73 protein-coding genes, 1 tRNA gene and 3 pseudogenes (1 of these 77 running past the window's edge) are annotated in these 93,104 nt (G+C 36.8%); 40 read left to right on the forward strand and 37 right to left on the reverse strand.

Annotated elements, in window-relative coordinates; genetic code table 11:
* The 6 genes and pseudogenes from FJR05_RS14920 to FJR05_RS14945 all read right to left on the reverse strand — a co-directional run.
* Window positions 1-238: the 5' end (the start) of an RNA-directed DNA polymerase gene (locus tag FJR05_RS14920; RefSeq protein ID WP_168644819.1), read on the reverse strand. It extends 1,355 nt beyond the left edge of the window; the window shows 238 of its 1,593 coding nt (coding positions 1-238); its start codon is at window positions 236-238; its stop codon lies beyond the left edge, outside the window.
* Between the two features lie 176 nt (window positions 239-414).
* A pseudogene (locus FJR05_RS14925) lies at window positions 415-588 on the reverse strand (HNH endonuclease); the annotation flags it as partial.
* On the reverse strand, window positions 558-827 hold the full coding sequence (locus tag FJR05_RS14930) for a hypothetical protein (protein WP_168644820.1): 270 nt from the start codon (window positions 825-827) through the stop codon (window positions 558-560). The gene FJR05_RS14930 and the pseudogene FJR05_RS14925, both read right to left, overlap by 31 nt.
* An 84-nt stretch (window positions 828-911) precedes the next feature.
* Window positions 912-1,640: a Uma2 family endonuclease gene (locus FJR05_RS14935; RefSeq protein WP_168644821.1), complete on the reverse strand. Its 729-nt coding sequence runs from the start codon at window positions 1,638-1,640 to the stop codon at window positions 912-914.
* A 159-nt stretch (window positions 1,641-1,799) separates the two neighbouring features.
* On the reverse strand, window positions 1,800-3,530 hold the full coding sequence (gene recN / locus FJR05_RS14940) for a DNA repair protein RecN (RefSeq protein ID WP_168644822.1): 1,731 nt from the start codon (window positions 3,528-3,530) through the stop codon (window positions 1,800-1,802).
* Window positions 3,531-3,653: 123 nt separating this feature from the next.
* Window positions 3,654-5,765: a WD40 repeat domain-containing protein gene (locus FJR05_RS14945; RefSeq protein ID WP_168644823.1), complete on the reverse strand. Its 2,112-nt coding sequence runs from the start codon at window positions 5,763-5,765 to the stop codon at window positions 3,654-3,656.
* Window positions 5,766-6,142: 377 nt separating this feature from the next.
* On the opposite strand from FJR05_RS14945, the gene FJR05_RS14950 reads away from it, so the two are divergent.
* Window positions 6,143-8,158 carry a family 10 glycosylhydrolase gene (locus FJR05_RS14950; protein ID WP_168644824.1) on the forward strand — a complete coding sequence of 672 codons (2,016 nt, stop codon included), beginning with the start codon at window positions 6,143-6,145 and terminating at the stop codon, window positions 8,156-8,158.
* 4 nt (window positions 8,159-8,162) lie between these two features.
* Here the strand turns inward: FJR05_RS14950 and FJR05_RS14955 are convergent, their stop codons facing one another.
* Entirely contained in the window at window positions 8,163-8,726 is a 564-nt protein-coding gene (locus FJR05_RS14955; RefSeq protein ID WP_168644825.1) for a Uma2 family endonuclease, read from the reverse strand.
* A 51-nt stretch (window positions 8,727-8,777) separates the two neighbouring features.
* Window positions 8,778-9,539, reverse strand: coding sequence for a Uma2 family endonuclease (locus FJR05_RS14960; protein ID WP_168644826.1), 762 nt, complete (start codon window positions 9,537-9,539; stop codon window positions 8,778-8,780).
* A gap of 312 nt (window positions 9,540-9,851) precedes the next feature.
* On the opposite strand from FJR05_RS14960, the gene FJR05_RS14965 reads away from it, so the two are divergent.
* Window positions 9,852-9,995: a hypothetical protein gene (locus FJR05_RS14965; protein WP_168644827.1), complete on the forward strand. Its 144-nt coding sequence runs from the start codon at window positions 9,852-9,854 to the stop codon at window positions 9,993-9,995.
* Between the two features lie 435 nt (window positions 9,996-10,430).
* Here the strand turns inward: FJR05_RS14965 and FJR05_RS14970 are convergent, their stop codons facing one another.
* From FJR05_RS14970 to FJR05_RS14990, 5 genes are all read right to left on the reverse strand, one after another.
* The gene (locus FJR05_RS14970) at window positions 10,431-11,378 is read right to left on the reverse strand and encodes an AvaI/BsoBI family type II restriction endonuclease (protein WP_168644828.1); all 948 of its coding nucleotides are present in this window, start codon (window positions 11,376-11,378) and stop codon (window positions 10,431-10,433) included.
* Window positions 11,379-11,403: 25 nt separating this feature from the next.
* On the reverse strand, window positions 11,404-12,834 hold the full coding sequence (locus FJR05_RS14975; RefSeq protein ID WP_168644829.1) for a DNA methyltransferase: 1,431 nt from the start codon (window positions 12,832-12,834) through the stop codon (window positions 11,404-11,406).
* A gap of 101 nt (window positions 12,835-12,935) precedes the next feature.
* Complete coding sequence (locus FJR05_RS14980; protein ID WP_168644830.1) at window positions 12,936-14,642, reverse strand: diflavin flavoprotein; 1,707 nt, start codon at window positions 14,640-14,642, stop codon at window positions 12,936-12,938.
* Window positions 14,643-14,751: 109 nt separating this feature from the next.
* Window positions 14,752-16,476, reverse strand: a complete 1,725-nt coding sequence (locus FJR05_RS14985; protein ID WP_168644831.1) for a diflavin flavoprotein — start codon at window positions 16,474-16,476, stop codon at window positions 14,752-14,754.
* Between the two features lie 267 nt (window positions 16,477-16,743).
* Window positions 16,744-18,006 carry an FAD-dependent hydroxylase gene (locus tag FJR05_RS14990; RefSeq protein WP_168644832.1) on the reverse strand — a complete coding sequence of 421 codons (1,263 nt, stop codon included), beginning with the start codon at window positions 18,004-18,006 and terminating at the stop codon, window positions 16,744-16,746.
* A gap of 318 nt (window positions 18,007-18,324) precedes the next feature.
* Between FJR05_RS14990 and FJR05_RS14995 the strand changes: the two genes are divergently transcribed.
* The gene (locus FJR05_RS14995) at window positions 18,325-18,963 is read left to right on the forward strand and encodes a histidine phosphatase family protein (RefSeq protein WP_168644833.1); all 639 of its coding nucleotides are present in this window, start codon (window positions 18,325-18,327) and stop codon (window positions 18,961-18,963) included.
* Between the two features lie 374 nt (window positions 18,964-19,337).
* On the opposite strand, the gene mrdA is transcribed toward FJR05_RS14995, so the two are convergent.
* The gene (gene mrdA, locus FJR05_RS15000; RefSeq protein WP_168644834.1) at window positions 19,338-21,116 is read right to left on the reverse strand and encodes a penicillin-binding protein 2; all 1,779 of its coding nucleotides are present in this window, start codon (window positions 21,114-21,116) and stop codon (window positions 19,338-19,340) included.
* A 116-nt stretch (window positions 21,117-21,232) separates the two neighbouring features.
* Between mrdA and FJR05_RS15005 the strand changes: the two genes are divergently transcribed.
* The 3 genes from FJR05_RS15005 (at window position 21,233) to FJR05_RS15015 (ending at window position 24,448) form a co-directional block, all read left to right on the forward strand.
* The gene (locus FJR05_RS15005; protein WP_168644835.1) at window positions 21,233-22,369 is read left to right on the forward strand and encodes an ABC transporter ATP-binding protein; all 1,137 of its coding nucleotides are present in this window, start codon (window positions 21,233-21,235) and stop codon (window positions 22,367-22,369) included.
* Window positions 22,370-23,452, forward strand: a complete 1,083-nt coding sequence (locus FJR05_RS15010; RefSeq protein ID WP_168644836.1) for a spermidine/putrescine ABC transporter substrate-binding protein — start codon at window positions 22,370-22,372, stop codon at window positions 23,450-23,452.
* Between the two features lie 114 nt (window positions 23,453-23,566).
* Complete coding sequence (locus FJR05_RS15015) at window positions 23,567-24,448, forward strand: ABC transporter permease (protein ID WP_168644837.1); 882 nt, start codon at window positions 23,567-23,569, stop codon at window positions 24,446-24,448.
* 216 nt (window positions 24,449-24,664) lie between these two features.
* Here FJR05_RS15015 and FJR05_RS15020 read toward each other — a convergent pair whose 3' ends face one another.
* The gene (locus FJR05_RS15020) at window positions 24,665-25,294 is read right to left on the reverse strand and encodes an RloB family protein (RefSeq protein ID WP_168644838.1); all 630 of its coding nucleotides are present in this window, start codon (window positions 25,292-25,294) and stop codon (window positions 24,665-24,667) included.
* Window positions 25,279-26,604 (reverse strand): ATP/GTP-binding protein, encoded by a 1,326-nt coding sequence (locus tag FJR05_RS15025; RefSeq protein ID WP_168644839.1) that lies wholly within the window; start codon window positions 26,602-26,604, stop codon window positions 25,279-25,281. The genes FJR05_RS15020 and FJR05_RS15025 overlap by 16 nt, the downstream gene beginning before the upstream one ends.
* Before the next feature lie 223 nt (window positions 26,605-26,827).
* Between FJR05_RS15025 and FJR05_RS15030 the strand changes: the two genes are divergently transcribed.
* The gene (locus tag FJR05_RS15030) at window positions 26,828-28,720 is read left to right on the forward strand and encodes a GTPase family protein (protein ID WP_168644840.1); all 1,893 of its coding nucleotides are present in this window, start codon (window positions 26,828-26,830) and stop codon (window positions 28,718-28,720) included.
* A 127-nt stretch (window positions 28,721-28,847) separates the two neighbouring features.
* Here the strand turns inward: FJR05_RS15030 and FJR05_RS15035 are convergent, their stop codons facing one another.
* The gene (locus tag FJR05_RS15035) at window positions 28,848-32,750 is read right to left on the reverse strand and encodes a hypothetical protein (RefSeq protein WP_168644841.1); all 3,903 of its coding nucleotides are present in this window, start codon (window positions 32,748-32,750) and stop codon (window positions 28,848-28,850) included.
* 498 nt (window positions 32,751-33,248) lie between these two features.
* Between FJR05_RS15035 and FJR05_RS15040 the strand changes: the two genes are divergently transcribed.
* The 3 genes from FJR05_RS15040 (at window position 33,249) to cobT (ending at window position 35,929) form a co-directional block, all read left to right on the forward strand.
* Complete coding sequence (locus tag FJR05_RS15040; RefSeq protein WP_168644842.1) at window positions 33,249-33,947, forward strand: Crp/Fnr family transcriptional regulator; 699 nt, start codon at window positions 33,249-33,251, stop codon at window positions 33,945-33,947.
* A 14-nt stretch (window positions 33,948-33,961) separates the two neighbouring features.
* Window positions 33,962-34,672: a DUF2232 domain-containing protein gene (locus tag FJR05_RS15045; protein ID WP_168644843.1), complete on the forward strand. Its 711-nt coding sequence runs from the start codon at window positions 33,962-33,964 to the stop codon at window positions 34,670-34,672.
* Between the two features lie 153 nt (window positions 34,673-34,825).
* Entirely contained in the window at window positions 34,826-35,929 is a 1,104-nt protein-coding gene (gene cobT, locus FJR05_RS15050; RefSeq protein WP_168644844.1) for a nicotinate mononucleotide-dependent phosphoribosyltransferase CobT, read from the forward strand.
* Here the strand turns inward: cobT and FJR05_RS15055 are convergent.
* Complete coding sequence (locus tag FJR05_RS15055; protein WP_168644845.1) at window positions 35,923-36,270, reverse strand: hypothetical protein; 348 nt, start codon at window positions 36,268-36,270, stop codon at window positions 35,923-35,925. The genes cobT and FJR05_RS15055 overlap by 7 nt on opposite strands.
* A gap of 185 nt (window positions 36,271-36,455) precedes the next feature.
* Between FJR05_RS15055 and FJR05_RS15060 the strand changes: the two genes are divergently transcribed.
* Window positions 36,456-37,586: an extracellular solute-binding protein gene (locus FJR05_RS15060; protein ID WP_168644846.1), complete on the forward strand. Its 1,131-nt coding sequence runs from the start codon at window positions 36,456-36,458 to the stop codon at window positions 37,584-37,586.
* On the opposite strand, the gene FJR05_RS15065 is transcribed toward FJR05_RS15060, so the two are convergent.
* Window positions 37,583-38,116: a hypothetical protein gene (locus FJR05_RS15065; protein ID WP_371416897.1), complete on the reverse strand. Its 534-nt coding sequence runs from the start codon at window positions 38,114-38,116 to the stop codon at window positions 37,583-37,585. The genes FJR05_RS15060 and FJR05_RS15065 overlap by 4 nt on opposite strands.
* A gap of 392 nt (window positions 38,117-38,508) precedes the next feature.
* On the opposite strand from FJR05_RS15065, the gene FJR05_RS15070 reads away from it, so the two are divergent.
* From FJR05_RS15070 to FJR05_RS15095, 6 genes are all read left to right on the forward strand, one after another.
* Window positions 38,509-39,492, forward strand: coding sequence for an alpha-ketoacid dehydrogenase subunit beta (locus FJR05_RS15070; protein WP_096669596.1), 984 nt, complete (start codon window positions 38,509-38,511; stop codon window positions 39,490-39,492).
* Between the two features lie 169 nt (window positions 39,493-39,661).
* On the forward strand, window positions 39,662-41,074 hold the full coding sequence (gene secD, locus FJR05_RS15075) for a protein translocase subunit SecD (RefSeq protein WP_168644892.1): 1,413 nt from the start codon (window positions 39,662-39,664) through the stop codon (window positions 41,072-41,074).
* Window positions 41,071-42,039, forward strand: coding sequence for a protein translocase subunit SecF (secF, locus tag FJR05_RS15080; protein WP_168644847.1), 969 nt, complete (start codon window positions 41,071-41,073; stop codon window positions 42,037-42,039). Before secD ends, secF begins: the two co-directional genes overlap by 4 nt.
* A gap of 172 nt (window positions 42,040-42,211) precedes the next feature.
* Complete coding sequence (locus FJR05_RS15085) at window positions 42,212-42,622, forward strand: hypothetical protein (protein WP_168644848.1); 411 nt, start codon at window positions 42,212-42,214, stop codon at window positions 42,620-42,622.
* Window positions 42,623-42,638: 16 nt separating this feature from the next.
* Window positions 42,639-43,238 carry a hypothetical protein gene (locus FJR05_RS15090; protein ID WP_168644849.1) on the forward strand — a complete coding sequence of 200 codons (600 nt, stop codon included), beginning with the start codon at window positions 42,639-42,641 and terminating at the stop codon, window positions 43,236-43,238.
* 9 nt (window positions 43,239-43,247) lie between these two features.
* Window positions 43,248-43,880: a Uma2 family endonuclease gene (locus FJR05_RS15095; RefSeq protein WP_168644850.1), complete on the forward strand. Its 633-nt coding sequence runs from the start codon at window positions 43,248-43,250 to the stop codon at window positions 43,878-43,880.
* 75 nt (window positions 43,881-43,955) lie between these two features.
* Here the strand turns inward: FJR05_RS15095 and FJR05_RS15100 are convergent, their stop codons facing one another.
* Window positions 43,956-44,108, reverse strand: coding sequence for a hypothetical protein (locus FJR05_RS15100; RefSeq protein ID WP_168644851.1), 153 nt, complete (start codon window positions 44,106-44,108; stop codon window positions 43,956-43,958).
* Between FJR05_RS15100 and FJR05_RS15105 the strand changes: the two genes are divergently transcribed.
* Together FJR05_RS15105 and FJR05_RS15110 are read left to right on the forward strand one after the other, a co-directional pair.
* Complete coding sequence (locus tag FJR05_RS15105) at window positions 44,107-44,637, forward strand: hypothetical protein (RefSeq protein WP_168644852.1); 531 nt, start codon at window positions 44,107-44,109, stop codon at window positions 44,635-44,637. The two genes, FJR05_RS15100 and FJR05_RS15105, sit on opposite strands and share 2 nt — an antisense overlap.
* Window positions 44,638-44,749: 112 nt before the next feature.
* Window positions 44,750-45,070, forward strand: coding sequence for a hypothetical protein (locus FJR05_RS15110; protein ID WP_168644853.1), 321 nt, complete (start codon window positions 44,750-44,752; stop codon window positions 45,068-45,070).
* Between the two features lie 37 nt (window positions 45,071-45,107).
* On the opposite strand, the gene FJR05_RS15115 is transcribed toward FJR05_RS15110, so the two are convergent.
* The 3 genes and pseudogenes from FJR05_RS15115 to FJR05_RS28005 form a co-directional block, all read right to left on the reverse strand.
* Window positions 45,108-45,551: a PIN domain-containing protein gene (locus tag FJR05_RS15115; protein ID WP_168644854.1), complete on the reverse strand. Its 444-nt coding sequence runs from the start codon at window positions 45,549-45,551 to the stop codon at window positions 45,108-45,110.
* Window positions 45,541-45,774, reverse strand: a complete 234-nt coding sequence (locus FJR05_RS15120; RefSeq protein ID WP_168644752.1) for a hypothetical protein — start codon at window positions 45,772-45,774, stop codon at window positions 45,541-45,543. Before FJR05_RS15120 ends, FJR05_RS15115 begins: the two co-directional genes overlap by 11 nt.
* A 69-nt stretch (window positions 45,775-45,843) precedes the next feature.
* Window positions 45,844-45,987 (reverse strand): annotated as a pseudogene (locus FJR05_RS28005) (helicase); the annotation flags it as partial.
* Between the two features lie 133 nt (window positions 45,988-46,120).
* Between FJR05_RS28005 and FJR05_RS15130 the strand changes: the two are divergent.
* Window positions 46,121-46,297 (forward strand): annotated as a pseudogene (locus FJR05_RS15130) (Uma2 family endonuclease); the annotation flags it as partial.
* A gap of 305 nt (window positions 46,298-46,602) precedes the next feature.
* Here FJR05_RS15130 and FJR05_RS15135 read toward each other — a convergent pair.
* The 7 genes from FJR05_RS15135 to FJR05_RS15165 form a co-directional block, all read right to left on the reverse strand.
* Complete coding sequence (locus tag FJR05_RS15135; RefSeq protein WP_168644855.1) at window positions 46,603-47,859, reverse strand: glycosyltransferase; 1,257 nt, start codon at window positions 47,857-47,859, stop codon at window positions 46,603-46,605.
* A 303-nt stretch (window positions 47,860-48,162) separates the two neighbouring features.
* Window positions 48,163-49,422, reverse strand: a complete 1,260-nt coding sequence (locus tag FJR05_RS15140; protein WP_168644856.1) for a glycosyltransferase family 2 protein — start codon at window positions 49,420-49,422, stop codon at window positions 48,163-48,165.
* A 116-nt stretch (window positions 49,423-49,538) separates the two neighbouring features.
* Window positions 49,539-50,006, reverse strand: coding sequence for a DUF2141 domain-containing protein (locus tag FJR05_RS15145; protein ID WP_168644857.1), 468 nt, complete (start codon window positions 50,004-50,006; stop codon window positions 49,539-49,541).
* A 101-nt stretch (window positions 50,007-50,107) separates the two neighbouring features.
* Window positions 50,108-51,070: a glycosyltransferase family 2 protein gene (locus FJR05_RS15150; protein WP_168644858.1), complete on the reverse strand. Its 963-nt coding sequence runs from the start codon at window positions 51,068-51,070 to the stop codon at window positions 50,108-50,110.
* 24 nt (window positions 51,071-51,094) lie between these two features.
* A complete protein-coding gene (locus FJR05_RS15155; protein WP_168644859.1) occupies window positions 51,095-52,099 on the reverse strand; it encodes an NAD(P)-dependent oxidoreductase in 1,005 nt (334 codons plus the stop codon).
* A 195-nt stretch (window positions 52,100-52,294) separates the two neighbouring features.
* The gene (devC, locus tag FJR05_RS15160) at window positions 52,295-53,473 is read right to left on the reverse strand and encodes an ABC transporter permease DevC (protein WP_168644860.1); all 1,179 of its coding nucleotides are present in this window, start codon (window positions 53,471-53,473) and stop codon (window positions 52,295-52,297) included.
* Window positions 53,474-53,575: 102 nt separating this feature from the next.
* The gene (locus FJR05_RS15165; RefSeq protein ID WP_168644861.1) at window positions 53,576-54,787 is read right to left on the reverse strand and encodes an ABC exporter membrane fusion protein; all 1,212 of its coding nucleotides are present in this window, start codon (window positions 54,785-54,787) and stop codon (window positions 53,576-53,578) included.
* A gap of 1,620 nt (window positions 54,788-56,407) precedes the next feature.
* Between FJR05_RS15165 and FJR05_RS15170 the strand changes: the two genes are divergently transcribed.
* The 8 genes from FJR05_RS15170 to FJR05_RS15205 all read left to right on the forward strand — a co-directional run bounded on the left by FJR05_RS15170 (window position 56,408) and on the right by FJR05_RS15205 (window position 73,797).
* Window positions 56,408-61,828 (forward strand): type I polyketide synthase, encoded by a 5,421-nt coding sequence (locus FJR05_RS15170; protein WP_168644862.1) that lies wholly within the window; start codon window positions 56,408-56,410, stop codon window positions 61,826-61,828.
* A gap of 190 nt (window positions 61,829-62,018) precedes the next feature.
* On the forward strand, window positions 62,019-63,749 hold the full coding sequence (locus tag FJR05_RS15175) for an SDR family NAD(P)-dependent oxidoreductase (RefSeq protein ID WP_168644863.1): 1,731 nt from the start codon (window positions 62,019-62,021) through the stop codon (window positions 63,747-63,749).
* Between the two features lie 239 nt (window positions 63,750-63,988).
* Window positions 63,989-65,341: a polyketide synthase gene (locus FJR05_RS15180; protein WP_168644864.1), complete on the forward strand. Its 1,353-nt coding sequence runs from the start codon at window positions 63,989-63,991 to the stop codon at window positions 65,339-65,341.
* A gap of 4 nt (window positions 65,342-65,345) precedes the next feature.
* Window positions 65,346-68,660 carry a type I polyketide synthase gene (locus FJR05_RS15185; RefSeq protein ID WP_168644865.1) on the forward strand — a complete coding sequence of 1,105 codons (3,315 nt, stop codon included), beginning with the start codon at window positions 65,346-65,348 and terminating at the stop codon, window positions 68,658-68,660.
* Window positions 68,661-68,884: 224 nt separating this feature from the next.
* Entirely contained in the window at window positions 68,885-70,555 is a 1,671-nt protein-coding gene (locus tag FJR05_RS15190; RefSeq protein WP_168644866.1) for a PfaD family polyunsaturated fatty acid/polyketide biosynthesis protein, read from the forward strand.
* Window positions 70,556-70,557: 2 nt separating this feature from the next.
* Window positions 70,558-72,072 carry a thioester reductase domain-containing protein gene (locus FJR05_RS15195; protein WP_168644867.1) on the forward strand — a complete coding sequence of 505 codons (1,515 nt, stop codon included), beginning with the start codon at window positions 70,558-70,560 and terminating at the stop codon, window positions 72,070-72,072.
* A 194-nt stretch (window positions 72,073-72,266) separates the two neighbouring features.
* Window positions 72,267-73,058 (forward strand): SDR family oxidoreductase, encoded by a 792-nt coding sequence (locus FJR05_RS15200; protein ID WP_168644868.1) that lies wholly within the window; start codon window positions 72,267-72,269, stop codon window positions 73,056-73,058.
* A 148-nt stretch (window positions 73,059-73,206) separates the two neighbouring features.
* Window positions 73,207-73,797, forward strand: a complete 591-nt coding sequence (locus tag FJR05_RS15205; protein WP_168644869.1) for a Uma2 family endonuclease — start codon at window positions 73,207-73,209, stop codon at window positions 73,795-73,797.
* Window positions 73,798-73,913: 116 nt separating this feature from the next.
* On the opposite strand, the gene yidD is transcribed toward FJR05_RS15205, so the two are convergent.
* Window positions 73,914-74,414 carry a membrane protein insertion efficiency factor YidD gene (gene yidD / locus FJR05_RS15210; protein WP_168644870.1) on the reverse strand — a complete coding sequence of 167 codons (501 nt, stop codon included), beginning with the start codon at window positions 74,412-74,414 and terminating at the stop codon, window positions 73,914-73,916.
* A 190-nt stretch (window positions 74,415-74,604) separates the two neighbouring features.
* On the opposite strand from yidD, the gene chlP reads away from it, so the two are divergent.
* The 4 genes from chlP (at window position 74,605) to FJR05_RS15230 (ending at window position 77,848) form a co-directional block, all read left to right on the forward strand.
* Window positions 74,605-75,825 carry a geranylgeranyl reductase gene (chlP, locus tag FJR05_RS15215; protein WP_168644871.1) on the forward strand — a complete coding sequence of 407 codons (1,221 nt, stop codon included), beginning with the start codon at window positions 74,605-74,607 and terminating at the stop codon, window positions 75,823-75,825.
* Window positions 75,826-76,097: 272 nt separating this feature from the next.
* The gene (locus FJR05_RS15220) at window positions 76,098-76,787 is read left to right on the forward strand and encodes a hypothetical protein (RefSeq protein ID WP_168644872.1); all 690 of its coding nucleotides are present in this window, start codon (window positions 76,098-76,100) and stop codon (window positions 76,785-76,787) included.
* Window positions 76,784-77,479, forward strand: a complete 696-nt coding sequence (locus FJR05_RS15225; RefSeq protein ID WP_168644873.1) for a hypothetical protein — start codon at window positions 76,784-76,786, stop codon at window positions 77,477-77,479. Before FJR05_RS15220 ends, FJR05_RS15225 begins: the two co-directional genes overlap by 4 nt.
* Window positions 77,480-77,482: 3 nt before the next feature.
* Entirely contained in the window at window positions 77,483-77,848 is a 366-nt protein-coding gene (locus FJR05_RS15230; RefSeq protein ID WP_168644874.1) for a hypothetical protein, read from the forward strand.
* Between the two features lie 127 nt (window positions 77,849-77,975).
* Here FJR05_RS15230 and FJR05_RS15235 read toward each other — a convergent pair whose 3' ends face one another.
* The 6 genes from FJR05_RS15235 to FJR05_RS15260 all read right to left on the reverse strand — a co-directional run bounded on the left by FJR05_RS15235 (window position 77,976) and on the right by FJR05_RS15260 (window position 81,966).
* A complete protein-coding gene (locus FJR05_RS15235; RefSeq protein ID WP_168644875.1) occupies window positions 77,976-78,542 on the reverse strand; it encodes a hypothetical protein in 567 nt (188 codons plus the stop codon).
* A 193-nt stretch (window positions 78,543-78,735) separates the two neighbouring features.
* A complete protein-coding gene (locus FJR05_RS15240; protein WP_168644876.1) occupies window positions 78,736-79,365 on the reverse strand; it encodes a hypothetical protein in 630 nt (209 codons plus the stop codon).
* Between the two features lie 374 nt (window positions 79,366-79,739).
* Window positions 79,740-80,186, reverse strand: coding sequence for a HEPN domain-containing protein (locus tag FJR05_RS15245; RefSeq protein ID WP_168644877.1), 447 nt, complete (start codon window positions 80,184-80,186; stop codon window positions 79,740-79,742).
* Window positions 80,176-80,823: a hypothetical protein gene (locus FJR05_RS15250; protein ID WP_168644878.1), complete on the reverse strand. Its 648-nt coding sequence runs from the start codon at window positions 80,821-80,823 to the stop codon at window positions 80,176-80,178. The genes FJR05_RS15245 and FJR05_RS15250 overlap by 11 nt, the downstream gene beginning before the upstream one ends.
* Window positions 80,823-81,605 carry a TIGR04255 family protein gene (locus FJR05_RS15255; protein WP_168644879.1) on the reverse strand — a complete coding sequence of 261 codons (783 nt, stop codon included), beginning with the start codon at window positions 81,603-81,605 and terminating at the stop codon, window positions 80,823-80,825. The genes FJR05_RS15250 and FJR05_RS15255 overlap by 1 nt, the downstream gene beginning before the upstream one ends.
* 289 nt (window positions 81,606-81,894) lie before the next feature.
* Window positions 81,895-81,966 (reverse strand) — tRNA-Thr (locus FJR05_RS15260).
* Window positions 81,967-82,195: 229 nt separating this feature from the next.
* On the opposite strand from FJR05_RS15260, the gene argF reads away from it, so the two are divergent.
* The 8 genes from argF (at window position 82,196) to FJR05_RS15300 (ending at window position 92,928) form a co-directional block, all read left to right on the forward strand.
* On the forward strand, window positions 82,196-83,116 hold the full coding sequence (argF, locus tag FJR05_RS15265) for an ornithine carbamoyltransferase (RefSeq protein ID WP_168644880.1): 921 nt from the start codon (window positions 82,196-82,198) through the stop codon (window positions 83,114-83,116).
* Window positions 83,117-83,287: 171 nt separating this feature from the next.
* The gene (gene lexA, locus FJR05_RS15270; protein ID WP_168644881.1) at window positions 83,288-83,893 is read left to right on the forward strand and encodes a transcriptional repressor LexA; all 606 of its coding nucleotides are present in this window, start codon (window positions 83,288-83,290) and stop codon (window positions 83,891-83,893) included.
* An 87-nt stretch (window positions 83,894-83,980) separates the two neighbouring features.
* The gene (locus FJR05_RS15275; RefSeq protein ID WP_168644882.1) at window positions 83,981-85,462 is read left to right on the forward strand and encodes a DNA phosphorothioation system restriction enzyme; all 1,482 of its coding nucleotides are present in this window, start codon (window positions 83,981-83,983) and stop codon (window positions 85,460-85,462) included.
* An 88-nt stretch (window positions 85,463-85,550) separates the two neighbouring features.
* The gene (locus tag FJR05_RS15280; RefSeq protein ID WP_168644883.1) at window positions 85,551-86,153 is read left to right on the forward strand and encodes a uracil-DNA glycosylase family protein; all 603 of its coding nucleotides are present in this window, start codon (window positions 85,551-85,553) and stop codon (window positions 86,151-86,153) included.
* A 97-nt stretch (window positions 86,154-86,250) separates the two neighbouring features.
* Window positions 86,251-86,466: a hypothetical protein gene (locus tag FJR05_RS15285; RefSeq protein WP_168644884.1), complete on the forward strand. Its 216-nt coding sequence runs from the start codon at window positions 86,251-86,253 to the stop codon at window positions 86,464-86,466.
* Window positions 86,467-86,483: 17 nt separating this feature from the next.
* Window positions 86,484-87,464, forward strand: a complete 981-nt coding sequence (locus FJR05_RS15290; protein WP_168644885.1) for an ABC transporter substrate-binding protein — start codon at window positions 86,484-86,486, stop codon at window positions 87,462-87,464.
* A 9-nt stretch (window positions 87,465-87,473) separates the two neighbouring features.
* A complete protein-coding gene (locus FJR05_RS15295; RefSeq protein ID WP_168644886.1) occupies window positions 87,474-90,137 on the forward strand; it encodes a hybrid sensor histidine kinase/response regulator in 2,664 nt (887 codons plus the stop codon).
* The gene (locus FJR05_RS15300) at window positions 90,124-92,928 is read left to right on the forward strand and encodes an ATP-binding protein (RefSeq protein ID WP_168644887.1); all 2,805 of its coding nucleotides are present in this window, start codon (window positions 90,124-90,126) and stop codon (window positions 92,926-92,928) included. Before FJR05_RS15295 ends, FJR05_RS15300 begins: the two co-directional genes overlap by 14 nt.
* The last annotated feature ends 176 nt before the right edge of the window (window positions 92,929-93,104 follow it).

Below are 93,104 nucleotides of genomic sequence, written 5' to 3' on the forward strand. Positions count from 1 at the left end.
TATCTAAGGGATCTAATTGAGTTGCTGTTCTGTAAGAAATTTCATCTTTAGGTACTATAAATCTTCTTGCAGCATTATGTTGGTAATTGCCTAAATCTATATCTTTTAATCTATTAATAGTATCATTTTGTATTTTATAAAGGACATCAAATTCAATCGGTTTAGGAAATAAATCAGTATCACTATATTTAACCAAATGATTTAATGCCCATCGTAGAGAATGTTCTTGAAGTTTCATAGCTGTAATATTTGTACTTATTTCATAGATAATATAAGCATATACCGAAATATAGGACAAATTAGCTTTGCCTTCAAAATTAAGGTAACATTCATTATAAATAAGATAAAATTTATACAGATAATACTTGCTCTAAATCCGGTTTTACACCCAGTCCCCTTAACTGCCCCATCAACACACTGATGACAAGCTAAAGCTAAATTATCCAGTTCATCTGAACCTCCCAAAGACTGCGGCATAATATGGTCACTGGTAAAGCGGTCGGGACTTAGGTATTCAGGAGAGTGGCAATATTCACAGAGGAATTTAGCTCGTTTTCTTATAAGTCGTCGAGTTGGTTCGGACACCATTTACTTTTAGCCGCTAGTTGAGCATTAATTAAGGTAAATATTCGCTGTAACTCCGAGATACCTACATATTCCGCTTCCTCTTCAGAAGTCAATTTATCAGATTTTTTCTTTGCTAATAGTTCTTCAAAACGTATCTGTAGTTCTTCGGTAAATTTAAATAGATAAATATTACCAAATTCACTCATCTTCATACCAGAAGATATTAAAGATGAAGGTTGAACCATTAATTGAGTAACCATTGTGTGTTCACAGTGTCTTTATTTGTATTATCTCATAAAAAATCCTGAAAATCCTTAAATCCTGGATATCCTGATTCAGACAAATTAAATATCAGGTTCAATACCCAGCTTTCTTAACTGTTCCATCAATCTTTCCTTCTGTCTTCTTTCTTGTTCCGTCGGAGTCAACACCCAATTACCATAGACATCATACCACCTTAACCAAGGCTGCTGAATATTATTATATTTTCCCTGCCAAACTCCCAAACCTAATTCTATTTCTGGTATCCAAAAACGAGAATCTGATGATGATAAATCTATTTCTATATAACGTCCACCATCTAATTTAAACATTCTAAATTCATACTTATAACGGTCAAAAATAGCATAGTAGGGAATCCTTAAAATCTGTTCATACACTTCCCATTTTGTTGGCGGTTTTTTTACATCTCGTAAAGTTTCTCCTAAATCTTCCTTTTCCGTTCCTGGTGAGAGTAATTCAACTATAATAAAAGGAGTGATTCCCTCTTGCCAAATTACATAACTCAGTCGTAAATCGCCATTTTTATAAAGAGGAGAAACACCCACAGATACAAACCAATCTGGTATTTTATACCATGTTGGATGATGAGGGTCATAATAGAGATTCATGTCACTAGCGGTAAATATTTTGTCGCTAGGATAAGTAGGAGAATTAAACGTTTCGTCTAATAAACGGGGTTGTAATAAATGAAATTGATCAAGCAAACCTTTTTCCTCTGGATCTTCACTTTTGAGATCATACATCGTTGGTAACACTTCTTGGGGAGAACGGGGCGGATCAGTTTGATACATATTACTATTTCTGGAAAATTTAATTTATTGTGTGTTTACAGTTTCTTTATGTCTATTATCTCATAAAAAATCCTCTAAATCCTGTACTTCGACTTCGCTCAGTAACCAGACATCCTGATAGCAAAGCGTGGCTTTAGTCATTTCAGGCAATTTCAGCATCTATTTCCCCTTTTCTCGATGATTAGCTGCTTGTAATAATAAAGATTCAGCAAAAGAAATTGCTTCATTTGCAGATTTACCACCAGCTAATTGTGCCAATTCTTCCCGTCGGGTAGTTAAATTATCTAAACTTGTTACTCTCACCACAGTCCGCTGTTCATCATTACTATTTCTAGCTTTACTAATCACTAATTTATCAACGCGAAAATGACGATCTGCCATTGCTGCAACTAGAGGTTGATGGGTGACACATAATACTTGATGTCCTTGACTAAGTTGGTGCAATTTTTCCGCTATAGCTTGGGCAACTCTACCAGAAACTCCCACATCAATTTCATCAAATATCATTGTTCCCACTTCATGACCTTGATTAAAACAGGCTTTTAAAGCTAGTAAAAATCGGCTCATTTCTCCACCAGAAGCAATTTCTGTTAATGGTTGAATAGGTTCACCGGGGTTAGGACTAAACATAAAAGTAATTTTATCTGCACCTGTGGGACTGGGGGTAGTGGGGACAATTTCTACTTGAAATTTTACCTTATCCATTGCTAACGGCTTGAGTTGGGCTAATAATCTAGATTCTAAATTAGCCGCAGTTTGACGACGTAATTGGCTTAATTGTTGACTAACTTGCTGGAGTTCTTGTAAATATAATTGTTCTTGTTGTTCTAAAGTTTCGATAGATTGTTCACTATTATTTAATTCAGCTAATTCAGTTTGAATACGTTCGTAATAAGAAATAGCTTCCGTCAGAGTCGGTCCATATTTGCGACAAATTTGTTTTAATTCTCGTATCCGTTCATCCACCTCTTCCAACCGCTGGGGATCTGCTTCTAGTCCTTCTCCATAAGCATTAATTTGTCTCCCCACTTCCATCACCGCTGCGATCGCATCCCGCACCAATTCCAACAGAGATTGTAGTTGAGAATCATACTCCACCATGTGAGTTAATATCATCTCCCCATCGGCTAATAAATCAGCAGCAGTGCGCGTTTCCTGATCATCTTGATACAAAGCCTGATAAACCTTGTAACTCATTTGCTGTAAATCCACAACATGATTCAAGCGTTCCCGTTCTTGATTTAATTGTTCCATTTCCTGGGCATCATCAAGATTAGCAGCGCCCAATTCTTGTACTTGATATGTTAATAAATCCAATTGTTGCAGCCTTTCCCGTTCTGATGTCCGGCGTTTTTCTAGTGCTTGACGAGCTTGCTGATATAGAATAAAAGCAGCGGCGACATTTTGGCGTTTATGCAACAAAGCATCACCACCATATAAATCTAACCAATCTCGAACTTGGGCAGATTGTCCCACCTGTACGGTTTGTCCTTGTGCCGTAATTTCTACTAAACTGTCTCGTAATCCTGCCATTAAGGGGCGATTTACCAGCACTCCATTTACTCTTGATCTACTGCGGATATTACTGCTAGTGGTGGCAATTTCTCGACTAATGATCACAGCATGATCATCTGTTAAATCAATTTCTTGTTCACTTAACCAAGCTGCTAGGGGCGGAGTAACGCTAAAAGTTGCTTCCACTATGGCGCGATTTGTGCCAGTGCGAATTACCCGACTGGAGACTTTACCACCCAAAACGGCATCAATAGCATCTAAAATAATTGATTTTCCTGCGCCGGTTTCTCCTGTTAATACATTCAAACCTGCACCAAAATCCAATTCCAGATGATCAATTAAGGCGAAATTTTCAATTCTTAAATATAGCAGCATTTGAATTATCCTCAGATTGCAGATTTCCCCGTTTCCGCTGAGATTGGAAATTTGACAAGATTACGAAAAACTCAGAGGTGTAAGGGTTTAGCTCATGCTTTACCCCTACCTGTAGAATCAAAGTTATGCTATGGGAAACAGAGTAATTGTTGTATCTCCACTCCCAGCAGCTAATATTTTACCATCTGGACTGAAGGCAATTGAGGAAATTACAGAATCAGTACATTTGACACTGGAAATTTCTGCACCACTAGCGACTGACCATAATTTCACTGTTTTATCTTTACTAGCGCTCGCTAAAATTTGTCCATTGGGACTATATGCAACGGCACAAATATGATCAGAATGTCCTGATAAAGTTTTAATTTCTTGACTAGTTTCTAGATTCCAAAGTTTAATAGTTTTGTCTTGACTACCACTAATTAAAGTTTTTCCGTCGGGACTAAATGCTAGAGAAGTAATCCCTCCAAACCAATCAGAATGTCCTGTTAAAGTTTTCACTTTATTTTCAGCTAATTGTAAAATCTTGATAGTTTTATCATTACCACCTGCACCACTAGCTAATAGTTTACCATCAGGACTAAAAGTTACAGATAAAACATCATCGGTATGACCTTTGAAAGAGAAAATTTCTTTTCCTGTTTCTAATGACCACAGTTTAACTGTTTTGTCTTTACTTCCACTCGCTAAAATTTTTCCCAAGGGACTAAAGGAGACAGCATTAACTCTTTCTTCATGTCCTGTAAAAGTGAAAACTTCTATTCCTAGATTTACATCCCATAATTTAATAGTTTTGTCATCACTTCCACTTACTAAAAATTTACCATCTGGACTAAAACCTACGGAATTAATCCCTCTGGACCAAGAAGATTCTCCATGTCCTTCAAAGGTGCGATGTTTTTGAGTTGTTAAATCCCACAATTTAATGATTGTATCATCACTTCCACTTGCTAAAAATCTACCATCTGGACTAAAAGCTACAGAGAGAACTTTATTTTCATGTCCTTTGAGAGTACCAACAAATATTAATTTTTCGCTGTTGTCATTTGATGAAGATGTGGTAGGAATTACTTCCAATGTTTCTTGATAATTATCTGATTCTTCTATACTTGATTTATTTGCTGCGTGTGACGGGTTAAACCAAGTATTTAATTCCGTTAATACATCCAATTCTTTCAAAGATTTGTTAATAGAATTACCAATAGAATCTAAGTTATTAATTGTGGGAATTTCTTCTCTTTCTTGACTTGGTTGTTCCGGTATTGGATTTGTTTGCGAATTTGATTTATTTTTAACCTGTAACGGTTGTACCAAAGCTGTAAATAAACTATCTAATTCTGTTAATCCATCTAATTTTGTCAATCGGTTATTAATAGAATCAAAAATGTCATTATTTTGGGAACTCTCACTTTCTTGTTTTTCTTTAATCTCACCTATTGATTGATTTTGTTCTAAAATTGTCTGATGTAATTTCTGGGTTGAATTATCAATTTCTGCAAATCGAGAATTAACCACTTCAATTTGTTGATAAATCTGAGTAAATTCCTGACTTTGATTTTCTTGATTATCGCGTAATTCTGCTAATTGCTGTTGATTGCTTTCATTGCCATGTTTGATAGAAGTTTCAATTTCTGCAAATCGAGAATTAAAGACCTGTAGCTGTTGACTGATTTGTGATAATTCAGTTTTCAATTCTGCAATATTTCTCAAATATTCATCTTTGTCAACATTAGAGTTCAAACTTTCTAGAGAAATATCTAATTGCTGCAACCGATTATTGACTATTTGCATTTCTTGATTGACTACATTAAATTCCGTACTCAATTTTTGCATTGATATTTGAATTTTCTGGTCAATAACTTGACTAATTTCCTGTTTATAAACTTCAAGTTTTCCCAAACGTTCATTAATAGCACTTTCAATGGTTTGGTCAATAATTTGGCTGAGTTGTTGTCTCCAAGCTTCGATTTGTTCCAAACGTTGATTAGAGGTATTCATGGTTTTTTCAACTTGGTAAAATTCTTCAGTAATATTTTGCCAACTTGTCTGTAATTGATCAATTTGTGATTGGGAATAATTAAACTTAGGACGATTAACTAAATTTAAAGCTATACTTAAACTCAGGGGAATAACCGCATAAACCACCTGTTGCGTCACTGTCGCTACTATTGTTCCCAAGACTGATAACCCCAAACATACATACTCGCTAACTTCTAGCAACTGACGATTATTCATGTTAACTGGTATTACTTGTCAAGTCGTGACTACTATATCACAAACTATACTCAATAAAACTTTATTTTCTCTTACTCTTTGCGCCTCCGCGTCTCTGCGTGAGACAAATTCTTAGATATAGAAACTTCCAGATCGTATATCTTGACAATAACATAAAATTTAGAGATGTCAATACCCTAGTAAAATCGTTAGCTTATTGATTACATTCTCAATAATCTTGAGAATCAACCAGGTATATTCTCAACAAAGATAGAAATGCGATTTTTTTGGAAAAGGGAGATTTAAAAAACTTATATGTCTGAGTGCATGACTAAAAAATTAGTAGCTATGACTTAAATATTGCTAAATTAACAGAGGATGTAACTATCTCCTTAAATATGGTTTCTACTCCTATAACTTTCTCCGATATTCAAAATCATTGGTCTCAACCATTTATAGAAGCTTTAGCAGCACGACGGATTATTAGTGGGTATCCTGATGGAACTTGTCGCCCTAATAACCCTGTGACTCGCGCTGAATTTGCGGCCATTATCGCTTCAGTTTTTCCCCAACCAGTTAAACGTGCATATCTGCCTTTTGTAGATGTTCCGCAGACCCATTGGGCGATAAATGCGATTAAAAAAGTTTATGAAAGTGGATTTTTAACAGGTTATCCAAACAAACGTTTCGGCACAGATGAAGGTATTGCTAGAGGTGATGCTTTAGTCGCAATGGTTAATGGTTTGGGAATTGCTGGGAAAGTTGACCTGGATTTAGTAAGTAAACTGGCAGAAATTTATCAAGATGGATCTTTGATTCCTTACTATGGAATTAATCAAATAGCTTTAGCGACTCGACTCGCTTGGGTAGTAAGTTATCCCAACGTCAAAATCCTTAATTATAAAACAGCCGCTACTCGTGCCGAAGTGGCAGTTATGGTTTATCAAGCTTTAGTATATTTAGGAAAAGCTGAAAAAATCCCTTCTAATTATATTGTTGTTCCCCCAGCCATACCGAAACCGATAACCTCCAATACTGTCAAGGTAAATCATCGGCGAGAATTTCGGGGCGCTTGGGTTGCGACTGTGTGGAATAGTGATTGGCCTTCTCAACCAGGACTGGCTGTGGAACAGCAAAAAGCGGAATTAGTGGCGATTATTAAACAGTTACAATCTTTGAATTTCAATGCTTTAGTTTTGCAGGTCAGACCAGAAGGTGATGCTTTATATGCTTCTGAGTTAGAACCTTGGAGTGCTTGGATTACAGGAACTCAGGGAAAAGCACCATCACCATTTTATGATCCTTTGGAATTTGCGATCGCCGAATGTCATAAACGCAATATTGAACTACACGCTTGGTTCAATCCTTACCGCGCTAGAGCTAATAGTAAAATTTTCCCAGTACGTCCTCACATCGCAGTTACAAATCCCGAAGTAGTTTATCAATGGGGTACTCAACTATGGATGGACCCCGGTGCAAAAATAGTTCAAGACAGAGCATACAATGTCATTATTGATGTTGTTCGCCGTTATGATTTAGATGCAATTCATTTAGATGATTATTTTTATCCCTATCCCATATCCGGTAAATCTTTTCCCGATGATAAAACCTACGCCGCATATAAAGCCAGTGGCGGTAAACTGAGTTTAGAAGATTGGCGACGGGAAAACGTTAATCAAATGGTATTGCGACTTTCCCAAGGAATTAAAGCCACCAAACCTCATGTCAAATTTGGGATTAGTCCCTTTGGCATTTATCGTTCTGGAGAACCTGCGGGAATTGTCGGTTTAGATGCCTATAATGTCCTCTATGCAGATTCTAAAAAATGGTTACAGCAAGGCTGGATAGATTATATTGCTCCTCAACTCTACTGGCGGACTGACCAAACCAAACAAGGTTATCAAACTTTGCTGAAATGGTGGACGGAAATTAATACCAAACAGCGTCACGTCTATGCAGGTAACAATCTCGGACAACTAAATGGTAAAGAATGGAAAAATAGTGAAATTGCCAAGCAAATTCAGATTTCTCGGAATTTGGCAGGTAGTTTATCTTTGGGTAATATCTTTTTCAGCATGACTGGTATTCAGGAAAATCGTCAAGGCATTGCTGACCAATTTAAAACTGATTATCCCACACCTGCACTAATTCCCACTATGTCATGGCAAAGTTCCATCACGCCACCACCTCCCAAAAATCTCAAGTTTATAGATGGAAAGTTAAATTGGGAAGCAGGAGATAATCGCCCTGTGCGTTCTTGGACTCTGTATTTGCAAAATAGTAATAATTGGGTAATTCAACGCATTTTATCTGCTGGTACGACCTTTGCGACAGTCTCACCCGGAACTTATGCGGTATGTGCTGTGGATAGATTAGGAAATGAAAGTGAAGGTGTAACTATTACTGTAATTTGACATTTTACAATTGCAATTCAAATCCTGGTAAAACCTCTTCTCCAGAAAGCAATACAGGAAATTGGAGAATTTCTACAGGTTTTCCTAGTCGGTAAATTTCCACTTGTTTGTCTTGGGGATTTATTAACCAACCCAAACGCAAACCATTATCTATATATTCGGTGCATTTTTCTTGCAGGGTTTTTAATCTGTCTGTTTTTGATCTGAGTTCAATAATAAAATCTGGTGTAAGTGGGGGAAATTTTTCCCGTTCTTCTTCTGTCAATGCTTCCCAGCGGTCTAATTTTATCCAAGCAACATCAGGTGAACGTTTTGCACCATTGGGAAGTCGGAAAATGGTTGAGGAACTAAATACTATTCCTAATTTGCTTTGGTAATTCCAATTACCTACTTTAATAATTAAATCAGCTTCACTACGGCCGCTTTCTCCTCCAACTGGTGGCACAATAATTAATTCTCCTTGTGCATTTAGTTCCAAGCTTACATCTTTATTCGCCATACAGAGTTGATAAAACTGCTCATCTGTCAGGCAAATAACTGGATCTAAGTTTAAGGTAACTGTATTCATAGCAGATGATTAGTATAATTGTTCTGGTTTAAATTTTTCAGAATCAGTCGGTTATCCTTCTTCATTATCACCAAAATCAGGTTCAACACCAAGAGCGCGTAATTGTGCTGCTAATCTTTCTGCACGTCTTCTTTCTCGCTCCCCTTGTTTTCTTTCCCGTTCTTCTGGTGTGAGAACCCAGTTACCTGAAGCATCATACCAGCGTAACCACTGCCGTTCAATTCCTTCATAGACACCTTGCCACAGTCCCAAACCTAATTCAATATCATTTAACCACACACGCGGTTGATTGACTTCCAATTCAGCATAACTACTTCCCTGTAACTGAAATGCTCTTAACTGGTCAGTGTAACGGTCAAAAACTAGATAATAGGGTACTCTTAAAACTCGTTCGTAAACTTCCCACTTAGTTGGAGGTTGACTAGCATCTCGTAGGGTTCTCCCTAAATCTTCTTTTTCTGTTCCTGGTGAAATAAATTCTACCACTACAAAAGGATTAACGCCTTCTTGCCAAACCACATAACTGAGGCGCAATTCTTTTTGTGCATACAACCTGGGGACATCAACGACAGCAAACCAGTCAGGGCGTTTATACCATAATGGATGATGAACATCGTAGTAAAGATTTAAGTCTGTGGCGATAAATACCTGATTTTCCGGGAACTTTGATGGACAAAAGGTTTCCCGTAATAACTGGGGTTGTAAAAGATGAAATTCGTCTGGCAAACCAGGTTCCTCTGGATCTTCGCTAGGTAAATCATACATTGTCGGTAGGAATTCCTTAGCAGAACGCGGTGGGTCTGTTTGATACATAACGGCTGCAAAAAAGAAATGTCAACTTCACTATCAATACCTTGTCCATTTTCTGTAGGTTGGGTTAAGCGACAGCGCAACCCAACCAATGCGTTGGGTTTCATGCTTCAACCCAACCTACAAATCTTGTTTAGAAAAAATTTTAGTGCATCATAATTTGGCACATCGAATAAAAAAATTACCTGTTCAATTTTGATTAATTTAAGCTATACTATTCAGTAGTGTAAATTCATATCTATATTTACACTGAACACCTCAAGCAACTATAATGTTGAATGAGGTGAAATTAAATATAAAAAGGAGCAACATCAGATGTCTTACGTTTTATGTGTTGTTCTGGCTTTGCTTTCTCTGGCTTTTATCTCCAGCAAGACTGCCGAAATTGCAAATTCAGGCGTTTTAATGTTCCGTTCAATTGAGCAGATATTAGAGCGATGGATTAATCGCAATAACTAAGAAGTACGTTTAAGTAGGTGCTACTACTACTCGTACGTTCCGTAACAGAAACGGGTGGACTCACCGGAGTCTGCCCTTTTTTTATTGACATATTTAACATGATACACACTCTCCCTATCGTCGTCAAGTCTTACAGGAGTTTTTAGATTATCGTAACGAGTTTTTCTCGTTCCTAGTCAGAGACTAGGAATGCAGTTGATGAGGCTCTGCCTCAAGTACCAGCACAAAATCGGGTAAAATGGCTTTTATTCTGGGATTGGAGGCAGAGCCTCCTGGTAGGCATTCCCAGCCGGAGTCTGAGAACGAGGGATATATTTTTTATTTTCTTAAATATCGTATTCATATCACCTTTGTCCAAACTCCAAAAATGTGATGCTTGGGGGGAGGGAAGCGATCGCTTGTAAATGGTAAACTCTAAAAGTGCGCTTAAAAATTCTATAAACTGATTAACCAGTGACAGATCGAATCAACTTGAGTATCATTTGTCATATTAGCAGCATTGCTCAATTTACCAGATTCTAAATCATTCCATATTTCCTCAGCCATACGTTTTTCAATAGCTGCACCAATGAAAAATGTATGTGGTGACAAATCAATTTGAGAAAATGCCTTCCATATTCGAGATAAAGCAGTTCTCGCTGTTTTCCAATGTTCATCAGCACCAGCAGGATCAATTCCTCCTTTTAATTCCCCCAGTGCAATATAAAGATTGGAAATTTTATAAGTTGCTGGAGAAATTTCTTGATAACCACAGTTGAAAAGACAAACATCAATATTACTTTTCACTAAAGGAACTGTCAGATTATAAATTATTGTTCTATTTTTATTGCCAATAGACCAACTTAAACCCTTCACATATAAATCTATTCCTGCATCTTCTTCTGTCATCGGAATCCATGTTTTAGTTGTAGAATGTAACCAATAATAACGAATATTAGCAAGTGCAAGATTAGCCAAAATTGCGCGAGTTAATTTACGCTGTGCTAACACTCCACCTACATTTCTCATTGAACCACCTAGGGTATCTCCTCTTGTTAGCAAAAATCTATAAACTAATTCTTCTACAAAATCTGAACCTGCTGGTTCTAAAAACTCTTTAATTAACCCTTGAATAGCTTGTATTTTATCCTGTGGCTGTAAATAACCTGCGGCTTTATCAGAAACTCCAGATGCAGCTAATAAAGCAGGTTGTATTTCTATCAGATTCATTAAATCAGCAGGATTATTAACTTGAGAAGCAATAGTTTTTAATACTCTTGCTTGATCAATAAATGGTGTAGCCCGACGGTTTCTTTCAATCGATAAAGCAACAAAACCAGCCCTAGTTTTTTCATAAGTTGTTACTAAATCAAGACCTGTATTTAAATGATTTTTATATGCCAATTTTAGTTACCTTAATTTGATTAAATTAAACTTTTCTCCAAACATAAACGCATTTTCTCAGTGCATCACGTCCATGTATTCCCATTTGTTGGCTACTATTACCTTTAGTATTAGGTAAAACTAAAATATTTTCTACTTTAAATCCCAGATACTCAGCTATATTCGATAAAATCATATCCACTGAAATACTCACACCAGCATAACGCACATTATCATTAATCATAAACATCAGCCCTTGTGGTTTCATGACTCGATAACATTCATAAATTATGCAGGCCATTTCATAAAAATAACCTTTTACCATTCTCGGAATACCATTATTATTTAATTGTTTTTGTAATTTTTGTTCTTCCAAATATTGCAAAATGGCTTGGAGTAATTTTTGCTGATCTGTAGCCAAAATAGCATTTGACCATTGAGAATTAATTGCTAATAAATCTTTCGGTCTATTCTCAACTGTACAGCTTAACATTTGTTGTCTAAGATTAACTATTTCCTCTTGTCCTACTCCTAACAAAGCAAGTTCTAAAGCATAAGTTCTAGTGTAATCATAACGGTTACAATAAGGAGGAGAAGTAAGAATTACATCATAATAAGAATTTGGCAATTGTGGCATTATATCTAAGCTAGAACCTGTAAACAAACGAATCCCACCTTGTTTAGTTTTACTGGGAAAAAGTTCACCTTGTTGACTCCCAATTTGAATATCTGCTAAAATTTCCGTAATTTTAAGACTAATTGCCTGTTTAAAGCTGAGAATTTTTCCTTTATTAAAAGGTATATTACCTTGTTGACGACTAGAACGATAATCCCAACGTAAATATTGCCCATCTTTGCGAGTGTAACTAATTGCTTCTAAAACACATAATAGTGCAAATTGTAATACTTGCTTGATTCTACAATTTTCATCTTGGTAAGCACCGATATATTTTTGAATTTCGTTTAATGTCTCTTGAGGATATGCACCTGTCGTAATTTTTATTTCTTGAATAGTTTGTTTAGTTTTTGATTTCTCCCAAGGACAATTTTTAGACCAATATAAAATTTTTGTGAAATCATCTGCTGTAAATTCTTGTTCTAAGATAAGCCTAGTATTTATAATTTCTTTTCCAATAGATAGTAATTCAATTCCATCAGCATTTAATCCTATATTACTAGCTGCAAATAAAGTTGTTCCACTACCAGCAAAAGGGTCTAATATTTCGCCAGATTCGATTATATATTTATCTAGTAAATATTCTACTAATGAAGCAGAAAAAGCTTCTTTATATTTGTACCATCGATAAATAGGTTTAAGTTTATTAGCCTGGAAACTAACAATCTTGCGGTTGAGAACATCTTCTATGCAAAATTTATTAGCAAAGTTCTGGTATAGTTGGGTGTTAAGATGTTCAATTTCAATATTTTGTGTTTGATGATTTGGTGTTTGAGGTTCTAATTGTTGAAAATCAAGCATTATTTAAAGTGATTAAAAATATTGGCAGACGTTTTTTTTTACATCATAGCGTAAAAAAATTACCCCTCTATCTAATCCTAGAGGGGCTAAGACGTAAGGAGTTAATAATAACTCGCCGATTTGCGATAATGTACGGCTGTGACAGCATCTTGATTTAAGACTTTACCATCATCAACAGTGGCATAAACCAACCAATGATCACCAGCTTCCATCCGGCTTTGGACAGAACATTCCAGATACGCTAAAGCACCATTGAGAATAATTCCGCCATTATTGGCTTCTTGAATGTCCAAACCGGCAAATCTATCTTGTCCGGGGGCGTAAACTTTCATAAATTGCTTACGGATTTCCTTCCCTTCCGCCAAGATATTGACTACAAATTTGTTATTTGTGTAAGTCATAGTTTCCATAGCCCGTTCTTTAGCTACTGCAATAGTTAAACCAGGAGGATTAAAACTGGCTTGTGTCACCCAAGAGGCTAACATTCCCGTTTTTACTTCTCCTTGAATCGCTGTAACTACACACAAAGAACCAACAATCCGCCCTACTGCTTGTTCGACATTAGTAGCGGGTTGTCTAGCTACAACTGATTTTTTCGCGGCGCGTTTCAATGCTTGGGCGAAATCAGTTCCCGCTTCTTCGCAGGTTTGTAAAGTGACTTCATTGGGTTTGAATTTAACGCGAATAGTGTCAAAACCAAATCTGTATCCCGCGTCTTTGAGTTTGCTTTCAATTAAATCAACGGCTTCTCCACTCCAACCAAAAGAACCAAACACACCAGCTAATTGATTGTTAGTAGCAGTAGAGAGGACAATTCCTAAAGCTGTTTGTACTGGTGTGGGTGCGTGTCCTCCTAATGTGGGTGAACCTATGACGAAACCGGCGGATTTTTCAATTGCGGCTTTGATTTCTTCGGGTTCGGTAAATTCGCAGTTGATAGATTCGACACTGACACCAGCTTTGGTGATGCCGCGAGCGATCGCCTGTGCTAAAGTTGCAGTATTGCCATAGGCAGAAGCATAAATCAAAGCCACCGTCATATCAGCGGAAGTTTGCTGTTTAGTCCATTCCCGATAGCCTTTGGTAATATCAATTAAACCATAGCGGACTATTGGACCATGACCAGTAGCGTACATTCGCATCGGCAAATCTGCTAATTTTTCTAAAGCTGTTTCGATTTGTCTGGCGTGAGGTGCCATTAAACAGTCAAAATAATAGCGTCTATCTTCGTTAAATACTTCCCAACCTTCATCAAAAACTTGATCTGAGCAAATATGCGCTCCAAATAATTTATCAGAAAACAAGATTTCCGTTTGTGGGTCCCATGTACAAAGTTCGTCAGCGTAACGGGGGTTAGGTGTGGGAATAAATTGTAAATGATGTCCTTTTCCTAAATCTAGGGTATCTTCTCCCCGCATGACCAAAATTTGTAAATCGTCTTTTTCCAATGCAGCGCGGAGATTTATCGCCCCTGGATTAGAACAAACAAAGGTAATTTGGGGGGCAATTTCTAGTAAAGCTTTTAATGTTGCGGCGCGGTTGGGGTTAACGTGACCAAGAATCACATAATCGAGTTTTTTGACATCAAACCGCTGTTGTAAGGCTTGGAGGTAAATTTCGGTAAAAGTTTCGCCAGGGGGGTCAAGCAGGGCATTTTTATCGCCTTGGATGAGATAAGAGTTAGCCGTTGTACCCTTGGCTAAAGCATATTCAATTTCAAATCTTAATCTAGCCCAACTGCGCGATCGCAATACTATGGTATCTGTACCAATGGGCAATATTTGTACGTCACGGGGTTTAGTAGTCATTGGTCAGTTGTTAGTTGTCAGTTGTCAGTTGTCAGTTGTCAGTTGTTCGTTGTCCGTTGTCCAGAATTTTATTTTCTATTCCCTATTCCCTATTCCCTATTCCCTCTTTCTAATAATGGTTTCCTACTTTACGGTGGTGTACTGCTGTCATTGCGTCAGGGTTAGATACTCTACCGGCGTAAGCTGTGCTGTATACTGCCCAATGATCGCCACAATCCATGCGGCTGACGACTTCGCATTCTATGTATGCTAGGGCATCTGTAAGGATGGGTGCGCCATTTTCGGCGGGTTGGGTTTTGACTCCTTGAAAACGATCTGCACCAGGGGCAAATCTTTTTAAGAAGTGTTTCATTAATGGTTGATAGTTGCCTTCTTCGAGTACATTAAGAACGAAGCGATCGCCTACTTGCATGAGTGATTCTATGGCTCTATCTTTGGCGACGGCGATGGAAAAGCCCAAGGGTTTAAAGCTGGCTTGACTTACCCAGGAGGCTAACATGGCACTGGATACGTCATCTTTTTTGGCGGTGATGATATATAAACCGCCGCTAATTCTTCCCAAGGCTTTATCTAAATCAGCACCAAGAGATTTCATGGCTTTGATACTTTTGTCTCTTGTCACCCATTGTCCTAAGTCTGTACCCGCTTCTTCGCACTTTTTGTAGATGTTGGCTGTGGGTGTGTCCCGAATTTCAATCACGGGGAAAGCAATATTTAAGCCTAACGCCCGGAATTTATTTAAGAGTGGATAGGTAGGTTCATCATCTCCTCCACCGGTTTCAAAAATGCCAATTGCTTGTTTTTCTTTGGCAGAACCTAAAACGGTACTAAGTGCAGCTTGAATGTTAGAATTGCTGGATGCTGGGGGCATTCCCACGACTAAACCTGTACAACGTCCTACCAGTTCTCGCAATTCTTGTAATTCGTTAACGCTGGCTAAATCTACGACTTCGACAGCGACACCAGTTTTTGTAATCCCGTTAGCGATCGCTTGGGCAATGCGATCGCCAAAACCGTACTCGGAGACGTAAAATATCCCTACAGGGGTTTCCGCTTTGGTTTGTCCTTGACTCCAACTGCGATAACGTCCGGTTAATTCTTCAACATTATGGTATAATAGTGGTCCGTGTCCGGTGGCAATCATGCGAATTGTTTTCAATTCTGCCATGCGCTTCATTGCGGAAAGGACAGAACGGGCATTTGGTCCCATTAAACATTCGTAGTAATATTGAAAATCGGCTTCTATTGCTGCCAAATCGTCATCAAAGGTACTTTCTGAGCAGTAATGTAACCCAAAAGCATCGCAGGTGTAGAGAATTTGGGTTTTGTGGTCAAAGCTGAAAATGGTATCCGGCCAGTGTAAATTAGGAGCAATGACAAATTCAAATTCATGACCATTGCCTAAATCTAAGCGATCGCCATTTTTGACAATTTTGCGGTTAAATGGTTGATGTACCATATCTTCCAAAAACTGAATTGCCACTTTTGACGCAACTACAGTTATATTTGGCGCAAGTTGTAACAAGTCTTTTACTAAACCGCTGTGATCTGGTTCAGTGTGACTAACAATTAAATAATCAATATCTTGGGGATTGATTAAACCCGTGAGAGTATCAAAATAAAGTTGGCGAAATTTTTCATGGGAGGTATCAACCAGGGCTATTTTTTCACCCCGAATCAGAAAAGAGTTGTAGGTTGTACCATTTTGTAAGCCAAATTCAATATCAAAGCGATCGCGGTCCCAATCCAAAGACCGAATTGCGGTAGTATTTTCACTAATCTCTACAGTATTTATAGTCAGACGCTTTTCTAGTTTATCGGTGAGCAATACCATAACGCCCCTCCTTAAAAAATTGAGTATTTATGCCTTTCCCCTATTGTGGCACAGCTTGAATATTAATTTTTATTAAAAAACCTATAGCTAAGTTAAGAAAATTAAATTGGTATATAGATAATAAACAACGATTCAAGAGGGCGCAGGCCCTGCGCCCCTACAGGCTTGACGATTTGCTATTTAAGTGCATACTGCTATATTTTTAGCAATCAGCTATCAAAAAAAGACGGAAATATCAATCTATGATAGCTGAATAATTTGGTGATCTCAGCGTTTGGCTAGTTGTGGAGTTTTTCCTTTTAAGCCAATCATTAATTTTAGTGCGAATATTTTGACGATAGGAACTCGCTGCATAATCCATAAACCTAAACGGCGAATTATGACTATTGGTAAGAAGTTGTTAGAAAAAACCCGATCTAATAAATCGGTGAAACCTAATATTGCCAGGTTTTCTTTTTTTCTCCAGTTTTCATATTGTTTGAGTACGGAAATATTGCCAATATCTTGACGATTTTGATGTGCTGTTTGGATGATTTCAGCTAATGCGGCTGCGTCACGAATCCCTAAGTTTAAACCTTGTCCACCGACGGGATGACAGTTATGGGCAGCATCACCTATTAATGCTAATCTGGGGAGAACATAGCGATCGCTCTGCATTAACTGGACCTGAAAAATAAATCTGTCTCCCAATAATTCCAATTTCCCCATTTGATCACCATAGCGTTTAGTCAGTTCTGCCAAAAATTCCTGATCATTCAACGCACACAAAGCTTTTGCTTCTTCATGGGGTGCTGTCCAAACAATGCGACAACGGTTTCCTGGTAAAGGTAAAATTGCAAAGGGACCACTTGACCAAAACTTTTCGTAAGCGGTGTTATTGTGATATTTTTCTGGTTTTACAAAGGCCACAATACATGATTGCCAATATTTCCAACCTTTGGTTTTAATTCCCGCAGCTTGACGAATGGGAGATTTAGAACCATCGGCAGCTACTAACAATTTACTGCGAATTGTCTGATTTTCGTCGCCAATTTTGATGTTAATTTTAACTATATCTAACTGATTTTCTGTATTGATAACTTCCGCTGGACACAAGATGGTTACATTTGGACAACTTTGCACAAATTCCTGTAAAGGTGCTAACAGTGCAGAATGTTCCGCCACATAACCTAATTCTGATGTCCCTAAATCATCGGTTTGGAAGTTCACCACATCAGGATAATCAGCATCAGATAGACGCACTTGGTTATATTTGGCAACATTGGGGAGAATTTTGTCCCATAAACCAATTCCTTGGAAAATTTGTGCTGATAACATATGTACAGCATAAGCCTGTCCTTTAGCCACTGCGGCTGATGCAATTCTAGCTTCAATGAGGAGAATCTTTAAACCAGAGTCTTTTAAAGCTGCGGCTAGGGTTAAGCCGACAATTCCACCACCGACTATGACCAAATCATAATCATATCCCCAGGAGGTTTCTGTGGGGGTGTGGGGGGATGAAAGAGTGGGAGTAAGCGGGGAGAGGGACATTGTGAAGATAAATTACATAGTTTTAATTATTATTGTGACGCGATCGCCACTGATGATCAAGATAAATAAAGGAAACGATCACGGATTTTACGGATTTCACGGATTTCACGGATTAAATAATGATGAAGTAATTATGTAATTCTTAACTTTGTGATCGTTCTGTAATTCTATTTTATAGAGTTTAAGTTATGAATACCATTGGTTTACCCGATTGACTTTTTGAGTTGATCACTTTGTCCTGCTGTGACAGACTCGATAGTGAGATTGATGTTATTTTGTTTTTGCACAAACTCTTTTATCCCCATCGCCATACAAACTATGACACTCAATTTATATTTACTGCGACATGGCGAAACTACTTTTAGTCAAAGTGGTAATTTCTGTGGTGAAACTGATGCAGATTTGACAAAAGAAGGGATGCAAATGGCATCCAGTTTTGCTGATGTTTATCAAAAATTGGACTGGTCGGCGGTTTATGTTAGTCCGATGAAACGCGCCATTGCCACTGCCAAGCCATTTTGTGATGCTACTGGGATGAAGATGCAGGTGCGGGAAGGACTCAGGGAAGGTAGTTATGGACAATGGGAAACTAAGAGTAAATCCTTTGCTCAAGAAAATTACGCAGAAAACTATGTAAAATGGTTGACAGAACCTGCTTGGAATGCACCTATTGGTGGAGAAACTGCGGTGGAGATTGCTAACCGTTCTATGCCTGTAATTGCGGAAATTCAAGAAAAACATCCCCAAGGTAATGTTTTAGTGGTTTCCCATAAAGCCACGATTCGGATTATGCTTTGCAGTTTATTGGGGATTGATTTGGGACGGTATCGCTATCGGGTGAATATTTTGGTCGCTTCAGTGAGTATGGTGAAATTTGATGTGAATGGTCCTTTATTGGAAATATTAGGCGATCGCCATCATCTACCAGATCATATCCGCTCTCGTCCCGGAACATAATAAATCAAAACTTTTTAAACACCTTCTTATTCACCCTCAAGCCAAAATATTTCCATTAACTCTACTTTAGGTAGTAGCAATATTTCTTGAGGCTGAGTAATCTTAAACTTATTAATGCCTGAAAAACGTGTAAGTACCCTGGAAATAATTTCAGGGTCTTTTTTTCTTTTTTTTTAGGACTTACGCAAGTGTCACACTAAAAATTTGTTGTAGGGTGCGTCAGATATCAACAATCTGTTTATTTACAGGATTTATGCGGTCTGACGCACCCTACCAATGTGCCAGTTGCGTAAGTCCTGTTTTTATCGAAAGCAGGGATAGAGAGTAAGGGGAAAATTATTATTACCCATTACCCATTACCCATTACCTATTACCTATTTTCGAGCAAAATGTTTTTCCATGATTTCTAAAATCATGGGTGCAGCGACACTACCACCACCACCACCGGAATGTTCAGCAAAGGCTACCACTAAAACTTCTGGCTTATCCGCAGGTGCATAAGCGCCAAACCAAGCGTGATTTTCTTTAACTTTTCCCCTCCAAGCTTCTGCTGTACCACTTTTACCAGCTATAGGAGGAAGAGAAGGGACATTTAATACCTTACCTGTACCTTCAGTAATTACCTTTCGCAAGCCATCACGCAAAATTTTAATGGTTATGGGTTTGAGATTTAATGATTCTCTCCAGCTTCTAGCTTCTTCATTATCCTTCAATAAATGTGGTTGGACTCGATAACCACCATTGGCAGGTACAGCAAACATCACAGCGGTTTGTAAAGGAGTAGCTTGTAAAGCCCCTTGGCCAATGGACATATTTACTGTGTCACCGACACTCCAAGGTATCTTCCATGCTTTCCGCTTCCAATTATCATCGGGAACTAAACCTTTAGCTTCTTCTGTAGTAAATTCAAACCCAGTTTTTTGACCAAATCCATATTTACGAGTCCATTCAATTAATGTTGGTCCACCAACTTTCTTAGCAATTTGATAAAAGAAAGTATCGCTACTCCACTGCATCGCCCCGACAAAACCCAAAGGTCCAAAACCAGCATGATTCCACTCACCAAACCTAGTTCCACCAATAGTTAAAGAACCATAGGTTTGCAATACTGTATCAGGAGCAAATTTACCTGATTCTAATGCAGCCGTTGTCGTGACGATTTTAAATGTACTGGCTGGAGGAAAGGCGCTAATGGCCCGATTAACTAAAGGATGACCAGAACCTTGAACGGTTTCCCAATCTTTTTGAGAAAGTTTTTGTTTAGAAAATATATTGGGGTTAAAAGTAGGATGAGACACCATTGCTAATACAGCCCCATTTTTGGGGTCAATTGCCACTATTGCGCCATTGCGTTTACCTAAAGCTTTTTCGGCGGCCATTTGCATATCTAAATCTATAGTTAAGTGCAAATCATTACCAGCTTTTGCTTGTTTACTTCCCAATACTCGTAAAGGCCTACCGCTACCATCTACTTCTACCTGCTGACCGCCCCATTCACCTCTTAACAATTTTTCATAAGCTTTTTCTACCCCCATTTGACCCATAACATCTCCCAATCGGTAGCCCTCTACTTTCTTTTTCTCTAACTGTTCAGCGGTGATTTCACGGGTATATCCAAGTATGTGAGCCAACTCTTGACCATGAGGATAATAACGAACAGCTTCTGTATTTATTTCTACTCCTGGTAGTTCATTTTCATACTCTTTCAGTGCTGTCACCTGTGCTTCGTTTAAATTGCGAGAAATGCGAATTAGTGATGAAGGATTGACAGCAGATTGCTCAAGTATTTTCTCAATATCTGTTTGGGGAGTGTCGAGAATTTTTGCTAAACGTGGACCGACTACCGACCAAGAGAGTTTGGTATGTGCCATTGGCCATAAGTACACAGAGCGGGGATAACGAGTGCTGGCTAATAATTTACCATTCCTGTCAAAAATATTACCTCTTTCTGGTTGTTTGGGAATAATCCGAATGCGGTTGGATTCTGCCCGAATGCGGTGATTTTTTCCTTCGATAATTTGTAAATATATTAATCTAGCGCCGATTCCAGATAACATTAATAATGTGAATAAAATTACAAATGTGGATTGGACACCACGTCCAACTGTGCGTGTATTTTTTGTTATACTAAGTAATGATGGTAAAATAGTCATAAGAACTGGGGACTGGGAACTAGGGACTGGGGACTGGGGACTGGGGACTGGGAACAACTGACAACTGACAACTGACAACTGACAAGATTAAATATCAGGGTATTCTACTGAAGATTATGGCTCAAACTGCGATGCAGAATCAAAGAGGTTTAAAACCATTACAGCCACTTGATGTTGAATTGCGTAATGTATTCAAGTTTTTCAACCAAGAACCCGCAGTACACGGAGTGGATTTGGATGTTAGACAGGGAGAGTTCTTTAGCATTTTAGGTCCCTCTGGTTGTGGAAAGACAACTACACTCCGCTTGATTGCTGGATTTGAAAGGGTGGATGCTGGTAAATTACTGATTCAAGGCCAGTTAATGACTGATGTTCCTCCTTATCGGCGACCTGTGAATACTGTATTTCAAAGTTATGCTTTATTTAATCACTTAAATGTGTGGGAAAATATTGCTTTTGGATTGCGATTAAAAAAAATATCCAAATCGGAAATTGCTAGTCGCGTCACAGATGCTTTGAAGCTAGTAAAAATGGAAAGTTTGCGATCGCGTGTTCCTAGTCAACTCTCTGGTGGTCAACAACAGCGGGTAGCCTTAGCAAGGGCTTTGGTGAATCGTCCCGCAGTTATCCTCCTCGATGAACCTTTGGGAGCATTAGACTTAAAACTTCGCAAGGAGATGCAAGTTGAATTATCCAATCTTCACAAGGATTTAGGGTTAACTTTTGTGATGGTGACACATGATCAGGAAGAAGCATTATGTTTATCCGATCGCATTGCGGTGATGAATCAAGGCAAAATAGAACAAATTGGTACTCCTAGTCAAATTTACGAACGTCCGCAAACACCTTTTGTGGCTGACTTTATTGGTGATACTAATCTATTTAGCGGTGAAATTGTGGAAGTAGATGCAGAATCTGTGAAAATTTCTACTAAAACCGGATTAACCATGATTGTTAGTCGTCACGAACAAACTCCTCTAGAAATAGCCCAAAATGTTGTTGTTAGTGTCCGTCCTGAAAAAATTCAACTTTCCCTTTATCCCACTAATATACCCACAAACTGTTTCGAGGGACGGCTAATTAATGTCATGTATTTAGGAACTCATGTTAATTATGTTGTGGAACTAATTAATGGTGTTAACCTCAATGTTTTACAACCTAATACTTATGGCAGTTTACCAGATAGGAATACCCCCATTTATGCTTGGTGGGAAAAATTTGACTGTCTAGCTATTAGTCAAGATGTAAATTAAATGACTAACAGACGTAATTTCCTCAAAAAAATGGCGGCATTTTCTACCTTATCTTTAGGTAGTTGTGGTTGGCGACTAGCTAATGTGGGGTCAAACTATGTTAGCTCTAATCAAAGTGACAAACTATTTATTTATACCTGGACTCAATATACAGATAAAGAATTACTAACTACCTTCACGACCCAAACAGGGATGAAAGTAATAGCCGATGTATATGAATCTAATGATGTCATGTTGGCTAAGTTGCAAGCTGGAGGTGGTGGTACTTATAGCATCATTTACCCCTCCGACTACATGGTACAAAAGATGGCAGAAAAAGGGTTATTAATAGAAATAGATCATAGCCGTTTAATTGGCTTGGATAATTTATTTCCCCAATTTAATAATCCTACTTATGACCCGAATAACCGTTATAGTATTCCTTTTAATTGGGGAACAACAGGTTTATTATATAACTCAGAACAACTGACAAATGCACCAGAAGATTGGGAGTATCTTTGGCAAAATCAAGACAAACTAAATAAGCGGTTTACCTTACTCAATGATGTGCGAGAGGTGATGGGTGCAACCTTGCGAATGTTAGGTTATTCCTATAATTCTCAAAATGAAACTGAAGTTAAACAAGCATATCAGAAATTGCAGATATTAAAACCTGCGATCGCCGCTTTTGATACAGACGCTTGGCAAAATAAGATTCTGGCGGGAGATTTAGCGATCGCCATGTGTTATTCTGCTGATGCAGTCAAAATTTGTAAGGAAAATCCCAAGCTCAAATTTGTAATTCCTCGCAGTGGTTCCTCATTATGGACTGATACTATGGTCATTCCCAAATCTAATCCTAATATAGCTGGTGCTTATGCCTGGATTAATTTAATTTTACGACCAGAAGTAGCAGCAAAAATTTCCGAACGTTTATATATTTCTACTCCTAATCGAGCAGGATTTGAACAACTACCAAAAGCCATTCAAGAAAACACTAATTTATTTCCCCCTGAATCACTTTTAGCTAAGTGTGAACGTCTGACACCTTTAGGAACATTTGAAGAAACTTATGAACGTTATTGGACTCAATTACTAACTTAAAAATTAGGAGTCAGGAGTCAGGAGTCAGGAGTCAGAAGAAAGAAGAAAGAAGGAGTAAACTAAATATTAATATCTCATTCAAGTGCATACCGCTATATAATCATTAATTTGCAAATGGAATCTTCTAACAACCTGAACAAAATAAATAAATCACAACCTGATTGGAAAAATTGGCTGCCAACCTGGGGATTATTAGCACCATCTGGTATTTGGTTGTTAATGCTGCTAGTTTTACCAACATTAATAATTTTTGAATTAAGTTTAGTCCCAGATATTCGACCAGGAGATTTAGTAAATCCCAGTGGTTTAGATAACTATATTCGCATTTTTGAACCAATTTATTTAAAAGTGATATTTAATTCACTTTTTCTGGCATTTGGAACTACTATCATCACCTTAATTTTAGGCTTTCCCGTTGCTTATTGGATTGCTTTGATAGCACCAAAACGGTGGCAAAATTTGTTATTATTAGCCTTTGTTTTGCCTTTGTGGACTTCTTCCTTATTGCGTTCTTACGCATGGATTACAATTTTGCGTCCCACCGGATTATTAAATAGTATATTAGCCAGTTTTGGTTTACCCGCTATCAATATTTTGAACAGTAACTCAGCGGTATTAATTGGTATGAGTTACAGCCTGTTACCATATATGGTATTAATTTTATATGCTTCCTTAGAAAAGTTAGATAAACAATTGTTAGAAGCTGCTGCTGATTTAGGTGCAAATCCCATGCAAACCTTTTGGAAAGTAACTGTACCTCAAGTTTTACCAGGAATCGCTGCGGGTTCGCTGCTAGTTTTTATTACTGGGTTAGGAGACTTTATAGACCCAGAATTACTGGGTGGTGCTTCGAGTATGACCGCTGCGCGGTTAGTTTATAATCAGTTTCTGGGCGCTAGTCAAAATTGGGGTTTTGGTTCAGCATTGAGTATGGCATTGATTTTGATGGTGAGTATTGCCATTTCTTTCGTGATTAAATTTGATCAAACTAAATAATTGTGGTTCTACCGTTCCCTTTATGTAAAACAATATTTATTGTAGGTTGGGTTGTTCGCGTTAGCGTTGCGGAGCAATTGGGACGAAACCCAACACCTCCTACTATCCTCTCGCTAATGTTGGGTTTCACTTCGTTCAACCCAACCTACGAAAATTGAATTAATATTTTATTCCATAAGGGGAGCGTTAGAAACATAATTTTTGAAGTGACAAATTTTATAAAATTAAACCTAATAAACTAATAATTAGTTTCGATAAACCACTACAACAAGGATTTGAATATTCATATAATTCATTACGTTCTATCTGCTTTGCTATTTTCTCAGCTCGTTGAATAGCTTGATTAGTAAGTTCTTTTAATGGTTTTGGATATAAACACATTGATTTATCATAGTCAGGTATATGCTTATCTAATAATTTGACTAACTTATCACGGTTAATTTGAGATAAATGGTCTTGGAAGTGAATTAAATACCAAAGTTCAAAACAGGGATTTGTAATTGCTAGATTAATCTTTTGACTATTAGCTCGATTAATTGCATTTTCCCAACTTGTACGACTTTTCTCAATATGTTCATCTCCATCAAAAACAGCCCAAGCAGCATCATTTGTAGTCCATCTTTTCTCATCTTTCATTTGCTGTCGTTTTTCAATGAGAATTTCAATAATGTTACCTGGGTCAGTTTTCCCTTGGTTACGCAATACAATAATTTCCAAAGTTGGTGAACGTAATTCATTGCGAATGCTATTGAAATAAATTGGTTCTGTTTTACTTCCTTCACAAGCAATTAATATTTTTTGAGTAATTTTCCTGCTAGGTTGACGACGTTCTAACTTTCTTGACATTCCTCATCACCCTGTAATATCGTTTCTTCATCAGATGGTAAAAATGGAACAGCACCAAAGCGTCCATCTAAATAAGCTTTATCAATTGCTAAATCATTGCGGACATGGAAATCAGTTAAAGGATATAATTCTGTACTATGGTCAGGGCGTTTTTGTGTGAACCATATTTGATCACGTCGTAATAAGTTATTTCTTTGTAATGTATTATCATGACTTGTGAAAATAAGTTGAGCGTTTAGAGGATTTGTTTTGGGACTTTGAAACATTTTGATAATACATTTTACAATATTTGGGTGAATATTAGTACCTAATTCATCAATAATTGTCAATTGACCTAGACTCATAGATGTTACTATCTGAAACGCCAAGCTAAATAGGCGTTGTGTTCCCAAAGATTCTTCATCTAAAGTCCAAGAAATTTCATTACCTTCATGGGTTTGATGTACAGCATATATATTGTATTTAAACTCTTCCTCAGATTTCCTTTTTATCTCAACGCTGGAAAGTCCAGTATCGAATTTTTGTATTATTTTCAATACTTTTTCAATGATTACATTGTAAATATCAGTATTTATATTCTGTATAGTTGTCTTTATTGCCTCAATTTCAATGATTTCATTTCCTAAATGAAGACCAATCCATTTATTTTCTACCCATTTAAATATTTCTTTAAGTATAGGAATTTTCAGTTTTATTAATGCACTGATAAATAAGTCATTATCTTTAATACTTTGCTTTAGTTGATTATGTGGTCCAGCAAAATCATCACCAGTTTTCCAAATAAATTTATTTGCATTGTCATCCCATTGACGATGAAATAAGCGACGAGTTCGCTTAGTTGTATGCAATGCGTAATCCAATCTTTCTGAGATAACGCGATGTTGATTAATTTCTAATGAATAGGTATAAATATTATTATCAAATAGCGTTCTTAATTCAAATTTTGTAGGTTGCTTAACGGAAATACTATCTAATTTAAAAGGATCTAGTTTGACATAGTTAAAAGCTTTATGCACTCCAAGTGCTTTTGTTTCTTGTATACCACTATCCATCATCAGCAATAAATAATCTAAAGCTTGAATAACATTACTTTTACCTGATGCGTTAGCTCCAAAAATTGCTAAAACAGGTAAAATCTCCATATCCCAACCTTCAACATGATACCCAGGTGCAATTTCATGATCTGATTTTATCCCTTTGCGTTTGCTGGTTGCGCTTGTCTTGCGAGCGCTTTGTTTTTGAGCAACAGCACTGAGAGTGACAGGTTCTTTAATGGAACGGTAGTTTTCAACAGTGAAGTCTACAAGCATAATTTTAAGGTATTCAAAGCAGTTTTTTGTGATTTCTTCACGTAAATCTTATCGTAAAAGCTAATAAAATTTCCACTTTAACCACAACTTGTTATATTAACTTACACTGACTGCGGACTATGACCAAGAGATGATTACATTCTGTTACACACCACAACCCATTATATTAGTATTAGATTGACAATAGAAATATCCACACGACAACAAAAATAGGTATAAAACAATGATCCGTTTAAAACCCTGGCAATGGATAATCTTAGTTTCACCAATTGCGGTGATTATCTCTTTCCTTCTTATCTCCGCAGGAACACAAATTCATGCTTGGGGATTAAGTTGGATTTGGGCTTTATTTACATTTGTATTTGTCGGTTGGCGGTGGTTGCTGGTACGCTGGACTAAACCGGAAATCAATCGAATTGAAGCTGTTTTTGCAGAAGTTCGAGAAGAGTTAGAAAATGCTACAGAGAATAATTTATTAAGCGGAACAGATACTACCAAAGCAGTAGAAACAGCATTACAAAATATTCTCACCGCAGCAGTAAATGATCTACCTATTTGGGAAGATTGGCAAACTTTTTGGCGAAGATGTCAAGATTTAGTAGTAGCAATTTCTCGTATCTATAATCCTGAAGTTAAATATCCGCTTTTAAATATTTACATTCCCCAAGTTTATGGTTTAATTCGGGGTACAGTAGACGATATGGATCAATGGATGCAAAAATTATCTCCTGTTCTTAATCAAGTTACTGTTGGACAAGCTTATCAAACCTATGAAGTTTATCGCAAATTAGAACCATCTGCCCGTAAATTGTGGAAAGTTTGGAATTGGGCGCAATGGGTATTAAATCCTCTGACTGCGGTGGCAAAAAAAGCTAGTGAAGGTGTGGGAAATCGCGCTTCTCAAGAATTATTAATTAATTTGAGTCAACTGTTACGAGAAGCGGCTTTGCGGAATTTATGCAAACAAGCGATCGCTCTCTATGCCGGCACTAAAATTGAATTACCTACCCCCACCCTACCCCAAGTTAAAACCCAGACATTGCGGGACATTCTCGCCCAAGCTGAACCCCCAGAAATCATTGCCCAAAAACCCGTAAATATCCTCATTATTGGGCGCACAGGAGCAGGTAAAAGTAGTTTAATTAATACTCTTTTTCAAAATGAACTTGCTGCGGTTGACGTTTTACCCAGCACAGATACAATTCAAAATTACCATTGGGAAACGGAAAATGGGGAAGTTCTCAACCTTTGGGATACTCCCGGTTATGAACAGGTAAAACGGGAAGATTTGCGAGATTTAGTCATTGATTATGCTAGTAATGCTGATTTATTATTATTAGTTACTCCAGCCCTAGATCCAGCTTTACAAATGGATGTAGATTTTCTTGAAGATGTAAAATTGGAAGTTGCAGATTTACCCATTATCACCATTGTAACTCAAGTAGATCGGTTGCGTCCCATTCGTGAATGGCAACCTCCTTATGATTGGGAAAAAGGAGAAAAATCCAAAGAAATTTCTATTCGAGAAGCGACAAAATATCGTCAAAAACAATTAGGAACTTTCACTAATTTAGTTTTACCTATTGTTACCAATGATGCTCAAACTAATCGCACCGATTGGAATATAGCAGCCTTATCTTCAGGATTATTAGCAGCAATAGATCCAGCTAAACAATTACGGCTAACTCGCTTTTTACGTAATTTAGAAACCCGCACAATTGCAGCCGCTAAAATAATTGAGCATTACACATTTCAAATGACAACTACCCAAGGAATTGCCACACTATTAAAAAGTCCCGTTTTGCAATTTATTTCCACATTATCCACAGGTTCTCCCACTCTAGCTTATTTACTCGCAGAACAAATTCCTATTGAACAATTACCCATAGTAATTGGCAAATTACAAATGGCTTACGAACTTTTTCCCCTATTAAATACAGACAATTTCAAATCCCGTAACTTTGATTTATTATCTTTGTGGCCATTGTTATTAGAAAACTCATCTACACCAGATCGTAATGCTTGGGCGTTTGGTCATGCTTTAATAGAATATTGGACGCAAGATTTAACAATTGAACAACTGCGAACTAGATTTAATTATTATCTTCAGTCATGAAGAATTAAGTAGGTTTACAAAGCCAACTTTTCGCAGTCAATTTTTTCTAAAATACTTCCCGGTTTCTTGTAAGGTTTTAGCTGACTGCTGACCACTGATAACTGAATGCTTTCATTGAATTTGGTGATTAAAGTAGGTAACTATATGGTTCTTCTAGGGATTGTACGGTACTTGATTTAATGGTAGCTAAATGACGTAGTAATAATTGGACTTGTTGAAGATTGGGACGATAGGAAAGATTGCCTTGTTTTTCAAATAATGGTGGAGAGTTTATGCCTGTTTTCATGGCATCAATCGCTTTATAATCGAGATTTTCCTGGGAGTGATGGGTAAGCCAAAGGTGATCTGATGTTGCAGGAATTAAACCCGGTGGTAGTTCACCTTCTAAGAATGCTAATAATCGCTGTTGACAAATGCGGGTATTGATACCACGACTTTCAAATAACTGGAGGACTTCACCAAAGGATAAAGAACGGTTGGGTAATAGTTTTAACAGTTCAGAAAACAGGAAATAATCTGTGTATTGTTGTTTGGGTATGTCTAAAACTTGGGGATGCAAAGGTAACATAGTTAAACCTAATGCGACGCGACTACAATTTGGAGCGCCATTTTCACCCAAATATAGGTCTTGAATAATTTTGGCATTAGGCAGTTTTTGTCGTAACCAACGGTTAATTGTGCCAACGGAAGCTACACCACCGCTGAGGACGGCTTGATTGATGGCTTCGGTGGGAATACCACGCGCTACTAATAATTTGTTAAGTTCTCGATTGAGACGACGGACAAAGGGAACAAAAACTTGGCTTTCTAGGTCTCGGCGCTGCAATACCCAACGTTGGTCGGCAAATTCTAGGGTAAAGGTTTCTTGGTGCTGTAAAATCAGTTTCAAGGCTAAGGCTGCGTCTAATAAAGCTTGTCCCAGGACGGAGCTTTCTAGGCGTTGTTGGAGACGAATTCGCGCTTCTGTGTCTGGTTCACCGACTTTGGGTAATGATAAGGCTTCTAAACCCAAGTTAGAAAATTGCATTTGGTCTAAACCTGGAATTGAGGGTTGCCAATGCCAAGGATTTGTGTTGGCTGGTTCATGATGAGATTGTCCAGGTTGACGGGGTTGGCGGGATTTTGGTGGTAGTAGTAATTGACAAATAATGTCCTGTTCAATGCCTTTGCCAGAGTAGGCGAAGTTGTGCAGCATGAAGTCTTTGTGTGTCAATTTTTCCAGATTGGCTGGTATATCTACTAGGGTCATTTCTACTTGAGTTGCGCCAATATTAATGGCTAAAGTGTTACCTAATAGGGGATAATCGCTGGTTTTTAAAGGGCGTAAACCTTGATTTTCGTTAATTTGGATAGATTGACCATTAGCACTGTCTAATTCTGGCAGCAAACTGGCGATCGCTTCCTCGACAAATAAGATTTGTTGGGGATGAGAAACAAGTTCACTGGTGACAATCGCTTCTCGCACATTAAAACGATATTGTTCATTCCCACTGGAAGGACAACTACAAATAACACCCGCGATATTCTTAATTATTCTCGAAAAAGTCGGTGTACTGATGCCCACAGCATTAGCAATTAAAGCCGGTGTGGTACTGGTTTGACTAGACCTGAGAGTTGATAATAACTTAGAGAGCGATCGCACTACCCAAATTAACGGCCCTGCGGAAAACTCATTCAATTGCAACATCGGTTCCCATTTCTGTCGTTCTTGCTGATAGGGAACTGCTATTTGCAAATAAGGCTTTAACTGTGCTGAATAAAGATGCGGGGAAAAATCCGATTCTCCACTTTTACCCTGATGAGAACCGGAATTAGTAGGTAAATAAACTTCTGCTGGTAAACGGAATGATTGCTGAAAGTTAGAACCATCAACTTGACTTTCGGCTGACCAATAAATTGGATAAACTACCAATTGAGAACGATTTAATAAAGCCGCAGAAATTCCCGTCGTCCCAATATCAATTCCTAAATACCAAGTTGCATCCAAAGTATCACTAGGGATAGCATCATTCTCTTCTTCATTGTGAATTGATGTTTGATTATTAGTAATGGGAGATTGCTCTTCAGTGAGTGAAGATTGGGCAACATCTTCTGGTTCAACATCTACATCTGTCTGAGTTGTTAAACTTAAATCTACTTCCTGATCAGAAACTATATTTACACTATCAACTTGACTAGTAGAATCTAACTTAGTTACAGATTCTTCAGCATAATTTAATGGTTGATCAAAATTAGCTAAATCTTGATCTAATTGTTGCAACTGCTGGGCATCTAAAATAATTTCTGGTATTTCCGAAACATCATTATCTAATACAGACAGCAAATTTTCCTCAGCAGAAGCAGCAACAAAGTTATCCAATACTAATTGCTGATTTTCTGATTCTGTTTCTGTTTCTGAATTATCTAATTGATTGATAACTTCTGAAGGTACTTTTTCATTACCAGTATCCACCAACAAATCAGTTAAAACTGTGATTGTATCAACAGGATTGGGTTCTCTTGGAATTTGCTCTACTACTTCTTTTTCTTCTGTTAAAAATGGGGCTTTAACTTCTGTAGGAGGAGGAGAAATTACTGTTTGCGGCTCGTATTTTTCCTCATCTTCTTTTTCTTCTGGTAAAAATGGGACTTTAACTTCTGTAGGAGGAGGAGAAATTATTGTTTGCGGCTCGTAGTTTTTATTATCGTCTTCTGGTTCTGCTAACACAGCACTGTCAGCAATACTAGAAACTGTTGAACTGTTAATTTCCAGCGCGGATAAATCATTACTGACATCTTCAGAAGCAATGGCTAAACTTTCATATTTCCTAAATGTCAGATCAGGAGAAAATGAGAAATTTAACGATGAAGAAATTTCAGTATTAAAGAAACTTGCATAAAGTTCATCTACTTCATCAGTATTGGTTAACTGTAAATCTTTAGCCGATTGTGATTGATCATGTAATAACTCTGTATCTAGATTAATTGGTAATATTTCCGCTTCAGGATTTTCTATAGATATCTCTTCTGAAGTTTTTGATTCTTCAATAACCGAAGATTCAGCTAATAATGGTGATGTTGCAACAAGATTTTCTATGGATATATCTTCTGAAGTTTTTGATTCTTCAACAACCGAAGATTCAGCTAATGATGGTGATGCCGATACTATTTGAGGATTTACAGGAGAAATAGAAGACTCATTAATTAAAACTTGCTGTTGTAAATATTGAGTCAAATTATTGAGGAAATTTGCCATCAATTGTTCACCCTGTATCCCCTGATCGTGCATTTTGGCTAATGCCTGAGATAAAGAATGATAATAGGCGTTAATATTACGTTCTAGGGCTTCAAAAACAGTATTAACAGTTCCATCTAAAGACAGTAAACGTTGATCTAAATTCCGCGCTAAATTTGCTAACTGTTCTACTCGTTCTGCTGATTCTAAAATAGGTTGAATACCAGAAGTAATTGCGTCTAGATTTTGCACATTAGAGTTAATTATTAACCCAGAATTTGATTGTAAATATGGTACTAGACGACCCATAAGGACTTCTAAAAAATCCGAAATCATCTCCTCTTGGTTAGCTAACTGTTGGCTTAATGAAGAGTTTTGTAGTCGCTTTTGCTCTAGTTGTCTAATTTCCTGAATCAAATCTGCTCTTTCTGCCAATAGCCTAGATAATTCCGCTTGTAAAGGTTGAAGCAAAACTGTTATCTCTTGTTTGGCTTGTGCTGTTTCACTACTAATTGTCTCTGGTTGATGCTCAGAAGACTCTAAAATAGATGGGATATTACTCTGTCGGTTAAATTGTGTCAACAGAGATGAAAATGCTGAAGTGGGAGACGGTTGAGTAGTTTCCGGTAGGACATCATTATTCTTTAATACTTCATCCTCCTCCAATTGCACTAAAAAGCTCCGTACTCTTTGTAAAACCTCTTTTTCCTGTTGTCCTTGGTTAGAAAGGAACTTAGAAAGACCTTTAGCACTATGAGACAGTAAGTGATCAATATCTGCAATTAGTTGGTGAATTTCTTCAGTATGGTAAGTCACGTTAAATTACCTTAGTTAAAAATGTACGTTGATTTGTAAGGGACTGACAATTACAGAAGTTTCCAGGATTAAAATTTGTCACTGACACTTCTAGGGCTAATTATGTTAAGTAGTTGTGCAAAATAAATTATAGAGAACAGGGCGCAGGAAAGGAATAAAATGGCGAAGGTATTGATACGATTAAGGTTTAGCGAGTTTTTCAGCGGATAATGCCGTTAACGAGATTGCGTGATGTTAGTCATGCACTCTCGTTGAGGATACACGAAAATCAAATAATACTTCTATATTAGTCAATATTGTCAATCGGTATTTACCACAACAGTGACAGCAATCCCAGAAAAAAGGTTATATTAGGAATCTATTTTTACTTTTTTATATAACATAGTTGGTCTGATCTGAGACAATCTCTGTTAAAGGTGGTTTTACTTTGATGGTCTAGGTTTAGAATAACGATCTTAGTGTTGTGATGATAGCAACTTTAATAATCAAGATGCCCTGATGGAAGAACGATATAATACAAACAACACATCCCATACATGGATGACTACAGCCCCATTTTTTCAAGGTTTGCCAGAAATGGGTGTAGAAAAGGCTCTAATTCATCTTGTTACTCGTACTCATCCAGCTAACCAAGTAATTTTACTGGAGAATGACTGGGGCGGTTCTGTATACTTCATTATGGATGGATGGGTAAAAATCCGTACATATAATTTAGATGGGAAAGAGGTAACGCTAAATATTATTGGTAGAGGGGAATTATTTGGGGAAATGGCAGCACTAGATGAAGTCCCCCGTTCTACTGATGTTATTACTCTGGCAGCGACGACGATTGCGAGTATACCTGCTCAAGATTTTGTGAATTTGCTGCAAACAGAACCTTTAGCGGGCATGAGATTGGCTCAATTAATGGCTAGAAGGTTGCGACAGGTGAACAGAAGATTACGTCTTCGGGAGTCGGATAGTCAGTCACGGGTGGCTGATACGTTGCTATTTTTGGCAGAGGGACAAGGAAAACAAGAGAATGCTGGCACGGAAATTCCTAATTTACCGCACCGGGAGTTAAGTAGTTTAAGTGGGTTGGCACGGGAAACTGTGACAAGAGTGCTGACAAAGCTAGAAAAAAAGGGTTTGATTGTGAGGGATCAAGATAGAATTCATATTCCAGATTGGTCAGCTTTGGAAAAAACTATAGTTTAATTTAGTTGTTTGGCATGAGTATCGTTGATTCCCTACCAGAAGAACCAGAGCAAGATTCATCTCCTGAATCTCTTTCCCAACCACAATTACAGTACCAACCTCTGAAGGTTGAAAGTACCTTAAGGATGGTGGAAACGGCTTTTTTAGCCAGTACGGCGAGTTTAATTTGGTTTATTAATTTTTATTTCCCTTTGGGTCCACTACTGCGGGTGTTTTTTCCTATTCCTATTGCTTTGGTTTATTTACGTTGGGGTAAACGGGCAGCTTGGATGGCAGCGGTAACTTCTGGGTTGTTGTTGTCTGTGTTGATGGGCCCGGTGCGGAGTTTATTATTTGTCATCCCCTTTGCCTTAATGGGTGTGCTGTTAGGGGCGAGTTGGTATCGTCGTGTATCGTGGATTGTTTCGATTACTTTAGGGACGCTGTTGGGGACGCTGGGGGTGTTTTTTCGCCTGTGGTTTTTGTCGGTGCTATCGGGGGAAGATTTGTGGGTTTATGTGATTAATCAGGTGACGGAAATTATTGAATGGATTTTTTTAAAGTTGGAATTGTTAATGACTCCCAATTTATTATTAATTCAATTAGGAGCGATCGCTCTGATTCTGCTCAATAATTTTATTTACTTGTTTATAGTTCATCTTACAGCTTGGTTACTTTTAGACCGTTTAGGCAATCCTATCTCCCGTCCACCTCATTGGGTGCAGGTGTTGATGGATTATGAATGAGGAGTCAGGAGTCAGGAGTCAGGAGGAAGAAAGAAGAAAGAAGAAAGAAGAAAGAAGAAAAGTTTTCACCAATGACCAATTACCAATGACCAATTACCAATGACCAATTACCAATTACCACTGACCACTGACTACTGACTAATTACCTGCTATATGATTAATATTTATACCCAAGTTCCCCAGGGTGAAGCATGGCTTAATCGTTATCGGGGTAAATTACCGATATTTGCCTGTGTTTTAGGATTTACAGAAACCGGTTTGATTCCGGGGATTTCTGCCGCTGGGTTGACTCCAGATGATCGCCGATATACGGCTTGTGCTGATGCGGAATTTCTCTATTACGGTGCTGAATATCAACCCAAGTACCCTCTACCACCTTTGACATCGGGGGCTTCTCCTGTGCTGATTTCGCGGGCGGTGGTGGCTAATTTAAATATCCCTGTGTACTTGTTTAATGCGGGATTACTACATATTCCACCTGTGCCATTAATTGATTTGGGTGGTGCGCCAGCGAAGTGTTTAAGTGGTGGTGCGGCGATGAATGTAGATACTGTTAAACATTTATTAGCTGAAGGATTACGTTGTGGTGATCAATTAAGTTCTCAGTTAAATTCTGATGGGTATTTAATTCTGAGTGAGTGCGTGGTCGGTGGCACAACAACGGCTTTGGCAATTTTAACTGGTTTGGGGATTGATGCTGCTGGTAAAGTTAATAGTAGCCATCCTGTGTGTAATCACGGACAAAAATGGGATTTGGTGCAGACTGGGTTAAAAAAAATGCCCCCGTCAGTTGATCCTTTAGAACTGGTGGCGGCGGTAGGTGATCCTATGCAGGTGGTAGTAGCAGGAATGGCGATCGCTGCGAGTCGAAGTTGTGGGGTACTATTAGGTGGAGGGACGCAAATGTTAGCAGTTTATGCTTTAATTCAAGCGATCGCTCACAAATATAACCTATCTTGGCAACCCGCAGAAATTGTCATTGGTACAACCCGGTGGGTAGCAGAAGATGCCACCGGCGCAACAATTGACTTAGCCCAAAATTTAAACAAAAATAGCATTCCCCCATTGTTAGCCACACAATTGAGTTTTGCTAATTCCCGATATCCCCAATTTCAAGCTTATGAACGGGGTTTTGTTAAAGAAGGTATTGGTGCGGGAGCGGCTTGTATTGCTGCTGCTTTAAGTGGAAATTGGCAACAACATCAACTATTAGCAGCCATTGAAGCCCAATTTGAGCAATTTAGCACCTATCAATAAACCCTCTGTCTGAGTAACTGCTCTTCTAAGGCAGCAATTCGATGATATGCGGCGGTCAACTGCGTTGTTAGGCGTTGAATTTGAATTTCTGGTGTTATGTGTTTATCTGTAGTCTGATAAATCATTTCAGGAACACTATCGAGCAAAACATCCTTATGCTTCAATTCTTTTAAATCATGTACTGACGGCTTTTTTTCCAAATAATGCTCTATAGCTGGTAATTGCCCTAAAGATGAATCTGACAAAGCTTGAGATAGCCTCATATCAAGCCTTTCAATCACTTCATAGATGGCGCTAACCTTCTGACTTAACGTGAGAATTTGTTTTTCTAATGATTCCATTTAATACCTGCACCAAAAAAATATTTTCTCCATGTTATTCACTTTACTGACAATCCTAGCTATACTTATGGATCATTTAACCTTTCATGGCTTTTTTATTGATGGAATGCTGGAATTTTTATAGAAATCAAGCATATTAATTAGCTAAACTGATAATTATCAACTGTGCTTATACATATAAAACTATGGACAGACGATCTTTTCTATTAGGTACAAGTATTCTAGCACTTTCTCAGGCGATCGCCGGCTGCGGCACAAACCAGCAACCACTCTTAAACATCCAATTATTAAAAAATTCTATCCCCGGTCAGGTAGTTAATCAGTTTCGGAAAACTGTAACTCAAGGGGGAAAGTTAAAATTTACCCCCATTAATCAGCTTGAGGATTTGTTTAAATTATTACAAACGTGGCAAAAACCACCAACTAATAATCAGCAAGAATGGACTCGTTATTTACCATTCAATCAAAATCAAAAATCACCAACTGCCAATTTAATCACATTGGGAGATTATTGGTTACAAGCAGCAATTAATCAAAAATTAATTCAACCATTAGCAACAACAAATATCAAAAATTTAGTTAACCTCAATCAAAAATGGCAACAAATAATTAAACATGACCAAGAGGGCAAAATTTGGGGCGTTCCTTATCGGTGGGGAAATACAGTAATTATTTATAATCAAGAAAAGTTTCAACAATTGGGTTGGACACCAACAGATTGGAGTGATTTATGGCGGAGTGAATTGCAAAATCGCATTTCTTTACTAAATCATCCTAGAGAAGTCATTGGTTTAGTGTTAAAGAAATTAGGAAAATCTTATAATACAGACAACATCAATCAAATCCCTGCCTTAGAAACAGAATTGAAAGCATTAAATCAACAAGTCAAATTCTATGATTCTAAAAATTATCTAGAACCATTAATTATTGGAGACACTTGGTTAGCAGTTGGTTGGTCTGATGACATTATCCCTATCATCAATCGTTATCCAAAATTTGCCGCAGTTGTCCCCAAATCAGGAACAGCAATTTGGGCTGATTTATGGGTAAGTCCCACAGGTGTTAATAATGATAGCTTAACATACCAATGGCTAGATTTTTGTTTACAACCCAATACATCTAAACAAATTGCCTTACTAACTAAAAGTAATTCTCCAATTGACAAAACCATTGCTGGTGGGGATATTCAGCAGCAATTACAGAACTTATTATTAACTGATTCAGAAACTTTTGCCAAAAGTGAATTTTTACGGCCTTTCCCTCCAGCAGTGATGAAAGAGTACGAAGATTTATTTATGAAGATCAAAAAATCCTAATTTGACCAAGCAAAATTGAAACCGACTTTATTTTGATGATTCATCTGAAGCCGACAAGAAGCAGGACTTTGAGGAAAATTGCAGGTGTAAGTTGCTAAAGGTTCTTTTTGGTAGTTAAAAATTCGGATATTGTAACCAGATTTACTAGCTAAACTACCTAAACGATTCACAAAGACATATTTACCAAAATAGTCTAATAAGCCCCAAATTTGCTGATTAACAATTAAATCTGCGCGAGGTGCTTCTGTTTGCGAGGCTGGATAAACTATCCAATTATCTAAAAGTTGTTTTTCTGAGTTTTCCTTAGCCCACCATAAACTAGGAACTGTTAATTTTTGAGGATCAATAGTTTTAGCTGTGATGATATTATCCTTTGGTTGAGTAAGTAGATCTAACTGTAAAGGTGCATTAGATGGGAGAAGAATAGTTTCTGCTTTTGATGGGAGAATGGGTAAAAGCGCAGCAGTAAAAAACCCCATTGCTAATAATAACAGTGGTTTTTTACGGATAAATAACTTATTGTTAGTCATAGCTTGGATGCTTTATATTTATTTCCCATAATGTTCATGCTTCACTTGAGAAAATCCTGATTGAAATATAAAAATTTTATTGAAGAGTAGGAGTCAGGAGTCAGGAGTCAGGAGTCAGGAGTCAGAAGTTCAGGAGTTCAGGAGTTCAGGCGGAAGAAGAAAGAAGAAAGAAGAATAGTTTTCACCAATGACCAATGACCAATGACCAATGACCAATGACCAATGACCAATGACCAATAACCAATGACCAATGACCAATGACCAATGACCTGACTCCTGCTGTAAAATATGTGAAAATTATCTTTTGTTCTCAACAACAGTGCTACGCTTGACGGTATTCGGGGCAATGGCACGATAAAATTCTATAACGATAAAATGTAATAAAGGTCTAAATGGCAGAAACACTATTTTTCAACGCGCTGCGGGAAGCTATTGACGAAGAAATGGCACGCGATTCTAGCGTATTCGTTCTAGGTGAGGACGTGGGACACTACGGCGGTTCTTATAAAGTTACTAAAGACTTACACCAAAAGTATGGTGATCTGCGAGTTTTAGATACCCCCATTGCCGAAAATAGCTTTACAGGAATCGCTGTAGGGGCGGCTATGACTGGGTTAAGACCAATTATTGAAGGGATGAATATGGGCTTTTTGCTCCTCGCCTTCAACCAAATTTCTAACAACGCGGGTATGTTACGCTACACTTCCGGTGGTAACTTTAAAATCCCTATGGTGATTCGTGGTCCTGGGGGTGTGGGTAGACAATTGGGTGCGGAACATTCCCAACGTCTCGAAGCTTATTTTCAAGCTGTTCCCGGTTTAAAAATTGTGGCTTGTTCCACGCCTTATAACGCTAAAGGATTGCTGAAAGCAGCTATCCGTGATGATAACCCTGTGTTATTTTTTGAACACGTTTTACTTTATAATTTAAAAGAAGACCTCCCAGAAACAGAATATGTACTACCGCTAGATAAGGCTGAGGTTGTTCGTCAAGGTAAAGATGTGACGATTTTAACTTATTCGCGGATGCGGTATCATGTGCTGCAAGCTGTGAAAGCTTTGGAAAAACAAGGTTATGATCCAGAAGTTATTGACTTAATTTCCCTGAAACCTCTTGATTTTGAAACTATTGGCGCATCAATTCGCAAGACTCACCGGGTAATTGTTGTGGAAGAGTGTATGCGAACCGGGGGTATTGGTGCAGAATTAACCGCTTCAATTAATGACCGCTTATTTGATGAATTAGATGCACCTGTATTGCGGCTTTCTTCTCAAGATATTCCCACACCTTACAACGGTAATCTTGAGCGCCTAACTATTGTCCAACCAGAACAAATCGTGGAAGCTGTCCAGAAGATGATAGCTTTGCGAGTTTAGCTATTTGTCATTTGTCAGTTGTTCGTTGTTCGTTGCTGTGAACCAATAACCAATAACCAATAACCAATCACCAATGACCACTGACCAATGACCAATGACCACCTCAAACTTCTACTCACAACGAGATCAAAGAACGTTATTATAACCTTTGTTAGTTGTGAGTGATGGTATGCAAAAACAGCGATCGCTATTAGCGTTAATTATAGTTTTGGTCATCGCCGCTATTACGGTGATTGTGACAATTCCTGTCCCCTTGGGGTTAGATCTACGAGGTGGTTCACAGCTTACTATTCAGGTGAAACCAACGGCGGAAATTCCCCAAATCACCGAAAGAGAATTGGAAGCGGTGAAAAAAGTAGTCGAAGGGCGAATTAATGGTCTTGGTGTTTCTGAGCCATTAATTCAAACTATCGGTACAGATAAAATATCCGTACAACTACCGGGTGTCAATGACCCAGAACAAGCAGAACGGATATTAGGAGGAACAGCGCAGCTAGAGTTCCGTGTCCAAAAACCGAATACAGAAACACAACTTTTCGCTTTCCAGATCACACGCAATGATCTAAAAACTAAGCGGGAAGAATTGAAAAAGTCCAAAGATCAAGCCGCGATTGATAAGAATAACGAAGAGTTTCAAAAGAATAATCAAGCGATCGCCGAATTGTTTGAAAGTACCGACCCACCCCTCACCGGCAAATATCTTAAGGATGCCTACGGTGAACCCACTCAAGACACTAACTGGAATGTAGCCATCCGTTTTGATCAAAAAGGTGGAGAACTCTTTGCTGGACTCACCAAAGAGCTTGCAGGTACAGGTCGGAGTATTGGTATTTTTCTAGATAATGAAGTCATTAGTTCACCCACCGTAGGCGTAGAACACGCTTCTACAGGGATTACTGGCGGTTCTGCCATCATCACAGGTCGTTTTCAAGCCCAAGAAGCCAACGACTTAGGAGTACAGTTACGCGGTGGTGCATTACCCGTTCCTGTGGAAATAGCCGAAAGAAGAACAGTAGGTGCAACTCTAGGAAAAGATAGCATTCAAAGAAGCATATATGCTGGGATAGGTGGTCTGACTTTAGTATTAATATTTATGGTGTTTTACTATCGCCTACCAGGAATGATAGCGAATGTGTCACTATTAATTTATTCCCTACTTACCTGGGCTGCTTTTTGTTTATTGGGTGTTACCCTGACTTTACCAGGAATTGCTGGTTTTATTCTCAGTATCGGTATGGCGGTTGATGCTAACGTCTTGATTTTTGAACGCACAAGAGAAGAACTACAAGCAGGTAAATCTTTGTATCGTTCTGTAGAATCGGGTTTTTACCGCGCCTTTTCTAGTATTTTAGATAGTAACGTTACTACCTGGATTGCTTGTACTGCATTGTTTTGGTTGGGTTCAGGGTTAGTAAAAGGCTTTGCTCTTACCTTGGCTTTAGGCGTAGGGGTAAGTATGTTTACCGCAATTACTTGTAGTCGCACATTGATGTTTTTAGTTATTTCCATTCCCTCTTTACGGAACACAGCACTTTATGCTCCTAATGTGCCAGTAGTGAATAAAACAGGAGTGGCACAATGAGACTAAGTATTAACAAATCACGGGGTCTTTGGTGGACTATTTCCGCTGTTATTATCCTGGTCGGTATCATTTCTATGGTGATATCTACCCTCAATCCTAGTATCAAAGCACCTCTGCGTCCTAGCTTGGATTTTATCGGGGGGACAAGGTTGCAATTTGTGCGGGACTGTGGCAAACCTGGTAACTGTGACCAGCCCATAGATATCAACGTTGTGCGAGAAGTAGCTAAATCTCAGGGACTTGGAGATAGTAGCATTCAATTAATCTCTGAAAATGGCCAAGAAAATGGTATTACTATTCGCACAAAGAACCTGGAAACAGAACAGCGGACAAATTTGCAAACTGCCTTAACTGAAAAAATCGGCGCTTTTGACCCACAAAAAAATCAAATTGATTCGGTTGGTGCAACTTTAGGAAAGGAGTTATTTACTTCTGGGGTTTTAGCTTTGATAGTTTCCTTTATCGGTATTATTATCTACTTAAGCTTCCGCTTCCAGTGGGATTATGCCATTTTTGCGATCGTTGCCACACTTCACGATGTCTTTGTTACAGCAGGGATATTCTCAATTTTGGGTTTGGTTTTAGGTATAGAAGTAGATAGTCTCTTTATTGTCGCCTTGCTGACTATCACAGGTTTCTCTGTTAATGATACAGTGGTAATCTATGATCGCATCCGGGAAACTCTCAAAATTAACCCTGATCAACCAATTGCGGATATTGTTGATAATGCTGTCAATCAAACTTTATCCAGGTCAATCAATACCAGTTTAACAACCATGTTGTCGTTATTTGCCATTTTCCTATTTGGTGGGGAGACGTTGAAATATTTTTCGCTGGCTTTAATTATCGGCTTTATAGCGGGGGCTTATTCTAGTATTTTCATTGCTAGTACACTGTTAATTTGGTGGCGAGAACGCACTGAAGAATACCCAGTTGAAAACCCCGTCAGCTCTCAAGAAGGTTAAATTCATTCATGGAAAATACCTCGTTCCTAGCCTCTGGCTGGGAATGCCTAATTTGAGGCTGGAGCCTCCTTTTCACTAGCGGCAGAGCCGCAATTATGAGCATTTCCAGTCGGAGACTGGGAACGAGATTAACGAGATTTTGGAGTTTTTTTGTAGAAGCTATAATCTTCCTATGGATAAACCTGAAGAACCACAAATTGAACCAGAAGCAGTGGAATTAGACCCTACTTTTGCTCAACAATTACAAAAACTACATAGGCTAACAGTATGTGGCAGATGGTTATTTGCCGGTTGTTTGTGGCTAATTATTGCGCCTTTGTGCCTATGGAATTTACGGACTGAAATTTCTTTGTTACGAGAATATTTTACTTGGGTAGGACTACGATATACACTGATTTTTCATCCTCTATCTACACTAGGTTTAAGTTTATGTATTGGGATGACAGCTTCTGTTTTAGTTTGGCAAAGTCGTAATATTATATGGGGATTACCATTACAAGAACAGGAAAATTTAAAAAAGCAACTTTATCGGATTCGTCAACAAGGATCTTCTCATCCTTTATGGAAATGGGTTTGTAAATAATCAGGGAATAATTCAAATGTCATATAGTGAATTTACTCTAGACAAAGTTAGAAAAGCCTTTGCTTTAACGATTATAGATAAAGTTAATATTTTTGCCTCTATTCCAGAAATTGAATGCCCAGATTTACTAACAGAAGTATTAAAAGAAAATCTACCTTTAGCACTTGCTAGTAACACTGAAAAATCCCGTTCGGAAATGATAATTGCGCCGATTTTAATAGCTGCTAGAAAATATTTAAACAATCAAATCAGTTTATTTTCAGGGATTGATTTTACTGTAGATACCGAACAAGGATTAAACGGTAATTGTGATTTTATTATTAGTCGTTCACCAGAATTATTAATTGTTAATGCTCCAGTTGTCACAATTGTAGAAGCGAAAAAAGAAAATATCAATGCAGGTTTAGGACAATGTGTAGCGGAAATGATTGCCGCCAGAATGTTTAATGAACGTGAGGGTAATAATATTCACACAATTTATGGTACTGTCACCACTGGTACTAACTGGAAATTTTTAAAACTTATTAATCAAGTAGTAGAAATTGACTTAACAGATTATTATATTAATAATATCGGTAAAATTCTCGGTATTTTATCTAGTATCGTGATGGAATAGGTATTATATATGTTTCTTCAGTCAATTACTGCTGAACAAAGAACGGTTTTATATAACGTTAGCTGGGAAACCTTTGAAGCCTTGTTAAGAGATACAGGTGAGGATAGGGGTTCTCGGTTTGCTTATGACTGCGGTACTTTAGAAATTATGACTCCACTTTTTGAACACGAAAATCCGAAAAGCAATTTGGGTAATTTTATTATTGCTTTAGCTGAAGAATTAGATATAGAAATCAGAAGTGCTGGTTCTACAACATTAAAACGTAAAATTTTTGCCAAAGGAATAGAACCAGATAGTTGCTATTATATCCAAAATGAAGCAGCTATGAGAGGCAAGGAAACTTTAAATTTAGAAATAGATCCTCCTCCAGATTTAGCAGTTGAAATTGATATTACTAGCAGTTCTGTGAATAAGTTTAATATTTATGCAGCTTTAGGTGTGACTGAATTGTGGAAATATAACGGTGAAGTTTTGAAGTTTTATCAATTGATGGAAAATCAATATATTGAGATTAAGTTTAGTATAACTTTTCCTCTAGTTTCTGTTGGAGATATGAATAGATTTATCCAGCAAAGTAAAACTATGGGTGAAATTGCTTTGTTGAAATCTTTCCGTGTTTGGGTAAAAGGGAAGATAGGGTAATTTATTTTTTATGAGTGTCTTCCCTTACAAACTTAATATATAACTTTCTTACCCGGATATTATTGACTTAAATTCTTATTTTTCGCTGAATTCCTGATGTGAAATAGTGCGATCAAAAGTTATAATTTGAGGTTTTTTTTCTGTTGTTGGTGTGTTTGGTTGCGTTTTAACTTCTTCCGTGCTAGATTTTTCTGTGTTTGAAGATTGGTTATTCTGATTATTAGACATGAAATTACCTAAAGATAATGTACAACATCAGTCAAATATAACATTAATTTATGAATATGCGGAAAAGGCTATTAAGGATCTTCAGGGAAGTATTGATGGTATAAACACTAAGTTAAGTGCTGTTATAGGATTTAATGCGGTTCTGATACGTTTTTCCTCTAGTTTGCCTGATAAATCTTTTAAAATAGATATTGCAATTTTAGGTGTAATCATGAGTTGTTATCCTTGCTTAATCTTAAAAATTGTAAGCTGTATCTTATTAATTGTATCTATAATTATTAGCTTAATTGCATTGTTTCCTAAAAGTACAGGTACAATTGTACGGCCTAGTGAACTAATAGAAAAATGTCTGAAAATATCAGAAGAAGACTATAGATTATCTATAATCACCTTATGGGATAAGGATATTGAAGAATTTGACTTGAGAAGGAAAAGTAAAAGTTTGAAAGTAGCTGTTATTTGTTTGGGATTTGCAACTATACTTTCAGGATTAGATATTATTCTTGCTTCTTTATTTAAATCTAATTAATCAAGCCATATAAAAATTAGGAGTAATATTAATGTCTCATAAACTAGTGAAAATTTATAAATTACTATTGATTCTAGTTATAATGTAATTACATTATGTACATACACAACAAATGAGTAACTCATACAATATTCGTAGCACCAAAATTGGTAACAGTGCAGGGTTTCGACTTCCTGCTGATTTTTGTCGTGAACATCCTCAATTTGCGAATGCAGATGGTTGGATTGAAGTTTTATCACCCGATACAGCAATTGTGCGAATTGTTCCTCAATTGCATGATGATGAAGATGCAGAAGACTCGCTATTCATGCGGCTGTTTCTTGATTTTGCTACCACAGAAGCATTGATAAATAATACACTACAACCTTATACAACAGAAATGTCTGAAGCTGCTCATCTTCTAATTGAAGGTGTGCAATTAGAAGATAAGTAGGGTTATTAGTAATGACTGGGAAATGTATGTTTATTTATTAGTTTTCTAATGGTAAGATAGTAATTAATTCAGAAAATCTAGCAAAATCGCCTATATTGTGGGTCAGCAACCGAGGAATGCCATAAACTAACATTGTGGCAACTATATTAGCATCATGTACTTGCTTACCGCCAATATTAATTTCTGTCATTAATTTTAATAATCTTTCAGTTACTAAGGCAGTATTTTCAGCAACATGAAAATAACTACTAAAATATTCTACATCAGCAACTAAAGAAGTAATGGGAATTGTTCCAGTTAAATCACTACGTCTTGTCATTCCTGATAAATATTCTCGTAAAGTTTGCCGACTAATCCACATTTCTATATTTTGATCAGCAAAATCTTGTAATCTTTGTATTGCTTGTGTGTGAAATGGTGATAAAGCCAAATTGCTATAAATCAAAATATTTGTATCTATAAAAATCGCTTTATCTATCATATAAATCTTCTCTACGAAACGTGAAATTATCAACAATTAAACCCACAGGATAGGCTGAAAACTTAAACCTTTTTGCTTGATTTTTCGTTGCTAATTGCCCTGGTTTAACACTTTCATTAAGAACTATAACTACTTGATATTCACCTGCGGGTATATCTGGAGGTAATTGGACTGTAATTTGTCGCTCTGGGGTAACATTCACAACTGTTTCTATTGTTTTCATTACCTTTTATCCTCAACAATATTAATATTTACTAAATTATATCTTACTTTTTTTAGTCCATAAAGTCAATTAAATATCCAATAAACCATATCGTTTTTGCAAAGCTAATAACTTCATCCTCGCTTCCCCAGCATTATCAGCTAAATCAGCAAATTCCACAAATCGCCGTAATTCCTTCTTTAATAAATTCCGTTCCACTTCAATAGTTTCTCTCAAAAATCGTTGTCATTAATTCTTATAAAGCTATTAATTTATTCTCTGCTATGCCAATTAATCGCGCCCTTTGCATTAATAATGATTTGATATCTTCGTTGTCTTCAAAATCTCCAACTTCGCCAATATCTGTGAAGTTTTAAAATTTTATCAATTGGTAGAAAATCAATATATTGAAATTAAGTTTAGTATGACTTTTCCTTTAGTTTCTGTTGGGGATATGAATAGATTTATCCAGCAAAGTAAAACTATGGGTGAAATTGCTTTGTTGAAATCTTTCCGCAGTTGGGTAAGAGAGAAAACAGGGTAGTACCGCAAGGCTTAAATAAACCAACCATATCAGTCTCTTTATGGTGTGACACTCAAGGGTGCAAAATGTGGGTTAATAACAAAAACCCCAGAAGTAAAACTTCTGAGGTATAAAGAGTTTTAGGAACGATTGAGAACAATAGCAATATTGTAATCAGTTGGAGTAGGCAATCTTTAAACTGATCACAAAATAGCCTTGTCAGCATCTCAAACTAAGAACCTAAAAGCCCACAGGTCAACTACTTAAATACTCTAGCAGAGGTCTTTTTATCTCAGTAGCCAAGTTGGCATTTTTTCAACTCTCAATTAGACATCTACCTGGCGACGGATATTAACTAATTCGTAAAGTTTATTTTCAAACTTTTGGGTACAAGCTGACCAATCAAATTCTAGAATCGAGGGACGTGCTTGTGCAGTTAATTGATTTTTCAGATCAGGATCTTCCAGAATAGTAATTACCTTTTGGGCAAAGTCTTGAGGGCTATTAGGTGCGGCTAAAAAACCATTTACACCAGAAATGACTTGTTCAGCGGTTGAAGGGGCAACAACAGCCACTACGGGAGTTCCAGAAGCTAAGGCTTCGTTAGTTGTGGTACAGAAATTTTCGGTAACAGAAGGGTTGACAAATATATCTGCTTTTGCAAACCAACCTAAAAGTTCTTTCCCATGAGATTCACCCCAAATGGTGACACCATTGGGGAATTTTTCAGCCCGACGGCGAATTTCTGCGTCTAGGGGACCGCTACCGACAATTACTAAATGGACATCGGGAATTTTGGCAGCAATAAGCGGATAAATATCTAACAGTTGATTGACATTTTTTTCTGGGGTAATACGTCCCACAAATAAAATAGTTGGGCGTTTATCATTAGGAATTGGATCATAACAAATATTGCGAGGATGAAATTTTTCGCAATCTATTCCTTGATAGGGTAAATATTCGCTGCGTTGTGCTTTTAGTTTTTGGTATTTAGTTAATTGTTCACGGGAAGAGAATAAACTTAAATCGTAAGTTTCACTAAATTGTTTAACTAAAAGTGGGAGGAAGGGACGAACTAGATTGAAAAATGTATTCCCGAAATAATATTGGATATAGGCAATGATATCTGTATGGAAAATTGAAATAATGGGTGTTTTGGTTTTTTTGGCATATTGTACTCCCACAGAACGCCCATAACCTTGTAAGAAACCAGAATATAAACCTCTCATTTGTGGGGCTTCTTCCACAACAATAATATCGGGTTGAAAGTGATTAAGTAATTTTGTGTCACTCCAATGACGATGGCTTAATGGTTGGGGTAAAGATTTATAAAATATCAGTGGTTCTGTTGGAAATGAATAGGAAGAAAAATTAATAAATGTTTCTAGTTCTTCTATTCCCGACATGGGACGATTTCCTACTTGCTTAGGATATTTATGATTTATCTCTGGGTGGATTAGAAAAACTTCATGTCCTTGTTTTAATAGCCAGTGAACTCGTTGATGAACGGCGACAGAAACTCCGGTTAAAAATGGAGCATATAATCCTGTAAATAAGGCGATCCGAAGAGGTTTATTTTTCATGATTTTGAGGAAATATTTTCTGAAAAAATAGATTACTGATGCGCTGGTTTATAATAATTGTGGAATTGGGAATTTTAGATGTTGAAGTGAAATAAAAAATCTAAAATTTCCCTATTCTCTTAAATAAATATGTTGGGTTTTCTTAACCAAACCTACACAGGACTTACGGAAATGGCACATTGGTGCGTCAGATATCAACAATTTGTTTATTTACAGAATTTATGCAGTCTGACGCACCCTACAACAGATTTTTAGTGACACTTGCGTAAGTCTTACTACATTTAGTTAACCGAGCAATATTACTTAAAGAGATGCTTTGGGATCAATTGGTTGATCTAGCCATTGGTAAGGACGGTATTCAATTAACCGAATGTTTTCACGCCCTTTAATGCGATAAGTAAGTCCCCGCCAAGTAATGGTTGATACCCACAAAGAAGATAATATTGTTAACCCGTAAATCCATTGTGTGAGGGGAATAACTATCAACATTTTCAGGATGATTAAAGGCGACAATTTGGGTATTTTTTCACCTTGATTGTGCAGCACTTGATGGATGCTAAATTCCATTAATAGCATTAGTAAAACTAAGCCAATGGTGTAGGAAATATAGACGGAAAATAACAAGGCGGCTGCGTCCCATTGAGCTTCAATCAATAGCTGAAAAATAACGATGATGACTACATTGGGAACGATGATACTAGAATATGCTTCACTGATTATGGCTAACCACTGGGGATGATAAAGTTTAGAACCAATTATTAACCTTTTTAATGATTCTAGTAAGTTACGTAGACTACTTTCTTCCCGATTTAGCATCAATAAAGACGGAATAAATTTGATTTGTAACTTTTCTTGCTTGATAAGTTTATGGAGAAGCATATCATCTGTTAATACTTCTCCCCACTTATCTAAAAGGTTGATGCGGTTTAATACTTCTGTTTTGATTGCTAATGTTCCACCCCAGGGAATTTGAAAGAGAAACATTTGCACTACGGTGGAAACGTTACCGGAGTAGCGAACTAATGAACCCCAATAATTAGCGGTGGGAAGATACCAACGATTTCCGGTGGTGAGTCCAACTCGATCATCAATGAGGGGGGTAACTAATTCTCGTAACCAATTAGGATGGGCTACGGTATCAGCATCTATAAAAGCTATAATTGGATAAGCATTATCTAAATCAGAAACAGCTTGAACTAAGGAACTGCATTTAAGGCTACAATTATGACGAACTGCTCTTAATGTGCTAATCTCGACGTTAGTTGCACCCAGTTGATTGATGGTTTCGGTGGCAATTTTAAAAGCTGGATCTTCTTTACTATCAATGATCAGCTTTAAATCGTATTTTGGATAGTTTTGTTGTAAGAGCGATCGCAAACAATTAGGCAAAAAAGGATCAGCACCCCGCAAACAGAGAATTACTGCCGTTTTTGGTAATTGTTCATCTGGTAATGACTGGGGTTTGTGTGAACGTAAATACCATAAAAATACTAACGTTAAACAAGTTTGAATTACCAGCCAACCGAACAAAGACTTAGATAGAAATATCATAAAATCTGGCATTATTTCTATAGTCTTAGAAAGGAGTCAGGAGTCAGGAGTCAGGAGGAAGAAGAAAAAAGAAAGGAGAAAGAAGTTAGTAGGGGCGGGGTTTCCCCGCCCAATATTCAAATTCTCAATTAGGGATCAAGAGAATATTTGAGAAAGATGTTAATGGTAGTATTCTTGTCAACCTTGAAACTGGAATTATTGAACTTTGGTGAGCCAGTGCTGATAGAAACAGTAGGATTTTTAGAAATTCCAAAGCCTTCTTGAGGAATGCCAAAAAAGTCCTTATTGAGTTTGCGATCGCCATTTTGATCATCAACTACAGCTACAGCATAAGTTCCCGGTTTTAATCCAGAAAATACCCGCTTTATAGAACTACCTGTAATTTTAGTACAACCACTTTTAACTTCACTTTTAGCATTATTAGGAAATCCTTTTTCAGAGTTATAAACCCTCATACAAATTTCCCCGGTTTTGTTAGTAATACCATTAACAACCACAGTTAAAGATGTTGTTGATTCAGCATAGGCTATATCTGTGAAGCTGATAGTTAGTAAAGTAGCAAGCAAGAAATTACTAACTTGGAGTATTTTCAACATAGATCAATATTTCACCCGTAATAAGTATAGACTAATTCAATAGTAGATTTTTACTACTAAAAATGATTTGTTGTCCCATGAATTGCTAATATTGCTATGCTTCAGGTTTGATAACCAAACTTACGCAAAAACAACATTTTGGCAGCTATTAAGAAATCTTTCACTAATAGCCATTCTGTACCTGATAGCTTTTTAGCGATGCTGATATGGCACAAAATTTGCTCATACCAACTAAGTTGACTATGATGAATAGAAAACCAATATTCCCGTAAAATTCGCCAATGAGGCAACAATATTTTTCCCTTATTCGTTGAATCAAACCATACTGCATAATCATAAAAATTAGGCAGCATATTCACTGAATATTGGGGATTATTGTTATTAAATGACAGGTAATTAGGAAAAAACATACTCAGCGATTGTTGAGGATGGATTCTCGCAAAAAATAGATATTCTGGAATTTCATAAAATCGTCCCAGCATACCCAATCTTAATAATAAAATTCCATCTGCATTCCCATAACCACCCATAGGAGGTATTTTTTTTAATGCACTACTGCGGACAACTCCATATATTTGATAACACAGATGTTTAGTGAGTAATTCATGAAATCTTTGATGAGATTTTAGGGAATTAGTATTGAGTTTAATGTCATAATTTTGCATAAACTCTCCCTGTTCATCAACAAAATATGTGTGAGAGTGACATAAAATGTATGTTGGATCTTTTTCCAATACATCCATACATTTCTCAATAAAATTGGGGGCGTGCAAATCATCATAAGCAGCCCATTTAAAATACTCACTGTTAGATAACTCAAAAACACGATTGAAATTACAAGCACAACCAATATTAGTTTCATTACGATGGTAACGAATCCGTTGATCTTGGGCTGCATAAGTCCTACAAATAGCCTCAGTATTATCTGTAGATGCGTTATCCGAGATAATTAACTCAAAATCTGAAAATGTCTGTGCTAATAGCGAATCTAGACATTTTTTGAGAAATTTCTCCCCATTATATACAGGTAATCCAATGCTTAATTTTGGTTGAGAGTTATTCATGCACAAATTCCTGAAATTTAGTTGTTATTTTATCAGTTTTTGAATATCAGTTTTTTGCAACCATTCATGGGTACGGCGCATTCCTTCTGCTAAATCAACCTTAGCTTGATAATTCAAAACACTTTCAGCTTTAGCAATAGAATAGGCATAGGGCCGACTCATAAAATCAACTGATTCTGGGAGAATATCCGCCTTTTTACGGAATAGTTTTTGCCCCTGAAGACGCACTTTTAGAAACAATTTCATTTCCTCTTTAGGTAAAGACATTGGTGCTGGTAAATTTTCCAATGATGCTAAATGAATAAAATACTCCTTCCAGGAAGTTTCTTTCCCGTCAGTAATATTGAAAACCTCTCCATAAGCCGATTTTTCTATGGCTAAAAAGATGGCATCAATTAAGTTATCTACATATAAATGATTCATCACACCTTTGCCTTCATTAGCATAGGCAAATAATTTTTGTCTCATCATGTGAATTGGGCGGATAATCCAAGGCAGACTTCCTGGCCCATAAACATCACCAGCCCGAATCACAATTACTCCAAATTCTGGAGCATTATTAAGTTTTAAAACTTCGATTTCTGCTTCAATTTTTGTTTGACAATAAGCATTATTTTCCCCAGACAGTACACCTGATTCGGTGACTTTATCTGAGTAATCAAATCCATATACTAAGGCAGTAGAAAGATGAACAAATGTCTTAACACCAGCTTGTTTAGCAGCCTTAGCAATGTTCATTGTACCGCTAACATTTATTTCTCGAAAATGCTTAATATCCCCGGCTTCTTCGGCAAATTGAGCGTTATGTAAAACTATATCTACCCCCTGACAAGCTTTCGAGCAAATTGCCGGGTCAGTGATATTCCCAACAAAAATTTCTACACCTAATTTTTGGACTGTTTGATCTTTAACTGGAGAACTTTGGATACCTTTAACTTTCATGCCTTGCGCTACAGCTAATTCGGCTGCACGTAGGCCAATAAATTCATCAATTCCAGTAATTAGCAGAGTTTTATTTTGTAAGTTCATGGGGATGTAGATAGGTGTTTAGTAATGAAAAAGTTGTACGATCTAAGTTGAAAAATTGCCATCAAATGCAACTATGAACTGTTGTATTTGCAAAAGCATTTTACCGTTGTGAATAACATTAAACTTCTATCTTTAGTTGGTGTTAATTTGCTAAATATTTAGCAGAAGTTGATGAATTTAAGATGCAACAACTTCCTAGAAACTATCAGCCGGATCAGCAGAACGGAGTTTATTAATAGCTAACGCTCCAGAAGTAATGCAAATTAAGACTGTAGATACTAAAACAAGTAAGGCATTATTACTTGTCATCATGATGGGTAATTTAGTTGCTTTCATAGCAAAATCATATAAACCAATAGAAACAATAAAACCAGGAATGTAACCTAATAGAGCTAAGATTATTGCTTGTTGAAAAACCACATTCAATAAATATCCATTAGCATAACCAATAGCTTTTAAAGTTGCATAGGCAATAAATTGAGTAGCAATATTGCTATACAAAATTTGATAAACAATTACCACACCGACAACAGAAGCCATAATTAGCATCAAATTGAGAATAAAACCAATAGGGGTTCTCACTGACCAATATTCTCTTTCAAAAGCAATGAATTCTTGACGAGTGAAGATATTTACATCATTTGGTAGATTGGCTTTTAAATTTGCTAAAACCTGTTTTATATCCGCACCATCTTTGAGTTTAATCACTCCCATATCTATTTTTTCAACTGGACGGCTATTAGGGTTGATTCTTAAAAAAGTTGAATCACTCACAATTAAATTACCATCAACACCAAAGGACGGACCTAAACTAAATAAACCACCTACTCTTACTCGATAACCTTTGACAGCATCAAAGGGAAAGATTTCAATTGGTTGTTCAATATTTCCTTGATTAAATAATTCTGCTATTGGGCCAAATTCTGGACGGGCATCTCTATCAAAGAGCATAACATCAGAAATTTTGAGTTTATCCAAATTTTGTTGGACTTCTGGAATATCTAGGACAGTTTTTCCAGGGTCAAAACCAATAACATAAATTGAATATTTTTCGCCGCTGACAGGATTTTTTAATTTTGCAAATTGCAAATAAATTGAACTAACAGAATCCACACCATCAAAACCTAAAGTTTGGTATAATCGAGTGCGAGAAAAACTTTGAATTGCTGTCAACGATTTATATTGAGAACTAACTAAAAATAAATCACCGTGCAATCGTTGATGTAGTGCTGTGGCGCTAGAATATAGTGCATCTTGGAAACCAAGTTGGATGAACATTAACAGCACAATGAAGCCAATTCCGGCTACAGCTATCACAAAACGAAGTTTCTGTTGGGCAAGCTGTAGCCACCCTAAAGGAATTTTGATATTCATATTATTTGTTATTTGTTAGTTGTCAGTGGTCAGTTGTCAGTTTTAGAAAATAACTAATCACTAATAACCAATGACCAATGACCAATGACCAATGACCAATGACTAAATCTGGATAGCAACATCAACTTGTAAGTTAGTTAAACGAGATATTTTTTGACTATCAGTGGGATCATCAATAGATATTTTGACTTCAATTACTCTCCGGTCTGCGTCAGAATTGGGATTAATACTAAAGATGCCTTGTTTATCAACTTGCCAACCAACTTTTCTCACAGTTCCTTGTAATTTGCCAGGAAATGTAGTGCTGGTAATGATAGCTTTTTGTCCAACTCGGACATTTTGAATATCGGTTTGATATACTTCTGCTAGAACCTGCATTTTTGATGTATTACCAATTTCAGCAAAACCAGCAGTACCAATTACTTCGCCATTTTTGGTGTGAATTCTTAAAATTGTGCCGTCTATGGTAGAAGTAATATAAGTTAAATCATGGTCAGCTTTTGCTTGTTTAATTGCAGTTTCGGCACTCTTCACTTCACTTTTGGCTAACTCTACATCTACAGCCCTGACTTCTTTAATACTATTAAGTTTGAATTTTCCTTCTTTAAGTTGATCTTGTAAAGTGTCTTGGGTACGTTTGAGAGTAGCTTCGGCTTCTTTTAACTGCTGTTGTGTGGTTTTGAGAACTAACTTTTTACTATCAGTAACAGAAGCAGAAACAGCACCAGCTTCTGATAATTGTTGATATCTGTCGCTCTCTTTTTGAGCATTTTCGACTTCAGCTTTAATACGGTTGATTGTTGCTGCTTGAGCCGCAATATCTCCTTTTAATTGGGAATTTAATCTGGTAATTGCAGCTTTTTGAGCATTGATATCTCCAGTTTTTGCTCCAGCTTGTACCTGTGCAAGTTTGGTTCTGGCAATTAATAATTTATCAAATGCTTGTTGGATAGCTGCTTGAGAACGAGCATAGTTTTCTAGATAGGCTAATACTTGTCCTTTTTTAACATCATCCCCTTCTTTGACCAATAGTTTTTCTACGCGAACACCATTGATAGAATTAGGGGCAGATAAATAAGTAATTTTGTCTTGTGGTTGTAACCTACCTAAAGCAGTTACGGCAACTTTAACAGGAGTGGTTTGAGATTTAATAACGGAACTAACAGCAGGAGTTTGATTTTGAGAATTTATCTTTAATTGATGGAAAATGTATAAAGATACTAAACCCGCAGAGAAAGTTAGAGAAGTTGCCAGAATTATTCTCCATTTTAATGCAGTCAGATTGAATAGTTGGCGTTCTTTATTTACTGCCATATTTTTATTCCAATGGTATTATTTCGGAAAAATACTTGTCATGTTTATAGACCTATTCTCTGTGGCTTTTAGAGAAGAGATATGTCTAGTTATTTATGTATGAATTGTTGTCGGCATTTTAGCTGTTATAAATACCCAAATTAGCGGTTTTTTACTGCCAATTATCTATGGCTTATGCCACGCCATGCTATCAATTTTATGTTGAGTTGCTATTTCATTAAGTAGCCTAAAATACGATAGCTTTAAGGAGAAATAAAAATCTGCACTGCCCAAGTTGTGATGATGCTAATAACTTAGGTAAATCAATAAACTTACCTATGATTATCCCAAATAACTTTGATATTGTCAACTAAATTTAGTTATTCAGATTAATAAAATCGTTGACTAGATACTATATTTAATTACTCATAAATTAATTTTAAAATCTGTACTTTTTTTAGCAAATTATCGTAAATAGGTGTCAATTGTCCATATTTCATCACAATTGATATGTTTATAGGTTAATGATCAACATCCCATAAATTAATGTTTGGTTTATAAATAACCAATTATCTAGAAAAGGTAAGTTATCTTATAAATTCATCAAAAACAAAGACTTGATTATGATAGTTTGCTCAAAAAAGACCCAATTATGTTCAAATGTTTCCTGTGTGTATTTGTTGATTAGTTACTTATAAGGCAATTTAACTACAACCCTTGAATGATCAAGCCAAGATTGATGTTAAATCCGTAATTACTCAGGATATGCTATGGATAAATATAGTTCTGGAATATACTTGGCTAGTTATGTTTTATTGATAATGAGGTAATTTGACAAATATTTTCTCTCAAAAATTAGCAAAAATGAACTATTCTGTTTTCATAAATTGTGCTAGTCTTTTTATTAATTCAACATTTATAGATGAAAAATAAATTGTTGATTTGATTTCCATTAACAGAAGAAATACTAAAATCCATTCAGTTATTTATAGTAGGATTGCCTAAAGAAACAAAACCTATTCTTTAATAAACCGGGGTTTTGAATCTCACTAAGTTAGCAACTACTAGATAATTGAAAAACTGTTTAAGTATTTTTTGACTATTCACAAAATTCTCCACAGAGTGCTTATTATTTTTGTAACGATTTTGGCAGCTTTTATGAGTCTAATCATCTAAAATAGGTTATCCTGGACTTTAAAAACTGGCAATTTCTATATCAACATACACAACATTGTTATCCAATAGGTAAAACATTGAATGAATACGAGATAAAACCACTTCAGTTTAAGTATGTCCTTTTGCCAGTTATTCTCACAATGTAATTGACACTTTTTATCGCGGTAATCATGGTTGGTGCAATATAATTGAGGGCGCAGGCCCTGCGCCCCTACGGACTTTATGATTTGCTGAATGTATCTGATTCAATTGCATACCCCTATATTCACAAGTCGAGTATTTTCTAGTATTTATTCATAAATACAAGGTTCTAAAATTGTGGAAAAATATCCAAGAAATACTCAAAAATTTGTCAAGTCAAGCATTTAAACTTACCTGCGGCACGCACGAATGCAGATTGGATAATTAATTATCTGTTAATAGTCTGCTGCACAATTCACGGTACTCAAAATTAGTCTATGCCCTATGTCTTGCCCCCCTCAAAAGATAGACACCATAAAAAGTTCTTTGACGGAATTAGAAGCCCAAATTAATAGTTTTGAACAGGCTGTGCTGAAGTTTATAGAGGAAGGAAAAATGAATTCAGGTAACTTAGAAAATTCGATAAATTCCATGTCAACTAAAGAAATTAATAGAAAACTGCACACAACTCCTATAGCTATTATTGGCATGGCTTCCTTAATGCCTCAGTCGAGAACATTAAGGGATTACTGGCAAAATATTGTTAATAAAATTGACTGTATTACGGATGTTCCTTCTAGCCATTGGAGTGTAGAAGATTACTATGATCCTAATCCGAGAACAGCAGAAGATAAAACCTATTGTAAACGTGGTGGGTTTATTCCTGAAGTTGATTTTAATCCGATGGAATTTGGCATACCTCCCAGCATTTTAGAAGTTACAGATGTTTCACAACTATTGAGTTTGGTAGTTGCTAAAGAAACAATGGAAGATGCTGGTTATGGCAACTCCCGTGAATTTAGCCGTGAAAATATTGGTGTAATTCTGGGTGTAGCTATGGGTAAACAATTGGGAATGCCATTAGCTGCCAGATTAGAATATCCAATTTGGGAAAAGGTGCTGAAAAGTAGTGGTTTATCTGACGAAGATACTAAAAAAATCGTTGATAAAATCAAATCTGCCTATGTGAAATGGGATGAAAATGCTTTCCCTGGAATGTTAGCAAATGTGGTTGCTGGCAGAATTGCTAACCGTCTCAATTTTGGCGGTACAAACTGTGTAGTTGATGCGGCTTGTGCTAGTTCCTTTGGGGCATTAAAAATGGCCATTAGTGAATTAGTTGAACATCGTAGCAATATGATGTTAACCGGTGGGGTAGACACCGATAACACAATCATGGCTTACATTTCCTTTAGCAAAACTCCAGCGGTTACTCCTAGCGATAATGTTAAACCATTTGATGCTAAATCCGATGGAATGATGTTAGGTGAAGGGATTGGGATGATTCTTCTCAAACGGTTAGAAGATGCCCAAAAAGATGGGGATAAAGTCTATGCGGTGATTAAGGGGATTGGGACTTCTAGTGATGGGCGTTATAAGAGTATTTATGCCCCTCGAAAAGAAGGACAAGTTAAGGCTTTAGAACGGGCTTATGATGATGCTGGTTTTTCTCCGGCAACTGTGGGTTTAATGGAGGCACATGGTACGGGAACGATGGCTGGAGATCCTATAGAATTTAGTTCTTTGCAGGATTTCTTTGGGAAATTTGACAGCCAAAAACAACATATTGCTTTGGGAAGTGTGAAGTCCCAAATTGGACATACAAAAGCCGCTGCTGGTACTGCTAGTTTAATTAAAACTGCCCTAGCATTGCATCACAAAGTATTACCAGCAACTATCAATATTACTGAACCAAATCCCAAATTAGATATTGAAAATTCTTCCTTTTATCTAAATACTCAAACTAGACCTTGGATAAAGGCAGAAGGTGAAACTCCTCGACGGGCAGGTGTGAGTGCCTTTGGTTTTGGTGGCACAAATTACCACGTTGTTTTGGAAGAATACGAACCGGAACAACAAAGTTCCTATCGTTTACATGGTGCTGCGGGTGAGGTGCTGTTTTTTGGTACTACTCACGGGGAATTAATTAGCAAGTTAGAAGCAACTTTAAATAATTTGCAAGTTGATGATGGGGAAAGATCCTATTCTCAATTATTGTTAGATTGTCAATCTCTAACTATTCCCAAAACTGCGGTCAGAATTGGATTTGTATCTGAGAATTTACAAGAAGCTTGTAAGTTGCTGGAAGTGGGAATTGGTTTATTAAAAAGTAAGCCTGATGCAATTTCTTGGGAACATCCTCAAGGTATTTATTACCGTTCTGCTGGCATGGATTTGGGTGGAAAAGTTGTTGCTTTATTCTCTGGACAAGGTTCTCAATACTTGGAAATGGGACGAGAAGCGGTGATGAATTTCCCTAGCTTGCGACAGTTATATGGGAAGATGGATCATCTGTTCAAGCAGGGTAATTTGCAACCGGTTTCTGAAGTGGTTTTTCCTCGTTCTACTTTTGATGAAGTTGAGAAAAAAGCCCAAGTTGCAACTTTGCAAAGAACGGAATATGCACAGCCGGCAATTGGCGTTTTTAGTTCTGGTTTGTATGGAATTTTGCAACAAGCTGGGTTTAAGGCAGATTTCGCCGCTGGACATAGTTTTGGTGAATTAACGGCTTTATGGGCGGCTGGAGTGTTGAGTGAGGCTGATTATTTGTTCCTGGTGAAGGCTAGGGGACAGGCTATGGCTGCACCCAAAGACCCGGATCATGATGCTGGTAGTATGTTGGCGGTGAAGGAAGATATCAGCAAGATTGAACCGCTGCTGAAGCAGTTTCCAAAAGTAAGTATTGCTAACTTTAATTCTCCTACCCAAATTGTTTTAGCGGGTCCAAAACTGGAAATTGAGAAAATCCAAGCTGCTTGCCAAAAATTAGGATACAGTGCGGTTTTATTACCTGTTTCTGCGGCTTTTCATACTCCGTTGATTGCCTTTGCACAAAAATCTTTCGCTATTGCAACTAAATCGGTAACTTTCCAAAATCCCCAAATTCCGGTTTTTAGTAATGTCACTGGTAAACAGTATCCGCAAAATGCAGCAGCAATTCAAAAGAACTTAGAAAGCCATTTGGCTAGTTCTGTGTTGTTTAAACAAGAGATTGAAAATATCTATGGGGCTGGTGGTTATTGCTTCGTAGAATTTGGACCAAAACGGGTGTTGAGTAACTTGGTAAAAGATATTTTAGGCGATCGCCCCCATCTTACCATATCTCTCAATCCCAGTGCTTCCAAAAACAGCGATCGCTCTCTCAGAGAAGCCGCCGTTCAATTGCGCGTCATTGGCATGAATTTGGGCAATCTTGACCCCTATAAACTTCCTGCCGTACTTCCCCCCGTTTCCACCAAAAAGACCCTCAGCGTCAAACTAACTGGCATCAACTACATTTCCGACAAAACCAAAAACGCCTTCACCGCAGCCTTACAGGACGGACACAAAATCAGTAGGGGCGCGGGGCCCGCGCCCAATATTTCCGAAATCGCGCCCAATATTTCCGAAATCACACCCCATATTTCCGAAATAGAAACCCCTGTAATTGCCAAAATTCCCCCAACCAACGGACATAACGGCAACGGTAACGGACATAAAAAACAACCCCTCATTGAAACCCAGTTACAGCCACAAATGACTACTACTGCAACCATCATCAAAGAACCCGTCCCAGAGTTGTTCGCACAGCAATCCATAGAGAAGATGCAAACACCAGATAAACTTGTAAATTGTCAACAAATTCTCACCAGCTTAGAACAACTTCTGAGCCAGTTCCAGCACAACCAAAGCGAGAATTTAGAAGTTCACAGCACATATCTCAACCATCAAATAGAATACGCCAAAACCTTCTTCCAATTAATGCAGCAGCAAAACACCTTATTTGCTAATGCTAAATCTTCCACTGAAGCCGCTCAAATTAAGCAAGTGATCATGGAAAGCTTAGAGCGGAGTATGATTCAGTTTCATTCCCAACAAGGTGAAACCCTACGTATTCATGAACAATATTTGCGGGAACAAATAGAATATACCAAACACTTTTTCCAACTCATTCAAGAAGAATATTCTCAACTTATTTCTGACACCCAAGAAGCAGCACCCGTCAATATTAGTGTTACTCCAGAAGAAGCACCTGTCCCTCCCACAGTCACCATTATTCCCCCTCAACCATTACCAGTAATTGAGCCAAAAGTTCAAATTGCAGCACCTATTCTCCCAGTAATTGAAGTTGCAGAACCTGTAATTGCAGCACCAGTCATTGAACCTGAACCAATTATTATTCCCCAGTCCCCAGTTGCATTTATCCCAGAACCCACACCTGTAACCAGCAATTTAAATCTGGATGATCTAGCTAACAATCTATTAAGTATCACCAGCGAAAAAACTGGTTATCCTATCGAAATGCTAGAACTCGATATGGACATGGAAGCAGACTTAGGAATTGACTCCATTAAACGAGTAGAAATTCTGGGAGGATTGCAGGAATTATACCCCAACTTGCCTAAACCCAACCTCGAAGAACTAGCAGAAAAACGTACCATTGGTCAAGTTGTCGAATATCTGCAAGGACAACAACAGGTAACAGCAAAAATCGCACCTGAACCCGCTATCATTCCTCAAGTTCCCACCCAGGTAATAGAGGAAGTAGCGCCCGAACCAGTTATCATTCCTCAAACACAGTTGATAGAGGAAGTAATACCAGTTTCCAGTCCCCAGTCCCCAGTCCCCAGTCCCCAGTACCAAGATTTAGGACAAACCCTGTTAAACATCACCAGTGAAAAAACAGGTTATCCAGTCGAAATGCTAGAACTGGACATGGACATGGAAGCCGACTTAGGGATAGATTCCATCAAACGGGTAGAAATACTCGGAGCAATGCAGGAAGCGTATCCTGACTTACCCAAACCCAATATAGAAGAATTAGGCGACCTACGGACAATCGGGCAAATCGTTAACTACCTCCAATCACTGGTGGGAGGTGAAAAAAAAAAGCCGCACATTGATGTTAACCCGGTAGTTGACCTCATCCCACCCGCCGTAGGGGCGGGGTCTCCCCGCCCAGAGGTGGTTGACCTCACCCCGCCACCGATAGTAGACCCTAATCTTCCCCGTCGTCCGGCTCAACTTAAAACCTTACCCAGACCAGATTTTTTAGAAGCGCAGTTACCAGAAGGACACATTGGTTTAATTACAGATGATGGTTCTTTAACTACCACCAAACTAGCCCACGCACTACTAGAACAAGGTTGGAAAGTTGTAGTTTTGAGTTTCCCCCAATCGTTAGTTTCCGAGCAATTGCCATTACCCGCAGGTGTTACCCGCGTAACTTTGGCAAACATGAGTGAACAACATCTGCAATTATTATTGCAAAGTGTGACTACTAAACACGGAGCGATTGGGGCATTCATTCACCTGCACCCTCAATTTACACCGGAAAAACCTGGACATATTTCCTACCCCGAAGCAGAAAAGGCGATTCTTAAACAAGTGTTTTTAATGGCTAAACATCTGAAAGCAACTTTGAATAATGCCGCATCTTTACCAGGAAGAACCAGTTTTTGTACAGTTGCCCATCTTGACGGTGAATTTGGTTTAGGACATCAAACTAATTTTAGTGCGATCGCTGCCGGTTTGTTTGGTTTAACAAAAAGTTTGCGCTGGGAATGGCCACAGGTATTCTTCCGAGCAATTGACCTTAATCCTAGTTTAGATCCTCACGAATCTGCCCAATATATCGTTGCTGAATTGCACGATTCTAATCGCTATATTGGCGAAGTTGGTTATGGTGAGCAAGGGCGGGTAACGCTGGTAGCTAAGGCTGAATAATCTATATGGTGGGTATTAATTACCCACTATTTCAACAATTATTTTCTTCTTTTTAGGAGAATATGGATTAAATGAACCACGAAGGTACGAAGGACACGAAGGAAGAAAAGAAGAAAGAAAGACGAGAGATAATTTCTTAGATTTGGATTCTAGTTGATTTTTGATATTTTGATTTTTTGCGAGAGGATTTATGACTGCAACTGTTCAAGTTAGCCCATCTTCTGTCTTTGTTGTCAGTGGTGGTGCAAAGGGAATCACTGCTCAATGTACTATTAAATTAGCTCAACAACAAGGTTGTAAGTTTATTCTTTTAGGTCGTTCTGAAATTACCACAGAACCGGAATATGTTCGTGATTGTTTGGAAGATTCGGCTTTGAAAAAGCGCATTATGGAAAATTTGATTTCTCAAGGTGAGAAACCAACTCCCATGATGGTACAAAAGATATTTAACCAAATTAATTCTAGTCGAGAAATTAAGAAGACTTTAGCAGCTATTGAAGCCGCAGGAGGAACGGCTGAATATATCAGTGTTGATGTCACTGATACTGTAAATTTAAAAGTGAAACTTCAGGAAATTTCTGAAAAAGTTGGTCAAATTACCGGAATTATTCACGGTGCTGGTAACTTAGCCGATAAGTTAATTGAAAAAAAGACAGAAGATGATTTTGAGAAAGTTTACACAGCTAAAGTTCAGGGTTTAGAAAATTTGCTCAGTTGCGTTAATCCCCAGCAATTACAACATTTAGTATTGTTTTCTTCCGTGACTGGATTTTATGGTAATATCGGTCAAAGTGATTATGCCATAGCGAACGAAATTCTCAGTAAATCAGCCCATTTGATGAAACAATATAACCCCAATTGTCATGTAGTCGCAATTAACTGGGGTGGTTGGGATAGTGGCATGGTGACACCACAATTAAAAAAAGCATTTGCAGAAAGAGGAATTAGTATTATTCCCGTAGAAATTGGTACACAAATGTTAGTTAATGAACTACATCCAGCCTATCAAGATTATCCACAAGTTGTCATTGGTAGTCCCATGAAACTACCACCTGCTCCTTTAGGTTCAGAACTTCGCAGCTATCGCATTCGCAGACGAATGACATTAGCAGAAAACCCCTTTTTACACGATCATACAATTGCAGGTTCACCAGTATTACCAGCCACCTGTGCTAAATCATGGATGGTAAATGGCTGTGAAGAACTTTATCCAGGGTACACATATTTTAGTTGCCAAGACTTCAAAGTTTTAAAAGGCATAACCTTTAATTCTACCTTAGCTGAAGAACATATTCTAGAACTAAAAGAAGTTGCCAAAGTTGATGGTGATTTTGTCGAATTTCAGACCAAAATATTGAGCAAAACCCCCGAAGGTAGAACTCATTATCACTTTAGTTCTTTGATAAAACTGGTAAAAAATATGCCAGCAGCACCCATTTATGAAGCAATGGATCTCAGAGAAGATAATATCGTCACTGATACAGCCAAAGACTTCTATCAAAATGGTGACTTATCCCTCTTTCATGGTCCTGCATTCCAAAAAATTACCAAAATCTTAAATATTAGTCCAGAAAAACTCACAGCCGAATGTTGTTGGCAAGAAATCACAGCCAAAGAACAAGGACAATTTCCTGTTAAATGGCATAACCCTTATATCATTGACTTGAGTACCCAAACATTATGGTTGTGGTTAAATTACATCCATAAAGAAGTTTGTTTACCAGGACAATTAACATACTGTGAACAGTATCTAGCAGTACCATTTAACGTCCCCTTTTATGTTTCCTGTGAAATCATAGCCAAAACCGACACAGGTGCAACAGTCAACTTCATTATTCACAATCGTGAAGGAAAAATCTACTCCAAAATCTTAGGAGCAAAAGCCGTAATTTGGCCAATGAAAATGTTAAATAAAAAGTAAAAATCTAAATTCCAAAACCTTGTTTGGTTTCCTTCTGTCAACCCAACCTACAATTTCCTATCTTCCTTCTTCTTCTTTTCTTCCTTCGTGTCCTTCGTCCCTTCGTGGTTCATTTCATCTTAATTATCCTCCTGCGTCCATAAATCCGTAAACATTGGGGAATCGCGTAAATCCTAAATAACATAGGGAAAAGAGTAAATAATATCTCCTTCCCTCATCCCCCAATGAGGATTTCAAAAGTGGAAAAAATAGCAATCATCGGGTTATCTTGCCTATTTCCCGATGCTAATAATCCTGAAGAATTTTGGCAGAATCTCACCGCAGAAAAAGATTCCACATCATCCATAACCGTAGCGGATTTGGGAATAGATCCCGCTATATTCTACAATCCAAATAAAGGTAAACCGGAAAAATTCTACTTTCAAAAAGGTGGATTTATCCGCGACTTCAAATTTGATGCCAACGAGTATAACTTACCTGCGGCATTTCTTGAAAGCTTAGATAATACCTTTAAATGGTCATTGTACGCTGCCAAACAAGCCATCATTCAAAGTGGCTATTGGGGAAATCAAACTGCACTTGCCAAATGTGGCGTAATTTTAGGAGCTTTAGGATTACCAACCAAAGCTTCTAATCAATTATTTGCTCCTATTTATCAGCAAAATATTCAACCTGCAATTGGTGAACTATTACAGGAAAAAGACTTTCATTTAGGAGGTTTATCAACCTCTACAAAAGTCTCTCCATACAATGCTATGGTTTCCGGTTTACCCGCTGCCATAGTTTCCAAAGCATTTTCTCTATCTGCTACCAATTTCTGTATAGATGCTGCTTGTTCCTCATCATTTTATGCCATTAAATTAGCATCTCATTATCTACAATCTGGCAAAGCTGATTTAATGTTAGCTGGTGCTATTAGTTGTTCAGATCCGTTGTTTGTCAGAATGTTATTTTCTGGTATTCAAGGATATCCAGATAATGGCATTAGTCGTCCTCTTGATAAATCATCACGCGGGTTAATTACCTCCGAAGGCATAGGAATGGTAATGCTCAAAAGATACAGTGATGCTGTTAGAGACGGAGACAAAATACTGGCAACAATTTGTGGTAATGGACTATCTAATGATGGTAAAGGAAAACATCTTCTTAGTCCTAATCCTCAAGGGCAAACTTTGGCATATCAAAGAGCTTATTCTGAAGCTAAACTTAACCCCCAAACTATTGATTATTTAGAGTGTCATGCAACCGGCACTCTATTGGGAGATACCACAGAATGCAACTCAATTGAAGAATTTTTTAGTCCATATCAAGCAGCACCATTAGTAGGTTCAACAAAAACAAATGTTGGTCATTTACTTGTAGCTGCTGGCATGGTAGGCATAACCAAGACAATTTTAAGTATGTCTCATGGCGTTATTCCTCCAACTATTAATGTGACTCAACCTATAGGTTCAGAAAACAATGTTATCTCTCCACAAAACATTGTCAAAACGCCTACAAAATGGCCGAGTCAAGGAACTAAAAGAGTAGCTTTAAGTGCGTTTGGTTTTGGTGGAACAAACTCTCATATCATTCTAGAACAGGGGAAGTAAGCAAATGAATATTCAGCAAAACAAGACCGCAAAAATGGCAATTGTAGGAATGGATGCCTTTTTTGGTGAATGTCAAGAATTAGATGCCTTCGAGAGCAGTATTTACGATGGAAAACAGCATTTTATCCCTCTACCAGAACAAAGATGGCATGGTATTAATGAGCAAGAAACTTTACTTCGAGAGTATGGTTTAGAAGCGGGAAAAGTCCCCCAAGGAGCGTACATTGATAACTTTGAAGTTGATACTTTAGCTTACAAAATTCCTCCTAATGAAGTTGAGAAAATCAACTCTCAACAACTTTTATTATTAAGGGTTGCTGACCACGCCCTCAAAGATGCGGGAATTTCACCTAATAGTAACGTAGCGGTAATCATTGCCGCAGATACAGAATTATCTGTACACAAACTCCAGCAAAGATGGAATTCATCTTGGCAAATAAAAGATGGTTTGAATGGGGCAGAAATTGCTTTATCACCGGAAAAAATTAATCAATTAGAAGGCATTGTTCAAGATAGTATTCACAATCAAGTTGAACTTAGTGAATATCTCAGTCACGTTACCAACATTATGGCCAGTCGAATTTCTTCTTTATGGAATTTATCTGGTCCATCTTTTACAATTAGTGCCGTCGAAACAGCCGCTTTCAAAGCCTTAGAATTAGCACAAATGTTGCTAGATACTCATGAAGTAGATGCTGTCGTTGTCGGTGCTGTTGACTTAGCAGGAGGTGTAGAAAATGTCTTATTACGAAGTCAATTTGGTAAAATTAATACAGGAGTCAATACTTTAAGTTTTGACGAAAAAGCCAATGGTTGGAATGTGGGAGAAGGTGCAGGTGCAGTAGTTCTTAAACGTCATGATACGGCGTTAGCAAACAATGAACGTATCTATGCAGTAATTAATGGTATTAGCATTGGTCAATCTCCCTCAATGGCTGTAGATAGCCATACCATTACCCAAGTTTGTCAACAAGCTTTTCAACAAGCTGGTATTGAACCCACAAAAGTCAATTATTTGGAAGTCTGCGCTAGTGGTATTCCCACAGAAGACGAAGCTGAAATTAACGGTATCCTCCAAGCTTATCCTGCCGTTGGAGATGGTTTACACTGCGCTATAGGTAGCGTTAAATCCAATATTGGTCATACCTTCGTTGCGTCTGGAATTGCCAGTTTAATTAAAACTGCACTGAGTATTTATCACAGATATATTCCTGGAACACCCAATTGGTCTGGTGTGAAAACACCGCAAGTATGGGAAGGTAGTCCTTTCTATGTTGCTACTGAGTCTAGACCTTGGTTTTTGCAAAAAGAAGTCAAATCTCGAATTTCTGCAATTAATAGTATTGGTTGTGACGGTTCTTTTGCTCATGTTATTTTATCAGAAGAAACCCAACAACCAGAACGCACCAGTAAATATTTAGAATCCAGACCTTTGCATTTATTACCCATTGCCGCAGATGATCAATCTAGCTTATTAGCAGCATTGGATCATTTGGAAGCAACAATTGAAAATGCTGATTCTCTCAAAAATATTGCGAGTCAAACCTTTGTTAAATTTCAACAAAACTCTGACAGCAAATATACACTTTCCCTAACGGGACGCAACCAAAAAGAATTAATTAAAGAAATTAATTCTGCTAAAAAAGGTGTAACTAATGCCTTTGCAAATGGCAAAGATTGGCAAACTCCCATAGGTAGTTACTTCACACCTAAACCACTAGGTAAAGATGGAGAAATTGCCTTTATTTATCCCGCTGCTGTTAATACTTATTTGGGTATTGGTAGAAGTCTTTTCCGTCTATTTCCTAAAGTCTTTGATGATGTGATTATCAAAAGCCTTTACGAACGAGCCGCAGATGTGGAAAAACTGGTATTTCCGAGAAGTTTGAGTAAATTATCAACTCGACAATTAGAAACATTAGAAAAGAAATTGTTGGATGATTCCTGGGCAATGTTTGAAGCAGAAGTGCTTTTTACTAGATTAATCTCCACAATTATCACCGAAGATTTTAACATTAAACCTAAATATATTTTCGGATATAGTTTAGGTGAAACTAGCATGATGGTTGCTCAAGGAGTATGGAGCAATTTTTATGAAGTCAGTCACACCTTTAACTCATCAGCATTATTTGGAGATAGATTATCAGGTCAAAAAAATGCTGTCCGTGAATATTGGGGACTACCAAAAACTGACACAATTCCAGAGAATAAGTTATGGGCTAACTACGTTCTTATGGCTACTCCAGCCCAAGTTAGAGAATGTTTAAAAAATGAAACTCGCGTTTACTTGACACAAATTAATACATCAGAAGAAGTATTAATTGCCGGAGAACCAGCAGCTTGTGAACGAGTAATTAAAACCCTGGGTTGTAATTCTTTTCCTGCTCCTTTTGATCATGTGATTCATTGTCAAGCAATGCAATCAGAATCTCAAGAACTAGAAAAATTATACACCATACCAGCGCAAAAAATACCCGGAATTAAGTTTTACTCCTCCGCTGAATATCAATCAATTGAACTTGAAAGTAAACAAATTGCTCACAATATTGCCACAGGATTATGTCAACAACTCGACTTTCCCCGCTTAGTTAATCGCGTCTATAGTGACGGTGCAAAAATCTTTATTGAAGCCGGTGCTGGTGGTATTTGTTCACGTTGGATAGATAAAAATCTAGCTAATCAAGAACATCTTACCGTATCCCTAAACCGACGGGGTACAGATGATCATACCTCCCTAATTAAAGCATTAGCAAAACTATTGAGTCATCAAGTAAACTTGAATCTCGCTCCTTTGTATAACTTATCCTCAGAAAATACCCAACAAAAAAAAGCTGCACTGAGAAAAGTTACATTAGGTGGTAAATCCATGATTTCTGCAATTTTAAATGCAGAAAATCGCCAAATTTTTGCTAATAGCCAAAAGCAAACATTTTTTACTCATCAAGAGTATAAAATCACCAATTCCCTACAGACATCGGAGAAAATAGCACCTACAGAAATTTATCCCAAACCCCAACCCAAGATACAGAAAAATACCATGAAAACGATCATGGAGAACGGTTTGGAATTGTCAAAGAAACTAAAATTCTTTGAGTCAACAAAAATCATTAAGCAAAACATAAATCAAGAATCTAGTGGAAAAATTAGCATGAATGATTTAAAAATTGCTCAGTATCAAAACCTGAGTAACAACACTGCCAAATTAACTAAAACACACACAAGTTTCTTAGCAGCTAGACAAGATTTTAGTCAACAAATGAGCGAAATCATTCAATTGCAACTAGCTTGCGCTCAAAACCTACTCAACGAAGAAAAATAACCATTTAAGAAGTCATTCAAACCGGATTAAAACAGAAGGAAGAATCTTGGATTTCCATTACTCCCTTCCTAGAGTAATATTAAATATCTTCTTCTCTTCCTTCTTCTATTCTTCCTTCGTGTACTTCGTTCCTTCGTGGTTCATTACCTATCTTCCTTCCTGTAAACTCCTTAATTCTTACTTCCATTTCAAATCTCTTGCTTATAAACTGAGGAATAATTACCGTGACAACAATCGAGACGGTACTAAATAAACATGATAATGGACTAGGTTTTTTCACCTGCAATCATCATCAAAACCAAATTTGGAAAGGTTTATTAGATTGTGTGAGCTTTGAAAAAAGTGCCATCAAAGATAAACTTTTAACATCAGATAAACCTTGTTATATTATTAAAATAGCAGGAAGAATTGGTGCTACTAACGATGGTTATTTAGCACCTGCTGATAATGGTTCATCTGGACAAGCAGAACTTTTAATCTCACTTCCACCCCTACGATTACAACAACTTGGCGACCCTAGTTTTCTCGCTGCTTATGGTGTAAAATATGCCTATATGACAGGAGCAATGGCTGGAGGTATTGCTTCCGAAGAAATGGTAATTGCACTCGGAAAAGAGAAAATTTTAAGTTCCTTTGGTGCAGGTGGTTTACTTCCAGAACGGTTAGAAACTGCGATTAACACTATTCAAGAAGCGTTACCTAATGGACCTTATGCTTTTAATTTAATTCACAGTCCTAACGAACCAGCAATTGAACGCCGCGCTGTAGATTTATATCTGAAATATGGTGTCAGAACGGTAGAAGCATCAGCATTTTTAGACTTAACTGCTAACATCGTTTATTATCGAGTTGCTGGGTTAAGATTAAATGCCGCTAATCAAATTGATATCAGAAATAAGGTAATAGCTAAAGTTTCTCGTCGGGAAGTTGCCACTAAATTTTTACAACCCGCACCAGAACGAATCCTCAAAGAATTACTTGAGCAAGGACTAATTACTGAATTGCAAGCTAATTTGGCTAGACAAGTGCCAATGGCTGATGATATTACCGTTGAAGCTGATTCTGGTGGTCATACAGATAATCGTCCTTTAGTATGTTTATTACCTTCAATTGTTGCCCTCCGAGATGAAATTCAAAGGCAATATAATTACTCAGTTCCGATTAGAGTTGGTGTGGCTGGAGGTATTGGTACACCAGAAGCAGCATTAGCCGGTTTTATGATGGGTGCTGCCTATATAATGACTGGTTCAATTAATCAATCTTGTGTGGAATCTGGTGCTTGTGAACATACTAAAAAGTTATTAGCACAAGCAGAAATGGCAGATATGACAATGGCTCCCGCAGCCGATATGTTTGAAATGGGAGTCAAATTACAAGTTCTCAAACGGGGGACAATGTTCCCCATGCGAGCGCAAAAACTGTATGAATTGTATCGCACTTACGACTCTATTGAACAGATTCCCGCAGCAGAAAAAGATAAGTTAGAAAAACAGATTTTCCGTAAAAGTATTGCGGAAGTTTGGGAAGGTGCAGCGGCTTATTTATCCCAAAAGAATCCTGAAAAATTGGGTAAAGCTGTTAATAATCCTAAATTAAAAATGGCGGTAATCTTTCGCTGGTATTTAGGATTATCTTCTCGCTGGTCTAGCTCTGGTGAAAAAGGTCGGGAAGTTGATTATCAAATATGGTGCGGACCAGCTATGGGTGGTTTCAATGACTGGGTGCGTGGTTCATATTTGTCAGAATATGATCAGCGTCATGTTGTTGATGTTGCTGACCAAATTATGAAGGGGACAGCATTTTTATATCGTAGTCACAGTTTAAAAATGCAGGGTTTACAAATGCCTGCTTATTACAGTCAATATCAACCAATTCCTTCTACATTGGAGAAGTAAAAATGAATTTAAAACAGTCTCATAGTGCTGAAAGTATTCAAGCATTTCTAGTTTCTCATCTTGCGGAAGTTGTGGGAGTTGAAACATCAGAAATTGATGTTAATGAAAACTTAGAAAATTATGGTTTGGATTCTGCTCAAGCCATGATGATTATTAGTAAATTAGAAGAATTGCTAGGTTTTAAACCTTCTCCTATTTTACTTTGGCATTATCCCAATATTGCGGCTCTTTCTGGGCGTTTAGCAGACGAATCAGGTGATGATTCTCAAGTGAAAGATGCAGGCTCAGGCACAAATTCTCCGGTTAGTTTTGCTCCTCCTCTGTTAGATTTAGCTGCGGAAGCTGTTCTAGACCCCACTATTCAACCCATAGGTACTGCTGTTTCTGTTACTAATCCTAAAAACATCTTTTTAACCGGGGGAACAGGTTATTTAGGGGCTTTTATTATCAAGGAATTACTAGAAGTATCGGACGCAAATCTTTATTGTTTAGTCCGTGCGGATAATGTAGAAGCAGGGAAAAGCAAATTAGAAAATAATTTGCAACAATATGGAATTTGGCAAGATCATTATAGTAGCCGAATTATCCCCATTATTGGTGACTTAGCACAGCCACATTTAGGAATTAATGCAGAACAATTTCAAAATCTAGCTGCTAATATTGATACCATTTATCATAGTGCAGCTTTGCTGAATTATGTTTATCCTTACTCAGCATTAAAAACAGCGAATGTTTTAGGAACACAGGAAGTTTTGCGTTTAGCTTGTCAAACTAAAGTTAAGCCATTGCATTATGTTTCTAGTGTGGCTGTTTTTGAATCCAGTGCTTATGCTGGTAAGCTAGTTAAAGAAGATGATGATTTCCATGATTGGGAAGGTATTTTCCTCGGTTATTCCCAAACTAAATGGGTGGCAGAAAAATTAGTGAAAATTGCTGGTAGTCGAGGATTACCTATTACTATTCACAGACCTCCTTTAATTTCTGGAGATAGCCAAACTGGAATTTGTAATACCCATGATTTCATTAATTTGATGATTAAAGGTTGTCTACAAATGGGTTCTTTCCCTGATGTAGATTATATGTTAGATATGTCTCCGGTTGATTATGTGAGCAAATCTGTTGTTTATCTGTCTCGACAAGAAACATCAGTAGGTAAGGCTTTCCATTTACAACATCCCCAACCTGCTTCCTTAAAATCTTTAGTTGATTGGGTGCGTTCTTTTGGATTTTCACTGAAGATGATTCCCTACGAAGAGTGGCAAGCAGAGTTAATTAATAATGTCACATCTCAAGACAATCCTTTATATACTTTGCGTCCATTTTTACTAGAACGTTGGTCTGATGAACAAATCACCATTCCTGATTTGTATTTACAGGCCAGAAGACCAATTATCAGTTGTGAAGCAACTCTAGCAGCACTCAAAGGCAGTTCTATTGTTTGTCCTCCAATTGATTCTCAATTGTTGATGACTTACACATCTTACTTAGTACAAACTGGTTTCTTAAGTCTTGCTTAATATCAAGTTTAGGTGAAGCTGCACATAATTATGAAATCCAGATTTTATCCGTATTTATCCGCGTTCATCTGCGTTTATCTGCGGTCAATTATTCTGGAAATCTTATTATATGCAGCTTAATTTTTATTTGTTATAATGTAAGGGCGTTGGCACAATTTATCAGTGCCAATTCCAGCTAACTCACTTTTCTTAAAATGAACACAAAATGTCAGGGAACAGTTTTGATCACGGGTGCAGCTAATGGTATTGGTTATCAATTAGCTCGTATTTTTGCTCATAATAATTATAATCTAGTGTTGGTAGATAGACTAGCAGAAAAAATCACCAAAATAGCTATTGATTTTGCAGAAGAGTTTAGAATTTCTGTTAAACCTATTATTAAAGATTTATCTATATCTACATCTCCTGAAGAAATTTTCACGGAGTTACAACAAACTGGTATTAAAGTTGATATTTTAGTAAATAATGCTGGGTTTGGTACGTATGGTTTATTTAATGAAACTAATCTCAAGACTGAACTGGAAATGTTGCAGGTAAATTTAGTTTGTCTTACCCATTTAACTAAGTTGTTTCTCAAAGAAATGGTTAAACAAGGTTATGGAAAGATATTAAATGTTTCTTCTGCGGCTGCATTTCAACCAGGTCCGTTAATGGCGGTGTATTTTGCCACTAAAGCTTATATTTTATCATTTTCCGAAGCGATCGCTAATGAATTAGAAGGTACAGGTGTCACCGTCACAGTTCTTTGTCCAGGTTCAACAGCATCTGCTTTTCATGAAAGAACCGGCATGGCAGATTCTAAGATGCTGAAGGGGAAAAATATGATGGATGCGGAAACTGTCGCTCAGATGGGATATGATGGGTTAATGCGAGGAAAAACAATTGTTATTCCTGGTTTTATGAATAAAATGATGTCAAAATGTGTACGGTTTATTCCTAGAAAACTTGTCACAAAAATAGTCAGAAGTATGCAAGAAGAGAAGTAGGGGTAAAGCATGAGCTAAACCCTTACACATTTAGGTTTTTCGTAATCTTGTGAAAGTTAAAATCTCAGCCGCATTCACAAAACCAATCTAAAATTAGACCATGATAGAATATTACTAATATCACAATCATTAACTCTCTGTTGATATTATGCAAACACAAACACGATATTACACCCCAGAAGAATACTTAGAACTCGAAGAACAAGCAGAGTATAAAAGCGAATATCGAGATGGAGAAATTATAGCTATGACTGGAGGAACAACAAATCATAATAAAATAGCTCTTAATTTCGCAGCTTCCTTAAAATACGGATTAAGAAAGAAAAACTATGACGTTTATATTGGTGATGTGCGCTTGTGGATACCGCGTTATCGTCAACATACATACCCTGATGTGATGATAATTCAAGGAGAACCTATTTATTCTACTGAAAATACTACCACTGTGATGAATCCTTTATTAATTGCTGAAGTTTCATCTAAATCAACTAGTAATTATGACCAAAGTGATAAATTTATGTATTATCGTTCTATACCTGAATTTAAAGAATACATTTTAATCAATCAATATCAATATCATGTTATGCAATATGTGAAAACAAATGATGGTAAATGGATATTCACAGAATTGGAATTGGAATCAGATGTTTTAACATTACAAACTATAGATTTTCAGATTGCTTTAAATGAAATATATGAACAGGTAAATTTTACCCAAAGCAATGAAAATCAAGAATAATCATTATGTATTTCCTGGCGGTATGAATAAAATTCTGTCAAAGTGTGTGAGGTTTATTCCAAGAAAAATTGTCATAAAAATTGTGAGAAGTATGCAGGAAGATAAGTAAGTAGAACTTACCAACTACATCCTCCACAATCTAAAGCACTGCAATCTAAAGCACTACAATCCAACGAATTACAATGAGCAATACTGCTACAATCAGGAGCTATATTGGTCAATTCAACACAATTACAACTCAAATCCGCACAATCAAGACAGTTAGTGCCATCATTATTAAGAAATGAGGAATTTCGAGGAGTTTTTATGGTTGCTGTTTTAGTATTTGGTGTCGCTGCTTCTTCATTTTCTTCTGGTAATTCGGGGTTGTCAATTTGCGATCGCAAAATCCGATTAGCCTCTGTACAAGCTTGAAATCTTTTCTTAGACTTGACAAAAGCGTCTGTTAACCCATATTCAGCAATTTGTCGTTTTACATACCCAGAACAAGATTCTCCACCATGTAAGACGCGATGAGCGCATCTAAACCCTTTATAGGGAGAAATATATCTTTGATAGCCTGTAATAGCTGTTACACCTATGCGGCGGGAAAAACTATCAAATAGAGAAATTTGCATATTTAATGATTAGTAATTCTTTTAGTTACCATTGATTAATACTTACTCATAAGATATAAAAGACACGGTTTTCATGTCGAAATATTAAGGAATATTGCATTTCTGTCAAAACTTGAACCTTAATCGAAAATTCAGCCAAAAGTCCGTGATAGGATACTTTGGGAAAATATTTATAATTGGGAGAAAACCTTTGACACTACGGGTTGCTGTTGTGGGTTCGGGACCTGCGGGTTCATGCGCTGCCGAAACCCTAGCTAAAGCTGGGATTGAAACCTATTTGTTTGAGCGCAAGTTAGATTACGCCAAGCCTTGTGGGGGTGCTATTCCCCTCTGTATGGTGAGTGAGTTTGACTTACCACCAGCAATTATTGACCGTCGGGTACGGAAGATGAAAATGATTTCTCCTTCCAATCGTGAAGTTGATATCAATCTGATAAATGAAGAAGAATATATAGGAATGTGCCGCCGCGAAGTGCTGGATGGTTTCTTGCGAGACCGGGCGGCAAAATTAGGGGCAAATTTAATTAACGCCACTGTTCATAAAGTTGATATCCCTGCCGGCAATTCTGAACCCTATACAATCCACTACGTTGACCACACAGGAGAAGGGGCGCAGGGCGTTACTAAAACCCTGAAGGTGGATTTAATCGTTGGTGCAGATGGGGCAAACTCCCGTATTGCTAAGGATATGGGGGCTGGTGATTACAATTATGCGATCGCCTTCCAAGAACGCATTCGTCTTCCCCAGGACAAAATGGACTATTACAACGACCTCGCCGAAATGTACGTTGGCGATGATGTTTCCACCGACTTCTACGCTTGGGTATTCCCCAAACACGATCACGTAGCCGTCGGTACTGGCACAATGCACATCAACAAAGCCAGAATTAAACAATTCCAAACTGGTATTCGCGCCCGTGCTGCGGAAAAACTCGCTGGTGGTGAAATCATCAAAATCGAGGCACACCCCATTCCCGAACATCCCCGCCCCCGTCGCGTTGTCGGTCGCATCGCCTTGGTAGGAGATGCTGCTGGTTATGTTACCAAGTCTTCCGGGGAAGGTATCTACTTCGCGGCTAAATCCGGTAGAATGTGCGCTGAAGCCATTGTGGAAGCAGCTAACGGTGGGGCGCGGATTCCCACCGAAGCCGACCTCAAGGTATACCTCAAACGTTGGGATAAGAAATACGGACTCACCTACAAAGTATTAGACATTCTTCAAAACGTCTTCTACCGTTCCGATGCTACCCGCGAAGCATTTGTAGAAATGTGTGATGACATGGACGTACAAAAGCTAACTTTTGACAGTTATCTCTATAAAACTGTAGTTCCCGCTAACCCCTTCACCCAGTTAAAAATTACTGCCAAAACCCTTGGTAGTTTAATTCGTGGTAACGCCCTTGCACCCTAAATATAGGAAATCAGAAGCCAGAAATTCGTTTCTAGGCTTCTTTTTTTTTGGGTCGGTTTCTATATCGGCAGACGGGAAAAGTTTTGTTGGAAAATTAGTTATAATTTTCCTGTCAATTAGTACATTTTTGGGACGATATAGATATAGCATTGAGGTAGTTGGCAGCCGAGCTTTATTCCTCTGATTGAGTAGTGTGATCGCAACTGCTTGGGAGGGTAAGATTGTTTAGTGCTGCTTGAGTATTTTGGCTTATAGTGAGGTTGGGTTATCTAATGCTCAGTAAAAATGTGGAGGTTCGAGACTTTTCAATGGTGTTGGTGGCAGAAAACGCTAACCCATCTATTTTAAATCCTGACTTTTTGAAGTACAACCATATTGTACCTGATGACTGGGAGTTAGCAATGCCGCCAATCTGTACTCCTCCTGTGTCTCAAGTGGTTTATAAAAATGGAGTTAATATTGTAGCTCAACCAGATAAAATTTCATTTGGGGAGTTTATTGATACTGAAAAAATTTATAAAATACCAGAAATTAGTAGTAAATTTGTGGATGTAGTTCCTAATCTTAATTATCAAGCAATAGGAATTAATGTTAATGCTCATATTTTGGTTGAACAAAAAGATAAAGAGCAAGATATTGTTTTAACTAAATTGATAGCTGCTGGTAAATGGAAAAATTTTCTAGGAAAATCTCCTCATACAGTTGTTCAGTTTGTTTATCAATTTGAAGACAGTAATCTCACTATTGCTATTCAGGAAGCTTTGATGCAAAATCTACCTAATAATGAGCAAACACCAATTATGACTTTTGCGGCTAATTTCCACCGACAATTAATAGGTATTAATCTTCAAGAAAAAACCACTCATCTCAAAAAAGTTATACAATCATATCAGTCTGATTTAAATAATTTTATTTCTTTCATTGAAGAAGATTTCTTAGTTGACTTCGAGGAAAAATCATGAACACAAGCACTTGGGACAACACCTACAATAAAAATACACAGCAATATAATACTGCTTCCATCCCCAGCATTGGCAGACAAATTATCTATTTTGATACATTTAAGAATTATGCCATTCCTCGAATTTTACCTGTGCCTGTGGCAAAAGCTGCTTTAAATTTATCATCTTTTAGTGCTATTGGTTTAACTGGTGTTATTGCTATTGATTTAACTCGTGTTATTGGTTCAACTGTATCTTTTAGTGGTGTTTATACAATAAATAATGAAGCATCATTTATTGATTTACGTAAACAAGAAGAATTTGATTGGCGAAAAAACAGAAATGCCTATCAGAGAATTATTCATTTGTCAGATTTAGAGGATAAATGGGATGGTTATAATGCCCCTAAATTTTCTAAACAACAGGTTGATTTAGCCATAACTCTGTACTCCCACCTTCACAGTTATTGTATTGATAGAGGGATTAATTTTAGCAAGATTGAGCCATTTGTCGCTCCTTGCTCTGATGGTATGATTTTATTTGAGTGGTCAGGTAAACGCTTCCCCAATAAACAACTAGAAATTTATGTTTCCAAATCAAACCAGTCTGCTTTTGAGTTTTTGAAGACTGAAGGTGATTCAGAAGTTGAAGGAGAGTTCAATTTAGATGAGTTGTATCCTATACTAGATTGGCTATTTAATTTTGATTACTGATAAATGGCTAAACCTCATCAAGTTAACTCTTCTGACAAGCTGTTGAGATGGCTTCATCCTGGTCAATTTGATTGGGATGAAAAAAGACCAACTTCAGCAGCTTTTAAAGATGATGAAATGTCTGTTGATATATTGTGTTTAACAACGATAGAAGAAAGTTATGATAGAGCCAAGAAAATAGGTAAAAATGCTGTTGTTTCTATACCTGCGGAATTAGTTATAGAAAAAGGTCTAGAGGTAAAACATGATCCTGTTGATGGTAATGATGCTCATGCTGTAATTTTAGGAAAGAAAACTAAATCAATTGCTAAATTTTTAGCTACTAACTGTGAGGTAGAAATTTATCCGTCTGAAGATGAGCCTAGTTAATTGCTACTCTCATATTTGAAGTTAACCTATAAAGACTTTATATTGAATTGTTGTTTGCCAAATTAAATGACAACTTGAAAAATTAATGTCAAAGGGTTTTTACGTTCTTATATTTTTACTAATCTACCTATAGGAATATATTGAAAATCGTCGAGTTTTGACCTACTAGCTTTCGATTAAATTTAATTCGGTTTACCGCTATGCCGTTCATAGGTTTGTATTGTTGTTTATTAATTGGAATATAATACCCTGATACTTCATCCCACTTTAAAAGTGTAAGTATCACTCGATCACAAAAATGGTGAAGTCTTAAATAATTTTCTCTTTTTTTATCAAGATTATTACCAATTACTTCTCCTTGATGTACTATTGTATTACGTATATCTATAAAATATTCAAACTGCAAATTATTTGTCTTACAAAAATCCTTTAGAATTTTATTAAAAGAAACCTCATTAGGATTTCTGCCATCTGCCCAGTAAAAACAATCTTCTTGTTTTTTAATAAACTTATTAGGACAAGAAATAGCATGATTGTATCGTAAAATTTCAAGGAAATTACACATTAATATTGTTTTATTTTCTAAATAGGGTGTATTTTTAGCTAAAATACCCAATGTAATTAGTTTTTTCAATTTATAAATATTAACATTTGATATATAATCAGTATAAGTAGATTCAATAAATTGAATCACATCTTCTTCACGATAAATTACTTTATTACCTTCTTTTAATTTTGTATTCTCAGGTGAGATATATTCTAAATGGACTAAGTAGGTAAACCGAAAAATTTAAAGGTATGTGACGAAATGTAAATTCAATGAATGCCTTACAAATAGGTTGTTTTACGGGTTTCACAAAACTAAACATATATTGGTTTTATTATGTTTACCTACTTATTTTTGTATCATGTAAAACTTGGATTCTCGCAATTGAACACATACGCCCAGAGGCAAAAGAAATCAGAAAACAAATAGAATCAATTACCTCAATAACATTTTCTAAGTCAGCATAAGTAACTTCATCTACTTCTAGTAGATGACTTATAGCTCCTTCCGAATGAGGTTTTATAACAATTTTAGGTTGCCCTGTAATCTTAATTGCTGTAAAGTCTGTTTGATAAATTTCTGGTTCTTTTCCCTCTTCTTCACGAGTAAGAATCAAAGGTTTAAAAGGATATGGAATATTAGTTAAATAAACTTGTACTAAAACTGTATCTTGAGGTTTAGGAGGATTTTTTGATACTAATTTAGCAGAGGGTAACTTCACTTTGTATTCTTGAGTATTTCCTTTGATGCAGTGTTTAGTTCTCTCTTCAGAAATTATGCCTGATGTCTTATCTAACAATAAATCTGAAGAGTCTATCATACTTTCTAGGGAACAATCTGAAGTGAAATCAGAGATAATTTCACAAGGAAATACAGTCGCTACAATAGAGCAATCATCTGGTTTTTGCTCAAGATAAGTTTCTGAACGAATTATATTGTTGTTAATTTCAAAGTTGCAGTCAAGTTTCATCTGTTTTCTCCTTAACAATTAAAAGACCGATGGTTAATTAGTTCACCGATTGTTTTTCTAGCTTAACCACCAAATCTTGATAAATAACATCTAACCATACAGGAATTACAGGTTTACCTTCATCCAGAGATGCGACTCCAGGAATCGCTTCACGTCAATGAGGACAAAATAAATGGATAATGATTCGTTATTCCCTCAGTGCAGCATAGTCTATAACCAGCAGCTATGCCCACTTTTTGAATTTCTCAAATGGTGCAAAATGCGGCAATGTGGTTTGATTGTTTGTTCTACAGATATTTTTGATATTCTGAAATTTAAAAATATTTATTGAATGATATGGGTACTGAATAAAAGTCAATACTAAAAATAGTAATTTACTTGCTTGCATCTTGAATTAATTCTGTGATTTTTTCAATAATATTTTGAGCTATTTTCAACGAAAATTTCACCTCTTTCTCTAAAGTATATATAGTGTCATCATAATCTGCTTTATTTCTAGATTGCCTAAGCCGACCTAAATCATTTCCTATTTCTATCATTTTTTTATTTTTTGATTTATTACATCTAAATTCATCTGCCACAAATTGGTGTTCATTGATATCACCAGTTCTGGCTTTTGACAATCTTGGCTCATGTAAAACATCTCGTAAATAATTTCTAGCTATACAAAAGGCAGCATAATAGGCTCTACTTATAGATGAACGTAGTTTTGCTTCAGATATTGTGGATTTAGAATCTGTTTCTGAATCACTAGAAATGGTAGAATTTATATCAGCTAGTTCTTTGGCTAGTTCAAGATATTCAGCCCAATTAAATTTCATCAAAACTAATATTAATTTCTAAATCATTACCGAATTTAAAAGAGACATCTAACCACCAAATGTTATCCAGCATCTTTAATTTATCAAATGCTTCATCTACATCAAGGTTGGTGTGAATATCAATAATTAATTTTTGCCAACCAATAATTTCTGGATCATAGGCAAACCTCAGCACATTTTTTTCATTATTAAAAATATTTTTGATTTGTTCATGAGCTTCTATTAATAAATGAATTAAATTTGTTTTTTCATGCAAATACTTGAATATTTCTCCTGGATGAATCAAAGTGTATAGATTTTTAATTTCACTGAAAAAATTATTTAATAAAGCAACAGAACTATTATTAATTACGTGATTAGATATGTCTGTTGAAAAATAAGAACCTGCTAATAAGTTAGTTTGTATGCTTTTTATGGAAGGATTTGTACGGTGTTCATTCTGATTTTTGTTTCTATATAACAAACAAGCAGCTAACTCTACTGTTTCATTTTCTATATCCCAATATATTGGATATGGATTAAGTTTTAGTTTATTGTTTGTAGATAGACCAAGTGAGAAATGGCTTTGAACATTTCTTTCTAATTCCTTTAATTTATTTCTCCTATTATCAATGTGAAAATTACCATTGTTAGTCATTATTCAAAACTCCTTAATAAATCACCATCAACTAATGTGAAAAACCAATTATGACAAACTGAGTGAGCATTTTCCAGCCATTTATCTAAGTTGGCAGGAATTTCCGGTAAATCAGGTGCAATTGATTGAATAGTAATTTCCCATATTAAAGCATCACTGGGTAAATTTGTCTGATTATCCAACTTTTGCCCTTTAACAATTCTGAAATTTACAATTCCTTTAGGATTTTCAGAGTTAAAGGCAAATTGTAAATCTAATTGTATGGGATTATTTTTTACTAATGTCTTCTCGAAAAGTAAAGGATTTAAATTTAATTCTATTTTCATTTTATTTTTTAAAAATTCATAAAATTCATTTTCTTTTAAGTTTAAATCTATAGCATCAATATATTTTAATATGAGATGACGTGGACGAAATTTATCTTTACTTGGATGCACTATATACAAATTATCTACAACTTCAATGATTCGTTTTTTGAAATCTTGCCAAATATAATTTTCTGTATCATTAACTGTTAAAACTCCATTACCTAATTGTACTAGAGGCCAACCTTTATTACTCTTGAATCTATGTTTAATAATACCTTCTGCCATTTGCTCAGGAATAGAAGCAAAGGGCAATTGTTCATATACGGGATAATTCTCATTTATTCTGTCAAATAATCTGCCAAGTATTAGTTGAGTATTAGGATCACCACCTATTAATTGTGGTTGTTCTACATACCATCTAATCTCAAATATTGCCTCGACAAGAGGTTTGTTTGTTAAGTTTTCTCGTATCATTTTTAAACTATGATTTCTTACACTCTTTTATCTTAACTCACAAGGCTAATTATCTTGCATATTTTATTAACCATATATTGTAAGTACAGTAGGCGATCGCATCCTGATAGTTGTAACAGTTTCAAGTAAAGTGTATCTGCTTTATATATAAGAGTCTTAGTTTTTTCCTAGTTCCAGAGATAAATGTTGATAAATAACATCTAGTTAGACAAGAATTACAGTTTTACCTTTATCTAGGGAAGCGATCGCAAACCACACTAACAACAGAGAATGTGTATTTAATAATAAAGGCCAGCAGTTGGATTTGAACCTACGACCTTCCGATTACAAGTCGGATGCACTACCACTGTGCTATGCTGGCGGTTTGGGTAAGAAAGTTTTTAATTGCCTCACCGATTTCATATTATAGCATAGCCATATCATTTGTCTAGAGGGTAAGCAAAATATTTTTCAAGTTGCCAAGAATCGCTAAAACTAGCCGCCGTGCTGTAGATTGATGCAAAAATATTTGGTACAGTGCAATTGGAGTATTCCTGGTGACACGGCTATACCAAAGCGCAGGAACATTTGTTCTTTAGAGATAATCAAGCATGGCAGCATTGATAGGCAGAGATTTATTAAGTCTAGCGGATCTGAGTTCTGAGGAACTGCAAGAACTTCTGGAATTGGCTACTCAACTCAAGTCAGAAAAACTGAAGTTGCATTGTAACAAGGTTCTAGGTTTGTTATTTTCCAAAGCTTCAACACGCACTAGAGTCAGTTTTACAGTCGCAATGTACCAACTGGGGGGACAGGTAATTGATCTTCATCCTAATGTCACTCAAGTGAGTCGAGGAGAACCTATCCAGGATACTGCTAGGGTGTTAGATCGTTATTTGGATGTTTTAGCAATTCGCACCTTTGCTCAACAGGAGTTGGAAACTTTTGCCAAATATGCGAAAATTCCTGTAATTAATGCCCTCACGGATTTAGAACACCCCTGTCAGATATTGGCAGATTTACTCACCATTCAAGAGAAATTTGGCAGTTTGGCGGGTTTAACATTAACCTATGTCGGTGATGGAAATAATGTCGCTAATTCCCTGATGTTGGGTTGTGCTTTGGTGGGAATGAATGTCAGAATCGCTTTTCCTTCAGGATATGCTCCCGATGCAGAAATTGTGGAAAAAACTAGGGAAATAGCTAATAAAAAAACTGAAGTTATCTTAACTCACGATCCTGAAGCAGCAGCAAAAGGTGCATCCGTACTTTACACTGATGTTTGGGCAAGCATGGGGCAAGAAACACAAGCCAATAACCGCTTCCCTGTTTTTCAACCTTATCAAATTTCTGAACAATTATTAAGTCTTGCAGATCCAGAAGCAATTGTTTTACACTGCTTACCAGCCCATCGTGGTGAAGAAATTACTGAAGAGGTAATTGAAGGTTCACAATCACGGGTTTGGGATCAGGCAGAAAATCGCCTACACGCTCAAAAAGCTTTACTTGCAAGTATTCTTGGGGCAAAATAACGGTATTGGGGACTGGGGACTGGGGACTGGGAATTGGGAATTATTCAGTTGTTATTTTTTCCCTGTCCCCTATTACCTACTAACATGAATTTTTAATAAAAGCTTGTTAAGGGAAGAATTTTGTAGTACCAATGTTCTAGGGACATTTATTATTTACTTCCCGATAAAATTATGGAACGTCTCACAGATCCTCAGAAAGAACTATATGAATGGTTGGTAGAATATATCAGGTTGAATCAACATTCTCCATCAATTCGCCAAATGATGCAAGGGATGAATTTGAAATCTCCTGCCCCCATTCAAAGTCGGTTGGAACATTTACGCAATAAGGGCTACATTGGCTGGAATGAAGGTAGAGCGAGAACTCTTCGCATACTTCATCCTGTTAAACAAGGTGTACCAATTTTAGGAACTATTGCCGCCGGTGGTTTAATAGAACCGTTCACAGATGCTGTGGAACATTTAGATTTGGCTAATTTATCATTACCTCCCCAAAGCTATGCTTTAAGAGTCGCTGGGGATAGTATGATTGAAGATTTAATTGCAGATGGTGATGTGGTATTTTTGCGCCCTGTCGCTGAACCCAATCAGTTAAAAAATGGAACTATTGTGGCTGCGAGGGTTGAAGGACATGGAACAACTTTAAAACGTTTTTACCGCGATGATGATCTTGTCACCCTTAAACCTGCAAATCGAAATTATCTCCCCATAGAAGTACCAGCAATGGAGGTAGAGGTGCAAGGTTCATTAGTTGGTATTTGGCGGAATTATAACTAAAGGATGTCAGTAGTCAGTGGCAAGTGAAAAACAGGTGACTACTGATAATTACCAATCACCAATTACCAATCACCAATTTGCAAATTTATGTACCTGACGCAAAATGCAGTACCGAAATTGCCGACTTTTAAACTCAAATTACCTTATGTGGGGGAGAAAGGGGGCAGTTATCAAATTAAGAAATCATTACCGGGATGTCCAAAAATGCCTTTGTCTCTGCAATTGCGGGGATATCAACGCCAAGCTGTGACTAGCTGGTTTGCTAATCATGGTAGGGGGACATTAAAAATGGCTACTGGTAGTGGGAAGACTATTACTGCATTAGCGATCGCTTGCGAATTGTACCAGCAAATTGGTTTACAAGTCCTGTTGGTGGTGTGTCCCTATCGTCATCTTGTTACCCAATGGGGCAGAGAATGTGAGAAATTTAACTTACAGCCGATTTTAGCATTTGATAATTTACGCAGTTGGCAAAGTCAACTTTCTACACAAATCTATAATCTGTGTTCTGGTTCTCAAGATTTCGTCACGGTAATTACCACTAACTCGACTTTAATTAGTGATGGTTTTCAAACCCAACTTAAATATTTTCCGCCAAAAACATTAATTATTGGTGATGAAGCCCATAATTTAGGCGCACCGAAGTTAGAGGAAAGTTTACCCCGAAAAGTGGGTTTACGTCTAGGTTTATCAGCCACACCAGAAAGATATTTTGATGATGATGGCACAGAATCTTTATTAGATTATTTTGGGAATATTCTTCAACCTGAATTTAGCTTACAGGATGCAATTTCCCAAGGTGCATTAGTTCATTATATCTATAATCCTGTATTAGTAGAATTAACAGAAAATGAAAGTATAGCTTATTTAAAATTAACTAAAAAAATTGGGCGTTCTCTTCTTTATCGAGATCGAGAAATGGGAGAAATAGGAGATTTTGAAGACAACGAAGATATCAAATCATTATTAATGCAAAGGGCGCGATTAATTGGCACAGCGGAAAATAAATTAATAGCTTTGCAAGAATTAATGGCAACTCGTCGAGAAACTACTCATACACTCTTTTATTGTAGTGATGGTTCACAAGAAATCGGACAACGTTATTCTCTGCGTCAACTCAAAGCCGTTTCTCAACTTTTGGGAGGAGAATTAGGTTATAAAGTTAGCACCTACACAGCAAATACTTCTTTAGAAGAAAGAGAAACTTTACGTCGTCAATTTGAAAGTGGAGAATTACAAGGTTTAGTCGCAATTCGCTGTTTAGATGAAGGTGTAGATATTCCCGCAATTCAAACCGCAGTCATTTTATCAAGTTCAGGAAATCCCCGCCAATTTATCCAACGTCGGGGACGGGTTCTACGTCCTCACCCTGGTAAGGAACGGGCAACTATTTTTGATATGATTGTTTTACCGCCAGATTTGGATAGAGAAACTATTGAAGTGGAACGGAATTTATTAAAGAAGGAATTACGACGGTTTGTGGAATTTGCTGATTTAGCTGATAATGCTGGAGAAGCGAGGATGAAATTATTGGCTTTGCAAAAACGATATGGGTTATTGGATATTTAATTGATTTTATGGACTAAAAAAAGTAAGATATAATTTAGTAAATATTGTTGAGGATAAAAGGTAATGAAAACAATAGAAACAGTTGTGAATGTTACCCCAGAACGAAAAATTCCATAATGACTACTATCAAAACTCACCTGCCATTGCTGTAGACTTGCCTAGTCTTATGGAACTAAAAAATGATTCTGTTAATAAACCAACAATTGCTATTATTGGTCAAGATCCTCTCACTCACAACCTTTGTCAAGAGGTGGAAGTTGGCACACCTTATGGGTTACATCATAAAAATTCTCGTGAAGGTGATACAAAACTTTATTTTGAGATAATTTATGATCTGCTAAAGGATTTGAATTGTCGGATCTATTTAACGGATGTTTACAAAATGTGGATTAAAAATCCTAATGATTCAAAGAGAAGATCACTACCAGAAGAAGATCAAGAAAGATTTATTCAACTGTTAAAGCGGGAATTGAATATAATTAATCCGGTTGGATTAATTATTTGGGGCAGGAAAGCTGAAAAGGCTGTCAATAAAATAAACTTGGAAATTAAACATAAATATCTTCCTCATCCATCAGATGCTAATCGTCGTGTGTTGGCAAAGATAATAGATGGTCCCGTAACTCACGAAAATAAATTAAAGTTCTATAAGGAAAGTATTAAAACAATTAAAAAAGAATGGGGAATCTAAAACTATAGAAGGATTGTGTTAGTTGATTTTTCCGCGTTGCTGATTAAGAGGATGATTTTTTCCACGCAGAGGCACTCCAGTCACAGAGAGTAAGAGTTTGAAATCATTGATTTTTCAATTTCATACCCTAATTCAGCAACGGCATAAATTCTATGAAGCTGCTTTAGAAGCAAATACCCAACTTGTTCTAGAATTAGTGAAGGAAATTCCCGAAACAGAAAGTTTTGTTATTCAATCTTTAACAAAACTTGCGAAACAGTTTAAATTTGAAAAGTTAGTTGATTTGATTGAACCTTTACTCAGCGATGATTAAAAAATATCAATTTCTATATGTCTAAAATACTCAAATACATTAGTGTTTTTCTCATTATCTCCTGTTTGTTATTTGCTTGTCGTTCTTCAGTGCCAACTGCATTAAAACGCCCTCCTCTGAAGGTGGCTTGTATCACTTTTGTGGGGTATAGACCAGCCGTTATTGCCCAGGAAAAAGGATTTTTTAAAGCCCAAGGTGTAGAAGTAGAACTGAAATATGTAGACTTTGCTCAATTACAACAGGCAGATTTTAGTGCCGGAAAATATGATGGTATCGGATTAACTTTAGGAGATTTTATGATCTTAAGTGCCACTAATCCTGATATGCAAACTGTGATGGTTGTGGACGAAACAAATGGCGCAGATGTGGTCGTTTCCCAGGCAGATATTAAAACTGTTGCTGACTTGAAAGGGAAAAAACTGGGCGCGAATCTGGGAGGTTTTAGTGAAGTCTTTGTCACTGAAATGTTGAAAACTGCTAACTTAACTAGTGATGATGTAAGTTTGGTTAAGTTCGATGCTTTAGAAATTCCCCAACGCCTGAAAAATAATACTATTCAAGCAGGACATACGTGGGAACCTTTTCTTTCTGAAGCTGTGAAATTAGGGGGACATATTCTATTTACCAGCAAACAAACTCCAGGGTTAATTTTAGATTTGGTAGCATTTCGAGGTGAAACAATCCGCGATCGCCCGGAAGATATTCGCGCCTTTATTCGTGGCTGGTTACAAGCTGTACAATACTGGGAAGCAAATATTGCCGCCGGCAATGAGATTGTGAGTAAATCATTGAAGATTCCCAGTAATACACTGTCTTTGGAGGGAGTAAATCTCACCAATTTGCAAGAAAATCAGCAATTTTTTCAATCTGATAGCTCTAATTCTATCTACAAAACTGCAAAAATATATGCAGATTTTTTTATTCGCACAGGTAATGTTACGCGGCTTCCTGAAATCAAAACTTTGTTTAATGCTTCTTTTTTAAATCCTGCCTCCTAATCTAAAATTATGGGAAACTCACTTTTTTCTAGTATTAGAACTCAATTAATAGTCTCTTTTTTGATAGTATCTCTAATTCCATTATTATTGTTGACATTTATCAACAAAGAAACTACAACCACAGCACTAACAGACAATGCTAAACAAGCCCTATCAGCGGCGGCAAATGAAACCACTAATAGAATAGATGCTTTCATAGATGCGAATCTCAATGCCGTGCGTGTAGAGGCAATTTTACCGGGTTTGGCAAGCTATTTGAGCTTACCACCAACACAGCGAGAAAATAGCCCTGAACAACGATTAGCAACGGAAACATTAATTCGTCTCAGTCGTAAGGATATGTTGAATGTTCTCTCCTATGCTTTACTTGATTTGCAGGGAAAAAACGTTCTGGATACTAATACACCAGATATTGGTAAAGATGAATCTAGCCAAGATTACTTTCAAAAAACAATAGAAACGGGGTTATCTTTTGTTTCTAGTATGAAGCGATCGCCAACAATTCCCGATCTTGTTACCCTGTTCTTTAGTAGTCCAGTTCGCAATGCTAGGGGAAATATCTTAGGTGTATTACGAGTTTCATACAATGCCACAGTTGTTCAGCAATTAGTAACTCGACAAACTGAACGGGCAGGAGCAAAATCCTTCGCTATTCTTTTAGATGAACATTATATTTACCTAGCACATAGCACTGCACCAAAACTACTTTTTAAATCCATTGTCCCTTTGCCAAATAATGTTATTAATAAACTGCAAAAAGAAGGGCGATTACCTAGTCATCCGCGCCAAAAACTATCAACCAATGAACTAAAACTTCAGGAAGCATTGGATCATCAGCGGTCTTATTTAATTACATCTTTAGCAGCCCCAAATTCAGATGATCTGATAGCGATCGCTCGATTACAACATCAACCTTGGTCTGTATTATTCGCCCAACCCATCGCCGTCGCTTTAGCACCTGTAGAAAAGCAAATTCGTGATGCTATGTTACTGTTTACATTTATCGCTGGTATGGTGACAATCATCGCTTTTGTAATTGGGCAACTCCTAACTAAACCAATAATTTACCTTACCAATATAGTTTCCCAATTTACCGCAGGTAACTTAGATATTCGCGCTCAAATTAACTCAAAAAATGAAATTTTCCAGTTAGCAAAATCATTTAACAATATGGCATGGCAATTACAAACATCTTTTGCAAATTTAGAAAATCGAGTTCAGGAACGCACCGCAGAATTAGTAATTGCCAAAGAAAAAGCCGAAGTAGCAAATCAAGCTAAAAGTACATTTATTGCCAATATGAGCCACGAATTACGCTCACCTTTAAATGCAGTCATCGGTTTTTCACAATTAATGTTACGTGCTAATAATTTACCCCCTGATCAATATGAAAATGCCGGAATTATTTATCGGGGGGGAGAATATTTACTAACCCTAATTAATCATATTCTCGATTTATCGAAAATTGAAGCAGGTAAAGCCAATCTTAATATCCATGATTTTGATCTTTACCGCCTACTAGATGATTTAGAAGATATGCTATATTTAAGAGCAAGTAATGAGGGATTAAATTTAATATTTCAAAAAGGTAACAATATCCCCCGTTATATTTGTACTGATGAAGTAAAACTCAGGCAAGTATTAATTAATTTAATTAGTAATGCCATTAAATTTACTCATGAAGGTAAAATTATGGTCAATGTCAATAAACGCAATCAAGAAACAACAGATATTTTTATCCTTGATTTCCAAGTTTGTGATACTGGAGTAGGTATTGCCGCAGTAGAATTACCAAAAATATTTGAAGCTTTTTCCCAAGCCCAAGCTGGAACAGAATCTCAAGAAGGAACAGGTTTAGGTTTAGCAATTAGTCGCAAGTTTGTACAATTAATGGGTGGTGATATTTCTGTTATCAGTGAATTAGGAAAAGGATCAACATTTCAATTCTTTATTGAAGCAAAATTAGGTCAAAAAACCAAAGATAATTCTGAAGAAGAACGTCCACAAATCTTAGGACTTTTACCAGGGCAACCTACATATAAAATCTTAACAGTAGATGATAAACTTATTAATCGTCAATTATTATTTAAGTTATTATCTCCATTGGGTTTTGAGATGAAAGAAGCCAGTAATGGACAAGAAGCTATAACTATTTGGGATGAATGGGAACCCCATTTAATTTGGATGGATATGCGGATGCCTGTTATGGATGGTTATGATGCTACCAAATATATTAAATCTACTACCAAAGGCAACGCTACGGCGGTAATTGCCTTAACTGCCAGTGTTTTAGAAGAAGAAAAAGCGATCGTGCTTTCGGCTGGTTGTGATGATTTTCTGCGAAAACCTTTTGCTGAACATACAATTTTTGATGCCCTGGCTAAACATTTAGGTGTTAAATATATATACGCTGAAAATAATTCTGAAAATTCAGAAACCATAGCAGAAAAATCTTTAACATCTGATAGTCTCACTTGTATGGATCAAGAATGGATTAATCAATTCTATCAAGCTAGTTTAGAAGCCAATACCAATCTTGTCATAGAATTAATTACAAAAATCCCTCAAACAGAAAGTTTTATTATTCAATCTTTAACAAAACTTGCCCGACAATTTGAATTTGAACAATTAGTTGATTTAACTGAACCTTTGATAAATAATGAAAATACATAACACAAAAAAGATAAAACAAATTCCTCTACGATTAGTATTAATTATTCCTTTTGTCGTGCAAATTGTCAGTGCTGTGGGATTAGTCGGTTATCTTTCCTATCGCAGTGGACAAAAAGCTGTAGAAAATATAGCACAGCAATTAATGCTAGAAATAGGCGATCGCATTGATCAAAACTTGACTCATTACCTCCACAAACCTACAGAAATTATCCAAAATAATGCTAATTCCATTAAAATGGGTATTCTTAATTGGCAAGATTTATCTACCATTGAGCTATATTTTTGGCGGCAAATGCAAATTTTTGATGAGATTGGTTCTTTATCCATTGCCAACGAAAAAAAAGAAATTTTAATCGTCCAAACAGATGATGACAACTCTCATGCAATTCGTCTCAGAGATAAATCAACTAATTACAATTTTAATAGTTATCTGACTAATAATCAAGGCAAGCGAGTTAAATTAATTAGAAGTTCTAGCACTTATGATCCCCATACAGATCCACCTAATAACCCTTGGTATCTACACACAAAAACAGCAAATCGTTTAATTTGGCGGATTAATGTCTCACGAGTTAAAGCTAATAAACCCACCTTAATTGCTGTTACACTCATGCCTTTTTATGATCGCAAAAATACATTTCAAGGGGTGATTGGTTCTTCCGTTTCTTTAGCCCAAATAGGCAATTTTTTAAAAAGTCTCAAAATTGGCAAAACTGGTCAGGCTATCATTATAGATCGAGAGGGATTAGTAATTGGTACTTCCACCGGTGAAACTCCTTTTATTTCTGGCTTATTTGCACTCGACACTCAACAAAACTTAGTTAAAAATAATGATCCTGCCAAACGTCGCTTAAATGTTATTAATAGTAGTAACTTAGTTTCTCAAAAAACGGCTGCTTATTTAAAAAAATATTTCACTAATTTCAAGCTAATTAAAAAAATTCAACAACTTAGTATCATACTTAATAATAAGAGGTATTTTGTCCAAATTGTTCCCTTCCAAAGTGAAGTAGATTTAGATTGGCTAACAGTTGTGATTATTCCTGAATCTGATTTTACGGCAGAAATTCGAGAAAATACTCAATTGACAATTCTGTTATGTAGTTTTACCCTGTTTATAGCCATAGGAGTTGGTATTGTCACTGCTCGTTGGATTACTATTCCGATTTTGCAATTAAGCCGTTCTAGTCAAGCTTTAGCATTAGGAAAATGGCAAAATTCTGGGATAGAAAATAGCTCAATAGAAATTCAAAGTATTACAGAATTAGCAAATCTAGCTAATTCATTTCATAGTATGGCTAATCAGTTACAAACATCTTTTGAAACTTTAGAAATTAAAGTAGAAGAAAGAACCCAGCAACTAGCCATTGCCAAAGAAAAAGCCGAAGTAGCTAATCAAGCTAAAAGTTCATTCATTGCTAACATGAGTCATGAATTGCGATCTCCTTTAAATGCAGTTCTTGGTTTTTCTCAATTGATGTTACGCGCTAATAATCTCCCATCAGATCAATATGAAAATATCAGTATTATTTATCGCAGTGGTGAATATTTACTCACATTAATTAATAATGTTCTTGATTTATCGAAAATCGAAGCCGGGAAAACTACTCTTAATCCCAGCAATTTTGACCTGTATCATTTATTAGATAATTTGGAAGATATGTTACATCTTAAAGCAAGTAATCAGGGCTTAAATTTAAAATTTCAACGTAGTGACAATCTTCCTCGTTATATTTGTACTGATTCTGTAAAACTTCAACAAGTATTAATTAATTTAATCAATAATGGAATTAAATTTACTCAATCAGGAGAAATTAGGTTAACAGTAAGTAATCTTAGTGAAGAAGATACAGATATTTTAACTCTTAATTTTCAAGTTCGTGATACAGGAAGAGGTATCGCAGCCGCAGAAATATCCAAACTTTTTATTGCCTTTTCTCAAACTCAAGCGGGAAAAGAATCTCAAGAAGGAACAGGTTTAGGCTTGGCAATTAGTCGTAAATTTGTTCAGTTAATGGGAGGAGATATTATAGTAGACACTGAATTAGGAAAAGGCACAACTTTTAAATTTTCTATTCAAGCGAAATTAGGGCAAAAAATGAATAATAATACCTTAGAAGCACAGCCACAAATTTTAGAACTTTTACCAGGACAACCTACATATAAAATATTAGCAGTAGATGATAAACCTATTAATCGTCAATTACTTATTAAACTTTTAGCACCATTAGGTTTTGAAGTGAGAGAAGCAAGTAATGGACAAGAAGCCATAACTATTTGGGATGAATGGGAACCCCATTTAATTTGGATGGATATGCGAATGCCTGTCATGGATGGTTATGATGCTACCAAATATATTAAATCTACTACAAAAGGCAACGCTACGGCGATAATTGCCTTAACTGCCAGTGTTTTAGAAGAAGAAAAAGCGATCGTGCTTTCGGCTGGTTGTGATGATTTTCTGCGAAAACCTTTTGCTGAACATACAATTTTTGATGCCCTGGCTAAACATTTAGGTGTTAAATATATATACGCTGAAAATAATTCTGAAAATTCAGAAACCATAGCAGAAAAATCTTTAACATCTGATAGTCTCACTTGTATGGATCAAGAATGGATTAATCAATTCTATCAAGCTAGTTTAGAAGCCAATACCAATCTTGTCATAGAATTAATTACAAAAATCCCTCAAACAGAAAGTTTTATTATTCAATCTTTAACAAAACTTGCCCGACAATTTGAATTTGAACAATTAGTTGATTTAGCTGAACCTTTGATAAATAATGGTTAAAAAACATCAATATTAGTTCACATCTCATATTGATTGAGAAAAAACTCGATAGTCATCAAAATTAGATTGAATATGAAAAATTTGTGCATTATCTTTCATATTAATTAGAGTATATTCAGTACAGGGCTATTTCATTCTAAAAGAGAGGATAAAATGGTAGAGATATCTAGGCATCT

Source organism: Dolichospermum sp. UHCC 0259 (assembly GCF_009711935.1).
In the GTDB taxonomy this organism is placed as follows: Bacteria; Cyanobacteriota; Cyanobacteriia; order Cyanobacteriales; family Nostocaceae; genus Dolichospermum.

What these genes read in the sequence shown, in the direction of transcription:
- FJR05_RS14930 (WP_168644820.1), bottom strand. Translation starts at nt 827, where the DNA reads ATGGTTACTCAATTAATGGTTCAACCTTCATCTTTAATATCTTCTGGT.
- FJR05_RS14935 (WP_168644821.1), bottom strand. Translation starts at nt 1,640, where the DNA reads ATGTATCAAACTGATCCGCCCCGTTCTCCCCAAGAAGTGTTACCAACG.
- recN (WP_168644822.1), bottom strand. Translation starts at nt 3,530, where the DNA reads ATGCTGCTATATTTAAGAATTGAAAATTTCGCCTTAATTGATCATCTG.
- FJR05_RS14945 (WP_168644823.1), bottom strand. Translation starts at nt 5,765, where the DNA reads ATGAATAATCGTCAGTTGCTAGAAGTTAGCGAGTATGTATGTTTGGGG.
- FJR05_RS14950 (WP_168644824.1), top strand. Translation starts at nt 6,143, where the DNA reads ATGGTTTCTACTCCTATAACTTTCTCCGATATTCAAAATCATTGGTCT.
- FJR05_RS14955 (WP_168644825.1), bottom strand. Translation starts at nt 8,726, where the DNA reads ATGAATACAGTTACCTTAAACTTAGATCCAGTTATTTGCCTGACAGAT.
- FJR05_RS14960 (WP_168644826.1), bottom strand. Translation starts at nt 9,539, where the DNA reads ATGTATCAAACAGACCCACCGCGTTCTGCTAAGGAATTCCTACCGACA.
- FJR05_RS14965 (WP_168644827.1), top strand. Translation starts at nt 9,852, where the DNA reads ATGTCTTACGTTTTATGTGTTGTTCTGGCTTTGCTTTCTCTGGCTTTT.
- FJR05_RS14975 (WP_168644829.1), bottom strand. Translation starts at nt 12,834, where the DNA reads ATGCTTGATTTTCAACAATTAGAACCTCAAACACCAAATCATCAAACA.
- FJR05_RS14980 (WP_168644830.1), bottom strand. Translation starts at nt 14,642, where the DNA reads ATGACTACTAAACCCCGTGACGTACAAATATTGCCCATTGGTACAGAT.
- FJR05_RS14985 (WP_168644831.1), bottom strand. Translation starts at nt 16,476, where the DNA reads ATGGTATTGCTCACCGATAAACTAGAAAAGCGTCTGACTATAAATACT.
- FJR05_RS14990 (WP_168644832.1), bottom strand. Translation starts at nt 18,006, where the DNA reads ATGTCCCTCTCCCCGCTTACTCCCACTCTTTCATCCCCCCACACCCCC.
- FJR05_RS14995 (WP_168644833.1), top strand. Translation starts at nt 18,325, where the DNA reads ATGACACTCAATTTATATTTACTGCGACATGGCGAAACTACTTTTAGT.
- mrdA (WP_168644834.1), bottom strand. Translation starts at nt 21,116, where the DNA reads ATGACTATTTTACCATCATTACTTAGTATAACAAAAAATACACGCACA.
- FJR05_RS15005 (WP_168644835.1), top strand. Translation starts at nt 21,233, where the DNA reads ATGGCTCAAACTGCGATGCAGAATCAAAGAGGTTTAAAACCATTACAG.
- FJR05_RS15010 (WP_168644836.1), top strand. Translation starts at nt 22,370, where the DNA reads ATGACTAACAGACGTAATTTCCTCAAAAAAATGGCGGCATTTTCTACC.
- FJR05_RS15015 (WP_168644837.1), top strand. Translation starts at nt 23,567, where the DNA reads ATGGAATCTTCTAACAACCTGAACAAAATAAATAAATCACAACCTGAT.
- FJR05_RS15020 (WP_168644838.1), bottom strand. Translation starts at nt 25,294, where the DNA reads ATGTCAAGAAAGTTAGAACGTCGTCAACCTAGCAGGAAAATTACTCAA.
- FJR05_RS15025 (WP_168644839.1), bottom strand. Translation starts at nt 26,604, where the DNA reads ATGCTTGTAGACTTCACTGTTGAAAACTACCGTTCCATTAAAGAACCT.
- FJR05_RS15030 (WP_168644840.1), top strand. Translation starts at nt 26,828, where the DNA reads ATGATCCGTTTAAAACCCTGGCAATGGATAATCTTAGTTTCACCAATT.
- FJR05_RS15040 (WP_168644842.1), top strand. Translation starts at nt 33,249, where the DNA reads ATGGAAGAACGATATAATACAAACAACACATCCCATACATGGATGACT.
- FJR05_RS15045 (WP_168644843.1), top strand. Translation starts at nt 33,962, where the DNA reads ATGAGTATCGTTGATTCCCTACCAGAAGAACCAGAGCAAGATTCATCT.
- cobT (WP_168644844.1), top strand. Translation starts at nt 34,826, where the DNA reads ATGATTAATATTTATACCCAAGTTCCCCAGGGTGAAGCATGGCTTAAT.
- FJR05_RS15055 (WP_168644845.1), bottom strand. Translation starts at nt 36,270, where the DNA reads ATGGAATCATTAGAAAAACAAATTCTCACGTTAAGTCAGAAGGTTAGC.
- FJR05_RS15060 (WP_168644846.1), top strand. Translation starts at nt 36,456, where the DNA reads ATGGACAGACGATCTTTTCTATTAGGTACAAGTATTCTAGCACTTTCT.
- FJR05_RS15065 (WP_371416897.1), bottom strand. Translation starts at nt 38,116, where the DNA reads ATGACTAACAATAAGTTATTTATCCGTAAAAAACCACTGTTATTATTA.
- FJR05_RS15070 (WP_096669596.1), top strand. Translation starts at nt 38,509, where the DNA reads ATGGCAGAAACACTATTTTTCAACGCGCTGCGGGAAGCTATTGACGAA.
- secD (WP_168644892.1), top strand. Translation starts at nt 39,662, where the DNA reads ATGCAAAAACAGCGATCGCTATTAGCGTTAATTATAGTTTTGGTCATC.
- secF (WP_168644847.1), top strand. Translation starts at nt 41,071, where the DNA reads ATGAGACTAAGTATTAACAAATCACGGGGTCTTTGGTGGACTATTTCC.
- FJR05_RS15085 (WP_168644848.1), top strand. Translation starts at nt 42,212, where the DNA reads ATGGATAAACCTGAAGAACCACAAATTGAACCAGAAGCAGTGGAATTA.
- FJR05_RS15090 (WP_168644849.1), top strand. Translation starts at nt 42,639, where the DNA reads ATGTCATATAGTGAATTTACTCTAGACAAAGTTAGAAAAGCCTTTGCT.
- FJR05_RS15095 (WP_168644850.1), top strand. Translation starts at nt 43,248, where the DNA reads ATGTTTCTTCAGTCAATTACTGCTGAACAAAGAACGGTTTTATATAAC.
- FJR05_RS15105 (WP_168644852.1), top strand. Translation starts at nt 44,107, where the DNA reads ATGAAATTACCTAAAGATAATGTACAACATCAGTCAAATATAACATTA.
- FJR05_RS15100 (WP_168644851.1), bottom strand. Translation starts at nt 44,108, where the DNA reads ATGTCTAATAATCAGAATAACCAATCTTCAAACACAGAAAAATCTAGC.
- FJR05_RS15110 (WP_168644853.1), top strand. Translation starts at nt 44,750, where the DNA reads ATGAGTAACTCATACAATATTCGTAGCACCAAAATTGGTAACAGTGCA.
- FJR05_RS15115 (WP_168644854.1), bottom strand. Translation starts at nt 45,551, where the DNA reads ATGATAGATAAAGCGATTTTTATAGATACAAATATTTTGATTTATAGC.
- FJR05_RS15120 (WP_168644752.1), bottom strand. Translation starts at nt 45,774, where the DNA reads ATGAAAACAATAGAAACAGTTGTGAATGTTACCCCAGAGCGACAAATT.
- FJR05_RS15135 (WP_168644855.1), bottom strand. Translation starts at nt 47,859, where the DNA reads ATGAAAAATAAACCTCTTCGGATCGCCTTATTTACAGGATTATATGCT.
- FJR05_RS15140 (WP_168644856.1), bottom strand. Translation starts at nt 49,422, where the DNA reads ATGCCAGATTTTATGATATTTCTATCTAAGTCTTTGTTCGGTTGGCTG.
- FJR05_RS15145 (WP_168644857.1), bottom strand. Translation starts at nt 50,006, where the DNA reads ATGTTGAAAATACTCCAAGTTAGTAATTTCTTGCTTGCTACTTTACTA.
- FJR05_RS15150 (WP_168644858.1), bottom strand. Translation starts at nt 51,070, where the DNA reads ATGAATAACTCTCAACCAAAATTAAGCATTGGATTACCTGTATATAAT.
- FJR05_RS15155 (WP_168644859.1), bottom strand. Translation starts at nt 52,099, where the DNA reads ATGAACTTACAAAATAAAACTCTGCTAATTACTGGAATTGATGAATTT.
- devC (WP_168644860.1), bottom strand. Translation starts at nt 53,473, where the DNA reads ATGAATATCAAAATTCCTTTAGGGTGGCTACAGCTTGCCCAACAGAAA.
- FJR05_RS15165 (WP_168644861.1), bottom strand. Translation starts at nt 54,787, where the DNA reads ATGGCAGTAAATAAAGAACGCCAACTATTCAATCTGACTGCATTAAAA.
- FJR05_RS15170 (WP_168644862.1), top strand. Translation starts at nt 56,408, where the DNA reads ATGTCTTGCCCCCCTCAAAAGATAGACACCATAAAAAGTTCTTTGACG.
- FJR05_RS15175 (WP_168644863.1), top strand. Translation starts at nt 62,019, where the DNA reads ATGACTGCAACTGTTCAAGTTAGCCCATCTTCTGTCTTTGTTGTCAGT.
- FJR05_RS15185 (WP_168644865.1), top strand. Translation starts at nt 65,346, where the DNA reads ATGAATATTCAGCAAAACAAGACCGCAAAAATGGCAATTGTAGGAATG.
- FJR05_RS15195 (WP_168644867.1), top strand. Translation starts at nt 70,558, where the DNA reads ATGAATTTAAAACAGTCTCATAGTGCTGAAAGTATTCAAGCATTTCTA.
- FJR05_RS15200 (WP_168644868.1), top strand. Translation starts at nt 72,267, where the DNA reads ATGAACACAAAATGTCAGGGAACAGTTTTGATCACGGGTGCAGCTAAT.
- FJR05_RS15205 (WP_168644869.1), top strand. Translation starts at nt 73,207, where the DNA reads ATGCAAACACAAACACGATATTACACCCCAGAAGAATACTTAGAACTC.
- yidD (WP_168644870.1), bottom strand. Translation starts at nt 74,414, where the DNA reads ATGCAAATTTCTCTATTTGATAGTTTTTCCCGCCGCATAGGTGTAACA.
- FJR05_RS15220 (WP_168644872.1), top strand. Translation starts at nt 76,098, where the DNA reads ATGCTCAGTAAAAATGTGGAGGTTCGAGACTTTTCAATGGTGTTGGTG.
- FJR05_RS15225 (WP_168644873.1), top strand. Translation starts at nt 76,784, where the DNA reads ATGAACACAAGCACTTGGGACAACACCTACAATAAAAATACACAGCAA.
- FJR05_RS15230 (WP_168644874.1), top strand. Translation starts at nt 77,483, where the DNA reads ATGGCTAAACCTCATCAAGTTAACTCTTCTGACAAGCTGTTGAGATGG.
- FJR05_RS15240 (WP_168644876.1), bottom strand. Translation starts at nt 79,365, where the DNA reads ATGAAACTTGACTGCAACTTTGAAATTAACAACAATATAATTCGTTCA.
- FJR05_RS15245 (WP_168644877.1), bottom strand. Translation starts at nt 80,186, where the DNA reads ATGAAATTTAATTGGGCTGAATATCTTGAACTAGCCAAAGAACTAGCT.
- FJR05_RS15250 (WP_168644878.1), bottom strand. Translation starts at nt 80,823, where the DNA reads ATGACTAACAATGGTAATTTTCACATTGATAATAGGAGAAATAAATTA.
- FJR05_RS15255 (WP_168644879.1), bottom strand. Translation starts at nt 81,605, where the DNA reads ATGATACGAGAAAACTTAACAAACAAACCTCTTGTCGAGGCAATATTT.
- argF (WP_168644880.1), top strand. Translation starts at nt 82,196, where the DNA reads ATGGCAGCATTGATAGGCAGAGATTTATTAAGTCTAGCGGATCTGAGT.
- lexA (WP_168644881.1), top strand. Translation starts at nt 83,288, where the DNA reads ATGGAACGTCTCACAGATCCTCAGAAAGAACTATATGAATGGTTGGTA.
- FJR05_RS15275 (WP_168644882.1), top strand. Translation starts at nt 83,981, where the DNA reads ATGTACCTGACGCAAAATGCAGTACCGAAATTGCCGACTTTTAAACTC.
- FJR05_RS15280 (WP_168644883.1), top strand. Translation starts at nt 85,551, where the DNA reads ATGTTACCCCAGAACGAAAAATTCCATAATGACTACTATCAAAACTCA.
- FJR05_RS15290 (WP_168644885.1), top strand. Translation starts at nt 86,484, where the DNA reads ATGTCTAAAATACTCAAATACATTAGTGTTTTTCTCATTATCTCCTGT.
- FJR05_RS15295 (WP_168644886.1), top strand. Translation starts at nt 87,474, where the DNA reads ATGGGAAACTCACTTTTTTCTAGTATTAGAACTCAATTAATAGTCTCT.
- FJR05_RS15300 (WP_168644887.1), top strand. Translation starts at nt 90,124, where the DNA reads ATGAAAATACATAACACAAAAAAGATAAAACAAATTCCTCTACGATTA.